Source organism: Mycobacterium sp. 1164985.4 (assembly GCF_001668575.1).
GTDB lineage: Bacteria > Actinomycetota > Actinomycetes > Mycobacteriales > Mycobacteriaceae > Mycobacterium.
In genome coordinates, this window is record NZ_LZMD01000066.1 from 1 (window position 1) to 114,861 (window position 114,861).

Here is a 114,861-nt window from a genome sequence, read left to right on the forward strand (position 1 = left end):
ACATGGTCAAGGCCGTCGTCGACCTTGGGTCGCGTCGACGAACGCTGCTGTTCATGCGCGCCGATTCGCTCGCGCACTTCGTCTCGTGCCTGGTGTACCTGCCGCGCGACCGCTATACCACCGCGGTGCGGTTGCAGATGCAGGACATCCTCGTGCGCGAGCTCGGCGGGGCCAGCATCGAATACACCGCGCGCGTGAGCGAATCCCCCTGGGCGGTGGTGCATTTCTCCGTGCGCATGCCCGACGGCACCATGGCCCGCTCGATCGACACGTCCGAGGCCAGCGAGTCCCGCATCCAGGACCTGCTGACCGAGGCGGCGCGCACCTGGGGCGACCGGCTGATCGGTGCGGTGAAGACCGGCTCGATCGATCAACGCACCGCCCAGCACTACTCGGCAGCGTTCCCCGAGGCATACAAGCAGGCGGTCGCGCCGCTCGACGCGATCGGCGACATCGCGATCATCGAAGACCTGCAGGATGATTCGATCCGACCGGTGCTCACCGACCTCGAGGAAGGCACCGCGCAGCTCACCCTGTATCTCGGTGGCCATTCGGCGTCGCTGAGCGACCTGCTGCCGATGCTGCAGTCGATGGGCGTCGTGGTGCTCGAGGAGCGGCCGTTCACCGTCGAGCGGCCCGACGGACTCGGCGTGTGGATCTACCAGTTCAAGATCTCGCCGCACAAGTCGATTCCGCGCATCGAGTCGGCCTCCGAGCGAGCCGAGACCGCGACGCGGTTCGCCGACGCGCTGACCGCGATCTGGCAGGGCCGCGCCGCGACCGACCGGTTCAACGAGTTGGTGATGCGGGCCGGACTGAACTGGCAGCAGGTCGCTGTCCTGCGCAGCTACGCGAAATACCTACGACAGGCCGGTTTTCCGTACAGCCAGTCGCACATCGAGGCCGTCATCAACGACCACGCCAAGACCGCGCGCTCGCTGGTCGAACTTTTCGAGGCGCTGTTCTGCCCGTTCGAATCGGAGCAGGGCGACGCGCCGAAACGCCGCGACGCCCAGGCCGCCGCGGCTGCCGTGACCGCCGATATCGACGCCCTGGTCAGTCTCGACACCGACCGGGTGCTGCGGGCGTTCGCGTCGATGATTCAGGCGACGCTGCGCACCAACTACTTCGTGAGGCGCCAGGAGTCGGCCCGTGCGCAGGACGTGCTGTCGTTCAAGCTCGATCCGGGCTTGATCGACGAATTGCCGCTGCCGCGGCCGAAGTTCGAGATCTTCGTGTACTCACCGCGCGTAGAGGGTGTGCACCTGCGGTTCGGCTACGTGGCGCGCGGCGGGCTGCGCTGGTCGGACCGCCACGAGGACTTCCGCACCGAGATCCTCGGACTGGTCAAGGCGCAGGCCGTCAAGAACGCGGTGATCGTGCCCGTCGGCGCCAAGGGCGGATTCGTCGTCAAGCAGCCGCCGGCACCCACCGGTGACGCAGCCGCCGACCGCGACGCCCAGCGCGGCGAAGGCGTGGCGTGCTACCAGCTGTTCATCGCCGGCCTGCTCGATGTGACCGACAACGTCGACAAGGGCACCGGACAAGTGGTTTCGCCGCCGGAAGTCGTGCGCCGCGACGGGGACGACGCGTATCTCGTCGTCGCCGCCGACAAGGGCACCGCGACGTTCTCCGACATCGCCAATGAGGTCGCCAAGTCCTACGGCTTCTGGCTCGGCGACGCGTTCGCCTCGGGCGGTTCGGTGGGATACGACCACAAGGCGATGGGCATCACCGCGAAGGGCGCATGGGAATCGGTCAAGCGGCACTTCCGCGAGATGGGCGTCGACACCCAGGCCGAGGACTTCACCGTCGTCGGGATCGGCGACATGAGCGGTGACGTGTTCGGCAATGGCATGTTGCTGTCCAAGCACATCCGACTGTTGGCCGCGTTCGACCACCGCCACATCTTCATCGACCCCGATCCCGACGCCGCGCGGTCGTGGGAGGAGCGCAAGCGCCTGTTCGACTTGCCGCGCTCGAGCTGGGAGGACTACGACACCTCGCTGATCAGCGAGGGCGGCGGCGTCTACAGCAGAGAGCACAAGTCGATCCAGATCAGCCCGCAGGCCCGCGCCGCGCTGGGCATTGACGACGACGTCGACGAGCTCACCCCGCCGAACCTGATCAAGGCGATCCTCAAGGCGCCCGCCGAACTGCTGTTCAACGGCGGTATCGGCACCTACATCAAGGCCGAGAGCGAATCCGACGCCGACGTCGGGGACCGCGCCAACGACCCGGTCCGCGTGAACGGGAATCAGTTGCGGGTCAAGGTGGTCGGCGAGGGGGGCAACCTGGGCGTGACCGCGCTCGGGCGCATCGAGTTCGATCTCGCCGGCGGCCGCATCAACACCGACGCGCTGGACAACTCGGCCGGCGTCGACTGCTCCGACCACGAGGTCAACATCAAGATCCTGATCGACTCACTCGTCACCGCCGGGAAGGTCAGCCCCGACGACCGCACCGAGCTGTTGTTGTCGATGACCGACGAGGTCGGTCGACTGGTTCTGCAGGACAACGAGGATCAGAACGACCTGATGGGCACCAGCCGCGCCAATGCAGCCAGCCTGCTTCCCGTACACGCGCGCATGATCAAGGCTTTCGTCACCGATCGCGGCCTCAATCGCGAGCTGGAGGCGCTGCCGTCGGAGAAGGAGATCCACCGTCGCACCGACGCCGGAATCGGTTTGACCTCACCGGAACTGGCGACACTGATGGCACATGTGAAACTCGCCCTCAAGGCCGACGTGCTGGCCAGCGACCTGCCCGACCAGGAGGCGTTCGCGTCCCGGCTGCCCCGGTACTTCCCGGAGAAGTTGCGCGAACCGTTCGCCGCGGAGATCCGGTCGCACCAGCTGCGCCGCGAGATCGTGACCACAATGCTGGTCAACGACCTCGTGGACACCAGCGGGATCACCTACGCGTATCGCACCAGCGAGGACGCCGGCGTGGGGCCGGTCGACGCCGTGCGCAGTTATGCCGCGGCCAACGCGATCTTCCGGGTCAACGACGTCTGGCACCAGATCCGGGCCGCGGGCAGCGACGGCGTCTCCGTCGCGGTGACCGACAGGATGACGCTGGATCTTCGTCGGCTCGTCGACCGGGCCGGACGTTGGCTATTGAACTACCGTCCGCAGCCGCTGGCCGTGGGCGCCGAAATCAACCGTTTCGCCGCCAAGGTGGCCGCGCTGACTCCGCGGATGCCGGAATGGCTGCGCGGTGACGACGAGGCGATCGTGTCCAAGGAGACCGACGAGTTCGCCTCCCGCGGGGTCCCGAGGGACCTGGCGTACACGGTTGCCACGGGGCTTTACCAGTTCAGCCTCCTCGACATCATCGACATCGGTGACATCGTCGACCGCGAACCCGACGAGGTCGCCGACACCTACTTCGCGCTGATGGACTATCTCAACACCGACACCCTGCTCACCGCGGTGTCCCGGCTGGAGCGCGATGACCGCTGGCACTCGTTGGCGCGGTTGGCGATTCGCGACGACATCTACGGCTCCCTGCGGTCGCTGTGCCTGGACGTGCTGGCCGTGGGCGAGCCGGACGAGACGGGCGAGGAGAAAATCGCGGAGTGGGAGACCACGAACGGCTCCCGGGTGGACCGCGCCCGTCGCACGCTCAGCGAAATACATGAAAGCGGTCAGCACGATTTGGCGACGCTGTCGGTGGCGGCACGCCAAATCCGCAGCATGACACGAAACAGTGGAACGGGGACATCTCGATGACAGGCTCTGGCACCCTCGCGCAGAACGCAGAAGGTGCGGGGTTCGTCGCACCCGTGCACGTGCGGTGGTCGGACATCGACATGTACCAGCACATCAACCACGCGACTATGGTGACGATCCTCGAGGAGGCCCGGATCCCGTTCCTGCGTGAGCCGTTCGGCCCAGAGATCGAGACCATCGGACTGCTCATCGCCGAGGTCAACATCTCGTACAAGGCCCAACTGCGCCTGATGGATTCGCCGCTACAGGTGACCATGTGGTCCAAACGCGTCCGCTCCGTCGACTTCACCGTCGGATACGAGGTGCGGTCGGTGGGGGCGCCCCCCGACTCGAAGCCGGCGGTGATCGCCGACACCCAGTTGGCCGCCGTGCACATCAAAGAGCAGCGGCTGCACCGTCTTTCGCCGCAGCAAAAAGAGTACCTGCAGCGCTGGACACGATGACGGCCTCCGAGCGGGGCGTCTGGCTCACCGATGAGGCGCACCGTGACGACCTCGCCGCGTTCGCCGAGCGGGCGATACGCCTCGACGAGGCCGCCGTCATCAGGCTGCGTCAACGCACCGACGGGCTCCTTGCCGCTTGGTTCGCAACGGGATTCGATGTGCTGGCCACACGCGTGGTCGCGGGTCGGGTCAATCCGCCGGACCTCTCCGCGGGTGCCGACGCGCTGGCCGCGGGGTTACAGGCGATGGACCGCGGCGGCTTCGTCGAACCCGGCTTCGCGCTGGACTCCGCATGGCGCGGCGCGCTTCCGCCGGACTCCGGGTTCGTCCACCTCGACGACGTACCGGCCCGTGTCGTGCTCGACCTCGCCGAGCGCGGCGGCACGCTGGTCAAGCAGCACTCCGGCGGTCAGGGCCCGCCGGTCTCGCTGCTGGATCAGGAGGTTGTCGCGGTCAGTTCCGCCGACGACAGCGTCGGTATCCCGATGCGGTGTGTGTTCGCTTTGACGGCAATGGGTTTCCTGCCCCAAGCCGGTTCGGCGGTGGGTGCCGACGAGATCGTGCGGGTGCGGGTCACCCCGACGTGGCTTCGTATCGACGCGCGGTTCGGATCGGTCTATCGCCGCCGCGGCGACCCCGCCGTCGTCCTGCTCTGAGTCCCCTTGTTTGCGCGAGCGTGCGTGTTTGCACACGGCACGCCGCGAAAAGTCGGCAATCTGCGCACGCTCGCGCCGTCGCGAGTGTGCGCACAACTCAGACCAGCCACGCGGCGGCGTCGGGTGGCAGGACCCCGTCGGACACCGTGGCGCTGGCCAGAAGAACCTGCCCCTCCGGCAGCGGAATCGGTCGCGATCCCGCGTTCAGCACGCACACCAACCCGCCGCCGCGGTGAAACACCAGGCTGTCGGCGGGCGAGTCCAGCCACTCGACCGTCGGTCCATCGAACTCCTCACGCCGCGAGCGTAATTCGAACGCCCGCCGGTAGAACGCCAGCGTCGAATCGGGGTCGTCCAGCTGCTTGTCGACCGTCAACGCCGCCCACTCACGAGGAATCGGCAACCAGGTGTCGGGGTTCGTCGAGAACCCGAAAGGGGCAGCGTCGCCCTCCCAGGGCATGGGGATCCGGCTGCCGTCGCGTCCGCGGCGGGTGTGCCCGGACCGTTCCCACACGGGGTCGCGCAGTGCCTCGTCGGGTAGCTCGACGTTCGGCAGCCCCAGTTCCTCGCCGTTGTAGACGAACACCGACCCCGGCAGCGCGAGCATCACCAGCGCCATCGCCTTGGCGCGTGCCAACCCGACGCTGCCGCCGCCGTAACGGGTGGTTTCGCGTTCGACGTCGTGGTTGGCCAGTGTCCAGGTCGGAACGGCGCCCACCAACTCGACTGCCGCCAGGGAGTTTTCGATGGCCTCGCGAATGTCGGCGGCGTCGAACGCGGCGCGCAGCAAGCGGAAGTTGAAGCCCAGGTGCAATTCGTCGGGGCGCACATACCGGGCGAACTGTTCGTTGTCGTAGACCCAGACCTCGCCGATCGCAACGGATTCCGGATAGTCGTCGAACACCCGGCGGATTCGGCGGTGAAGCTCGTGGACGCCGTCGTTGTTGAAGCGCGGATCGTCGTCCATTTCGGCCAGCAGCATCTCGCGCCGGGGGACCGTCATGTCCGGGAGGTTCGGCGGCTTGGCCATGCCGTGCGCGACGTCGATGCGGAACCCGTCCGCTCCGCGGTCGAGCCAGAACCGCAGCGTCCGCTCGAGATCGTCGAACACCTCGGGGTTCTCCCAGTTGAGGTCGGGCTGTTCGGCGTCGAACAGATGCAGGTACCACTGGCCCGGACTGCCGTCGGACTCGGTGATCCGGGTCCACGCAGGGCCCCCGAAGATCGACACCCAGTTGTTCGGGGGTTGTGAGCCGCCGGGCCCGGCGCCGTCGCGGAAGATGTAGCGGTCGCGCTCCCTGCTGCCCGGCGGTGCGGCCAACGCCTCGGCAAACCAAGGATGCGCGGAGCTGGTGTGGTTGGGCACCAGGTCCATCGTCACCTTGATACCCCGATCGTGCGCGGCCGCGACGAGTCGGTCCAGCGCGGCCATGCCGCCGAACAGCGGGTCGACATCGCGCGGATCGGAAACGTCGTAGCCGTTGTCTGCCATTGGCGAGACCATCACCGGGTTGAGCCAGATCGCGTCGACGCCCAGCGCCTCGAGGTAGTCCAGGCCGGCGGTCACACCGTCGAGATCGCCGACGCCGTCACCGTCGCTGTCGCGGAACGAGCGCGGATACACCTGGTAGAACAGCGCATCCGACCACCAGGGAGTCGTCATCAGAACGGTGCGTTCACCATCGAATGGGCGGCCATCTCGAGATAAGCCAGCAGTTCCTCGCGGTGCTCGTCGTCGAGCGTCTGCGAATCGACCTCGGCGACCGCGGTGTGCATGCACCGCAGCCACGCGTCACGCTCGATGTAGCCGATCCGGAACGGGGCGTGGCGCATCCTCAACCTCGGATGCCCCCGCTGATCGGAGTAGGTGCGAGGGCCGCCCCAGTACTGCTCCAGGAACATCCGCAGCCGCACCTCGGCGGGCCCGAGGTCCTCTTCGGGGTACAGCGGACGCAGGATCTCGTCCTCGCGGACCAACTCGTAGAACCGCGCCACGATTGCGCGGAACGTCTCGTGGCCACCGACTTCGTCGTAGAACGACCTCTGTGGCTGTGTCACGCCTCCATTGTTCCCTGTTGCTGGATTGCCAGGTCAGGCGGGCGCGCCACCCGATGTTCACCCAATTGACCTGCGAACACGTCAAGAAATGTCGTGCGATTCACAGGAATCCGTGGTGAACTGTCGGACGGAGGACGTATGGCGCATCGCAAGAAAGGCCCGTCCAGAAGGGCCGGCCAGCGGAGCCACGGTGCCGCGACCGCCCTAGCCGGGTCGGCGGTACCGGGCGCGCAGGCACGCGTGCTGCACAGCGTCGACATCCATCCGCCGAGTACCAGCGAGGCCTCCATCTGGGGCCGCCGCCGGGTCCTCCTGCTGAACTCCACCTACGAACCGTTGACCGCTCTGCCCATGCGCCGAGCGGTCATCATGTTGATGTGCGGAAAGGCCGACGTCGTGCACGACGATCCCGGGGGGCCGGTGATCCACTCCGCGACCCGCTCGATCGTCGTGCCCTCGGTGATCCGGCTGCGGACTTACGTGCGGGTGCCCTACCGCGCGCGCATCCCGATGACCCGCGCCGCGCTGATGCACCGCGACCGGTTTCGCTGCGCCTACTGCGGCGGCAAGGCCGACACCGTCGACCACGTGGTTCCCCGCAGCCGCGGTGGGGCGCACGCCTGGGAGAACTGCGTGGCGGCCTGTTCGACGTGCAATCACCGCAAGGCGGACCGGCTGCTCACCGAGCTGGGGTGGTCGCTGCGCACGGTGCCCGTCCCGCCGAAGGGACAGCACTGGCGGCTGTTGTCGAGCGTGAAGGAACTCGACCCGTCGTGGGTCCGATATCTGGGCGAAGGCGCGGCGTAAACGCGGCTGGTATACGGTTTGCGACGTGAGCACCGCACTGACACACGCGCTACTGATCCTGGTGCCGCTCGGGCTGACGGCCGTGCTTGCCGCTCTCATCTGGCGCAAGAAGGGCCCGCACCCGGCGACCTACAAGATGTCCGAACCTTGGAAGCACGCCCCGATCCTGTGGGCGGCCGACGAGCCGGCCGGTCACGGGCACGCCACCGGGCGCAGCGTGGCGGCCGATTCCGCGGCCGACGGCGGAAACGTGGGTGGGCACGACACGCACGCGGTGACGATTGGAGGCGGCGCCAGTGGCAAGTGGTGATGTTGCAGTAAGCGGCCACCGGGCCGCGGTCGAGCGCACCGACCTGCCAGTCGGTTGGGTGGTCACGTCCAGCGGTCGCATCTCCGGTGTCACGCAACCGGGCGCGCTGTCGGTGGATTACCCCTTCCCGGTCAAGGATCTGGTGTTCCTCGACGACGCGCTCAAGTACGGCTCCCGGGCCGCCAAGGCTCGGTTCGCCGTGTACATCGGCGACCTCGGCAGCGACACGGCGGCCACCGCGCGCGAGATCATCGCGCAGGTGCCGACTCCGAACAACGCCGTGCTGCTGGCGGTCTCGCCCGACCAGCGCGCGATCGAGGTGGTCTACGGCGCCGACGTCAAGGGGCGCGGCATCGAGGAAGCCGCACCACTGGGCGTTTCGGCGGCCGCCGCGTCGTTCAAGGACGGCAACCTGATGGACGGTCTCATCAGCGCGGTGCGCGTGATGAGCGCCGGCGTCACCCCGGCCTGACCGCCACCCTTTTTCGCGCGAGCTGCGTGTTCTCCGCGCAAGCGGTGGGCCCAACACACGACACGCCGCGCCAGAGCGGCATTGTGCGCACGCTCTCGCCGGCGCGTCAGGGTGCGTCGGCCGCGAGTGCGGCGCGGATTTCGACGTAGCGCTCGAGGAACCGTCGTTCGTCGAGGCGCTTACGCCGCAGCCACCCGGTGACCTCGTCATTGCACTTGCTGGTGTTGCACGATCCGCACGCCGGGACGACGTTGTCGATGGTGTACCGGCCGCCGCGCGAGATCGCCATGACGCAGTCGCGCTGTAACGGTCGATCAGTCGCGCCGCAGTAGGCGCAGCCCTTCCACGTGTCCTTCAGAGCCTGCCACTGCTGTGGCGTGAGGTCGTTGTCGACGGCGCCGAGCCGACGCTTGCGCCTGCGGGCCGCCCGGGCCCGGCGGGTTCTGCTGACCGCCACGGGCTCAGCATGCCCGGTGAGCGTGCGCAAAGTGTCGCGATCACACGGCGTGTCGTGTGTTGGGCCCACCGCTTGCGAGAGGAACACGCACGCTCGCGCCACAAAGACACAAAGGAAGGGTCTAGGTGACGTCGAAGGCGCGGGCGCGCAGGGAGCGCTCGACACCCGCGCGGCCCTCGATGACCAGGCGACGCAGCGGAGGCGGCACGTCGGGGTCGGCGAGGAACTCGTCGGCTGCGGCCAGACCGTCCTCGCTGATGTCCCACGACGGGTACAACCCGATGACGACGGTCTGTGCGACCTCGCTGGAGCGCCGCTGCCACACTCCTGAGATGGCGCCGAAGTACTTGGCGCGGAACGGTTGCAGCAGGTCCTGCTGACCCGGCTGCACGAAGCCGCCGATGATCGCGCGGGCGGTGATGTTGGGCAGCGTGTCGTCCTCGATGACCTGCTCCCAGGCCGTCGCCTTGACCTCCGGCTGCGGCCGCGCCGCGGTCGCCGCCGCAGCGTGGCGCCTGCCCGCAGCGGTCGGGTCGCGCTGGGCCTCGGCGTCGATGAACGGTGTTGCGGCGCCGTCGGAGTCGACGACACCCGCGGTGGCCAACGCGGTGACGATGCGCCACCGCAGATCGGCGTCGACCACCAGCCCGCCCAGTCCGGACTCGGCCGGATCCGCGTCGAGCACCGCCTTCAGCACGTCGGTGTGCCTGCTCGACAACACCGACCCGCACAGCGCGTTGACGTACGCCAGTTGGTGATCCGAGCCCGCCTCGGCGCCGCGGGCCAGTTCCAGCAGCCGGTCGGCGAACGCCGACCAGCCCTCCGAGTGCGCCCAGTCGGGATCGGCGTAGGAGTTCAACGCCGTCTGCGCCTGCAGCAGAAGACGCTGCAGCACACCGACTTCGGTCTCGGCGTGCACACCGCTCGTGACCAGCGACACGAAGTCGCGCGCCTTGAGCTCCGCCTCGCGCGTCATCTCCCACGCCGCCGACCACGCCAGGGTGCGCGGCAACGGCTCGGCGATGTCGGCGATGCGCGTCAGCACGGTCTGCAGCGAGTCCTGGTCCAGCCGCAGCGAGCAGTACGTCAGATCGTCGTCGTTGACCAGGATCAACATGCCACGTGAAACTCCCTGCAGTGCAGCCACATCCGTGCGCGGACCCTCGACGTCGAGTTCCTCGCGATGCACCCGGACCAGCTTGCCGGATCCGTCGTCGTCATAAATGCCGACGGCGAGACGGTGCACGCGGGTCTCGCCGGCGCCCGGTGCGGCGCCGCTCTGATCGATGGAGAACCGGGTGAATCGGCCGTCGGCGTCGAGGTCGAATTCGGGGCGCAGCGTGTTGAGGCCCGTCGTCTTGAGCCACTGCCTACCCCACCCGGACAGGTCGCGTCCCGACGCCTTCTCCAGCGCGCCCAGCAGATCACCGAAGGTGGCGTTGCCGAATGCGTGGTCGCGGAAGTAATCCCGCAGCCCGGAGAGGAACTCCTCCTCGCCGACGTAGGCGACCAGCTGTTTGAGCACGCTGGCGCCCTTGGCGTAGGTGATCCCGTCGAAGTTCACCTCGACCGCGGCCAGATCCGGGATGTCGGCGGCGACCGGGTGCGTCGAGGGTAGCTGGTCCTGCCGGTACGCCCACGACTTCTCGACGTTGGCGAACGTCGTCCACGCCTCGGTGTACTCGGTGGCCTCGGCCTGGCACAGCACCGAGGCGAACGTCGCGAACGACTCGTTGAGCCACAGGTCATCCCACCACTTCATGGTGACCAGGTCGCCGAACCACATGTGCGCCATCTCGTGCAGGACGGTCTCCGCGCGCCGTTCGTAGGAGGCCCGGGTGACCTTGCTGCGGAAGACGTAGTCCTCCAGGAACGTCACCGCCCCGGCGTTCTCCATCGCCCCGGCGTTGAACTCCGGCACGAACAACTGGTCGTACTTGCCGAACGCGTACGGGACGCCGAAGTTCTTGTGGTAGAAGCCGAATCCCTGTTTGGTCTCGGTGAACAGCCGGTTGGCATCCATGAACTCGGCCAGCGATCTGCGGCAGAACAGTCCGAGCGGGATGTCGCCGTGGTCGTCGCTGTACACGTCGTCCCAGCGCGCATACGGCCCCGCGATGAGCGCCACCAGGTACGTGCTCATGCGCGGCGTGGCGGCGAACGTGTGGCGCTTGGCGGCGCCGGCGTCCTCGACGTTCACGGTGGCGCCGTTGGAGACGACCTCCCAGTGCGACGGCGCGGTCACCGAGACGTCGAACGCGGCCTTGAGATCCGGCTGGTCGAAACACGCGAACATGCGCTTGGCGTCGGCGGTTTCGAACTGCGAGTACAGATACACCTCGTCGTCGACGGGGTCGACGAACCTGTGTAGCCCTTCTCCGGTGTTGGAGTAGCGGCAATCGGCATCGATGACGACGACGTTGTGGCCGGTCAATCCGATCAACGGGATACCGGTGGATTCGTCATAGGCGGAGACGTCGATGTCGCGGCCGTTGAGCGTAGCGCTGTGGATCACGTGGGCCGCGATGTCGATGTAGGTGTCGGCACCGGCGAGGGCGTCGAATTCGACCGTGGTCGTGGACCGGAAGGTACGCTCGCCGGGCTTGCCGGCGCCGTCGGTCAGGTCGAGTTCGATGCGGTAGCTGTCGACGGTCACCAGGGCGGCGCGTTCGACGGCTTGGTCGCGGGTCAGGTTGGGAAGTGCCACGCGACCAACCTATAGCGCGCCCGCCGACGGCGCGTCGCACGTCCCGCGTCAGAAGCCGGGTATCGCCCGCGCCGCGGGGAGCCAGTCCAGCACGGTGCCGTTACCGACCGAGGCCATCATCTGCGGGCAGTACATAGAGATCGCGATACCGGTGAAGAACGCCGCGATGTCCGGCGGGATGCCGTTGTCGGACACCTGCGTGTACACCTTCGCGAGGTTCTTACCCGGCTCGACGAGCATCGGGCACACGGATTCCCCGACGGCGACCATGTTCACCGGGTTGTCGACGGTCATGCCCGCACCGCGGAGCGCGGCCAGGAAGGCGTCGTCGGTCGGGTCGGCATGGGCGGGCGCGGCGAACGTCGTCGCAGCCGCGGCCAGACCGGCCCCTAACGCCAGAGCGCGTACTCGAACATCAACAGGTTTGTTCACTTCGGTAACGATTCTTCACATTGGTCACATCAGGAACACGGTTCGGTCACCGTTTGCACTCTTAGGCGTTTCTCATATCGCGATCTGCGGAGCGGGCCGCTATAAGCGCCGACGCGGGGAACACTCAACAGGCGATCGAAGTTGTTGACAATTGGACCCCGCCCATTCCGCGCCCGGAAGGATTCATCATGCCCGAGAAGTCCGTCGCAGAATTCTGGTTCGACCCACTGTGCCCCTGGTGCTGGATCACCTCGCGCTGGATCCTCGAGGTCGAGAAGGTCCGCGACATCGACGTGAACTTCCGGGTGATGAGCCTCGCGGTGCTCAACGAGGGGCGCGATCTGCCCGAGCAGTACCAGGAAGCGATGAAGAAGGCTTGGGGGCCGGTGCGCGTCGCGATCGCCGCCGAGCAGGCCAAGGGCCGCGAAATCCTCGAGCCGTTGTACACCGCGATGGGTACGCGCATCCACAACCAGGGCAATCAGGACTTTGACGTGGTGATCAAGGAATCGCTGGCCGAGGTGGGCCTGCCCGCCGAACTCGCGGAGGCCGCCACCAACGACAAGTACGACGAGGCTCTGCGCAAGAGCCACCACGAGGGCATGGACCCCGTCGGCGAGGACGTCGGCACCCCGACCATCCACGTCAACGGCGTCGCCTTCTTCGGACCCGTGCTGTCGAAGATCCCGCGGGGCGAAGAGGCCGGCAAGCTCTGGGACGCCTCGGTGACCTTCGCGTCCTATCCGCACTTCTGGGAACTCAAGCGCACGCGCACGGAGTCGCCGCAGTTCGACTGATCGCGCCCGGGTAGAGCGGGCGGCGTCTGCCACAATGACCGCCATGCGCGTCTACCTGGGAGCCGATCACGCCGGCTTCGACCTCAAGCAGGCCATCATCGAGCACCTGCGCAACACCGGGCACGAGCCGATCGATTGCGGAGCGTTCGTCAACGACCCCGACGACGACTATCCGGCCTTCTGCATCGCGGCCGCGGAGAAGACCGTCGCCGATTCGGGCAGCCTCGGCATCGTGCTCGGGGGCTCGGGCAACGGTGAGCAGATCGCGGCCAACAAGGTCCTCGGCGCGCGGTGTGCGTTGGCGTGGAGCGTCGAGACCGCCAAACTCGCACGCGAGCACAACAACGCGCAGCTGATCGGCATCGGCGGGCGCATGCACAGCGTCGACGAGGCGTTGGCGATCGTCGACGCGTTCCTCAGCACCCCGTGGTCGGAAGCCGCACGGCACCAACGTCGTATCGACATCCTCTCCGAGTACGAACGCACCCGCGTCGCGCCCCCGGTGCCCGGCGCGTAGGGATGCCGGAGGGCCACACGCTGCACCGGCTCGCCCGGTTGCATCAGCGCCGCTTCGGTCGCGCGCCGGTGCTGGTGTCCAGCCCACAGGGCCGGTTCGCCGACGGCGCTGCCGCGGTCAGCGGGCGGGTTCTCAAGAAGGCGACCGCCTACGGCAAACACCTGTTCCATCACTACGACGGTGGGCGGGTGGTGCACGTGCACCTCGGGTTGTATGGCACGTTCACCGAGGTGCCGCTGCCGGTCCCGGTCCCGGTCGGACAGGTCCGGATGCGGATGATCGGCTCCGAGTACGCCACCGACCTGCGGGGTCCGACGGTGTGTGAGGTACTCGAAGAGCCCGAGATCGCCGACGTCATCGACCGCCTCGGACCCGATCCGCTGCGCCGGGACGCCGACGGATCGCTGGCGTGGGCACGAATCCATAAGTCGCGCAGGCCGATCGGAGCGCTGTTGATGGACCAGTCGGTGATCGCCGGGGTGGGCAACGTCTACCGCAACGAGCTGTTGTTCCGGCACGGTGTCGACCCGCACCGGCCCGGCATCCGCATCGACGAGAACGAGTTCGACGAGATGTGGACCGACCTCGTCGAGTTGATGCGGATCGGGCTGCGGCGCGGCAAGATTCACACCATCCGCCGCGAGGACGATCACGGGCTGCCGTCGTACGCGCCGGGCCGCCCCCGCACCTACGTGTACCGGCGTGCCGGGGAGCCGTGCCGGCTGTGCGGCACCGAGATCCGCACCGAGGTGATGGAGGGCCGCAACCTGTTCTGGTGCCCGACCGATCAAAGCTAGGCGCCGCGGCTGAGTCCACGTGACGGGTGGGCCTCAGAGACAATCGACGCGTGGAGTTGATTCTCGTCGTCGTCGGAGCCATCGTCGTCACCGCTGTCGCGCACCGGCGTGGCCTCGAGCCGGCCCTGATCATCGTCGTCATCGGCGCCGCGGTGTCGTTCCTGCCGGATTTCGAACCGCCCGAACTCGATTCGCACATCCTGCTGACGGTGGTTTTGCCGCCGCTGCTGTATTCGGCCGCCCTGGACTTCTCGTTCCCGACGTTTCTGCGCAACATCCGGCCGATCCTCGGCCTCGGCATCGGACTGGTCGTGGTGACCACATTCGCGGTGGCGGCCTCGGCACGGCTGGTGGTTGTGCCGCTGACGTTCGCCACTGCGCTGGTGTTGGGCGCGATCGTGGCGCCGCCGGACGCCGTTACCGCGGTGGCGCTAGGACGTAAGCTCGGCCTGCCGAAGCGGGTGATGGCGATCCTGACGGGGGAGAGCCTGATCAACGATGCCGCCGCACTGACGCTGTTCTCGATCGCGGTCGTGCAGGTCACCGGTGGGCACATCTTCATCCACAACCCGTTTCTGCTGTTCGGCTACAGCGCGGTGGTCGGACCGATCGTCGGTGCGCTGCTGGGCTACGTGACGCTGTGGATCCGGCGGCGACTGGCCAATCCCGGACTCGAGACCGTGCAGGGCCTCGTGGTGCCGTTCGCGGCGTTCATCGTCGCCGAGGAGCTGCACGCTTCCGGCGTGCTTGCGGTCGTGGTCGCCGGGTTCGTGGTGGCCAACGGAACGCTGTCCGCCGGATACCAGACCCGGCTGCAGGAACGCTACGTGTGGAACTCGGTCGACGTGCTCCTCGAGGCGTTCGTGTTCGCCTACATCGGGTTGCATCTGCGCTTCGTGCTGGAGGATCTGCGGGAGGCGCACGAGTCGCTGGCCGAGGTCGCGTTGGCGTCGCTGGTGGTGTTGGTCATCGTCCTGGTGATCCGGCCGCTGTCGGTCTTCACCATCTTCGGGCGCAACAAACTGTCCCAGCATGTCGGGAACCGGTTGAGCGTTCCGGTGCCGGAGGGTGGCGGCCGCGGTGCGCTGGGAACCAAGCGGCGCAAGAACCCACCGGGGAAGTGGCGCTCGCGCATCGACCGGCGGTCGCTGTCCTGGCAGGAGAACCTGGTCGTCTCATGGACGGGTATGCGCGGGGTGGTGACTCTTGCTGCGGCCGCGGCCATTCCGGCGACGACGGTCACCGGTGAACCGTTCCCCGAGCGCGCCACCATTCAGGCCGTGGCGTTCGTGGTCAGCGTCGGCACGCTGTTGCTTCAAGGCTCGACGCTGCCGATCCTGATCCGGCGGCTGCACCTCTCGCGGTTCTCCGATGATCACGCCCTCGACCGCAACGAGGAACTCAAGGCCGAACGCATCGTGCACGAGGCCGCCGACCGAGTGCTCGCCGAATTCCGCGCCAATCCGCCGGCGAACCTGAGCCCGCGCGTGGCCGCCGAGATCGAGGCGATCATCGCCAGGCACTCGCAGGACGCCGACGAGATGCCGGATCCGGAGGCGCACACCAAGCGCTCGGAGGTGTTCTCGGCGCTGTACCGCGATGTGCTGGCCCAACAGCGCGCCGCACTGATCGCCGAACGCGACGAGGGACGCATCGAGGACGAGGCGGTGCGGGCGATGCTCGAACGGCTCGACCTACAGGAGGCCGGGGTGTCGGCGCGGCTGGAGAGCCGACTCTAGCGACGTCGACGTCCGGCGGATCTCAGAAGCCGCCGAAATCGCCGACGCCGCCGCCGATGTCACCGCCGCCCCAGTCTGCGCCGCCCCAGTCGCCGCCGCCGTCGCCCCAGCCGCCGTCGCCGCCGAAGTCCTGGCCGCCCTGGTCCAGTCCTTGGTCGTAGCCCTGGGCGAAGCCCTCCTCGTAGCCGCTGCCGTGCATGCCGGAGAACAAGGCGTCGAACAACAGCACCGAACCCAGCCCCCACGCGCCGGCGACGAGCGCGGGCTTCCACCACGGCTCGGAGTACCAGCCCGCAGGCACCGGACGGCCCGCGACCCGGCCGCCGGGGTAGTAGTTGGGGGTGCGTTCGGACGGTGTCGGCGACGCCTCGATCTCGCGGCCCTCGAAGTTGACCTTGCGATCCTCGGTCACCGTGCCCGCCGCCCGCTGACCGGTCAGCGTCTCGAGTTCGGGTCCCGGGTCCATGCCCATCGCGGTGCGCGCGGCCCGAACGTAGTAGAGGCCCTCGATTGCGCTCTCCTTGGCGAGCAACGCCTGCTTGACGGTGCCGGCCTGGTCGATCTGTGAGCCGGCGGCGGTGTAGCGCTCGGACGCGTCGGCGAGCGCCTGCTTGGAGGCCTCGTCGGTGCCGGTCAAGCTGATCACCTGACCGCCGAGGCGTTCGATGACGCGGCGGGAATCCGCTTTGGCGTCGTCGAGCGAGGCGGCCTTGCGTCGATCCGACGCCCGCATCGCGGCGTAGGCGACGACGCCGAGCGCGACGATGACCAGGACGACGAGAACGAGCAGAACACCGTTCATGGCGACCACCCTACCCAGGTCCCCGGTCCCGGACGCGGCGGCGAACTCCGCGCCGATTTGACGGTATTCAAACCGGTTACCGGGAGCGGTGGGTAAGTGCGGCTGTGGGTACTAGACGGCACCCTGCCGTCCCTTGCCGTGGACCTGGATGTGGCCGCCGCGCTGCCATGTGGACAAGCGAAGCGCTGGTAATCGACTGCTGACACGCCCCTCATGCGATTCGGCGTATCAGGAGCGGGCGGAAAAGTGTCTCGTTGAGCGGCTCTACAACACCTCGGGATCGGCCGGGACGATGCGCACCGCGGTGACGGTCCCGTCCGCATAGTTGCTGATGTAGAGGTTCTTTCCGTCTGGGCTGATGCCGACGATGCTGGGATCCAGAGTCGGCTGAGCCGGATCGCCATACGAGATGGTTTGAAGCACCTCGTTGGCAACCGTGTCGATGACGACGATGTTGCCGTCGCCGGCGGCGACGACATAAGCGAGGCTGCCGTCGGGGCTCAGGGCGACGGTGAGTGCCCCGGTCCCAACTGGGATGCCGTCCGGCTCAGGCGTGTTCGGGTCAACGTCGACCAGAACCGGGGTGCCGGTGGTGAGGTCGACGATCATTAGAGAGCTCGGCGCGGGTGGCTTCGACGTGTCGTTCGGGTCGAAACCGTATTGAACCGGGACATACAGCCGCTTGCCGTCTGTGGCCAAGATGCCCGGGTACCCTTCGCCCAGCGGCAGCGGTTGGCCGACCACAGTGTTCGTCAACGGGTCGATGGCGATGATGTCGCCTGTTATCACCCTCGCAGTTTGCTCGCCCTGTCCGTCGAGCACATAACTCGTGCGGACCCGGTCAAGGTAGAGAATTCCGTCTTCGCCGAAGCCGCCGCTGAACGCGGAGTAGTTATCCGCGTACGGACCGCTTGGAGTCGGTCCCATTGGGATACCCTGAACAGCCTCGTCGGTGGGATCTAGGTCGATGACCTGGTTGTAGGTTGGGCTACTCGGATCGCTGATGTCGACGACGTAGACGTCGCCCCCATAAGTGGTCACATACAACGTGTTTCCGTCGGGACTGACGATTGGTGCCCAGCCGTTGCCCGGCACATCGATCGTCGCCTCGACTGAGTTGTCAGTGGTGTTGATGACATTTACGCCGCGACCGATGGTCGCCGCGTAGAGGCGATCGCCGCTCACCGCTCCGAAGGTCGCTAACCCGCCCTGTCGGATGGGATCGACAACATCCGGCGTACTCGGGTCCATGTCGAGCACCCGGTTATTCGTGGCAGGGTCGGCCGGATCAGCACCGATCACCATTATCGAGCCATCCGAGAAGCTCAATACATATGCGTACTTGTCGGTGACGATGACGCCGGCTGGGTAGGGCCGGACGGGAATCGCCGCTTCGACGACATGTAGCGCCGCACCCCTCGGTGCCGCGAGTGGCACCGAGATGTTCTCGCCCGCAGGTTCTTCGGCGGCTGCCAGCGCTATCGGGCCTGCCGCCCGAAGGGCGAATGTCTGCACAGCTTGTTGCTGCACAGGCTGGCCCGGTGTTGCCGTGAGGTTGAGGGTGTAGTCGGTCGATAGTCCGAGAGCCTGGCGGAGCTCCGCGGCTTGGGTGGGTTTGATCTCGGCGGTCCACTGACCGGTCTGCGGATCGAAGTGTTCGGTGCCGGGTACCACCTGCCAGTAGCCAGACCGGGTATCGGCCGTCACTGACTCGTATTTGTTCGGCGTGAACTTCAGTTCGGTGGTGTAGGTTCCGCTGCCCGTCGGTGTGGGCTGTTCAACCACCAGCGGTCCATCAGCGGGTGCGACTGAGACGTTCACCGTGACGGTATCGGTGTGCCCGCCGTCGGGTGTGAACAGACCTGAAAGACCGTGCAGATGAGGGCCGTCGTCCGCGTCGCTGACCGTGATGGTGAAGGTGTCCGTGAAGTCGGATGTTCCGTCCCAGCCTGTGGGCGGTGTGTACGTCCAGCTGCCCTGCTCGTCGACGTCGACGGTGCCGCCGTTGGCGCCGTCGCTAGCCGTATAGCTGAACGTGTCGCTGTCCTTGTCCTTGACGATGACAGTGCCCGTGACGATGGGCTCGCCCGTCTGGAGGTCGATGCCTTGACTGGTCGTTCCGTCCCACGACAAGGTCGGCTTGTCGTTGAGCAGCTTTTGCTCTAACTGACGACGTACCCAGGCCAGTACTCCCCACAACACCGGCGATTCGGCGGGCGCAGAAGGAGTCGGCGCCAAGAACGGGGCCAGTGCCGTCGACAACACTTTTCTGAGCAGGCTCACTGGCGCCGGCGTGAATGTCGAAACCGATTCAACCACAGGCAAACTGAATGACTGCCGGTGAGAGAGCGCAGCCCGCGCGGTGCTCAGGTCATCGGAAAATGCGGACGGGTCCCCCATCAGGGAACCGGTCAACAGCCGTGGCACCGCGTTGTCGCCGGGGGCCGGCGTGGGTGGGGTCTTGGCGATCTCGGCGACGTTGGTGACCACATCGTGGAGCCGTGTCTGCACGATGCCGCCTGCAGTCGGCTTCGGCGAGGTCTTGGCGACGTCGGCGACCACATCGTGGAGCCGGGTCTGCACGTTGTCGCCAGGGGTCGGCTTCGGCGAGGCCTTGGCGACGTCGGCGATAGCGACGACATTGGTGACCACGTCGTGAAGCCGGGTCTGCAAGGCTGCCGGCGTACGGCGAACGTCATCAGGCGTGGTCGTCGGCGCTGGTTCCGACGCGGTCATGTGTGGTTCAGGTTCCGAGGTTGACGGGCCGGGAGGTTTCGCCGACGTCGCGCGGCCGGGCTTGGACCCCACCCGCCCCGACGTCAATGCCCCACCCGAACTGTGCAGTGACACCCGCGGGCCCACATCGGCGATCGTGGCCCGCAATCGTGGCCGCGGCGGCAGGCGATCGGGAGTCTTGGTGGTGGAGGTCTTATCCGATGCGTTGTCCTCCTTGCTGTCTTGTCCGGAAGGTTGGTTGGCGCCGTCGTCGTCACTGTTCCCGGCGCCGCCATCCTGCGATGCGCCGGATTCCGGACCTGCCCATGCCACTCCCGGGGTTGTCGCCACCGCAGCACTTACACCCAGCGCCACGGCCAACGCCCCAACCCGACCGATGTACTTCGCGCAGCGGGCCGTGGCCGTCGGAGTGGTCGCGTCCCCCTGCCGAGTTACGTTATTTGCTATCAACATCCCCATACCCCCCATGATCAGTTGCTAGACCATCATCCGCTTATCAGCAAGCTCTCGGATCTGGCTAATCAAAAGCGGATCTTACGCCTTCCCGTTCGGATAACAAGCGCTTCAGCGTTTGCCCTTACAATATTATTTATCGCGCAAATAGTTGGCTGCGCCACCGAGAGCAGGAATACCGATCGTTGCCACGACCCGAGATGTGGTTTAGGCGAATCTTGAATCGATGAGGCGGTATCGGAGAACGCCGCCTCGCGGCCAGAACGGCCGCCCCATCCAAAGCCGGGATCCGTCGTCGCGACGGACGAGCGAAACGGCGTTCGGCGACTTCTGGTCGGTCCGTCTGAAATGGTGTCAGGCGAGCTGGCGATGACTGGCATCACCGGGAAGGGCCTTTGCAGAAGTTGCGCTGACCATCGCGATCAAGGCGGCCACGTGTCGGCCTCGCCGGAGTGGCGCGACGGCGCAATCCGCGCCGCGATCCCTGCCTTGAAGCGCCAGCCGTTTTCGTCGCGGTTCAACCCCGGCTGCGTGGCGAGGATTAAAACGCCCACCGCGAGGATTCCGAGTGGCTTCGGCCTACCAACGGCGGGAGCAGGGCCGCGCGTCAGAAGCTACAAAACGCCCGTGGCGGCAGCAACGCTGCGTCGCTCGGCTGATAGAAGGTCGGTTCAGCAACGTACGTGCAGCGCCCGCAGGGCCGGCACGCTGAGCGCAAACGGCCACAGGAGGGACAAAGTCGCCGGTCAAACCGCCGCTGCGAGGGTATAACGCCACTATCGCACCTTGGTCGGAGCGGGCGACGGGAATCGAACCCGCGTAGCTAGTTTGGAAGACTAGGGCTCTACCATTGAGCTACGCCCGCATGTACAGCAAGACCAGATCGTACCGGCGGCAGCCAAATCAAATCCAATTGAAGGCTTCGCGTGTCCAGCCCGTAGTATCTCGCGTGGTCGTTCCGTGTTTTCGCGGAACGATCCGCGCGGACGCAGCACTCGAGCGTCAACGCGGCGAGCAGGACACGGGGTGTAGCGCAGCTTGGTAGCGCATCCGCTTTGGGAGCGGAAGGCCGCAGGTTCAAATCCTGTCACCCCGACTGCGACATCGACCGACCAGAACAACAAGGAGCAGATCGTGAAGAGCACCGTCGAGAAGTTGAGCCCCACCCGGGTTCGCATCAACGTGGAGGTGCCCTTCACTGAGCTCGAACCCGACTTCGACCGTGCGTTCGCGCAGCTGGCCAAGCAGGTCCGGTTGCCCGGCTTCCGTCCCGGCAAGGCGCCGCGCAAGCTGCTCGAGGCGCGCGTCGGCCGCGAGGCGATGCTCGACCAGGTCGTCAGTGACGCCCTGCCCGGCCGCTACAGCGAGGCGGTCACGAGCTCCGAGGTGCAGCCGCTGGGCCAGCCCGACATCGAGATCACCAACAAGGAGTACGGCGAGGACCTCACGTTCACGGCCGAGGTCGACATCCGCCCCGAGATCGAGCTTCCCGACCTGTCGACGCTGACGGTGACCGTCGACCCGATCGAGGTCACCGACGAAGAGGTCGACGCCGAGCTGCAGTCCCTGCGCGCCCGCTTCGGAACGCTCAAGGGTGTCGAGCGCGCCGCCGAGAACGGCGACTTCGTCTCCATCGACCTGTCCGCGACCGTGGACGGCAAGGAACTGCCCGACGCGGCCACCGAGGGCCTGTCCCACGAGGTCGGCTCCGGCCAGCTGATCGACGGCCTCGACGAGGCGATCGTCGGCCTCAAGGAGGGGGAGACCCGCGCCTTCACCACCAAGCTGGCCGCCGGTGAGCATGCCGGCGAGGACGCTCAGGTGACCGTCACCGTGAAGTCGGTCAAGGAGCGCGAGCTGCCGGAGCCCGACGACGAATTCGCCCAGCTGGCAAGTGAGTTCGACACCATCGACGAGCTGAAGGAGTCGCTCGTCGAGCAGGTCCGCCGGACCAAGCGCGTCCAGCAGGCCGAGCAGATCCGCGACAAGGTGCTCGAGACGCTGCTCGAGCAGGTCGAGGTGCCGCTGCCGGAGAAGGTGGTGCAGGCCCAGATCGACGACGCGCTGCACAACGCGATCCACGGACTCGACCACGACGAGGAACGCCTCGCCGATGCCCTGGAGGCGCAGGGCAGCAGCCGCGAGGAGTTCGACGCCGACAACCGCAGCAACGCGGAGAAGGCGGTCAAGACGCAGCTTCTCGTCGACGCGATCGCCGACAAGCTCGACGTCCAGGTCGGCCAGAACGACATCACCGAGCGCCTGATGCTGATGTCGCAGCAGTACGGCCTGCAGCCGCAGCAGCTGATCCAGTCGCTGCAGCAGAACAATCAGCTGCCCGCACTCTTCGCCGACGTGCGTCGCGGGCTGGCGCTCGCCGCGGTCGTCGAGGGCGCCAACGTCACCGACTCCGACGGCAACGTGATCGACACCACGGAGTTCTTCGGCCGCTCCGACGCGCAGACCGAGGAAGCTCCCGACGAGGCCTCGGAGGCCGCCGAGCCCGAAGCCGACGAGGAGTCGGCCGACGCGAAGTGACGCTGTGAGCGAACGCGGCCCGTCTAGGGACTGCACGCCCGCGCGGGTTGGTTAGTGTCGGTGAGTATCAAGCTCTTGAAGAAAGCAGGTATCCAGTCGTGACCCACATGCGTGGCGCCTCGCAAGGCCTCAACCTTGTCGACTCGGTCTATGAGCGGTTGCTGGCGGAGCGGATCATCTTCCTGGGCTCACAGGTCGATGACGACATCGCCAACAAGCTCTGCGCGCAGATTCTGCTGCTGTCGGCCGAGGATCCCACCAAGGACATCCACCTCTACATCAACTCGCCCGGCGGCTCGATCAGCGCCGGCATGGCGGTCTACGACACCATGGTGCTGGCACCGTGTGACATCGCCACCTACGCCATGGGCATGGCCGCCTCGATGGGCGAGTTCCTGCTCGCCGCGGGTACCAAGGGCAAGCGCTACGCGCTGCCGCACGCCCGCATCCTGATGCACCAGCCGCTGGGCGGGGTCACCGGCAGCGCGGCCGACATCGCCATCCAGGCCGAGCAGTTCACGGTGATCAAGAAGGAGATGTTCCGGCTGAACGCCGAGTTCACCGGGCAGCCGATCGAGCGGATCGAAGCGGACTCCGACCGCGACCGCTGGTTCACCGCGCAGGAGGCCCTCGAGTACGGCTTCGTCGACCACATCATCACCAGCGCGAGCGTCAACGGCTCAGGACCAGGAGCAGGACTAGACAAATGACCGATCACACCCATCCGTCGTTGGACGCCCGCCTGCAGCCCCAGGCCCGCTACATCCTGCCGTCGTTCATCGAGCACTCCAGCTTCGGCGTCAAGGAGTCCAACCCGTACAACAAGCTCTTCGAGGAACGCATCATCTTCCTCGGGGTGCAGGTCGACGACGCGTCGGCGAACGACATCATGGCGCAGCTGCTGGTGCTCGAGTCGCTCGATCCCGACCGCGACATCACGATGTACATCAACTCGCCCGGCGGCTCGTTCACCTCGCTGATGGCGATCTACGACACCATGCAGTACGTGCGCGCCGACATCCAGACGGTGTGCCTCGGACAGGCTGCCTCGGCCGCCGCAGTGTTGCTGGCGGCGGGTACGCCCGGCAAGCGCATGGCGCTGCCGAACGCCCGCGTGCTGATTCACCAGCCCGCGCTCGCCGGCGTCATCCAGGGTCAGTTCTCCGACCTGGAGATCCAGGCCAAGGAGATCGAGCGGATGCGCACGCTGATGGAGGTGACGCTGGCCCGTCACACCGGCCGGACGCCCGAGCAGATCCGCAAGGACACCGACCGCGACAAGATCCTGACCGCCGATGAGGCCAAGGAGTACGGCGTCATCGACACCGTCCTGGAGTACCGCAAGCTGTCGGCACAGACCGCCTGAACACCTCTCGGAACCGCGCGAAACGGGGTCTGAGACTCCGTTCTGCGTGGCACGCTGTCTGCCACACCAGGGGACGGCAGGGGAGTACTGCGATGACGGTGGGGTTGCGAGCACGCTCGGTATTGGCGCCAGTGGCCGCCATGGCCGCGGTCTGGAGTCTGGCTTCCGTCGCGTCACCCGCGATCGGTCAGGCCCAAGAACCGGCCTGCCCGGCGGGCACGTACTGGGACATGTACACCGATCAATGCGTCCCCAACGACGTCAACGTGTATCTGAATCCCGCTCCGGTGGTGGGCCCCGCGGGGCCCGTCGGTGTCGGAGGGGTGGCGGGCCCCGCCGGACCGGGACCCGTCGGGCCGGGTCCGGCCGGTCCGGGACCGGCCGGGCCGGGACCCGCAGGACCCGGACGCCGCTAGAGTCGACGGAGTCGCCCGGCACCGTGCACGGCGCCCGAATACGGGTACTTTGGGTGCCGACGGCCTCTCGGTCCGGTCACGGCGACGACACGCCAAAGACACGGCGGCGCGTTCGCTGCGGTCCGAGGGTGATCAGACGATATGTTGGCGCGAATACAGATGAATACCACTGGCGCGATTCGGCTTTATCGGTCGCCTCGCGCGGGAACAAACGGGTAGCGTCGGGTGCACCACCCGAGGCGACCACAGAAAAGAAGCTTCACCGGCTGCGAGGAAAGTAGGACCCCACCACCATGGCGCGCATTGGAGACGGCGGTGACCTGCTGAAGTGCTCGTTCTGCGGCAAGAGTCAAAAGCAGGTTAAGAAGCTCATTGCGGGTCCGGGCGTCTATATCTGCGACGAGTGCATCGATCTCTGCAACGAGATCATCGAAGAAGAACTCGCCGACGCAGACGACGTAAAACTCGATGAACTGCCCAAGCCGGCCGAAATCCGGGATTTTCTCGAGGGTTACGTCATCGGGCAGGACGCCGCCAAACGCACGCTCGCGGTTGCGGTCTACAACCACTACAAGCGGATTCAGGCGGGGGAGAAGACCCGCGATTCGCGTTCCGAGCCCGTCGAACTGGCCAAGTCCAACATCCTGATGCTCGGGCCGACCGGTTGCGGCAAGACCTATCTGGCGCAGACGTTGGCCAAGATGCTCAATGTCCCGTTCGCCATCGCCGACGCCACCGCGCTGACCGAAGCCGGGTACGTGGGCGAGGACGTCGAGAACATTCTGCTCAAGCTGATTCAGGCGGCCGATTACGACGTCAAGCGCGCCGAGACCGGCATCATCTACATCGACGAGGTCGACAAGATCGCCCGCAAGAGCGAGAACCCGTCGATCACCCGCGACGTCTCCGGTGAAGGTGTGCAGCAGGCTTTGCTGAAGATCCTGGAGGGGACCCAGGCATCGGTACCCCCGCAGGGCGGTCGCAAGCACCCGCACCAGGAATTCATCCAGATCGACACCACCAATGTGTTGTTCATCGTCGCGGGCGCATTCGCCGGTCTGGAGAAGATCGTCTCCGACCGTGTCGGCAAGCGCGGACTGGGCTTCGGCGCCGAGGTGCACTCGAAGGCCGAGATCGACACCCAGGACCACTTCGCCGAGGTCATGCCCGAAGACCTGATCAAGTTCGGGCTGATCCCGGAGTTCATCGGCCGCCTACCCGTCGTGGCTTCGGTGACCAACCTGGACAAGGACTCGCTCGTGCAGATCCTGTCCAAGCCCAAGAACGCGCTGGTGAAGCAGTACACCCGCCTGTTCGAGATGGACGGTGTCGAGCTGGAGTTCACCGACGAGGCGCTCGAGGCGATCGCCGATCAGGCCATCCACCGCGGCACGGGTGCCCGTGGTCTGCGCGCCATCATGGAGGAAGTCCTGCTGCCGGTGATGTACGACATCCCGAGCCGCGACGACGTCGCCAAGGTGGTTGTCACCAAGGAGACCGTCCAGGACAACGTGCTGCCGACCATCGTGCCGCGCAAGCCGTCGCGCCCGGAGCGCCGCGACAAGTCCGCCTGACGACGATCTAGCGGCGAGCGTCGCACGCGTCCGCCGATTGGGGGACAACGGATTCCACCCGGTAATCGTCCGATCCGCTGAGGAGTTCGCACGCCAACGCTGTGAACATCGTCGGCATGACTTCGGTTACAGCGGTCACCCCTGCGCCCCCGTCGTTGCGACGCATCTCGGTTGCCGGCTACGTCGGCTCGGCCATCGAGTTCTACGACTTCGTCATCTACGGCACCGCGGCAGCGCTGGTGTTCCCGTCGGTGTTCTTCCCCGACCTGGGTCACGTGATGGCGACGACGGCCGCGCTGGGCGCCTTCGCCGCCGCGTTCCTGGCCCGTCCGATCGGCGCGACGGTGTTCGGCCACTTCGGCGACCGGATCGGCCGCAAGCAGACGCTGGTGATGACGCTGCTGCTGATGGGCATCGCGACTGTCGGCGTCGGACTGATCCCCAGCACCGCGTCGATCGGCATCGCCGCACCGCTGCTGCTCATCACCATGCGGCTGATCCAGGGCTTCGCCGTCGGTGGCGAGTGGGCCGGCGCGGTGCTGCTCAGCGCCGAGAACGCGCCCGCGCACCGGCGCGGTTTCTACGGCATGTTCACCCAGCTCGGCCTCGGCACAGCAGTGGTGATGGCCAACATGGTGTTCCTGCTGGTTCACCTCGGCTTCGGCACGCACAACGACGCGTTTCTGCAGTGGGGGTGGCGCATCCCGTTCCTGTTGTCCGCGGTGCTGATCGCGACCGCGCTCTACATCCGGCTGCGCGTGGAGGACTCCCCGGCGCTCGACGACGAGCCTGCCGAGCCGGCCACCCCGATCGCGGCGCTGCTGTGCCGCCAGGGCCGCCAGATGCTGCTGGCGTCGGGCGTCGCGGTGTGTGCGCCGATGCTCGTCTTCCAGGCCGGTACGTTCTTCACGCACTACGCCACCGACCACTTGGACTATTCGACGAACTTCGTGCTGCTCGTGGGCGTGATCGGTGGGCTGTGTCAGGTGTTGTTCGTCGTCGCGGCGGCCATGCTCAGCGACACCTACGGGCGCAAACGCGTCGTCGCCGTCGGCTTCGCCGTCGCGGTGCCGTGGTCGTTCGTGCTGTTTCCGTTGGTGCAGAACGGAAACCGGCTGGGGTTCGGCATCGCGATTGTGGCGACCTACGCGCTGATCGGTGTGTGCATGGGCCCGCTGGCGGCTTTCCTGCCGGAGATGTTCGCGCCGCAGTGCCGCTATACCGGGGCCGCGCTGGCGCACACGTTCGGCGCCGTCATCGGCGGCGCGCTGCCGCCGGTGATCTCCCCGACGCTGCTCAACTCGTACGGCGTATGGGCCGTCGCGGTGATGATGGGTGCCCTCGCGGCGGTCAGTCTGGTCTGCACCGCCAAGTTGCCGGAGACCGTCGGATCGCGGCTCTAGGAGACCGTCGAGGACCACGTGCTGACACGCATCGCGCCGCGCAAGCAACGGCCTGACGACGATGAGGGAAGGAACGAGCCGCGATATGGGGGTATCGCCCGTGGGGGGAGTTCGGCGATCAAACGGCGCTTGAGCAGCGTCATACGCCGCGGACCGGCGGCATCGGATTGGCCCGGGTGATCGATGTAGAAGGGGCCCGGCGGACTCGGTCGGTCGCCTCGTCGTAGGGCGCCTGACGGACCCGAACCGGGGCAGCCGTCCAGATGACGACACCGCGCCCCGGCACAGTGCCCGCCGTCAACGTGTACACGCCGGTCCGATGCCTTCCGGCAGGTGCTCTGTTGCCCTCTTCGTCGACGGTAACGCTGCTGGCTCCCACGGCGACCGGAATCTGTTGGTGAGCCTGCAGCCTTCCCGGAACTCCGCGAATAATCCGGGAGGTTGCTCCGGTGTCGAACCATGCGGTAACCGCGCCATACAGGTACAGGTCAATGGTCCTGGCGTTGAGTAACACCACCGCGAAGTCGGCCATCGACCGATTCGCATCGGTCAGCTCGGATAGGCCGCTCGCCAGCTGTCGACGACGGCGCGCCGTTTTCAACAGCATCGAAACGGCCTGCCCGGCAGACGATTTGGCTGAGAGCGGCCCTGCCTCACGGTGAGCGACGACGATGACGGTGCCGTCGACATTGGCCACGATGTGGTTACCGGGAAGGACTTCCACCTGAACAACCGGTTCGGGCGGCTCCGCGATCCGCACGGTCGTGTCGTCCACCCCGGTCGGAAGGGGAAGTTTCACTGTGTGCGGTTCTGGTGCGGTCGTCGGCGGCACGGTCTCATGTTCCATTGATGCTTCGCTCAAGCCGATCCGGTCGTGTAGTCGCCGCAACGGCGCTGGTGCCCACCAATTCAGCTCGCCGGCGAGGCGCAGGAACGCGGGAACCACGACGCCGCGGATCACCGTGGCGTCGATCACGATTGCCAGTGCCGTACCGATGCCGAACATCTTCATGAAAGACAGGCCGTTGGCGAAGGACAGCAGCGTGATAGTGAGCAGGATCGCCGCACTGGTGATGATCCGGCCGACGCGCCCCAAACCCGCAACGATGGCATCGTCATTCGACATGCCGTCGTCGCGTGCCTCCTTTATGCGGCTGAGAAGGAAGATCTCGTAATCGACCGACAGGCTAAATGCGATGCAGCACAATAGGACAACCATCGACAGGTTGAGTGGTGCGGGGGTCACGCCGAGTAACTCCGTAAGGTGCCCATCCTGGAAGATCAACACCATCACACCGAGCACCGCGGAAAGCACCAGCACGTTGAGGAGAAGGGCTTTGATCGGCACGACAACGCTGCCGGTGAAAAGGAACAGCATTACGAATGTGGCGCCCGCCATGAGCGTGATGGCCAACGGAAGGCGGGCCGCGATCGCAGCACGGCTGTCGATGAGATTGGCCGTGGGCCCTCCGACTGTCACCTGCTCGTCACCGATCAGGGCACGGATGTCGCGCACGACTTGTTGAGCGGCGGACGATTCCGCGTCGACCGATAGATACACGAATGCGTAGCCGGCCCCGGTCGCCATGGGCGGCGAGGTTGGTGTGGGGATGCGATTCCCACCTTCGTATGCGCCGATTGGGCCCTCGACGCGTACCACGTTGTCCATGCGCGAGACCGGGACTGCGAGTCGTGTCAGCGCTTTCGCGTCAATCGAGGTCACCAGCGTCACGGCCTGCGACAGGTCAACCGGGTAATCCCGGCGCAGCGATTCGGTGAGCATGCGTGCATCAGAGTCCGCCGGCAGCGCTCGCTCATCCGGGGTGGCGAGTTGAACGTGCAGGAACGGGATGCCCAGCGCCAGCAACGCCGCGACCAGGGGGAGGGCATACCACAGGGGCCTGCGGATCACCGCCCGGGCGCAGCGACGCCAGAACGCCGAGTCGGCCGAGACCTGAATCTTGCGTCGGAAGATGCGCAGCGCGTCGACGCGGGCGCCGAGCAGCATCAACAGAGCCGGTAGCAGCACAACTGCGCTCAGCGCCGCGAGGACGACCACGGAGATCGCGGCTAGGCCAACGGATCGCACGAAGTACACCGGGAATACGAGAAGGCCAGTCATGGCCGCGGTGACTGTCGCCGAGGAGAACACGATGGTGCGTCCGGCGCTTGTCACGGTAGACACGATGGCCGCCCGGTGTTCTCGGCCGTTGGCGCGTTCCTCGCGGAATCGCGACACCATGAGGAGCCCGAAGTCGATCGAGAGTCCCAGACCGAACGCCGTGGCGACCGTCAACGCATGGATGGATACGTCGGTCACCGCGACCAGCCCCAACAACACCACCATTGTCAACACGATCGAGGTGACCCCGACGGCGACGGGTAACAGCGCAGCGACGACACCCCCGAAGACGATGATCAGCACGATCAGAGAGAGCGGCAGCGCGATACTTTCGCTGACCACCAGATCGTGATTGACCCGTTCCTCTGTTTCGATCTGCACGCCCAATGTGCCTCCGGCTCGGACGGCGACGGACGCGTCCTCGGCCGGAAGATTTTCGATGATGCGGCTCGCCGCTCTCGCCGCCTCGTCCGCGGTCCCCGCCACGTGCACGAGGACGAGACCAGACCGCCCGTCGCGGCTGCGCAAGTCGTTGGCCGAAGGTTCGGTGTACGAGGCGATCACCTTTGCGGCTTCTTCGTCTTCTACAGCCTGCCGCGCTTGGTTCGCGACGGCGAGGGCTCGCGGGTCGTCGACGGTGCCGTCTCGCGTCACGACTTGGAGCACCAGATTGGGGGTAGCGCCGAAGTGCTGGTCGAGGAAGTCATCGGCGCGAGCGGCCTCGGTCGTGGGATCGGTGAATCCTGCTACTCCGAGCTTGTCGGATACGCTGCCGCCGAGAATGACTCCGAGAGCCAACAGAACGATCACCGTCGTCAGCACGGTTTTCGGCCACCGCACCGTGAAAAGCGCCAGCCGTTTCAACATTTCGCGTTGCCCATCGCCACCTCGGATAGCAAAGGTCGCAGCACATTCAACAGATGCGACTGATCGGCCAGGTAGAAGTGTCCGCCGGGCAGCATCTGCACGCTGAACCGTCCAGATGTTCGTGCGCGCCATTGGTCGAGGTCGGCTTCGCCGAGAAGCGGGTCGTCACAGCCGCCGAGGACGTGGATCGGACACGGTAGGACGACGCCCGCATCGTCCTCGTCGGTCTCGCACAGCCGCAGATCATTTCGAGCCGCCGCGGTGGCAGCTGCTCTCAGCACCGGCAACTGGCCGAGCTCAGGCGGGATGCCGCCCAGATGCGTCAGCAGCGTGGCCAGCAGGTCGTCGTCAAGGTGCTCGACGCTGGGTAGCGGCGGCGGGAGATGTGGCGCCGCGTAGGAGGACAGCACGAGTATGCCGGGGAGACGCAGCTTGGCCACCGCGCGACGGCACGCCAGCCGGTAAGCCACTAATGCGCCGAAACTATGGCCGAAGAAGGCGTGAGGGCCGTCGAGTTCTCCGTAGAGCTGGCGGTGGACCTCATCGACAAGGTCTCTCAACATCGGGAAGCGCTCGCGATGCGCTACGTCGACGGCGACGACTTCGGTGCGGGGACCGAGGGGCTGCTGCCATCCTTTGAACATGGACGCGCCACCGCCGGCGTGGGGGAAGCAGAACAGCTTCACGCGTTTCACGCACCTTGGGTCAGAGACGCGAGTTCCTCTGCAACGGCCTTGACCGCATAGCGGATTTGCTCGTCGGTGTGGCAGCTGGTGACGAAGAAGCGCAGTCGCGTCTTGTCCTCCGGCACAGCGGGATACAAGATCGGATTGACATTGATGCGGCGGGACAGCAGCGCGTCGGACAGTTTCAGGGCATTCAACGAGTTGCCGACGATGACCGGAATGATCGGGGTGTCGTGAGAGTCGCCGGTGTCGAGCCCTGCCTCCTGCGCCAGATTCAAGAACAATGTGGACAGCGTCCTGAGCTGACGTAGATGCATCGGTTCGCGTCGAATAGTACGGATGGCCGCGAGCGATGCTGCCGCGGTGGGGGGTGGCATGCCGACGCTGTAGATGAAACCCGGTGTCGTGTACTTGAGGAACTCGATGAGCTCGTGGCTCCCCGCGACGTAGCCGCCGCAACCAGCGAGGGCCTTCGACATGGTTCCGGACCACAAGTCCACGTCTGCCCGATCGACGTTGAAGTGTTCGCCGATGCCGGCGCCGGTATTGCCGAGTACGCCGATGCTGTGGGCCTCGTCGATCATGAGCAGCGCGCCGTGTCTGCGTTTCACGTCGATGAAGTCGGGCAGTTCGGCAATGTCACCGTCTTGGCTGTAGATGCCTTCGATGATGATCAACACCCGGCGATACTGACCGCGGATGCGACCGAGTAATTCGTCGAGAGCGGCGGGGTTGTTGTGGGGGAACGGTCTGCGGGTGGCGCCCGAGAGCGCGCAGCCCTGCAGAATGCTGTCGTGGGCGAGGCTGTCGTGGATGACCAGGTCATGCTCGCCGAGAAGGTGTCCGATCACGGTGACATTCGTGGCGTGGCCGCTGACCAATGCGATCGCGTCCTCGGTGCCGAGGAACCGTGTCAACTCGAGCTCTAATTCTCGGTGCACCGGCTTCTCACCGGAGAGCAGCCGCGAAGCCGAGCAGGAGCTGCCCCAGCGGTGTACCGCGTCCACCACGGCTTGCTCCACTGCTGGGTGCCCCGACATGCCAAGGTAGTTGTAGCTCGAGAAGTTGATGGTCTCGGTGCCGTGGATGATCGAGGTATCGCGGGTGATGCCGTCATTGACCAGGAAGTAGGGATTGTCCACGCCGGCCGCGCCGAGGAGACTGAACCGGTCGAATAGCGCCTTGACCTCCTCGAAGTCGCCGATGCTCGTCTGTGGTGACACGGTGGGCGTGGGCCCCGCAACGTCGATGGGCGGCGCGAGTGCGCCTCCGCCGGCCATCGCTATCAACTCGGCGACGGTGGTGGTCGGACCGAAGTCCGCGGCATCGATGGTCACCCCCGGGAGTTTCTGGGCTAGGCCGCTGAATAGATCAGTGACCATGATGGAGTCGAAACCGAGGTCGCCGGTGATGGACTGCGTTGTGCGAAGCGCGCTTTGGGGGTATCCGCTGACACGGGCGACCTCCGCGAGTACGACATCAACGACGTCTCGGGTGAGCGTCGGCGCCGGCGGCAATTCCGCTGCCGAGGCGGCGACGCCGTGGTTGTACGCTGCGAGCACGGCGGCCTGTTCGCGAAACAAGGCGATGAGATTGTCCATCGTGGAATCCTTCGAAGCGACGGCTGAAGAGGCGTTCGGGGTGGGCGTTTGCTCGTCGATCCAATAGCGATTGGCGACTGAAAAGACATAGCCGCGCAGCCGACGGGGAACCTGAGCTTCATTGGGATACAGCAGGTTCCAGTTCGGATTGAGGCCGGCGCAATAGAGCACGGCGATGGTCTCGGCAATGCCGGTCTCGACCGCCAGCGCCGGAGGGGCAGCCGCGTGCGCACGAGTGATCATCGCCCCGAGTGTGCGTTTGGCGCCGAACTCGACGAGGTGTGTCGGCTGGGCTTGCAGCGCCTCGGTCACTGCGTCGGCGAACAAGACGGTGCTACCGATGTGGTCGATCCAGTAGTCCGGACCGAGCGGCTCGTCATCGCCAAGCAACCGGCCCCGCAGCGTCGAGAAAATCGGAAGAATGGGCGGGTGATAGGAGCACTGATGCGCGATGCCGGCGAAATCGGCGATCATCGGCTCCATCAGCCGGGAATGAAAAGCATGGGAGACATTGAGCTTTCGTGTGGTGATCCCCGCCTCCTGCAGCGAACGCGCGGTTTCATCGATATCGGGCAACGGCCCCGACAAGACGACTTCGGCGGGCCCGTTGATCGACGCGACGTCCAGCGGAAGGTTGGACAGTTCCGCGGGGTCGGCGCGGACCGCGAGCATGCCGCCACCAGGCGGCAACAATCCCATGAGCCGGCCGCGTGCCGCCACCAGCCGACAAGCGTCATCGAGACTGAACACCTCGGCGATGACGGCAGCGGCGTACTCCCCGATACTGTGCCCAAGCAGCCACGCCGGCTCGGCACCGAGGTCCAATAGCGCCATGGCCTGCGCGCATTGCAGGGCGAAGATCGCCGGCTGAGCGAATTCAGTGTTGTTTACGCGGTTCTCCGCCATGACGTCGCGCAGATGCCGACCGATGTGCGGTGTCATCGCCGAGTCGACTTCATCGAATGCGGCGCGGAAGACAGCGCTCTCTTCGTAGAGGCCACTGCCCATGCCCGGATATTGGGTACCTTGGCCGTTGAACAACCAACCGGCCGATATGGGGCCGGCGGTAGCGGTCACAGCGTCCAGAGTGCGCAGCGTTTTGATTGTTTCAGAGCGGTCGCGGGCTGGGATCGCGAGCCGGGCTTTGCCCGAACTCTTGATCCGATTGGTCGACCAGCACAGCTGCGCCATCGGTGCGTCAGAGCTCTCCAACTCGTCGGCAAGCTGAATGGAATTGCGGTGCAGGGCTTCCTGGCAGTCCGCCGACAGCGTGAGGATTCCGCCGCCCGCAACGTCCGGCGGAGGAACCGGAGGAGGCGCGCTCGCAAGCACCACATGACAGTTGGTGCCTCCGATCCCGAAGCTGGACACCCCTGCGTAGACGGTCTCCGCGGGAAGACTCATCGGTTCGGTCACGAGTCGTAATCCACCCGCGGCGAGGCGGAGTTGGGCGTTCTCGCTATCGGCGAATCGGGATGGCGGGACCACCCGGTGGTGCAAGCTGAGCGCCGCTTTGATGAGCCCGGCGATGCCGGCTGCGCCTTCGGTGTGGCCGAGGTTGCCCTTGATTGAGCCCAACGCGCACGGCTCGCCACGCCGCGACCGGTGATGATGGGCGAGGGCTTTGGCTTCGATCATGTCCCCCAGCAGCGTCCCTGTGCCGTGCGCCTCGAGGAAACTCACCTGTGCGGGCGCTATCCCTGCGGCCTCGCACGCCACGGCGACGACCTGCTGCTGCGCCCACCTGCTAGGTGCAGTGATGCCGTTGCTGCGGCCGTCGCTATTGACCGCGCTGCCCTTGAGTAGAGCGTAGATCGGCAGTTTCGCCGCGGCCGCATCGTCGAGACGACACAGCACCAGCGCGGCTACCCCTTCGCCGCGCCCGATTCCGTCGGCGCCGCCGCTGAACGGTTTGCAGCGACCGTCTGGGGCTGCGAGACCTGCTTGTGTGTAGAAGGCGTTGAGTGCCGGGGTGAGGGCCAGATTCACGCCGGCGGCGATGGCCTGGTCGCACTCGCGGTCTCGCAGCGATTTGGCGGCCAGGTGGACGGCCACCAGCGATGATGAACACGCAGTATCGACCGCCAAGCTGGGGCCCCTGAGATCGAGTTGGTACGACAGTCGGTTGGCCGTCATGAAATACCCGTTCCCGGAGCCCGATTGAGCGGTGATCGCGCGGTAGTCACGCATGTGAATGTGCGCCCATTCGTTGGCCATCACGCCGACGAACACGCCCGTGTTGGATCCGGCTTGGCCGCGCGGGTCCAGCGTCGCATTCTCCAGCGCGCGCCAGGCGGTTTGCAGCAGCAGGCGCTGTTGGGGATCCATCGCCTTCGCTTCGCGCGGCGTGATCCCGAAGAAATCGTTGTCGAACGCGTCGGCGTCGCGGATCAGTCCGCCTTCGCGGTGGTTGATGGTGCCATCGGCCATCAATTCGGCCGGATCCCACCGCTCCGAACCGATCTCGTCGACACCGTCCGCCCCGTCGAGAAGCAGATTCCACAATGCCGTGACATCGTCAGCCTTCGGAAATCGGCAGTCGAGGCCTACAACGGCGATATCGGTCATGCGATCGCCTCCTGAAGACGCACTGCCGAATCGACGCTTTCGTGAACCACATGGGTAAGCTCCCCGTTGAGGAAGGCGGCGCGCATCGAGGCGCGCTGCACCTTTCCGCTCGTGGTCAGATGGATGCCTGCGCGGCTGACGAAAATTACGCTGGGAGCGGGCATTTCGAAGGTGCGGGCGGCTGCCCTCTTGATGGCGGCGGAGAGTTCCTCGTAAGTCGTATCGCCGAGCAGTTCAGGTTTTACGGCCTGAATGATGACCAGCCGTTCACCGTCATTGATGTCCACCGCGACCGCCACGCCCCGTGAACCGGCGACGGCAGGGTGTAGGTCTTGGATGAACTCCTCGATGTCCTGGGGGTAGAGGTTGCGGCCGTTGACGATCAACAAATCTTTGCACCGGCCGGTGACGAAAAGCTCGCCGTCGTGCAGGAATCCGAGATCCCCTGTGCGCAGGAAGGGGCCTGCGCCGTCGACGGTGTGCGCGTGGAAGCGGTCGTCGGTCTCGGCAGGGCGGTTGTAGTAGCCGCTGGCGACACTCGCGCTGCGCAGCCAGATCTCGCCGACGAAATCCTCCTCGAGGAGGTGGCGCGTTTCGGCATCGACTATGCGAACCTCGACGCCCGGTGCGGGAGCGCCGCAGCTGACGAGGCTGATTGCCCGGGCGGAGGCGGGCGCGTAGCGGTTGCGCTCCAGTGTCTCGGCGTCGGCATCGAGGTAGCGCGGGGTTCCGCCGCCGACGGTAGCCATCAGTGTCACTTCGGCCATGCCGTAGGTCGGGCGCATCGCCGACGACTTGAATCCGGCCGGGGCAAGGGTCGAACTGACACGTTCGATGGTGCGGCGGCGTACCGGCTCAGCGCCGTTGAGCGCGATATCCCAGCTGGAAAGGTCGATACCGGCCAAATGCTCCGGGCTCACCCGACGTGCGATCACGTCGTAGGTGAAATTGGGTGCGGCACAGATGGTCCCGTGGTGATCACTGATCGCCTTCAGCAGGCGGATCGGTTGCTTGAGGAATGCAAGGGGCGACATTCCCACGATGTCTCCGCCGACGTAGAAGGCGGTGAGCACGCTGATCAGGCCCATGTCGTGGAAATGCGGAATCCAACCGACGAGGGTCGTCGCCGAGTCGAGCCTGAGGGCTTCGGAGATGGTGGCCAGGTTGCTCACGAGATTGCCGTGGGTGACCGCGACACCTTTGGGATCGCCCGTCGAGCCCGAGGTGTACTGCAGGAAGGCAACGCTCTCTGAGGTGACCGACGGCATGGTCCAGTCGGTGGCGCCCAGAAGGGGTGCCCCGTTCGTCGCCACGCACGAGATGGGCCGGTCCAGGCCGAGGGCGTCGATCCCGGAAGAGAGCGCATCGTGCAGATTCGCGCTGGTAAGCGCCAGAGCCGCCTCGGCGTCGTGCATGATCCGGGCGACTCGCTCCATGCTGCGTTCATCGACGGGCAATGGTGTAGGCACCGCGACCACTCCGGCGTAGAGGCAGCCGAGGAAGGCTCGCCAGAACTCCAGCCCGGGTTCGAATAGAAGCAGCACCGGCCGGGTGATTTGCTCAGAACGCAGCCACACCGCGATTTCGCGCGCGTTGCGGTCGAGGGCGCCCAGGGTCGCCACATCCTCGACGAGAGTGCGACCGGATTCCTGGAGAAACACGAATCTAACAGTGTCACCGGCAGTTTCGAACACCGACCGTAGTCGCCCGACGAGACTTTCGGACTCGAGAGACTGGTGCGGATCGCTGCCGTGCGGGGGCTGGTGCGATTGAGCCACTTGACACCGCTTCTCTTTGAGGATCGGCGGTTTGGTGTGGAAGGAGTCCGCCCCGTCGGATCCGGCCCATGGTCGGGTGTCAGCAGGAGCAGTCGTGTGGCGGCAGCGGACTGGCGACCCATCCAGCAAATTTTGTGCTGTTCATGGTAGCCCTCCCGACATTGCAAAGACAAGCCATCAAGGGCGAGGTCGCGTTGCTTCTCAACGAGATTGGCGGCCAATCCCAGGGACCCGAATTGTGGATTTGGCAAAAACTTTGCTGGCTGCCGGTGTCCACGGGCATCTGCCGCGGTCGGCAAGACCGTCAAGGGGGCCACCGGCACGGCACCAGGATGCGTCGCGCCCTTCCCGGGCGGATAGGAAATCCTATCGGTGCACGAGCGAACTCTGGCCTCGCGTCGATTCCGGTAGCTATGTCTGGTGGAACACGATTCCATGTATGACTTCAAACACCATCGCTCGCACCGCTTCCACGTCGAAGCTGAGCGCACACCGATTCCGCGGTCCGGATCGTTCGATCATGAATTGGCTCGCGACTCGGCTCGCTTTCCATCTGGAAATATCCCCGTCCACAATCGATCCGAGTGTCCCGCTCGCCGAGATGGGGGTGGATTCGGTACACGCGGTCGGCCTCGTCGGCGATGTCGAATTGGAATTCGACATCGATGTCGATCCAACGATGATCTTCGACTACCCGACCCTTTCGCACATCGCCGAATTCATCAGCGCTGCCGTCACCGAACAGCACGAGGTGGTGGCTTAAATGGTCGCCATCGCGCGCCACCCCAATCACACACATGATTGTGAGGTCGTCACCGTCGACGGCCACCGGATCGCGTACCGCGAGGCCGGAACGGGCGAGGTGCTGTTGCTGGTTCACGGCCTCGGCGGGAGTTCGGCGAGTTGGCGAGAGATGATGCCGAAGCTCGCAAAGAAGTATCGGGTCATCGCGCCAGATCTTCTGGGCCATGGCCGATCGGACAAACCGCACTGCGAATACTCACCGGCCGTCTTTGCGCGCCTCCTACGCGGCCTGCTGGATACCCTCGGCATCGGCGAGGTCACGGTGGTCGGGCACTCCCTCGGCGGCGGAGTGGCCATGACGTTCGCAGCACGGCACCGTGGCTACTGCAAGCGACTGGTCCTGCTCAACAGTGGCGGCTTCGGCCCGGAGGTCACGGCTCTACTGAGGACGTTGTCGGTTCCTGGCACGGGAATCATGTTGCCGCTGATCGCTGCGGGCCGCGCGATCTGGACCGGCGGACCTTCGAGGCTGCAGGGTTTGATCCCGAGTCGCGATGACCGGCGGGTATTTCTTCAGACGTTGCGTTCGGTCGTCAATCACCGTGGCCATGCGGCATCGGCGCTGGCTTGCCTGCATGCTTTGGCGGATCTGCCGGCCCAGATCATCGGCGGCGAAAACGACCGGGTCATCCCCGTCGCACACGCGTACGCCGCACACGCTGCCCTGCCGGGCAGTCGACTGACCATCATCCCCGGGGCGGGCCATGACCCGCAGCTCCAACGACCCGAGACGGTCGCGGAACTCATCGACGACTTCATCGCGGGGGCAGGTGACACCGTGGTCGACACGCTCGCGCTCGCGGCCTAGCGGCGGAGCGCGTCAGCGGGCGATGCGATCGGGCCGGGTGTAAACGTTCATCGACTCGCCCCGAAGGAAGGCCACCAGCGTGAGCCCGGACGCCGCGGCCAGATCGGCGGCCAGCGACGACGGCGCCGACACCGCGGCCAGCACCGGGATGCCCGCCATCACCGCCTTCTGCGTAAGTTCGAACGATGCGCGCCCGCTGACCAGCAGCACGGTTCCCGTCAGCGGGACGCGGTTCTGCTCCACCGCCCAACCGATGACCTTGTCGACGGCGTTGTGGCGGCCGATGTCTTCGCGGACGACGAGGGTGGTGCCGTCGCTGTCGAAGAGGGCCGCGCCGTGCAGGCCGCCGGTGCTGGCGAACACCTTCTGGGCCTTGCGCAGCCTCGCCGGCAGCGCTGCCAGCGTCTCGGCGGAGACGGTCGACGGGTCGTCGCCGGGCGCATGCCGGCTGCTCAGCTGGACGGCCTCGAGCGACGCCTTACCGCACACCCCGCACGATGATGTGGTGTAGAAGTTGCGGGTCACATCGGTGTCGGGCATAGCGACGCCGGGCGCCAGCGTCACGTCGAGCACGTTGTAGGTGTTGAGCTGGTCGGTGCCCGTGCCCTTGCAATAGCGCGCCGTCACGACGTCGTCACGCCCCCCGATCACACCCTCGGTGAGCAGAAAACCCTGAGCCAGCTCGACATCGGAGCCCGGCGTGCGCATCGTCACAGTGACGGGGGCGCCGTTGGCCCGGATCTCCAGAGGTTCCTCGACGGCGAGGGTCTCCGGCCGCGCCACCGCGGCGTCCATGGTCACGTGCTGTACCCGCCGCCTGGCTGTGACCCGACCCATGACACCACCGTAGGCCGGACGGTCATAGATAACGTTTCCGTGCTGTTCATCACGACGCCAGCGCTCGAAGCGGCGTCGTCGTCATCCGGACGGCACAATGTATGGGTGCCCAACGAACTGCAACCGCACCGCCGCACGCCGGTCTGGCGTGACCCGCTGTCGGCCGGCTTCCGCGCGCACCGCAACCTGCTGCTCCTGCGTCTGCGCTGGCACCAGCGGCGCGCGGAGACGGCAGCAGATCGCGGCTGACGGCGCGACGACCAGCGCCGGGAAGGTGCTAGCTAGCGGCTACTGAGCGGTAACCATTTCCTTAGAATTATTGTCTCGCGGACGTGACGAACAACACAGTTTTGTCTCACGTGAGCGATCAACACATCGGCTGAGCTGTACGTTCGACTCCCTGCTTACGGCACGCCGCGGGCGAGTCCGGTGATGGGCTGCCTAAGAGAAGTGCAATAATCGGTACTGGCAGTGACATCAAAACTTTGGTGGACGTCCACCGACGGCGCGTCGACTCGACTGTGACTCGGAGGACATCCCCACGCAGCGTGGAAGGCAGGCCTCGTGGCAGCGAACGACAACGCGGTCAGTCCGGGGAGTGCGGGTCCTCGACAGAAGCTCGAGAAGGTCGTCATCCGTTTCGCCGGCGACTCCGGCGACGGTATGCAGCTCACCGGTGACCGGTTTACCTCCGAAGCCGCGCTGTTCGGCAATGACCTTGCCACGCAACCGAATTACCCCGCCGAGATCCGCGCGCCGCAGGGCACGCTGCCCGGTGTGTCGTCGTTCCAGATTCAGATCGCCGACTACGACATCCTCACTGCAGGCGACCGCCCCGACGTACTCGTCGCGATGAACCCGGCGGCGCTCAAGGCCAACGTCTCGGATCTGCCGCGCGGCGGTCTGATCATCGCCAACTCAGACGAGTTCACCAAGCGCAACCTCGCCAAGGTCGGCTACGAGGCCAACCCGCTGGAAACCGAGGAGCTGTCCGATTACGTCGTGCAGGCCGTTCCTATGACGACGCTGACGCTCGGTGCGGTCGAGTCGATCGGCGCCTCGAAGAAGGACGGTCAGCGCGCGAAGAACATGTTCGCGCTCGGCCTGCTGTCGTGGATGTACGGCCGTGAACTCGTGCACAGCGAGGCGTTCATCCGCGAGAAGTTCGCCCGCAAGCCCGATGTCGCCGAGGCCAACGTGCTCGCGCTCAAGGCCGGCTGGAACTACGGGGAGACCACCGAGGCCTTCGCCAGCACCTACGAGGTCGCCCCCGCCAAGCTCAAAACCGGTGAGTACCGCCAGATCTCCGGTAATACCGCGCTGGCCTACGGCATCGTCACCGCTGGTCAACTCGCCGACCTCCAGGTCGTGCTCGGCACCTACCCGATCACCCCGGCGTCGGACATCCTGCACGAGTTGTCCAAGCACAAGAACTTCAATGTGCTGACCTTCCAGGCCGAGGACGAGATCGCCGGCATCGGCGCGGCCATCGGCGCCTCCTACGGCGGGGCCCTCGGTGTCACCAGCACCTCGGGCCCTGGCATTTCGCTGAAGTCCGAGGCGATCGGCCTGGCCGTGATGACCGAGCTGCCGCTGATCGTCATCGACGTGCAGCGCGGCGGGCCGTCGACAGGCCTGCCGACCAAGACCGAACAGGCCGACCTCCTGCAGGTGATGTACGGCCGCAACGGTGAGTCGCCGGTTGCGGTGCTCGCGCCCCGCTCGCCGTCGGACTGCTTCGACGTCGCCGTGGAGGCCGCGCGCATCGCGGTCAGCTACCACACGCCGGTGGTGATCCTGTCCGACGGCGCGATCGCGAACGGCTCTGAGCCGTGGCGGATTCCGGACGTCAGCAGCTATCCGGCCATCGAGCACACATTCGCCGAGGCCGGCGAGCCGTTCCAGCCGTACGCCCGCGATCCCGAGACCCTGGCGCGCCAGTTCGCGATTCCCGGTACGCCCGGCCTCGAGCACCGGATCGGCGGCCTGGAAGCGGCCAACGGCTCCGGCAACATCTCCTACGAGCCGAAGAACCACGACCTGATGGTTCGGCTGCGCCAGGCCAAGATCGACGGCATCACCGTGCCGGAGCTCGAGGTCGACGATCCGACCGGCGACGCGGAACTGCTGATGCTCGGCTGGGGCTCGAGCTTCGGGCCGATTGGTGAGGCCTGCCGCCGGGCGCGCCGCAAGGGCATCAAGGTCGCCCAGGCGCACCTGCGCAACCTCAATCCGTTCCCGGCCAACCTCGGTGAGGTGCTGTGGCGGTATCCGACGGTCGTGTGCCCGGAGATGAACCTGGGCCAACTCGCCCTGCTTCTGCGGGGCAAGTACCTGGTCGACGTCCAGTCGGTGACCAAGGTCGAAGGCATGGCCTTCCTGGCCGACGAGGTCGAGGGCATCATCGATGCGGCACTGGATGGCACGCTGGGTGAGAAGGAAAGTGACAAAGCGAAGTTCGCACGACTGGCGGCGGCCACCGTCGAGGTCGGAGTGAGCGGTGTGGGAGCGAACGCATGACCGACACGAGCGAGGAGCGAAGGCGGATCGCGAATGACTGACTTAGCCGGAGCAGATCTCGGGTTGACCGCGGGCACCAGCCTGGTGCCGACTACCGATCAGCCGCAGAAGTCGAAGGACTTCACCAGCGACCAGGAGGTCCGCTGGTGCCCCGGTTGCGGTGACTACGTCATCCTCAACACCATCCGCAACTTTCTGCCGGAACTGGGGTTGCGCCGCGAGAACATCGCGTTCGTCAGCGGCATCGGCTGCTCGAGCCGTTTCCCGTACTACCTGGAAACCTACGGGTTCCACTCGATTCACGGCCGCGCGCCGACGATCGCCACCGGCTTGGCGCTGGCACGTGAGGACCTGTCGGTGTGGGTGGTCACCGGTGACGGCGACGCGTTGTCCATCGGCGGCAACCACCTGATCCATGCGCTGCGCCGCAACATCAACATCACGATCCTGTTGTTCAACAACCGGATCTACGGGCTGACCAAGGGGCAGTACTCCCCGACGTCGGAGGTCGGCAAGGTCACCAAGTCGACCCCGATGGGTTCGCTGGACTACCCGTTCAACCCCGTTTCGCTGGCCCTCGGTGCCGACGCCACGTTCGTCGGCCGGGCCCTGGACTCCGACCGCAAGGGGCTCTCCGAGGTCCTGCGCGCTGCCGCCGCGCACCGCGGCGCGGCGCTGGTCGAGATCCTGCAGGACTGCCCGATCTTCAACGACGGCTCGTTCGACGCCCTGCGCAAGGAGGGGGCCGAGGAGCGGCTGATCAGCCTCACCCACGGCGAGCCCGTCACGTTCGGCGCCGACGGTGAGTACTGCGTGGTGAAGTCCGGCTACGGGCTGGAGATCGCCAAGACCGCCGACGTGTCGGCCGACGAGATCGTCATCCACGACGCGAACCTCGAGGACCCGGCCTACGCGTTCGCGCTGTCGCGGCTGTCGGACCAGAATCTCGAGCACATGGTGATGGGCATCTTCCGTCAGGTGAGCAAGCCGACCTACGACGACGCCGCCCGCCAGCAGGTCGCCGCGGCCCGTTCCGAGAAGGCGCACGACACGGCGGCGCTTCAGTCGCTGCTTCGGGGCAAAGACACCTGGACTGTCGACTAACGTCTCGGTCATGACGACCACCGTTCCGTTGGCCGGAATCATCCTGGCGGGCGGGGCTTCCCGCCGCATGGGCCGCGACAAGGCCACGCTGCCGTACGAAGGCACCACGCTCGTGGAGCGGATGGTGAGCATCCTCAAGCCGCGGTGCGCACCGCTGTACGTCATCGCCGCGCCGGGGCAGGCACTACCCGCGGTCGACGCCGAGATTCTGCGCGACGAGGTACGTGGTGTGGGCCCGCTGCTGGCGACCGGTCGAGGGTTACGGGCGGCCGCCGAGGCCGGATCGGAGCTCGCGTTCGTGGCCGCGGTGGACATGCCGTTGCTGACGACCGATCTGATCGACGAACTGGCCGGGCCTGCCGTCCGGCTCCACGCCGACGTCGTGCTGCCCTGGGACGGTCGCGACCACTACCTCGCCGGGGTCTACCGCACGGCGCTGGCCGGTCGCGTCGCCGAACTGGTGGCTGCGGGCGAGCGCAGCATGCGCGCACTGGTTGACCGGGTTGACACCCAGCGGATCGTGATGCCCGAGCAGCGCGGGCTGACGAACGTCAACACAGCGGCCGACCTCGCGTCGATCCGCGACGTGCAAATCGCCTAGCAAATTCTTCTCAGAATTACCTTCAATTCGCGTCTTTGCGGCTCGAATTCGCGCCACCGATTTTCTGCGCTGAATTCCGTGATATACCGTACCGAATCGGCGAATATCTCGTCACCGGCGATAGGCGCAGCGCCCGGAAACTGGACTGTGAACACGCCTGGGTGACAGGGGCTTTCGCCGGCAACGCGCGGCGGCCGTGTACGAATTCGGTCTTCTCGTGGCCGTTTTCGGCGCATGGCCGCGACTGAATGCGATGCCCGCGACTAGTGCTTTCGGGGTGAGGGTGTCGGTCGCGCCTGATCCGATGGATGGTGATGCTGACGCTAGGTTGCGGTGCTCCTCGCTGGCGATCAAAGACCCGCTCGCCGAACGGGTTTGTCAGCCAGGACGTGTCTGCCGTTGGTGACACTTACCGACGTGTCTCGCGTGAGTAGTTGGCGTGCAGAAGATTTGAGCGATCGGTCCCGGCGTCAAGTCAGCGCAGGCGTCGAGCGGGAACGGGCACGTCTGCTTGGTCCCGAGCCAACTTCGCTCCGGCACTGCGGTTTCGCCGGTCCTAGGCCCTCGCCGCGCCGAGCGGCCGTGTCCCAGTTCACAAATAGGTCGTGAGATGGCTCACGGATATCGCTCCAGAGGTTTAATTTGATCTCTCCGTCAAACATGCGAATGACCTGGGATAACGAAATGTGATCGCCGTCGTGATCGTTCCGTTATCTGGCCGCGACACGCCCTCGCTCGATATGACTCGGCGGAGCCTCTTTTGTACGGTCCAAACCGGCTCTACCGGAGCAAATAATTTCAAAACCACGAACCTGCGTGTGAGTGGGGCTGTGGAGGCGAGAAGCCTCCGGCGGCCGCCGGCGCTGACGCCCGGCGAGGACCTTCTGGCCTCCCGCTGTCGCACCCGACCGAGACGGTGCGGCCCAAATCCGGCCTGTTCGACAGGCATGCCCATCCCGTGCGCTTCGGCGCGGGTGTGTAGTGGCGCGCGCGTGGCGAAAGGATAGAAGTTGAAGAACATCCGCAAGACATTCGGCCTGGCGACCTTTGCCGGTGCGCTCGCGTTGGCGCCCATGGCTCTGGCCACCGGCACTGCCAATGCGGACAGTGGTGTGGACTGGGACGCCGTCGCGGCGTGCGAGTCGGGTGGCAACTGGTCCATCAACACCGGTAACGGCTACTACGGCGGACTGCAGTTCACCCAGAGCACCTGGCGGGCCAACGGCGGCAGCGGCTCGCCGCACAACGCCAGCCGGGAAGAGCAGATCCGCGTCGCGGAGAACGTGCTGCAGTCGCAGGGCATCGGCGCATGGCCGGTGTGCGGCGGTCGCGGCTAAACCCCGTATCTCGTCTTCACAGGAGGCGGTGCCGGATGACTCCGGCGCCGCCTCTTCTTTCTCAGAGGGCTCTTACGCCAATTAAGTAACGAATAAAACTTTTGACCCTCGCGTAACACGTGACGTTCATCACCCGACACACCGGATGACCGCAGCGGAGATCGAGGGGTTCTCGGATGCGGGCCTTGTGAAAAACGGTCGGGGAAGGACCGCAGAGATGAACGTTCGTACCGCAGTTATCAAGGGCATGTGGGCCGCGGTGATCTCCGGAGCGCTCGCGATGGTGCCGATGGCCCTGTCCGACGCCTCGCTGGCCACAGCCAATGCCGATTCCGTGAACTGGGATGCCATCGCCGAATGCGAATCCGGCGGCAACTGGGCGACCAACACCGGCAACGGCCACTACGGCGGCCTGCAGTTCAAGCCGGCCACCTGGGCCTCCAACGGCGGTGTCGGCAACCCGGCGACCGCCTCGCGCGCCGAGCAGATCCGCGTCGCCGAGAACGTTCTGCGCACGCAGGGCCTGAAGGCGTGGCCGAAGTGCGGGCCACGCGGCGCCACGCCCGCGGTGTGGACCACGCCCTCCACGCCCTCCGTGCCCTCCGCGCCGGCGCGGACGGTGCCCGCCTCGGCCACGGGATGCGCCTCGATGCCGTCCAGCGGGCTGTTCGGCTTCGTCAACCCGCGTCAGATGTGCACGGCGCTGCTGAACCCGATCGGCACGCTCAGCGGAGCACGCTGAACTCGTTGCCCTGCGGGTCGATGAGGCCGTCGGGGGCCGAGTCGACGCTCCATCGCCACCGGTTGGCGACGACGCGCTCGTCGTCGACGCGGACGAACTTCCAGATGAGGTCCTCCCACCCGGCCGACCGGTAGAGCCACCGCGGCGTCCCGTCGGGACCGTCGCGCACCTCGGCTCCCACCCGGGCGGCCCACCAGGCGGCGAGTTTTTCGGGCCGGTCGCTGTCCGTGCAGATCGCGAACACCCGCGCAGGCGGGTCCGCCTCGCCCTGGTCGTCGGGAAAGGCGCAGAACTCATTGCCCTCGACGTCCGCTAGCGTCGTCCACCCAGTGTGCTCGGCGATGATGCGGGCGCCGAGGCCAGTCAACGTCGCGGCGTCGCGAACGTAGAGATCGAGATGGACGCGGTTCTTCACCGTCTTCGGACGGTCCTGCGGCCGGAAGACCAGCAGCCGGCGCGCAGCCTCGCCGCCGAGGACTGCGGTCCAGAAGGCGGACATCGCATGCGGGTCGGCCGACTCGACGACCAGCGGACCCAGTCGCACGCTCACGCTGTGGACAGGTCGCGGTCGGTGGGTGGCCGGAATGCCGAGCGCGCCGCCACAGCGGCCAGGTGGCGGGCCACCAACGTGTCGGGTCCCAGCAGCGTCGCGCGGCTGGCCAGCGCGCTGAGCACGGGCGGCAGGTTCATGACGCGGCCGATGAACCGCGATTCGCGCACCAGTGAGCGGACCCGCGGCTGGCGGAAAGCCACGAACCGCGCGAATGCCGCGGCGGTGTCGTCGTCGCCGTCGAGGAACCTGGCCAGGATCGCGGCGTCCTCCAGCCCCTGGCAGCCGCCCTGCCCGAGGTGCGGGCGCATCGGGTGGGCGGCGTCGCCGACGGTCACCACCGGACCGCGCGACCACTGACGTGCCTCGTCGCGGTCGTAGAGGTCGTTGCGCAACACATCGGCGGGATCGGTGGTGGCCAGGATCTCGGGGACGGGCTGCGCCCAGGACGCGAACCGCTGCCGCAGGTACGCCAGTTCGCCTTGCGGCGCGGTCGTCGCCTCGGGCACCCGCTCGGTGGCGAACCAGTACGTGTCCCGCTCGCCCATCGGGACGTGGCCGAACTCGACCGCGGGACCGAGCGTCTCACCCGCGAGCCCGGGGTCGATCCGGCAGTGCGCCACCCCGCGCCACGCGGTGTAGCCGACGTAGGTGTTACGCAGAGGCCCGTTGAGATGGCGCGCGACCATCGAGTGGGTGCCGTCGGCGCCGACGACGGCATCGGCATCCAGCACCGTGGAGTCGGCCAGCCTGACCCGGACGCCGTCGGCGGTCACCGCCAGCGCCTCGGCTGCCACACCGGCCCGCACGGTGCCGTCGGCGAGCGCGGAGGCCAGGATCGACGTCAACGCCGAACGACGGATGACCACGAGAGGTTCGCCGAGGGACGTGACAATCAGCTGCGCTTCGGGGCGTCGCAGCCAACTGCCGTCCCGCCAGCGCGCGGCGCCCGCGGTGATCCGGCCGCCGGCCTGACGCACCGGGTCGCCGAGGCCGATGTCGTCGAGCGCGGCCAACGCGTTGGGCCAGATGCTGATTCCTGCCCCCGACGACGTGTCTGTTCGCTCCTCGACCAGGGTGATGTCGTGTCCGCGTTGCTGCAGCGCGACGGCGGTCGCCAGTCCGGCGATGCCCGCTCCGATCACAACGATCCGCTTCGGCATGCACCGAAACTAGCGCGCGGGGCGCGTCAGGTTACAGGTCGAAAATCAACAGCGTGCTGCTCGCGGTGGCCACGACGGCGCCGGAGCCGTCGGTCACCACACCTTCGGCGAATCCGACCCGCGAGCCGGCCTTGACCACCGTTCCGGTCGCGGTGAGCACGCCGCTGTCGAGGCGAACCGCCTTGAGATAGTTCACCTTGATCTCCACCGACGTGTAGCCCCTGCCCTGCGGCAGGGTGCTGTGCACCGCGCAGCCGGTCACCGAGTCGAGAAGGGTACAGATCAGCCCGCCGTGAATCGCACCGATCGGGTTGTATGCGGATTCGTCGGGCACACAGGTGAATTCGACACGGCCCGGCTCGACTGCCGCGATGCCGAACTGCATCAGCCCGCCGATGGGCGCAGGCGGCAGCTCACCGTCGGCCATGGCGCGCAGGTAGTCGATGCCCGCCATGGACAGGCCCTTGGCGGTGCCCGGACCGGGGGAGTGCCAAGTCACCGTCCGTGAACGCTGCGGGCCCCAGTCCTCGCGGCCGGGCGTCTTCTCCAGTTCGAGGGTCATCGGGTTTCCTTCGATCGGCTCAGGAGGCTGAGCGGGCGATACCGGCGTTGCCGACCGGGGTCGGACTCGGAGACGGCGTGGGCCTGACCCCACGCCAGCAGCGCGTCGAGAACGGGTAACAACGCCCGACCGGAGTCGGTCAGCCGGTATTCATGGCGCGGCGGGGTGTCCTGGTAGCGCGACCGTGCGACCACCCCGGCCTGCTCCAGCGACCTCAGCCTCGCGGCGATGCGGTCGCGCGGCGCGCCCGTGCCGCGCACGATGTCACTGAAACGCGTTGCGCCCAATGCGATCTCACGCACCACCAGCAGCGCCCAACGTTCGCCGACCAACTCTAGGGCGGCCGCGATCGGACAGGGGCGGCCGGGCAGCTCCGCCAACGGCACGGTGGCGGTCGTCGACATCGCACCATCATGCCGCGCAGTGGTTTGAAAATCAAACCCACTCCTGTTTGGACACCGGGAAGGCGGCCGGTTCGTGTGCTACGAACGGGGCATGACCGCGACCCACCCTGGCTTCCACACCGCCTCGTATCGCGCACCGTTCGACGACCTCGACGAGTACGTCGGGCTGCCGCGTGTCTCGGGCCTGGCCTTATCGGCGGACGGCACGCGGCTGGTGACCACCGTCGCCGAACTCAACGACAAGAGAACCGAATACGTCAGTGCGGTGTGGGAACTCGATCCCGCCGGTGTGCAGCCGGCGCGCCGGTTGACGCGCGGAACCACGGGAGAGTCGGCGCCCGTATTCGCGGCCGACGGTGACCTATTGTTCATCGCCGTCCGCCCGACGGGCGACGACGACAAGCCGCCCGCCGCGTTGTGGCGGCTGCCGGCCAACGGCGGGGAGGCAGCGCAGGTGCTGACGTTGCCCGGCGGCGTCGAGGCGGTGCGTCCGGCCCGCGATGCCGATGTCGCGGTGGTGCGCTCGCCACTGATGCCGTCGGCGCGCACGATCGACGACGACCGTCGGCTCCGCGAGCTCCGCAAAGACAACAAGATCACCGCGCTCCTGCACACCGGCTATCCGATCCGGCACTGGGACTCCGATCTCGGGCCCGGCGAACCGCACCTGCTCGGCGTCGACCTGAGCGCCGAGACCGCCCGCAGCGAAGACGTCCGCGACCTGACCGCCGCGCCCGGCGGTGCCCTGCGTGACTCCGATTACGACATCAGTTCCGACGGGCAGTTCTTGGTCACCACGTGGCAACGGCCGGCACCGGGCGCGTCCCGGCATTCGGTGCTGATGCGGGTCGACCTCGACAGCGGAGAGCGCACGGTGCTGGTCGACGACCCCGACGCAGACGTCTGGAGTCCGGCCATCTCGCCGGACGGGTCGACGATCGTCTATCTCCGTGAGACGTTCTCCACGCCCGACACCCCACCTCGAATCACGCTGGGCTGTATGCGGTTTGGTGAAGAACCCACGACGGTCGCGGCCGATTGGGACCGCTGGCCCGCCTCGGTGACGTGGCTGCGCGACGGTTCGGCCGTAATCGTCACCGCCGACCAGGATGGGCGGGCGCCGCTGTTCCGAATAGACGTCGCCGACGGCGCGGTGACTCAGCTGACGTTCGACGACCACTGCTACTCCGACGCGGCCGCCGCACCTGACGGTGCGCTGTTCGCGCTGCGGAGCTCCTACGCCGGGCCGCCACACCCGGTGCGCATCGATCCCGACGGCGCGATCACCGAACTGCCCTGCGTCGAGTCGCCGCCGCTGCCGGGCACGCTGACCGAACTCGAGACGACAACCGACGACGGCACCCGGGTGCGCTCATGGCTGGTGCTGCCGGCGGGCGACGCGGAGGCGCCGCTGCTGCTGTGGATCCACGGCGGCCCGCTGAACAGCTGGAACGTGTGGTCGTGGCGATGGAATCCCTGGCTGCTGGCCGCCCGCGGGTACGCCGTGCTGCTGCCCGACCCCGGGCTCTCGACTGGGTACGGGCAGGACTTCATCGCACGCGGCTGGGGCGCATGGGGAGGCGCCCCGTTCGAAGACCTGATGGCCATCACCGACGCGGCCTGCGCGCATCCGCGCATCGATGCCTCCCGCACGGCGGCGATGGGCGGCTCGTTCGGCGGCTACATGGCCAACTGGGTCGCCGGCCACACCGACAGGTTCGACGCGATCGTCACCCACGCCAGCCTCTGGGCGCTCGACCAGTTCGGCGCCACCACCGACTCGTCGTACTACTGGCTGCGCGAGATGACCCGCGACATGGCCGAGCAGAACTCCCCGCACCGCCACGTCGGCCAGATTCACACGCCGATGCTCGTGATCCACGGCGACAAGGACTACCGCGTCCCGATCGGCGAGGCACTGCGGCTCTGGTACGAGTTGCTGACCCACTCGGGGCTACCCGCCGACGCCGACGGCGAGAGCCCGCACCGGTTTTTGTACTTTCCGTCGGAGAACCACTGGGTGCTCACACCGCAACACGCCAAGATCTGGTACCAGGTGGTGATCGGGTTCCTGGCCCGGCACGTGCTCGGTGAGGACATCGAGGTGCCCGAGACGCTCGGGTAGCGTCGCGACCATGAGCGCACCGGAGCCGGGCGGCCGGCGACATTCCACATCGCAGCGGGAATTCGACATCGTCTTGTACGGGGCGACCGGATTCGTCGGGAAGCTCACCGCCGAATACCTGGCCAGGACGGCTTCCGGAGTCCGGATCGCGCTCGCCGGCCGATCTCACGACAAGCTGATCGCGGTCCGAGACTCGTTGGGTGGCAAGGCAAGCTCGTGGCCGCTGATCACCGCGGACGCGTCGCAGCCGTCGACACTGAACGCGATGGCCGCACAGGCGCGCGTCGTGGTGACGACCGTGGGTCCTTACGTCCGCTACGGCATGCCCCTCGTCGCGGCGTGTGCGGCGGCGGGCACGGATTACGCGGATCTCACTGGCGAGCCGCTGTTCATCCGCGAGAGCATCGACCGGTACCACGCGCAGGCCGCCGAAACCGGCGCGCGCATCGTGCACTCGTGCGGATTCGATTCCATCCCTTCAGATCTCACGGTGTTCGCCCTCTATCGGCGGGCCCAGCAGGACGCGGCCGGCGACCTCACCGACACCAATCTGGTCGTGCGCGCCGTCAAGATGGGCGTCTCCGGCGGAACCGCGGCTTCGATGGTGGAGGTCATGCGTGAGGCGGCTAGCAACGCCGAAGCCCGCGAGCTGATGAACGATCCCTACACGTTGAGCCCCGACCGGGCCGCCGAACCGGAACTCGGCGGTCAACCCGACCTGCGCTGGCGCAGGGGCGGGGAGATCGCTCCGGAACTGCGCGGATACTGGGTCGGCCCATTTGTCATGGCCTCTGTGAATACCCGAATCGTGCGTCGTAGCAATGCATTACTCGACTACGCCTACGGCCGCCGATTGGAATACGCCGAGCAGATGAGCGTGGGAAAGTCGGCGCTCGCACCGGTCGCGTCGGCGTTGTCGGCGGCCGGCAACACCGCGACGATGGCAGTCGGGACGCGTCTGTTTCACCGGGTGCCGAGCAAGTGGATCGAGCGCGTGCTGCCGAAGCCAGGAACCGGCCCGAGCGAACATGTCCGGGAAAACGGCTTCTACGACATCGAAACGTATGCCACGACCACCACCGGCGCTCGGTATCGCGCCGTGATGTCCCAGAAGGGCGATCCGGGTTACAAGGCGACGTCGGTTCTTCTGGGCGAGAGCGCGCTGGCGCTGGCGACGGATCGGGACAAGCTCTCCGACCTTCGCGGCGTGCTCACACCCGCCGCGGCGATGGGCGACGTGTTGCTCACCAGGCTGCCTGCCGCGGGGGTGACGTTGACCACGGAGCGCCTGCAGGGGTAGCCCACGTCACAGCGGTCGCGGCCCGGAAATCGTCCTGCTCGGCCGCGTTTCGGGGCAGTTAGCGACGGCCCGGGCCGCATTCCTAGAATTGCGGGGTGACCGCCAGCCCCCCGTCGTCTGCCGAAGCCCTGCCCAAGTCCTGGGATCCGGGCGCGGTGGAGAGCGACCTCTACGAGGGTTGGGTCAAAGCCGGCTACTTCACCGCCGACAACACCAGCGGCAAGCCCGCCTATTCGATCGTGCTGCCGCCGCCGAACGTCACCGGCAGTCTGCACATGGGCCACGCGCTGGACCACACGCTGATGGACGCGTTGACCCGCCGCAAGCGCATGCAGGGCTACGAGGTGCTGTGGCTTCCGGGCATGGACCACGCAGGGATCGCGACGCAGTCGGTGGTGGAGAAGCAGCTCGCCGTCGACGGCAAGACCAAAGAGGACTTCGGCCGGGAACTGTTCATCGAGAAGGTGTGGGACTGGAAGCGGGAATCCGGTGGCACCATCGGCGCCCAGATGCGCCGCCTCGGCGACGGCGTGGACTGGAGCCGCGACCGGTTCACCATGGACGAGGGCCTGTCCCGCGCGGTGCGCACGATCTTCAAGCGGCTCTTCGACGCCGGGCTCATCTACCAGGCCGAGCGCCTGGTCAACTGGTCGCCGGTGCTCGAGACCGCGATCTCGGACCTCGAGGTCAAATACGAGGACATTGAAGGCGAGCTGGTGTCGTTTCGGTACGGCTCGCTCGACGACGACGAACCGCACATCGTGGTCGCCACCACCCGCGTCGAGACGATGCTGGGCGACACTGCGATCGCCGTGCACCCCGACGACGACCGCTACCGCGATCTGGTCGGCAAGACGCTGCCGCATCCGTTCATCGACCGCGACATCATCATCGTTGCCGACGAGCACGTCGACCCCGAGTTCGGCACCGGTGCGGTCAAGGTGACGCCCGCGCACGACCCGAACGACTTCGAGATCGGACTTCGTCATCAGCTGCCGATGCCGTCGATCATGGACACCAAGGGCCGGATCACCGGCACCGGAACCGAATTCGACGGTCAGGACCGCTTCGAAGCTCGGGTCAAAGTACGCGAGGCGCTGGCCGAGCGGGGCCGCATCGTCGCCGAGAAGCGGCCGTACGTGCACAGCGTCGGGCATTCCGAACGCAGCGGTGAACCGATCGAACCGCGCCTGTCACTGCAGTGGTGGGTCAAGGTCGAGGCGTTGGCGAAGGCCGCCGGCGATGCGGTTCGCAACGGCGACACCGTGATTCACCCGCCCAGCCTCGAGCCCCGGTGGTTCGCGTGGGTCGACAACATGCATGACTGGTGCATCTCGCGGCAGCTGTGGTGGGGCCACCGCATCCCGATCTGGCACGGCCCCGACGGCGAGACGGTCTGCGTCGGTCCGGACGAGACACCGCCCGAGGGCTGGGAGCAGGACCCCGACGTGCTGGACACCTGGTTCAGTTCGGCGTTGTGGCCGTTCTCCACCATGGGCTGGCCCGACCGCACGAAAGACCTCGCCAAGTTCTATCCGACCACCGTGCTGGTCACCGGCTACGACATCCTGTTCTTCTGGGTCGCGCGGATGATGATGTTCGGCACGTTCGTCGCCGATGACCGCGCGATCACGCTCGACGGTCAGCGCGGCCCGCAGGTGCCGTTCCAGAACATTTTCCTGCACGGGCTGATTCGCGACGAGCACGGCCGCAAGATGAGCAAGTCGCGCGGTAACGGGATCGATCCGCTGGATTGGGTGGAGATCTTCGGGGCCGATGCGCTGCGGTTCACGCTCGCGCGCGGTGCGAGCCCCGGTGGCGACCTGTCCATCGGCGAGGATCACGCCCGCGCATCCCGCAACTTCGCCACCAAGCTGTTCAATGCCACCCGCTTCGCGCTGATGAACGGCGCCGCACCCGCTCCATTGCCCGACGTCGCCGAACTGACCGATGCCGACCGGTGGATCCTGGGCCGCATGGAACAGGTTCGCGCCGAGGTGGATTCGGCGTTCGACGCCTACGAGTTCAGCCGGGCGTGCGAGTCGCTGTACCACTTCGCATGGGACGAGTTCTGCGACTGGTACGTCGAGCTGGCCAAGGTGCAGCTGGCCGACGGGATCGACCACACGACGGCGGTGCTCGCGGCGGTGCTCGACACGCTGCTCAAACTGTTGCATCCGGTGATGCCGTTCGTCACCGAGGTGCTGTGGAAGACTTTGACCGCGCGGGCTGGGGCGAGCGAAGCGACGGGAAAGATGGAGTCGCTGGTCATCGCCGATTGGCCGGCGCCGTCGGGCTTCGACCTCGATCCGGTTGCCGCGCAACGTGTCGCGGACATGCAGAAGCTGATCACCGAGGTGCGCCGCTTCCGCAGTGACCAGGGGCTCAACGATCGGCAGAAGGTGCCCGCCCGGCTGTCGGACATCGAAGGCGCGGACCTGCAGGGGCAAGTGCCCGCGGTGCGATCGCTGGCCTGGCTGACCACCGACGGCGAGGGCTTCGCCCCGACCGCGGCGATCGAGGTGCGGCTGTCGCGCGGCACCGTGACCGTGGAGGTCGACACCTCGGGCACCGTGGATGTGGCCGCCGAACGGCGCCGTCTGGAAAAGGACCTCGCGGCGGCGCAGAAGGAACTGGCCAGCACCACAGGCAAACTCGGAAACGAGGCGTTCCTGGCGAAGGCGCCTGTGGAAGTGGTCGACAAGATCCGCGGACGCCAACAGGTCGCCCAAGAGGAGGTCGACCGCATCACCGCAAGGTTGGCCGCGCTCCGATGACCGAGCCGGACGACCGGCCACCTCCGGAACCCGAGCCATCACCGGACGAGATCGCGGCACTCCTGCAGGTCGAGCATCTGCTCGACCAGCGTTGGCCCGAAACGAAACTCGAACCCAGCACGACCCGCATCTCGGCGTTGCTCGAACTCCTCGGCTCACCGCAGCGCGGATATCCGTCGATTCACATCGCGGGCACCAACGGGAAGACGTCCGTCGCGCGGATGGTCGACGCATTGTTGACGGCGTTGCACCGCCGCACCGGCCGGACCACCAGCCCGCACCTGCAGTCGGCCGTCGAGCGCATCTCCATCGACGGCAAGCCGATCAGTCCCGCAACCTACGTCGACACCTATCGCGAGATCGAGCCGTTCGTGCAGTTGGTCGATGAGCAGTCCGAGGCCGGCGTTCTCGGAAAGGCTGGCCCCGCCATGAGCAAGTTCGAGGTGGTGACGGCGATGGCGTTCGCCGCGTTCGCCGACGCGCCGATCGACGTGGCCGTCGTCGAGGTCGGCCTCGGCGGGCGCTGGGACGCCACCAACGTCGTCAAGGCCCCCGTCGCGGTGATCACCCCGATCGGGGTGGACCACGCCGAGTACCTGGGCGACACGCTCGCCGAGATCGCCGCGGAGAAGGCCGGAATCATCCGCAAACAGGAAGAGGAGATAGTTCCGTCAGGAACAGATCTCAGCACGGTCGCGATCATCGCCAGGCAGGCCCCGGAGGCGATGGAAGCGCTGCTGGCGCAGGCGGTGCGCGCCGACGCGGCCGTCGCCCGGGAGGACTCCGAGTTCGCGGTGCTCGGAAGGCAGGTCGCGGTCGGCGGGCAGCTGCTGGAGCTGCAGGGGCTCGGCGGGCTCTACTCCGACATCTTCCTGCCGCTGCACGGCGAACACCAGGCGCACAACGCCGCTCTGGCGCTCGCGGCCGTCGAGGCGTTCTTCGGTGCCGGCGCGCAGCGCCAGCTCGACATCGATGCCGTGCGCGCGGGTTTCGCCGCGGTCACGAGCCCCGGTCGACTGGAGAGAATGCGCAGTGCGCCAACGGTTTTCATCGACGCCGCACACAATCCGGCGGGCGCCGCGGCGCTGGCGCAGGCCTTGACGGAGGAGTTCGACTTCCGGTTCCTTGTCGGCGTCGTATCGGTGATGGCCGACAAGGACGTCGACGGCATCCTGGCCGCGCTGGAACCGGTGTTCGACCAGATCGTCGTCACCCACAACGGCTCTCCGCGCGCGCTCGACGTCGAGGGGTTGGCGCTGCTCGCCGAGCAGAGGTTCGGGCCCGAACGCGTGGTCACGGCCGCGACGTTGCCCGACGCGATCGAGACCGCCACCGCGATCGTCGAGGAATCGGCCGTCGAAGGCGAACTGCTCGGCGGCGCCGGCATCGTGATCACCGGCTCCGTCGTCACCGCCGGAGCGGCGCGCACGCTGTTCGGAAAGGATCCGCAATGACCGCGCCTGCGCAGCAGCCGGACCCGTGGAAGAGCTTCCGCGGAGTCATGGCCGGCACGCTGATCCTCGAGGCCATCGTCGTGCTGCTGGCGCTGCCGGTCGTGGCGAACCTCGGCGGTGGTCTGACCACGGCCACCGGCGGCTTTCTGATCGGCATGGCGGTGGTCCTGGTGCTCCTGACCGGGGTGCAGGGCCGATCGTGGGCGATCTGGGTGAACGTCGGCATCCAGCTGGTCCTGATCGTCGGTGTCGTCCTCGACGGCGCGATTGCGTTCGTCGGCGTGATCTTCCTGGTCGTGTGGCTGCTCATCGCCCGCCTGCGCGCGGAGGTCCTCCGCAGGCAGAAGCGGGGGCTTCTGCCTGGTCAGCAGCGGCCGCCGGAGTAGCCCGGGAGCGGCGGCTATTCTGTCGGCCGTGACTGAGCCGATTGAACGCACCCTCGTGTTGGTCAAGCCCGACGGCGTCAAGCGGCGTCTTGTCGGCGAGATCCTGGCCCGGATCGAACGCAAAGGGTTGGCCATCGCGGCGCTGGAACTGGTGACCGTCAGCGACGAGCTGGCGCGCAAGCACTACGCGGAGCACGACGGCAAGCCGTTCTTTGACTCGCTGCTCGCGTTCATCACCTCCGGCCCCGTCGTGGCGGCGATCGTGGAGGGGCCGCGGGCCATCGCCGCCTTCCGCCAGATCGCCGGCGGAACCGATCCCGTGGAGAAGGCGACACCGGGCACCATCCGCGGTGACCTGGCCCTGATCACCCAGGACAACCTCGTTCACGGCTCCGATTCGCCGGAGTCCGCCGCCCGCGAGATCGGTCTTTGGTTCCCCAGCAAGTAGCCAGTTTCTGCACCCGTCTCGCCCAGCCTGGTCAGGCGGGGCGTGGTGATGTGGGATACTCGGTTCGGGTTGCCGGCCGCCAAACCGGGGTCGGAAGCCCGAATGAAGACTTAGACGTGCGCGACCATCGCCACGCGTGATGCGGCGCCGACCGTCCAGCCATCATTCAGACCGGCACCGGGATGGTCCCCTGTGGACCGCTCGGAGCGAGACCACAACAAGCTCGGGCGACAGTTGCCCGGGTCCATAGCGGAAGCCCTCGCGTGGCCGCGTCAGAAACGACGCGCCCGGGGGCTTAAGGAGACTACGTGGCCGAAGATGCCCCAACCGAAGACCTTTCTGAAGACACGCGAGAAGCGCAGGACTCTCAGCCGGAGACGTTGAGGGTCGATTCGCTTGCCAAGGTGCTCGGCACCACCAGCGAGCGGGTCCTCGAAGCGCTGACCGAACTCGACGGTCGACCGCGCACCGCCGAGTCCACCGTCGAGGAGGACGAGGCGCAGCGGGTTCGCGAAGCGCTCGCCGACGGTGCCGGTGCGCCGCAGGCGCCCGAACCCTCGGCGCAGGCGCCCGAACCGCCGGACGACTCTGCGGCCGAGGACGGTGACGAGCCGGAATCCCGGCTGATCCTGGAGACCCCCGCGGAGGACACCCCGCAGCGCGCCGAATACATGCCGCTGTTCGTGGCGCCGCAGCCCGTCAAGTTCGAGTACGACACCGACGACGACGACGATGATGACGACGATGACGAGGGGCCCGACAGCGAGGACGACCAGTCCGAGCGGCCTTCCGGCCGCCGTCGTCGCCGCGGCCGGCGCGGACGGGGACGCGGACGCGGTGAGCAGAACGGTGACGACGGCGACTCCGACGGGGACACCAACCAGAACGGCTCCTCGGGCGCGGACCAGGACGGCGACGACTCGGACGACTCCGACGACGAGAACGGCGACGACGAGAACACCGGCTCCGAGGGCGCGACCCGCCGTCGCCGTCGCCGCCGTCGCCGCAAGTCCGGCTCCGGAGACGACAGCGACGCCACGTCGCCCGACGACCCGCCCAACACCGTCGTCCACGAGCGCGAACCACGGAAATCCGCCCGCGGTGACAAGTCGTCCTCGAGCGGTGACGGCGAGATCCAGGGCATCAGTGGCTCCACCCGGCTGGAGGCCAAGCGGCAACGCAGGCGCGACGGCCGCGACGCAGGCAGGCGCCGGCCCCCGATCCTGAGCGAGGCCGAGTTTCTGGCCAGGCGCGAAGCCGTCGAGCGGATGATGGTCGTCCGCGATAAGGTCCGCACCGAACCACCCCACGAGGGCGCCCGCTACACGCAGATCGCCGTGCTGGAGGACGGCGTCGTCGTGGAGCATTTCGTGACGTCGGCGGCGTCGGCCTCCCTGGTCGGCAACATCTACCTCGGCATCGTGCAGAACGTGCTGCCCTCGATGGAGGCGGCCTTCGTCGACATCGGCCGCGGACGCAACGGCGTGCTCTACGCCGGCGAGGTGAACTGGGAAGCCGCCGGACTCGGCGGTGCGAACCGCAAGATCGAGCAGGCGCTCAAACCGGGCGACTACGTCGTCGTCCAGGTCAGCAAGGACCCCGTCGGGCACAAGGGCGCCCGTCTCACCACGCAGGTCTCGCTGGCGGGCCGCTACCTGGTCTACGTGCCGGGTGCCTCGTCGACCGGGATCAGCCGCAAGCTGCCCGACACCGAACGCCAGCGCCTCAAGGAGATCCTGCGCGAGGTCGTGCCGCCCGACGCGGGCGTGATCATCCGGACCGCGTCCGAGGGCGTCAAGGAATCCGACATCCGCACCGACGTCGAACGACTCGCCAAGCGCTGGACCGAGATCGAGGCCAAGGCCGCCGAGATCACCGAGAAGAAGGCCGGCGCGGCCGTCGCGCTCTACGAAGAGCCCGACGTGCTGGTCAAGGTGATCCGCGACCTGTTCAACGAGGACTTCACCGGGCTCACCGTCTCCGGCGAAGACGCCTGGAACACCATCACCGATTATGTTAATTCGGTTGCGCCTGAACTTCTTCCACGCTTGACGAAGTACGAGCCGGCTGGGTCTGTCGAAGCCGGGACGGCCCCTGATGTGTTCGCGGTGCACCGCATCGACGAGCAGCTGACCAAGGCGATGGACCGCAAGGTGTGGCTGCCGTCGGGCGGCACGCTCGTGATCGACCGCACCGAAGCCATGACCGTCATCGACGTTAACACCGGCAAGTTCACCGGCTCGGGCGGCAACCTCGAGCAGACCGTCACGCGCAACAACCTCGAGGCGGCCGAGGAGATCGTGCGCCAGCTGCGGCTGCGCGACATCGGCGGCATCGTGGTGATCGACTTCATCGACATGGTTCTCGAGTCCAACCGCGACCTGGTGCTGCGCCGGCTGACCGAGGCGTTGGCCCGCGACCGGACCCGTCACCAGGTGTCCGAGGTGACCTCGCTGGGCCTGGTGCAGTTGACGCGCAAGCGGCTCGGCACCGGTCTGGTGGAGGCCTTTTCGACGCCGTGCACGCACTGCGCCGGGCGGGGAATCGTGCTGCACGGCGACCCGGTGGACTCGACGTCGAGCAGCGGGCGCAAATCGGACGGCGGCGGCGGGCGGCGCGGTAAGCGCGGCAAGCGCGGCGGCAAGTCCGACCACGTCGCCGTGGCCAAGGTCCCGCCGCATCCCGCGGGCGAGCACCCGATGTTCAAGGCGATGGCGGCCGCCAACGGCCGGCACGAGGGCGACGACGAGGACGACACCGACGAGACCCGCGAACAGAAGCCCGAGGAGGTCGCCGAGACCGATGCGGAAGCTATTTCGGGAGCCATCCGCACCGCGGTGATCGAGTCCGGCGAGGACGACATCGAGGACCTCGAGGACGAAGACTTCGACGATTCCGACGACGAGGACGAGATCGACGAGGACGACTCCGACGAGGACGAGATCGACCTGGACTCCGACGACGACGAGGACGACATCGACGACGACATCGAGGTCATCGGCGCCGAGGACTCCGAGGATTCTGACGACGATTCTGAGGACGAGGACTCGGACGACGATTCCGACGACTCCGGATACGACGCCCGCGGGGTCACGCCGGCGGCGACCGCCGCAGGAGGGCGGCACCGGCGCCGCGCGGCCGCCCGGCCCGCGGGGCCACCGAGCCATGACGGCTGACCTGCTGGTCGGGCGTCCACGAGCCGTGACCTGCGGTGATTTGACCCTCATGCGGCGGCTCAAGTAGCCTTGAGCAGTTGTCGCCAGGCTTTGGACCAAGTGGAGTCGGCGACACTCCGAGATCCGGAAACCCAGACCAGCGCAGCGGCAAGTCGCGCGCGCCCAGTGAACGACGTAGGAGTAGCAAGGCGATGGCAGCCGAAAAGGTCACGTACGCAATCGTCAAGACCGGCGGCAAGCAGTACAAGGTCGCGGTCGGCGATGTGGTGAAGGTCGAGAAGCTCGATTCCGAGCCCGGCGCCAGCGTCTCGTTGCCCGTGGCCCTCGTCGTCGACGGTTCGAAGGTGACCTCCGACGCCAAGTCGCTGGAGAAGGTCGCCGTCACCGGCGAGATCCTGGAGCACACCAAGGGCCCCAAGATCCGCATCCACAAGTTCAAGAACAAGACCGGCTACCACAAGCGGCAGGGTCATCGTCAGCAGCTGACCGTCCTCAAGGTCACCGGGATCAAGTAGAGGAACCACAGACATGGCACACAAGAAGGGCGCTTCCAGCTCGCGCAACGGTCGCGATTCAGCCGCACAGCGGCTGGGCGTCAAGCGATTCGGCGGTCAGATCGTCAAGGCCGGCGAGATCCTGGTCCGCCAGCGCGGTACTCACTTCCATCCCGGTGTCAACGTCGGTCGTGGTGGCGACGACACCCTGTTCGCCACGGCTCCCGGCGCCGTCGAGTTCGGCACCAAGCGCGGCCGCAAGACCGTCAGCGTCGTGCGACCGGCGCCGCAGGAGGCCTGACTTCCTGCCGCGAATGTGATGCTGCTGCGACTTCCCGGCTGAAGCTGGCAGTAGTTCACATCGTCACGGAAAGGAAGGTCCGATGCCTCGCTTCGTCGACCGCGTCGTGATTCACGCGCGGGCCGGCAACGGCGGAAACGGCTGCGCGTCGGTCCATCGCGAGAAATTCAAGCCCCTCGGCGGCCCCGACGGCGGTAACGGCGGTCGCGGCGGCAGCGTGGTCCTTGTCGTCGACCCGCAGGTCCACACGCTGCTCGACTTCCACTTCCACCCGCACGTCGTCGCACCGTCCGGAAAACAGGGCGCGGGCGGCAACCGGGACGGCGCCGCGGGCGCCGATCTCGAGGTCAGGGTTCCCGACGGCACCGTAGTGCTCGACGAGGACGGCCGCCTGCTCGCCGACCTCGTCGGGGCCGGTACCCGCTTCGAAGCGGCCGCGGGCGGCCGCGGCGGCCTGGGCAACGCGGCGCTGGCGTCGCGCGCCCGCAAGGCGCCGGGTTTCGCGCTGCTCGGCGAGAGGGGTCAGGCCCGCGACCTGACACTGGAACTCAAGACCGTCGCCGACGTCGGCCTCGTGGGGTTCCCGTCCGCGGGCAAGTCCTCTCTGGTCTCGGTGATCTCGGCTGCCAAACCGAAGATCGCCGACTATCCGTTCACGACGCTGGCGCCCAACCTGGGCGTGGTGTCCGCAGGCGGGAACACCTTCACCGTCGCCGACGTGCCCGGCCTGATCCCCGGCGCATCGCAGGGGCGCGGGCTGGGGCTGGACTTCCTGCGCCACATCGAACGCTGCGCCGTGCTGGTCCACGTCGTCGACTGCGCGACGATGGAACCCGGGCGCGACCCCGTCTCCGACATCGACGCGCTGGAAGCCGAGCTCGCTGCGTACACCCCGACGCTGCAGGGTGACTCGACGCTGGGCGACCTCGCCGAGCGTCCGCGTGCGGTGGTGCTCAACAAGATCGACGTGCCCGACGCACGCGAACTCGCCGACTTCGTTCGCGACGAGGTGGTCCGCCGGTACGGCTGGCCGGTGTTCGAGGTGTCGACCGTGACCCGGGAAGGGTTGCGCCAGTTGACGTTCGCGCTGTGGGAGATGGTGTCGGCCTATCGTGAAGCGCAACCTCCGGTGGTGCCGCGACGGCCCGTCATCCGGCCCGTCCCGGTCGACGAGAGTGGCTTCACCGTCGAACCGGACGGACACGGCGGCTTCGTCGTGCACGGAATCCGGCCCGAACGTTGGGTCGCCCAAACCGATTTCGACAACGACGAGGCGGTCGGCTACCTCGGCGACCGGCTGGCGCGCTTGGGTGTCGAGGACGAGCTGTTGAAGCTGGGTGCGCGGCCCGGCTGCGCGGTCACCATCGGCGAGGTCACGTTCGATTGGGAGCCGCAGACGCCTGCCGGGGTCGACGTGCCGATGTCGGGCCGCGGCACCGACCAACGCTTGGAGCAGACGGAACGCGTGGGGGCCGCCGAACGCAAAGCCGCCCGGCGGGAACGGCGGCGCCCCGGCGGTGAGTCGTGACGGCTTCGCCGCGCGCCGCGGAGTCCCCGCACCGCGGCGCGATCCGCACCGCGCGCAGCGTCGTCGTCAAGATCGGCACCACCGCGCTGACCACACCGTCCGGGGTGTTCGACGCCAGCAGGCTCGCGGTGCTGGTCGAGGCCATCGAGGGGCGGATGCGGGCCGGTTCCGACGTTGTCATCGTTTCGTCGGGCGCGATCGCGGCGGGCATCGAACCGCTGCGGCTGAACAGACGCCCCGCCGACTTGGCCACCAAACAGGCCGCCGCCAGCGTCGGGCAGGTGGCGCTGGTCAACGCGTGGAGTGCGGCGTTTGCGAATTATGACCGCGCCGTCGGCCAGGTGCTGCTGACCGCGCACGACATCTCGATGCGGGTGCAGCACACCAATGCCCAGCGCACGCTCGACCGGTTGCGCGCGCTGCACGCGGTCGCGATCGTCAACGAGAACGACACCGTGGCGACCAACGAGATCCGGTTCGGCGACAACGACCGGCTCTCGGCGCTGGTCGCTCACCTGGTCGGCGCCGACGCGCTGATCCTGCTGTCCGACATCGACGGGCTCTACGACTCGGATCCTCGAAAAGCGCGCGAAACAGGCGGGGCGCGCTTCATCTCCGAGGTCGCGGGACCCGACGATCTCGACGGCGTGGTGGCCGGCAGGGGAAGCCATCTGGGCACCGGCGGGATGGCGTCGAAACTGTCGTCGGCGCTGTTGGCCGCCGACGCCGGGGTGCCGGTGCTGTTGGCCGCGGCCTCAGAGGCGCCGACGGCGTTGTCCGACGCTTCGGTCGGCACCGTATTCGCCCCGCGGCCCGAGCGGATGTCGGCGCGCCGGTTCTGGGTGCGCTACGCCGCCGAGGCCGCCGGCGCGTTGACGCTGGACGACGGCGCGGTGCGCGCGGTGGTCAAGCAGCGGCGCTCGCTGCTGCCCGCCGGTATCACCGCGGTGTCGGGACGCTTCTACGGCGGCGACGTCGTCGAGTTGCGGGCGCAGGACGGCACGATGGTCGCGCGTGGCGTGGTCGCCTACGACCGCGGTGAACTGGCGACGATGCTGGGCCGCTCGACGTCGGACCTGTCGCCGGAGCTGCGGCGGCCCGCGGTGCACGCCGACGACCTCGTGGCCGTCTGATCCTCAGGCCGAGGTCGCGACCGCGGGCAGCTCGTCGGCGAGCAGCGCCAGCATGGGTGAGCATCCGTTGTCGACCTTGACCGTCGCCAACGCGTCGCCGCGGGTCGGCCCCCGGTTGACGATCGCGACCGGCATACCCGCCGCGGCGGCGTGACGCACGAACCGATAGCCCGAGTACACCGTCAGCGACGACCCGGCGACCAGCAGGGCGTCGGCCGCGTTGACAACCGAATACGCCTCGGCCACACGCTCTTTCGGCACGCTCTCGCCGAAGTAGACGATGTCGGGTTTGAGCATGCCGCCGCAGCGGGGGCAGTCGACGACGCGGAAGGAGCCGGTCTCGCCGACGACGGCGTCGGCGTCCGGAGCGACCGCGATGCCGCCGACGGACTCCGCGACTCGCTGCGCGAAGCCCGGGTTGGCCTCCTCGAGCAGATCGGCGAGGGCGGCTCGGCTCATCGTTTGCGCACAGTCCAAGCAGATCACCTGCGCATACGTGCCGTGCAGGTTGACGACGTTGTCGCTGCCCGCCTTGGTGTGCAGCAGGTCGACGTTCTGGGTGATCAGCCCCGACACCACACCCGCCGCCTCGAGCGCGGCCAGGGCGCGGTGGCCGGCGTTGGGCAGCGTGGCGTCCATGTGGCGCCAGCCGAGGTGGTTGCGCGCCCAGTAGCGCTGCCGGAACACCGGGTCGGAGGTGAACTGCCGGATCGTCATCGGGTTGCTCGGCGGAGAGTCCGGCCCGCGGTAGTCGGGGATCCCGGAGTCGGTGGACATGCCCGCGCCGGTGAGCACGGCGAGGCGCCGGTCACGCAGCAGGGCGACGAGTTCGGGTGCCTCCACCAGATCGAGAGTAGGCGCTAGTTGGCCAGCGCCTGCGGCGAGAGCTCCTTGAGCATCGCGTTCGCCCACCGCATCTGTCGGAGGGCTTGTGGATGGCACCGCTGGGTCAGCTCCAGTAGCCGCTCGTCCTTGGCGGCCTGGGCGCCCTGGGCCAGCAGTTCCCAGTCCAGCGAGACGCCGGCCGCCAGCCGGTGCAGCCGCCTCAGATCCGCCAACAACAGCAGGGCGGGCTCGGGCCGTCGGCCCAGCCGGTCGCTGACCCATTGTTGGGCCACTTCGGTGACGGCCTTGGTCCGCGGATGTGCGCGCAACCGCACGCCGTAGCGGGGCCCGATCTGTGCGATCAGGTCGACGTGTTCGCGCGACCAGACGGTGAGGTCCATCGCGACGTGATAGATGCCGTGGTCGTTGTGGTGGCGCGCGGCGATCGCGTCGAGCGAGCGGGCCAGCCGCAGTTCGGAGCGGTGCAGTTCGCGCAACGCCAGGCCGAGTTTCATCGTGACTCCGCTCCGGTCGGGACGACGGCCAGCCGGGCCGCCGCGGTCTTGAAGATCGGTTGCTTGGACACGGGGTCCCAGTCGGTCATGGTGAGCTCGTTGGCGGCCCGGTCGTGCTCGCTGCCGTCGGCGTCCCAGTAGCCGTAGTGGAACGGCAGGAACAGCACCCCCGCGCGGATGCCGGTGATGCGTGCCTTGGCGCGGACGCGTCCGCGCGGTGTTTCGACCTCGACGAGGTCGCCGTCGCGGACACCGAGGCGGTGCGCGTCGGACTCGGCTGTCTCGACCCACACCTCGGGGGCCGCTGCGGCGAGTTCGGGGACGCGTCCGGTCTTCGTCCTGGTGTGGAACTGGTACACCGTGCGGCCGGTGATCAGCGCGAACGGGTAGTCGTCGCTCGGAATCTCATGCGCAGGCAGGTATTCGGCCGCCTTGATGATCGCCTTGCCGTCCGGGTTCATCGCCCGGTACTCGGTCGGCTCCAGCGGTGCGCCGGTGATCAGGTCCTTGCCGTACGCCTCGCAGTAGTCGGGCGCCGCCCAGAATCTCCCGTCGGCGTAGAGACGTTCGGTGCCGTCGGGATGCTCGGCGTTACAGGGCCATTGGATTCCGCTGCCGCCGCGCAACCTGTCGTAGCTCAGTCCGGTGTAGTCACACGGCCGCCCGGCGCTGCAGCGCTGCCACGCGGCGAACGCGGACTCCGGGTCCGTCCAGGACGGCAGCGGATCGCCGTCGCGGTCACGGAAATCCATGCGGCGCGCGTAGTCCAGGAAGATGTCGAGATCGGGTCGGGCCTGACCGGGCGGGTCGACGGCCTTCTCCGACAGGTGCACGGTGCGATCGGTGTTGGTGAACGTGCCGGTCTTCTCGCCCCACGCGGCGGCCGGCAGCACCACATCGGCGAGTTCGGTTGTCTCCGTGGGGAAGATGTCCTGCACGACGACGAACAGTCGCTGCTGGCTCAGAATGCTGCGGATGCGGCGCAGCTCGGGCAGTGAGACCGCCGGATTCGTCGCGCTGATCCACAGCAGACGCAGCGTGCCCTGCTCGGCGTAGCGGAACATCTGCATCGCGTGTGTGGGCGGCGCGTAGTGCGGGATCTGCGTCATATCGAGGTTCCACAGCTGCGCCAACTCCTGGATGTGGCTGTCGTTGGACCAGTTCCGGAAGCCGGCCAGATCGCCGTCAGCGCCGCATTCGCGGGTGTTCTCGGCGGTCGGCTGACCGTTCATCTGCAGCACCCCACATCCCGGCTCGCCGAGCATGCCGCGCAGGATGTGCACGTTGTTGACCTGAACCGCGGCGGCCGAGGCCTGATGGGACTGGTAAAAGCCTTGCAGCACCGTGGACAACAGTCGTTGCGCGGTGCCCAGCAAGCGCGCCGCGGCGCGGATTTCGTCGGCGGAGACGCCGCAGATCTCGGCGGCGCGCTCGGGCGGGAATTCGGCGACGCGCTTGCGGAGCTCGTCGAAACCCACGGCGTGCGCGCGGATGTAGTCGTGATCGATCCAGTCGTTGGCCACGATCTCGTGCAGGAGACCGTTCATCAATGCGACGTTGGTGCCGGGCAGCGGTGCCAGATGCACCGTCGCGTGCTCGCCCACCGGGGTTTTCCGCGGATCGACGCACACGATGGCCGGCGGGTTGGGTCCGGCCAGCCGGTCGAGCATCCGCATCCACAACACGGTCTGGGTCTCGGCGACGTTGTGGCCGTACAGCGCGATGACGTCGGCGTGATCCACGTCGGCGTAGGAACCGGGTTGCCCGTCGCAGCCGAACGACTCCTTGAGCGCCTCGGCGGCCGTCGCGGTGCACAAGCGGGTGTTGCCGTCGACGTGGTTGGTGCCGATCGCGCCGTGGGCGATCACCCCGAGCGTGTAGTACTCCTCGAGGAACAGCTGCCCCGAGGTGTAGAAACCGAACGCCGAAGGGCCGTACCGGTCGAGCAGCCGCTTGCTGTGTCGCACCAGCTGATCCATGGCGGTGTCCCAATCACATTCGGTCAGTTGGCCGTTGACGCGGACCATCGGTGTGCTGAGACGATCGGGCGAGGCGTTGGCCTGCCACCCGTAGAAGTCCTTGGGGTCGAGTCGACCGTGGTTCACACGGTCACCCTCGCGGCCCCGCACGCCGACGATCCGGTCGTCCTTGACCGCGATGTCCAAGCCGTCGCCGTTGGAGTGCAGGATGGCTGCCGACTGCACCCATCGGTCAACAGATTCCGGTGTCACGCCGTCGGCCAGATGCATGTCCGGTCGCGCAGGCCAGTGACCGTCGCGTGGATACGGAGTCCGCGCGCCCCACGGTTCGGCTATCCGATTGGCGGGCACCCGGACGGCCTACCCGGTCGAGGCCGGGTGAAACCTCACTGCAAGCACTGCGCCGCGGGCGTGATCTCGGCGCTCATATTGCTTTTCATCATGGTCAGCGCGGCGTCGCTGAGTTCGGGGTCGATATGGGCGACGGCGTCCGGCGGGACCACGACGGGGAAGTGGCGAACATATGCGTCGAGCGCCGTGTAGAGGATGCACTGCTCGGTGACCTGTCCGGTCAGGATGATCCGCTGAGGCTTCAACTGCCCCAGCAGATACGCGAGTGCCGTGGCGTAGAAGGCGCTGTGGCGCACCTTCGTCATCAGCCGGCAGCCCTTCTGCGGAACGATCGGCTCAACCAGGTCCGGCCGCTCACCCTTCAGGGCCGATTGCACGATGTCGCTGAACTCCGCGGTGAAATCGCCGTAGTTGTCGTTGACGTAGATCAGGTCCACGTCGTCGCGTTCCCGTGCCTCGGCGACGAGCTTGGAGAGCGGATCGATGATCTCGGCGACGTTCGGCGCCAGCTTCTCGGCGTCGGGATGTTGGTAGGTGTTCATCATGTCGATGACCAGCACGGCGGTGTCACTCATGGGGTCTTGCATACCCTGTTCCGTTTTCGGGCAACAATGAGGCATGGATTTCTACTCGGCGTATCGGCACGGGTTCGTCCGCGTCGCCGCCTGCACGCATCACACGACGCTCGCGGATCCGCAGGCCAACGCCGAGTCGGTGCTGCGGTTGGCTCGCGCCTGCCACGACGACAGCGTCGCGCTCGCGGTGTTTCCGGAGCTGACGCTGTCGGGATATTCGATCGAGGACATCGTGATGCAGGACGCGCTGCTCGACGCGGTCGAGGATGCGGTGCTAGACATCGTCGTGGCGTCCGCCGACCTGATGCCGGTCCTGGTGATCGGTGCGCCGCTGCGCTATCGCCACCGGATCTACAACACCGCTGTCGTAATTCACCGCGGGCGGGTGCTCGGCGTGGCGCCGAAGTCGTATCTGCCGACCTATCGCGAGTTCTACGAGCGACGCCAGATGGCGCCCGGCGACGACATCCGCGGCGCCATCCGGATGGGTGACGCCGACGTGCCGTTCGGTCCGGATCTGTTGTTCACCGCGACCGACATGCCCGGTTTCGTGCTCCACGTCGAGATCTGCGAGGACATGTTCGTGCCCGTCCCGCCGAGCGCGCCGGCGGCGTTGGCCGGGGCCACGGTGTTGGCGAACCTGTCCGGAAGCCCGATCACCATCGGACGTTCCGAGGACCGCTGCCTACTGGCGCGCTCCGCGTCGGCGCGGTGCCTGGCCGCCTACGTTTACGCTGCGGCGGGGGAGGGTGAGTCGACGACCGACCTCGCCTGGGACGGTCAGACGATGATCTGGGAGAACGGTGAATGCCTCGCGCAATCCGAGCGCTTTCCCAAAGGCGAGCGCCGATCCGTTGCCGATGTCGACCTGGAATTGCTGCGCTCCGAACGCATCCGGATGGGCACGTTCGACGACAACCGCAGGCATCACAGTGCGTCGACCGACACGTACCGCAGGGTCGAGTTCCAGCTCGATCCACCGTCCGGTGATGTCGGCCTACTGCGCCACATCGAGCGTTTCCCGTTCGTCCCGTCGGATCCCGAACGGCTGGAACAGGATTGCTACGAGGCCTACAGCATCCAGGTGGCCGGGCTCGAACAGCGGTTGCGCGCGTTGGACTTTCCCAAGATCATCCTCGGCCTGTCGGGGGGCCTCGACTCGACGCACGCCTTGATCGTCGCCGCGCGGGCCATGGACCGCGAAGAGCGCCCGCGCAGTGACATTCTCGCGTACACCATGCCCGGCTTTGCCACGGGCGAGCGCACGAAGGGCAACGCCCAACGGTTGGCCGAGGCGCTCGGTGTGACATTCGCCGAACTCGACATCAGCTCGACGGCGGAGTTGATGCTCAAGAACATGGACCATCCGTTCGGCCGCGGGGAGAAGGTCTACGACGTCACATTCGAGAACGTGCAGGCCGGATTGCGCACCGATTACCTGTTCCGGCTGGCAAACCAGCGCGGAGGAATCGTGTTGGGCACCGGCGACCTCTCCGAGCTCGCGCTCGGCTGGTCGACCTACGGTGTGGGCGATCAGATGTCGCACTACAACGTCAACGGCGGGGTTCCGAAGACGTTGATTCAGCACCTGATTCGCTGGGTGATCTCGTCGAAGCAGTTCGACGACAAGGTCAACGAGGTGCTGCAGTCGGTGCTCGACACCGAGATCTCGCCGGAGCTGGTTCCCGCCGGCGAGGACGAGGAAATACAGAGCAGCGAGTCCAAGGTCGGACCTTATGTGCTGCAGGACTTCTCGCTGTTTCAGGTGCTGCGTTTCGGGTTCCGGCCGTCGAAGGTGGCGTTCTTGGCGTGGCACGCCTGGAGCGATCCGCAGCGCGGCGACTGGCCGACCGGATACCCCGAGGACAAGCGTCCGTCTTACTCGCTGAAGGAGATTCGGCACTGGCTGCAGGTGTTCGCGCAGCGGTACTACTCGTTCGCTCAGTTCAAGCGGTCGGCCGTGCCGAACGGACCCAAGGTCTCCCACGGCGGATCGCTCTCGCCGCGCGGTGACTGGCGGGCCCCGTCGGACATGTCCGCCCGCACCTGGCTCGACGAGATCGAGCGCGAGATTCCCGAGGATTAGCGGCGCTGCTGGTCGGTGGTGTGGAGGGTCCGCGACAAACAGCGGGGTTCGATTCCCGCGCTCCACCCTTGGACAGTCCGCTTCGACCATTGGTTGGGGGACTGTTGTTCCTTGGTGGCCGTTAGGCGGCCTGGTCTCCTGGAGGTGACGGCCCGCCGGGCTCAGTTGTTCCGCCGGGTGATGGCGCTTCGCCCGGTTCGGCTTCGGCGACCGGGTTTTCGTCGGCCGACACCGAGGCGTCCTTCGACGCGTCCTCAACCAAGGCTTCGTCGTCGGGTCGGAGGAGGCGTTCGGGGCGGTGGTGGTAGTTGGTTCGGGCTTGGCCGGTGTCGAGGTCGGGTGGTGGGAGCCATTCGACTTCGCCGCGGGCGTTCATGCGGGTGGTCCAGCCGCGGTCGGTGGTGACGCTGCGGTTGTGGGGTCCGCAGGCCAGGCCGAGTTCGTCGGTGTTGGTGTTGCCGCCGTCGGTCCAGTCGGCCACTACGTGGTGTACCTGGGCGCCGTAGGCGCCGATTGTGCAGCAGGGTTTGGTGCAGCCGCCGTCGCGGGCGATGAGCATGATCCGTTGGGCGGCAGAGGCGATGCGCTTGGTGCGGAACAGATCCAGCGCCGATCCGGTGGCTTTGTCGAACACGGCCAGGTAGTGGTTGGCGTGGGCGGCCATCCGGATGACCTCGGTGATCGGCATGATGGTGCCGCCGCCGGTGGTGCCGACTCCGGCGCGTGACTGCAGGTCTTGCAGGGTGGTGCGGATGATGATCGATACCGGCAGGCCGTTGAGCCGGCCGAGCTGTCCGCTCATCAGCGCGATGCGCCCGACGGCGAGCAGCGCGTCGTGCTGGCGTTGGGCCAGGGTGCGGTGGTCGTTGTCGATTTGGGCTTGGGTCGGGGTACCCGAGGTGCACGGTTCGGCATCGTCGGGGTTACACATCCCGGGTGCGGCGTATTTGGCGAAGATGGCTTCCCACACCGCCCACGCTTCGGGGGTGAGCGTGGCGCGCAGTTGCACCATGCCGTCGGGGCCTTGTTTGGATTTTGTGATTCCGCGTTTGCGGGCGCGGTCGATGTCGGTGGGTTCGGGTCCGTCTTGGTCGAGCAGAAACAGTGTGAGGTCGGCGGTGTCGGTGAGTTCTTTGGGTCCGACTTTGACCGCGGCGCGGACCAGGTCGAGTTCGAACTGCTCGCGGGTGGCCGCGTCCACCCAGCTGGGCAACTTGTTCACCGATTTGCGGATGACCTCGACATGTTCGGCGTTGATCAACCCCTGGGATTGGGCAGCTGCGGTGGCGGGCAGGGCCGGTGGCAGCGAGGGCCCGGTCACCGCTTGGCGTGGGGCCAGCAGCTCGGCCTCGGTCAACCGCCGGTTGGCCTCGCTCGTCGAGATCCGGTAGCGCACCCGCAGCACTTCTTTCCATGAGTGAGCACCCAACTCATTGGGCGTCGTCTCGGTCAGAAGACGCGCCAGCATTCGTTGACGCACCGACGGCAGCTGACAGGACAGAGTTTCCACGTCGTCGAGAGCGCCGAGGAGATCGTGTCGGGTCAACAGGTCCAAGCCGCAGGCGGCGACCTCCTCATAAGCGGCGCTCAGTCCGGCTAGCGCCTCCTGCAACCGACTCGCCGACATATATCGAACATACATTCGAGGTCTGACACAAGTCGAGGTCCCCAACGGTGTGGTGGCCGCACCGGTTCCTGGCTGCGGCGCCGAGCGGCTGGAGCACACGCCCAGCCGCGCCGGTCAAGGTTCGTTGCGCAACCGCTCGGACAGTGCGCCGGCGGCCGCGCCGGCCAGCGCTCCGATGGTGACCCACCACCACTGGCCCGTCGCCGCCGCCACGGCCGACCCGATGATCAGGCCGATGATGAGCGGCATCCAGCGCCAGCCCGCTTCCTGCTTGCTGTTCGTCTGATTGCGTGCCATGGCCCCACGGTAACGGCGGGAGGGCCGTCGATCATGCGCCCCGCGTCAGCGCCGGCCCACGCCGGGCACGAACCGACCGACGGTCGCGAGGTAGTCGCGATAGGTTTCCCCGTGAACGGTGAGCAAATACGGTTCTTCGACGACGCGGACCTGAGTTTCGATCGTCGCGACCAGCAGCACGAAGCCGATCACCGCGACGAGATTCGGTGTGATCAAAGCGATTCCGAGGCCGAAGACCATCATCGCGGTGAAGATCGGATTGCGCACCAAGCCGAACACGCCGCGGCGCACCAGCGTGGTGGTCTCACTGGCGTCGACGCCGATCCGCCAGGACTCGCCCATATCGACCTGCGCGTACAGCGTTGCGGCGATGCCGATCACCGCGATCGCGATGCCTGCGACGTTGAGCCACGGGTGGTCGAGCGGCGCCAGCGGTGAGACGACGCCCGCCAGTTGCAGGATCGGCGCGAACACCGCCGCGCCCATCGACACGATGAACCCCACACCCGCGAACCATTCGAGCGACAGCGGGCGGCCGCTGATTCCGCGAAAGCCTGTCGATCCGGTGCGACGCTTCTGTTGCCAACTGCGCCAACCGAATCCGAGCGCAGCGAACACAATGAACAGGACGATGGCGACGACCGGCATGTTCATTCCTTTCCTTCGGCTTTCACGCGCAGCACGGGTCACCGCGCCAGGCGTCGACCCCCTCGCGCACCGCGATCACCGCGATCCCGAGCGCGGCGACCGGATCCGCCCATGACCAGCCGAGCAGGCTGTTGAGAGCCAGGCCCGCCAGCAGGATCGCCGACAAATACGTGCACAGCAGCGTCTGTTTGGAGTCGGCCACGGCGGACGTCGACCCGAACTCGCGGCCGGCACGCCGCTGCGCCAACGACAGCGCGGGCATGATCGCCAGGCTCAGAGCAGCGAGCACGATGCCGACCAGCGAGGGCGCGGCCTCGCCTCGGCCGGTGAGCGCCAGCGCGGCGTCGGTGGCGACGTACGCCGCGAGGGCGAAGAACGACAACGCAATGAACCGCAGTGCGGCCTTCTCCCTGCTCTCCGGATCACGCGCGGCGAACTGCCACGCGACTGCCGCGGCGGAGGCGATCTCGACGACCGAATCCAGACCGAAGCCGATCAGCGCCGACGACGACACCCGCCTGCCCTCGCACAGCGCAACGAGCGCCTCGATGACGTTGTAGGTGATCGTCGCCGCCACGAGCCAGCGAATCCGACGCGCCAGGACCGCGCGTCGGGCCGCGGTCGGGGCCACCATCAGCAGCAGGCCTCGTCGGCGGCGGCGGGGCAGCAGGCCGGGTCGACCTCGAGCACCAGGCCGACCAGGTCGTCGAGCGCGTGTGCGATCCGCTCATCGGCGAGTTCGTACCGGCTGCGGCGACCCTCCGGCTGTGCGGTGACCAGGCCACAGCCCCGCAGACACGCCAGGTGGTTGGACAGGATCTGGCGCGAGACTCCAATCTTGTCGGCCAGCTCCGAGGGATAGCCGGGACCGTCGCGCAGGATCAGCAGGATCTCGGCGCGTGTCGGGTCCGACAGGGCGCAACCGAACCGCGCCAGAGCATCGCTGTGGGTGACCGTCTGCATGGCGCAGACAGTACATCACACGCTGTATTCAGCTAAGCCTGAACCATCTATTGCAATTTCGGTGCACTACCAATCGCTGAGCGACCGGTAGTGCACCGAAATCGCCCTAGAGGCGGCCGTCCATACGCAGATCCGGGTGCACCCAATTCGGCGAGCGGCGCTCCTTGAACGCCATGAAGCCCTCGATCGACTCGGGCGCCCCAAGGCTGGCCTGCATGCCGATCCGGTCGTAGAGGCCGATGTAGTTGTCGAGGCTGGACTTGACCACGGTTCGGGCCGCCGGCGCGGTCCGGCAGCATTGCGCCAGCACCTCGCGGGCCGCGTCGGCCAGCTCGTCGTGCGGCACGACCCGCGCGACCATGCCCCAGTCGTGCGCCTCGGCGGCTGTCAGCGTCCGCCCGGTGAACATCAGGTCGCGGGTGCGGACCGGCCCGATCAGCCTCGCCAGCATGTGGCTGTAGTAGGTGTCGGCGATCCCGCGGTACAGCTCTGGCACCCGGAACGTGGCCCGGTCACTGACGACGGCGATGTCGGCACACAGCGCGATCTGCAGCCCCCCGCCCTGGCACAGCCCGTTCACCGCGGCCACCACCGGCTTCGCCGACTGGCGCAGCGTGTCGAACGGCAACGCGTCCATACCCAGCGCCGACCCGAACGTCATCCAGTTGTCGGCGCCGCCGCCACCCATGTCGCCGCCGGGCGCGAAGACTTCGCCGGTGCCGGTGATCAACAGGCCCGCGAGATCCGGATCGCTCTCGACGTGCTTGACCGCGTACATGATGCCGAAGTACATCGCGGGCGTCATCGCGTTGCGCGCCTCCGGCCGGTCGAGCCGGCATACGCCGAACGCCCCCTCGCGGGTGAACTTCAGGAACGGAGTGCCGAGCCAGTCGCCGTCGGGCGGCCGCGGGGTGTCGGTGGTGCTCGGCTGAGTGCTCGTCATATCTGCCTTTCTGTCACTCTCTTGGACACTGCATCGTCGATGGCCTCGGCGTACGGCGCGCAGTCACCGGCCCCCTGTACGAGTGTCGACAGCGCCGCCGCAGCGCAGGCTCGTCGCAGGGCGAGTTCGTGACCGTCGAGCCAGTGCGCGGCGAGCACGCCGGCGAACACATCGCCCGCACCGGTGGTGTCGACCGCCCGCACCGCGGGGGCGGGGACGCTGAACCGTTCGCCGTCGCCCAGATAGCTCGCCCCGCGCGCACCGCGCGTGATCACCAGGTGCGGAACGGGCCAGTGCCACTCGCTGGCCTCGGTCTCGTTGACCACGACCACGTCGGCCGACTGGGACAGGGCCAGCAGATCGTGCGGCGGCGCCCCGGTCGGCGAGGCGTTGACGATGACGACGGCGTCGGCGGCGCGGCCCACCTGCGCGGCGGCGATGGCGGTCGCGATCGGGATCTCCAGCTGCAGCAACACCACGTCGCTGTCGGCGATGACGGCGCGGATGTCGGCGGAGTCGACGGTCAAGACGCCGTTCGCGCCGGGCGCGACCACGATCGTGTTCTCGGCCGACGCGTCGACGGTGATGACGGCCGACCCGCTCGGGCCGGGAACGGTGACGACACCGTCGAGGCCGACGTCGTTGGCGCTGAGGTGGTTCCGCAACATGTCGGCCGACCCGTCGGTGCCCAGCGCGGCGACCAGCTGCACGCATGCGCCCGCCCTCGCCGCTGCGACCGCCTGGTTGCCGCCCTTGCCACCCGGCGATGCCGACAGATCGGACGCCAGCACGGTCTGGCCCGGGCGGGGCAGGGACCGGACGGTGAACGTCAAATCGGCATTAACACTGCCGACCACGCATACCCGGCTGCAGTCCCGCGGCGCCATGGATCACAACGCTAATGCAAGGGCCCCTACCTGACACGTGTCGAACGTCCGACCCTCGTTCGATACCCTGGATAAATGAGTGTCGAGGCTCCCGTCGGCGCTGTCGCCGCCGACCTGCGTCAGCAGGTGCACGATGCTGCCCGCCGCGCCCGCACGGCGGCCCGCGCGCTGGCCGTCCTGAGCTCGGAAACCAAGAACCGGGCGTTGAACACCGCCGCCGATCACGTGCTGATGTCGACGAGCCAGATCCTCGAGGCCAACGAACAGGATCTCGCCGCCGCTCGCGCCGGGGGCACTCCCGAGGCCATGCTCGACCGGCTGGCGTTGAACCCGAAGCGGATCGACGGCATCGCCGACGGGTTGCGCCAGGTGTCACGGCTGCCCGATCCACTCGGCGAGGTGTTGCAGGGCCGGACGCTGCCCAACGGTCTGCAACTGCGCCAGCAGCGGGTGCCGCTCGGTGTGGTCGGGATCGTCTACGAGGGCCGGCCGAACGTGACGGTCGACGCGTTCGGGTTGACCCTGAAATCCGGAAACGCCGTGCTGCTGCGCGGCAGCTCCTCGGCGGCCAACTCCAACGCCGCTTTGGTGAACGCGCTGCGCGCGGCGCTGGCCACCGAACTGCTCGAGGTGGACGCCGTCCAGCTGCTGCCCAGCGCCGACCGCGCCAGCGTCACCCACCTGATCCAGGCCCGCGGGCTGGTCGACGTCGTCATCCCCCGCGGTGGCGCGGGGCTGATCGACGCCGTCGTCCGTGACGCGACGGTGCCGACGATCGAGACGGGCGTCGGCAATTGCCATGTCTACGTTCACGAGTCGGCCGATCTCGACGTCGCCGAGAAGATACTGCTCAACGCGAAGACGCGCCGCCCCAGCGTCTGCAACGCCGCCGAATCGGTGTTGATCGACGCGGCCATCGCCGACCGTGCGGTGCCGCGGCTGACCAAGGCGCTCGAGAATGCCGGCGTGACGGTGCACAACAATCCGTCCGATGACGAGCTGCGCGCCGAGTTCCTGTCGCTCGACATCGCGCTGGCGGTGGTCGACGGCGTCGACGCGGCGATCGCCCACGTCAACGAGTACGGCACCGGACACACCGAGGCCATCGTCACCACCGATCTGGCTGCCGCGCAACGGTTCACCGAACGGGTCGATGCCGCCGCGGTGATGGTGAACGCATCGACGGCGTTCACCGACGGTGAGCAGTTCGGGTTCGGCGCCGAGATCGGCATCTCCACCCAGAAGCTGCACGCCCGCGGACCCATGGGTCTGCCCGAACTGACGTCAACCAAGTGGATTGTGTGGGGAGACGGCCACACCCGCCCGGCCTGATATAGGAGCAATTCCGTGAGTGTCCCCGCGCGCCCAGCGCCGCTGTTCGCCGACATCGAGGATGTCGGCAGGCGGCTCGCCGAGACCGGCTACCTGCCCGACACCGCCACCGCTACAGCGGTTTTCCTCGCCGACCGGCTGGGCAAGCCGCTACTGGTGGAAGGCCCCGCCGGGGTCGGCAAGACCGAACTGGCCCGCGCTGTCGCGCAGTCGACGGGCTCGGGTCTGGTCCGGTTGCAGTGCTATGAGGGCGTCGATGAGGCCCGCGCCCTCTACGAGTGGAACCACGCCAAGCAGATCCTGCGCATCCAGGCCGGCCATGGCGACTGGGACAGTACCCGCGACGACGTCTTCTCCGAGGAGTTCCTGCTCTCGCGGCCGCTGCTGACCGCGATCCGGCGCACCGAACCGACCGTGCTGCTGATCGACGAGACCGACAAGGCCGACATCGAGATCGAAGGCCTGCTGCTGGAGGTGCTCTCGGACTTCGCGGTGACGGTGCCGGAGCTGGGCACGATCGTCGCCGAGCGGTCGCCGTTCGTCGTGCTCACCTCCAACGCCACCCGTGAACTGTCCGAGGCGCTCAAGCGCCGGTGTCTGTTCCTGCACATCGACTTCCCCGATCCCGATCTGGAGCGGCGCATCCTGCTGTCGCGGGTGCCCGAGCTGCCCGAGCGGGTCGCCGACGAGTTGGTCAAGATCATCGGAGTGCTGCGCGGGATGCAGCTCAAGAAGCTGCCGTCGGTCGCCGAGACCATCGACTGGGGCCGCACGATCCTGGCCCTGGGGCTCGACACCATCGATGACGCGACCATCGCGGCGACGCTCGGTGTCGTGCTCAAACACCAGTCGGACCAGATCAAGGCGTCCGGCGAGCTGAGGCTCAACTGACATGGCCGTCCGCCGGACCCGACCGCCGCAGCCGCTGGCACCGCACGGCCTGCCGGGCCATCTGGTGGGGTTCGTCGAAGCACTACGCGCGCAGGGCATCTCGGTAGGTCCATCGGAGACCGTCGACGCCGGACGGGTGCTCTCGGTGCTGGGATTGGCCGACCGCGACGCGCTGCGCGAGGGCATCGCCTGTGCGGTGCTGCGTCGCCCCGACCATCGCGACACCTACGACGCGATGTTCGACCTGTGGTTCCCGGCCGCGCTGGGCGCGAAAACGGTTCTGGTCGAGGACGACGACGAAAGCGACGCCGACGAGCCGGGCCTGCCGCCCGAGGACGTCGAGGCGATGCGCGCCGCGCTGCTGGACATGCTGGCCCAGAACGAGGATCTGGCCAATCTCGACGAGCGGATGGCGACGATGATCGCCCAGATCGTCGAGGCGTACGGTCGCTACAACTCCAGTCGCGGACCGTCGTATTCGTCGTATCAGGCGCTCAAAGCGATGAACCTCGACGACCTCGAGGGTCGACTGCTGGCCGGTCTGCTGGCGCCCTACGGTGACGAGCCGACGCCGACCCAGGAACAGATCGCCAAAGCCCTTGCCGCGCAACGTATCAACCAGCTGCGCAAGATGGTGGAGTCCGAGACCAAACGCCGCACCGCCGAGCAGCTCGGCCGCGACCACGTGCAGATGTACGGCGTGCCGCAGCTTGCCGAGAACGTCGAGTTCCTGCGCGCGTCGGGTGAGCAACTGCGCCAGATGCGACGGGTGGTGGCGCCGTTGGCCCGCACGCTGGCGACCCGGCTGGCCGCACGGCGACGGCGGTCGCGGGCCGGCGAGATCGACCTGCGCAAGACGCTGCGCAAGTCCATGTCGACCGGCGGCGTGCCGATCGACGTGGTGCTCAAGAAACCGCATCCTGCACGCCCCGAGCTTGTGGTGCTGTGCGACGTGTCCGGGTCGGTCGCGGGCTTCAGCCACTTCACGTTGCTCCTTGTCCACGCGCTGCGCCAGCAGTTCTCGCGGGTGCGGGTGTTCGCCTTCATCGACACAACCGACGAGGTGACCGAGCTGTTCGGCCCCGACGCCGATCTGGCGGTCGCGGTGCAGCGGATCACCCGTGAGGCCGGGGTGTACACCCGCGACGGGCACTCCGACTACGGCCACGCATTCGTGTCGTTCATGGACCGCTGGCCCAACGCGCTCTCGCCGCGCAGCGCGCTGCTGATCCTGGGCGACGGCCGTAACAACTACCGCAATCCCGAGATCGAGCTGCTCACGCACATGGTGAGCTCGAGCAGGCACGCACACTGGCTGAACCCCGAACCGCGCCACCTGTGGGGCAGCGGGGACTCGGCGGTGCCGCGCTATCAGGACGTCATCACCATGCACGAATGCCGGTCGGCCAAGCAGTTGGCGTCCGTGATCGACCAGTTGCTCCCGGTCTAGCTGGGCGGGCGCTCCCGTAAGCTGGCTATTCGTGGCTCCGCGACGCAGGCTCGGCGTGATGGGTGGGACGTTCGATCCCATCCACAACGGCCACCTGGTGGCCGCCAGCGAGGTGGCCGACCTGTTCGGGCTCGACGAGGTCGTGTTCGTGCCGACCGGACAGCCGTGGCAGAAGGATCGCGACGTCACCGCCGCCGAGGACCGGTACTTGATGACGGTGATCGCGACCGCCTCCAACCCGCGGTTCAGCGTCAGCCGGGTCGACATCGACCGGGGCGGGCCGACGTACACCAAGGACACGCTGCGCGATCTGCACGCGCTCAACCCCGACGCCGACCTGTTCTTCATCACCGGGGCCGACGCCTTGGCGTCGATCCTGACGTGGCAGAACTGGGAGGACATGTTCGCGATCGCGAAATTCGTCGGGGTGAGCCGGCCGGGGTACGAGTTGGACGGCAAGCACATCGCCGCGGCGATCAAAGAGCTGCCCGACGATGCGCTCAAACTGGTCGAGGTGCCCGCGCTGGCGATCTCGTCGACCGACTGCCGCAAGCGCGCCGAGCAGGACCGACCGATCTGGTACCTGGTCCCCGACGGCGTCGTGCAGTACGTGGCCAAGCGCAAACTCTATGCAAGACAACCGATAACAACTCAAGGGAAGCATCAATGAGCGCCTCCGACGAAGCCGTTCACATGGCAGGAGTGGCCGCGCGGGCGGCCGCGTCCAAAGTGGCCGACGACGTCGTCGTGATCGACGTGTCGAGCCAACTCGTCATCACCGACTGCTTCGTGATCGCCTCGGCCTCCAACGAACGTCAGGTCAACGCGATCGTCGACGAGGTCGAGGAGAAGATGCGCCTGGCCGGCTACAAACCCGCCCGCCGTGAGGGCGCCCGCGAGGGCCGCTGGACGTTGCTCGACTTCGTCGACATCGTGGTGCACATCCAACATCAGGACGAGCGCAATTTCTATGCATTGGACCGGTTGTGGAAGGACTGCCCGACCATTCCCGTCGACCTCGACCAGTCGGCCGCGCAACCGGCGGTAGACGAGGACGGCGCGCCGTGAGACGGGTCCGTCGCCTGGTCATGCTGCGGCACGGGCAGACCGAGTACAACGCCGGCAGCCGGATGCAGGGACAGCTGGACACCGACCTGACCGATTTGGGTCGCCACCAGGCCGTCGCCGCCGCGGAGGTGCTGGCCAAGCGCCAACCCCTGGTGATCGTGTCGTCGGATCTGCGCCGCGCCCTCGACACCGCCGTCACGCTGGGTGAGCGCGCCGGCATGCCGGTGATCGCCGACGTCCGCCTTCGCGAGACCCACCTCGGCCAGTGGCAGGGCATGACGCACGTAGAGGTCGACGCCGCGGCCCCCGGGGCACGACTGGCGTGGCGCGACGATTCCCGGTGGGCACCGCCCGGCGGCGAGAGTCGCGTCGACGTCGCCGCCCGCAGCAGGCCGCTGGTCGACGAGCTCGTCGGCGCACACGCCGAGTGGGGTGTGGATCAGGCCGGCGACGGACCGGACCGGCCCGTCGTTCTCGTCGCCCACGGCGGGCTGATCGCGGCGCTGACCGCCTCGCTGCTCGATCTACCCGTGGACAACTGGCCGATCCTCGGCGGAATGGGCAACGCCAGCTGGGTCCAGCTGTCCGGCCACAGCGCCGTCGACGCCGCACCCGCCGACATCCGGTGGCGGCTCGACGTGTGGAATGCCTCGGCACAGGTCGCCAATGATGTCCTCTGACCGTCAGACCCTGCTGGTCTTCTGTGACTCGCTGTCCTACTACGGGCCGACCGGCGGCCTGCCGTCCGACGACCCGCGCATCTGGCCCAACATCGTTGCCGCACAACTGGGTTGGGATGTCGAGCTGATTGGCCGGATCGGCTGGACGTGTCGCGACGTGTGGTGGGCGGCCATCCAGGATCCGCGGGCCTGGGCGGCGTTGCCGCGCGCCGGCGCGGTCGTCTTCGCCACGGGCGGGATGGATTCGCTTCCCTCGCCGCTGCCGACCGCACTGCGCGAGCTGATCCGCTATGTGCGCCCACCGTTGCTGCGACGCTGGGTGCGCGACGGGTACGGCTGGATACAGCCGCGGTTGTCGCCAGTCGCGCGGGCGGCGCTGCCGCCGCATCTGTCGGCCGAGTATCTCGAGATGACCCGTGGCGCGATCGATTTCAACCGTCCGGGAATCCCCGTCGTCGCCTGCCTGCCCTCGGTGCACATCGCCGACACCTACGGCCGGGCACACCACGGCCGCGACGGCACGGTCAAGGCGATCACAGAATGGGCCGAGCAGCACGACGTTCCGCTGGTCGACCTGAAGGCCGCGGTCGGCGAGTACATCATGAGCGGACAGGGCAACCCCGACGGAATCCACTGGAACTTCGAGGCCCACCAGGCGGTCGCGGACTCGATGCTCAAGGCGCTCGCCGAAGCCGGCGTGCCATGTCGGTAGTGGTGGTCACCGACTCGTCGTCGCGGTTGGCGCCCGACGAGTTGAAGCAGTGGGACATCCGGCAGGTGCCGTTGCACGTGCTGGTCGACGTCATCGATCTGCGCGACGGCATCGACGACGTGCCCTACGACATCCACGAGGTGCCGCGCGCGAGCACGGCGGGCGCCGCGCCCGCAGACCTGGCCGAGACGTACCGGCAGGCGTTGCGCGACAGCGGCGGCGACGGCGTGGTCGCGGTGCATCTGTCGTCGGCGTTGTCGAGCAGTTACAGTTCGGCGGTCCAGGCGGCCCGCGAGTTCGGACCCTCGGTGCGCGTGGTCAATTCGCGGTCGGCGGCGATGGGGGTGGGGTTCACCGCGGTGGCGGCGGCCAGGGCCGCGGCGTCCGGTTACGACCTGGATTCGGTTGAGGCCGTTGCGCGTTCGGCCGCACAGCGCACCCACGCGTTTATCGTGGTGAACCGGCTCGACAACCTGCGCCGCAGCGGGCGCATCGGCACCGCGGCGTCCTGGCTGGGTACCGCCTTGTCGCTCAAACCGCTGCTGCGCCTCGATGTCGACGGCCGCCTCGTGCTCGACCAGCGAATCCGGACGATCACCAAGGCACACGCGGCGATGGTCGACCGCATCGCTGACCTCGTCGGTGAACGGCAGGCGTCGATCGCGGTGCACCATGTCGACAACCACGACGGCGCCGACGAGGTGGGCGCCGCGTTGACCGACCGTTTGCCTCAGCTCGAGGCGCTCACCGTCACCGACATGGGGCCGGTGCTGTCGATTCACGTCGGGGCCGGTGCGATCGGCGTCGTCGTTCAACTGGCCGCGTAGCCCGTCCTCCGACGAGCGCACGCTTGTCCGCGTGTGCTCTCGCGTTTCGTGGACGCAACCGTGCGCTCGGCCGGGTCTTGTCGCGAATTTTGGTAAGTGGTAACTTACCGTTCGTGCTGGCTTACCAAGAGGGCGATGCGTGGGTGGCCATGGCCGACCGCACCCGGCGGTCGATCGTGGAACGGCTCGCGCACCGGCCGATGGCGGTGGGGGAGCTGGCCCGCGGTCTTCCGGTCAGCAGGCCGGCGGTTTCTCAACATCTGAAGGTGCTCAAGCTCGCCGGGTTGGTGTGCGACCGCGCCGACGGAACCCGCCGCGTCTATCAGCTGGACCCGGCGGGATTGGCCGCCATGCGGGCTCAACTCGACCGCTTCTGGATGCAGGCGCTGGCCGGATTCAAGGAGATAGTAGAGAGCGAAGGAGAACCCCAATGACCTCTGCCCAGTCCGCGGTCGTCCGTCACGACATCACGGTCAACGCGCCGCTCGAAAAGGCATTTCGGGTGTTCACGGAGAGATTCGGCGACTTCAAGCCCCGCGAACACAACCTGCTGAGCGTGCCGATCGAGGAGACGGTGCTGGAGCCTCACGAAGGCGGCCGCATCTACGACCGCGGTGTCGACGGCAGCGTGTGCGAATGGGCACGGGTGTTGGTCGTCGACCCTCCGCATCGCCTGGTCTTCTCGTGGAACATCGGCACGACGTGGCAGCTGGAATCCGATCCCGCGCGGTGCAGCGAGGTCGAGGTGGCGTTCACCGCCGAGTCGGACGATCGCACGCGCGTCAGCATCGAGCATCGCCACATCGAACGGCACGGCGACGGTTGGGATTCGGTCGCTTCGGGCGTCGGTGGCGATGCGGGCTGGCCGCTGTACCTGCGCCGGTACGGTGAGCTGCTGGACCGGGAAGCGCAGTGACGGACACCGACCTCAAAGACCTGACCCGCGACGAACGGGCCGACCTGGCATCGTTTCTGGCCGAGCTGACTCCCGACGAGTGGCACCACCAGAGCCTGTGCACCAAGTGGACGGTCAAAGATGTTGTGGCACACGTGGTCAGCTATGAGGAGCTCGGCACCGCCGGTCTGCTCAAGCGGTTCGCCAAGGGCATGGTGGTGAACGCCAATCAGGTCGGTGTCGACGAATTCGGGAACCTGACACCCGACGAACTGCTGGCCTATCTGAACCGTCACCTGTATCCGAGTGGACTGACGGCTCGCCTCGGCGGGGTGATCGGATTCGTCGACGGCACGGTCCATCACCAGGACATCCGCCGCGCGCTCGGCCGTCCCCGCGCCATCCCCACCGAACGCCTCGCCCGCATCCTGCCGCTGATCCCCGGCAATCCGCGGCTGGGCGCCGGCCGCCGTATCCGCGGACTTCGTCTGCGCGCGACCGACGTCGACTGGACCCACGGTCAGGGTGCCGAGGTGACCGGGCCGGGGGAGGCGCTGATGATGGCGATGACGGGTCGGCCCGCCGCGCTTGCCGATCTCGACGGACCCGGCAAAGACGCGCTCGCGCAACGGCTCAGCTGAGGTCAGACCGCGGCGCGCCCGGTGACCGGCGGCAGATCCTTCAGCGTCACGATGCCCGGCGGCGCCGCGACCACCGCCGGCACCGCGTTGGTCACCGGCAGCGCGGTGTAGATCATGCCCAGGCCCATGAAGCCGGGTTCGGTCCAGTCTCTGGGCGGCAGGCAATGCAGCACCGTGCGCATGTTCGGCAGTCCGAACACCTGGATGACGTGGCCGTGTTCGAGCGGCTTGGGCGGGGTGACGTGTTCGCCCATGATCCAGTTGAATCCGACGCTGACGACGTTCTTCTCGCCCACCCAGCCGCGGTGGTACCCGTAGACGCCGGCAACGGTGCCCGCGGGGATCTGCATGAACCCGAGGTCGGAATCGCCGGTGGCCGGGGTGAATTCCACGTCGAAGGTCATCCGGTCGAGCTTGGCGCCGATCGCGTCTGCCATCATCGCCGCCGACTCGGCGAACACCTCGCTTTCGCGCCGCACATTTTCGGCCAGTCCGGGGGTGTCCGGGTCCTGCGAGAAGCCCATCGCGGTCTGGGTGCCCGCGGATTCATACGTCGAACAATCCACCGACTCGGTGATGCGGATCTCGTCGACGCGCTCGCACGCGCCCGACAGCACCATGCCCACCATGTTGCTCATGCCGGGGTGCGCGCCGCTGCCGAAGATCGTCGAACTGCCCTTCTCACAGGCCTTCCTGATGCGGTCGAGGTCCTCGGGCGACTGCTTGCCGCCGGTGATCCACGCGGCGCTCGAGCAGACGTTGACGCCGGCCTCGAGAAGCCGGGTCAGCTCGTCGATGTCGGGCCACAGCGGGTTGTAGCAGCAGGCGTCGGGCCGCAGCGCCAGCAGTGCATCGATGTCGTTGGTGGCCGTCACCCCGGTCGGCGCGGGCCAGCCGGCCAGCTCTGCCGCGTCGACGCCGACCTTGTCCGCACCGTGGGCGTAGACGCCGACGAGTTCCATGTCCTCGCGGCCGATGATCGCGTGCAGCGAACGGCGGCCGATGTTGCCGGTGGTCCACTGGATGACGCGCAGCGGCCGATCAGATGTCGTCACGAAAACTCCTCGGTATCAACTGATTACATATGAGTTCCGCCGTCGACGCGGACCTCGGTGCCGGTGACGAAATAGGCTTCCGGCGCTGCGAGCATGGCGACGACCGCCGCCACGGCGTCGGGTCTGGCGAACATCCCGCCCCCGTCGACCGCCAGGAGCGGCGTGATCTTGCCGAACAACGTGTAGTCGGCGTCGTCCGGTAGCCCGGGTCCTATGCTCTGCCCGGATTGCCCTGTGCCGTCGGTCATTCCGGAGGAGATGGATCCCGGTTGCACGCAGTTGAACCGGATGCCTTCCTTGCTGAACTCCAGGGCCAGCGTGTGTGTCATGGCCTGGATGCCGCCCTTGGACGCGGCGTACGCCGACATGTAGGGGTGGGCGAAGTTGGCCGATGTCGAGCTGAAATTGACGACCGCCGGCGCCGTGCCGTCGCGCAGGGCGGGCAGAGCCTCGCGGGTGACCAGGAACGTCCCGATGAGGTTGACGCGCAGGACCTGCTCGAAGTCGGCGAGTGTGGTGTCGGTGAAGTGGCAGGACCGAAGAATTCCCGCGGCGTTGACGAGCGCGTCCAGGCCGTCGAGCGCGCCGACGGCGAGCGAGACCCCGGTGATCACCGACTCCTCGCTGCCGACGTCCATCACGATGGTGGTGAGCCGACCCTTGACCCCCTCGGCCTTGGCCTCCGTGTCGGCGAGCCCGGTCTCGCTGACGTCGGCGGCGACGACGGTGCCGCCTTCCTCGAGGATGCGCAGGGTTGTCGCCTGTCCGATGCCCGATCCTGCGCCGGTGATCAAAACCCTACGGTCGGTGAACCGCTGCAACGTCGCCACCGGGGGAATGCTAGTGCGTCGGTGCGCTTCTGCTGCGTTATTCGGGTTCGGGCTCGGCCCCGTCGGTCGTGTCGGCGTCTTCGGAGACACGCTCGGCGTCCGCTGACGCGGGCTCGCCCCCGGCCGTCAGCGGCGGTGTGTCGGGCAGCGACAGCGCCACGCCGAGCGCCAGGAAGAACAGGATGAACAGCGGCCCGCCGAGGTACAGGTTCATCGGCCCGCCCGGGGAGATGAAGCTTCCCGGCGGTCCGATGATCGTGATGGTCTCGATGAGCTGCTCGACGGCGAACACCGCGGCGACGATGCCGACCCAGCGGGGAAAGCGTCCTTCGTTGGCGGCCAACAGGATCGGAGCGGCGACCATGATGTCGGCGACGGTCAGGATCGGCCCCCACATCGTGACGACGTCGGTGATCGCCCGCGCGGTCCCCGAGCCGAGATCACCCGGATGCAATGACAGTCCCGCGGTGAACCAGGTCGCGATGCTGATCTGGACGAGGACGACGGCCGATCCGATGGTGAAGACGAATGCGTACGGTCCGGCGAGCCGGTCGCGGGCATGGCCGAGCACCACCACCAAGGCCAGCGAGCCGAAGGCCAGCAATAGCGCTTGGGTCCGCATCGCGCCGGAGTGCTCGTTGAGGTGGGTGACGATGTCGAGGCCCGGTCGGTCGATCCCGGGCAGGGCCGGAACGATCAGCAGCGCAAGGGCATAGAGCACCGCGAACGCGATGGCGGCGACCATCGGCACTCGACGATCCACAGCCAACACTGTAGACAGCCCCCTTATCCCCAACGCTCATTTCATCCACAGGGCGCGTCGTACGCGGCCGTTGGCGGGCCGCGCGGTCGGTGTCCGCACCTAACTTCACATGCATGCGAACCGAACTGCCCGCCGAGCGCCTGCAGCGCAGGTTGGGAATCGAACTGGAGCCCGAACCGGACGATGAGGATCGCCGGCCGGACACGGCGCTGACCCGCTGGCTGCCCGAATCCACGGGTGGCGGCGCGGCCGGTTGGATCGCGGCGGTGCGCGCGGATCCGGGTCGAGCCGGTGTCATCGCGCTCGGCGGTGTCGGGCTTCTCGCCGTGCTGGTGACGGTGTTCGTGCTACTGCGTGACGACAGTCCGGCCGTTGCTGCGGCCAAACTGCCGCCGGTGCAGATGGTTTCGTCGGCGAGCCCGACACCGGCTGCGGCGTCGCCCGCGGCGGACGGGCCAGTCGTCGTCAGCGTCGTGGGCCTGGTGCACAAGCCGGGTCTGGTCACCTTGGCGACGGGTGCACGGATCGCCGACGCACTCACCGCCGCGGGCGGGCCGCTGGAGGGCGCCGACCTGGTTGGGCTGAATATGGCGAGACGCATCACCGACGGCGAGCAGATCGTGGTGGGTATCGCGCCGTCGCCGGGGGAACCGCCAGCGATGGGCAGCTCCGTCAGTACGGGCGTCGCGGCGCCCGCTCCGGCGAACGCGCCCGCATCCGGGGACGGCGCCGGCGCACCCGCGGGCGGCACCGTGGATCTGAACACCGCGACCGTCGAACAACTCGACACCCTGCCCGGGATCGGCCCGGTGACCGCCGCCGCGATCGTGGCCTGGCGCGACGCGAACGGACGGTTCACCAGCGTCGATCAGCTCGGCGACGTCGACGGCATCGGACCTGCGCGGCTGGAGAAGTTGCGCAACCTCGTGCATGTGTGACCGCGGTGGCGGACGTCGACGCGGCCCCGCTCGATCTGCGGCTGGTGCCCGCGGCGCTGACCTGCTGGGCGGTCACCGCCGCGGGCATCCTCTGGCCCGCCGGCGGGGCGGCGGCCGCTGTGGTCGGGTCGGTGGCCGCCACCGCCGCGGTGGGGTGGTGGGGCAGTGCGCGCGGGTCGGCGAGCGACAGGAGGGGCCTCCGCGCGAGCGTGCTGGCGGTGGGGTTGGTGGCCGCGGCGTTCGCGATCGCGATCGGTCTGCGGGTCGATGAGGTCCGCCACCACGCGGTCACCGAGCGCTACGGCACGACCGCCGCGGTCGTGGTCACGCCGACGGAGAGCCCACGCGCGCTCGGCGGTAACCGGACGATGTTCCGCGGTTCCCTCGTCGCCTTCGACGGACGCGAAATGTCCGGCCGTGTCGTGGTGTTCGCGTCGACCACCCGCATGGCAGATCTCACGGCAGGCACCCCGGTGGCGTTCCGTGCCCGGATCGGGCGACCTACGCGGCGCGACCTCAGCGTGGCGGTGCTGTCGGCCGTCGGCGAGCCCACCTACGGCGAGGCCTCCGCCGTTCAGCGCGCCGCACACGAGGTCCGCGCCGGATTCGCCGACGCCGCGCGACGGTCGCTGCCCGCCGATCAGGCCGCGATGCTGCCCGCGCTCGTTCTCGGCGACACCTCGGGCGTGCCGCGTGATACGGCGGCCGACTTCCGCGCCGCGGGCCTGACGCACCTGACCGCGGTCTCCGGGGCCAACGTGACGATCGTCTGCGGCGCAGTCTTGCTGACCGCGGGCCTGATCGGGCCGCGGGCGGCCGTCGGCCTGGCGGCAATCGCGCTGCTCGCGTTCGTGGTGGTCGTGCAGCCTTCGGCGAGCGTGCTGCGCGCGGCGGTGATGGGCGCGATCACCTTGCTGGCGGTGTTGTCGCACCGCCGCAGGCAGGCGATCCCCGCTCTGTCGGCCAGCGTGCTGGTGTTGATGATCGGAGCACCGGAGTTGGCCGTCGACGTCGGATTCGCGCTGTCGGTGTCGGCGACTGCGGCGCTCGTCGTGGTCGCGCCGGTGTGGTCGCAGCGACTCGTCGCACGGCGATGGCCCAAGCCGGCCGCCGACGCGATCAGCGTGGCCACCGCCGCGCAACTGGTCACCGCACCGCTCGTCGCCGGGATGGCGGGCACCTTCAGCGTCGTATCGGTCGCGGCCAATGTCGCAGCGGCCCCGGTGATCCCGCCGATCACGGTGATCGGCACGGCCGCGGCCACTCTCGGCCGGGTGTGGCCCGCCGGTGCCGACCTGCTGATCCGGTTCACCGGACCGGAACTGTGGTGGCTGGTGCATGTGGCCGGCTGGGCCGCAGATGTCCCGGGTTCGGCGGTGTCGGTGCCGTCCGGTCTGCCGGGGGTGATGCTGACCGCGGCGGCGGGCGCAGCCGCGGTGCTCATGTGGCGCTTCCGCTGGACGCGGATCGCGGCGGGCGCCGCCGTGGTATGCCTGCTGGCGTGGACGGTGTCGGGCCTGTCGGCTGGCCGTGACACGATCGTGGGGTGAGCGAAGCGTCGCAGTTGCATCTGGTCCTCGGGGACGAGGAGTTGCTGGTCGAACGCGCGGTGGCGGCCGTACTGCGGGAGGTTCGCAAACAGGCCGGCACCCATGACATTCCGGTCGACCGGCTGCGCGCCGGCGAGGTCAGCACCAGTGAACTGGCCGAACTGCTGAGCCCGTCGCTGTTCGCCGAGGAACGCGTCGTGGTCCTGGAGTCGGCGGCCGAGGCGGGCAAGGACGCGGTCTCGCTCATCGCCGAGGTCGCGGCGAACCTGCCGCCGGGCACCATGCTCGTCGTCGTGCACTCCGGCGGCGGACGCGCCAAGGCGCTGGCGGATCAGCTCAAGAAGCTCGGCGCGCAGGTGCATCCCTGCGCGCGCATCACCAAGGTCGCCGAGCGCGCCGACTTCGTCCGCCGCGAATTCCGGACCCTGAAGGTGAAGGTCGGCGAGGACACGGTCACCGCGGTGCTCGACGCGATCGGCTCCGACATCCGGGAGCTGGCGGCGGCGTGTTCGCAACTGGTCACCGACACCGGCGGGGCGGTCGACGCCGCCGCGGTGCGTCGCTACCACTCGGGCAAGGCCGAGGTGAAGGGGTTCGACGTCGCCGACAAGGCGGTGGTCGGCGATGTGGCAGGAGCGGCCGAAGCCCTGCGCTGGGCGATGATGCGCGGCGAACCACACGTCGTGCTGGCCGACGCGCTGGCCGAGGCCGTGCACACCATCGCACGGGTGCGGCCGTTGTCGGGCGACCCCTACCGGCTCGCGTCAGAGCTCGGCATGCCGCCGTGGCGAGTGCAGAAGGCGCAGAAGCAGGCGCGGCGATGGTCGAACACCTCGGTCGCGGAGGCCATGCGGTTGGTGGCCGCGCTCAACGCGGACGTCAAGGGTGCCGCGGCGGATGCGGACTATGCGCTGGAGGCGACGGTGCGACGCGTCGCTGAGCTCATCGAAGATTGAGCAGACTGAGCAGACTGAGCGGCGCTCAGATCTTGTTGAACCCTCAGAGCTTGTTGAACGCGGAAGCCAGCGCCGACTTGCGGTTGGCGGCCTGGTTCTTGTGAATCACGCCCTTGCTGGCGGCCTTGTCCAGCTGACGGCTGGTCGCGGCAAGCAGCTCCTGGGCCTTGTCCTTGTCACCGGCCTCGACGGCCGCGCGGAAACCGCGCACCGCCGTGTGAAGCGACGACTTGACCGACTTGTTGCGCAACCTGCGGCGCTCGTTGGTCCGGATGCGCTTCTCCTGCGACTTGATGTTGGCCACGCGTGTAGTCCTTCGTAAATCCTGTAGGGGTTTCGCAAAGTTTGTAGGCGCCCGGCACGCGGGCAGCGAGGGTTCAGGTTACCAGCGGAGTGGGTAAATGCCCAAAGTGAGTCCTCTGGCCTGCCGAAATGTCCGAAGTGTTGCAGCATGGCAGCTGTGAGCCTGCGAACCCTGCCGACCGAAACCGCGCGACCGTCGCGAAGCCCCCGTAAGCAGGCCAGGCGCTACGACGGCGTCTTCTCCGGCTACAGCGACCTCGGGAGCTACGCCAAGGCCTTCGACGAGATGTTCGACGTTCAAGGCAATGTGCGCGGACCCTACAAGGGCATCTACACCGAGCTCGCCCCGTCGGACGCCTCGGAACTCGAGGCCCGTGCCGAGGCTCTCGGCCGCGCCTTCATCGATCAGGGCATCACGTTCTCACTGTCCGGCCAGGAGCGGCCCTTCCCGCTCGACCTGGTGCCTCGGGTCATCTCGGCCGCGGAGTGGACGCGCCTGGAACGCGGCATCATCCAGCGGGTCAAGGCGCTCGAGCTGTACCTCGACGACATCTACGGCGAGCAGGAGATCCTTCGCGACGGCGTCATCCCGCGCCGGCTGATCACCTCCTGCGAGCACTTCCACCGTGAAGCCGCCGGTATCGTGCCGCCCAACGGGGTGCGCATTCATGTCGCGGGCATCGACTTGATCCGCGACGCCAAGGGCGACTTCCGCGTGCTCGAGGACAACCTGCGCTCGCCGTCCGGGGTCTCCTACGTCATGGAGAACCGCCGCACGATGGCGCGGGTGTTCCCGAACCTGTTCGCCACCCACCGGGTGCGCGCGGTCGGCGACTACTCCTCGCACCTGCTGCGGGCGCTGCGTAACGCCGCCGCCAACAACGTCGCCGACCCGACGGTCGTCGTCCTCACGCCCGGCGTCTACAACTCGGCGTACTTCGAGCACTCGCTGCTGGCCCGGCAGATGGGCGTCGAGCTGGTGGAGGGTCGCGACCTGTTCTGCCGCGACAACGCCGTCTACATGCGCACCACCGAGGGGGAGCGGCAGGTCGACGTCATCTACCGCCGCATCGACGACGCGTTCCTCGACCCGATGCAGTTCCGGCCCGACTCCGTGCTCGGGGTCGCGGGCCTGCTCAACGCCGCGCGCGCGGGCAACGTCGTCATCTCCAGCGCGGTGGGAAACGGCGTCGGCGACGACAAACTCGTATACACCTACGTGCCCACGATCATCGAGTACTACCTCGGCGAGAAACCGCTGCTGGCCAACGTCGACACCTTCCGCTGCTGGCTCGACGACGAACGCGAGGAGGTGCTCGACCGCATCGACGAGCTCGTCATCAAACCGGTCGAGGGGTCGGGCGGATACGGCATCGTGTTCGGGCCGGACGCATCGGAGAAAGAGCTCGCCGCCATCACCAAGAAGATCCGCAACGACCCGCGGGGCTGGATCGCTCAGCCCGTCATGCAGCTGTCGACGGTGCCCACCCAAATCGGGGACCAGCTCGTCCCGCGGCACGTCGACCTTCGCCCGTTCGCCGTCAACGACGGCGACGACGTCTGGGTGCTGCCCGGCGGGCTGACCCGCGTCGCTCTGCCCGAGGGCTCGCTGGTGGTGAACTCCAGCCAGGGCGGTGGATCCAAGGACACCTGGGTGCTCGCGTCGCGCACCTCGGTCGCCGACCGCGAGCTCGGGGCCGCCGAGATCGTGCGCAAGCTGCCCAAGGCGGCCCGGGGCCCGAAGGCCGAGAGCGGCGACGGGCAGACCCAAGACCAGCAGCAACAGCAGCAGTAAGGGGTGGTGCGCTGATGTTGGCCCGCAACGCCGAATCCTTGTACTGGATCGGACGGTACGTCGAACGCGCCGACGACACCGCGCGCATCCTCGACGTCACCGCGCACCAACTGCTCGAAGACTCCAGCGTCGACCCTGACCAGGCGTCGCGGACGCTGCTGCGGGTGCTGGGCATGGAGGCGCCCGACGCGCCGCTGGACGTGTGGTCGCTGACCGACATCGTCGCGTTCAGCCGGGGCACCCAGGGCTCGATCGTCGACGCCATTTCGGCGGCCCGCGAAAATGCCCGCGGCGCACGCGAAGTCACCTCCACCGAGATCTGGGAGTGCCTCAACACCACCTACAACGCGCTCGCCGAGCGGGAACGCGCCGCCAAACGGCTTGGGCCGCACGAGTTCCTGTCGTTCGTCGAGGGCCGCGCAGCGATGTTCGCCGGTCTGGCCGACTCGACGCTGTCCCGCGACGACGGCTATCGCTTCATGGTGCTTGGCCGGGCGATCGAACGCGTGGACATGACGGTGCGCCTTCTTCTGTCGCGGGTCGGGGACAGCGCGTCGTCCCCGGCATGGGTGACGCTGTTGCGGTCGGCCGGTGCGCACGACACCTATCTACGGACCTACCGCGGTGTGCTCGACGCCGGGCGGGTCGTCGAATTCATGATGCTGGACCGGCTTTTCCCGCGCTCGATCTTCTACTCGCTGCGGCTGGCCGAACACAGCCTCGACGAGCTGATGAACCGGCCGCACAGCCGACTCGGCGCCACCGCCGAGGCCCAGCGCCTCCTCGGCAGGGCGCGCAGCGAGCTGGAGTTCCTGCGCCCCGGTGTGCTGCTCGAATCGTTGGAGCAGCGGCTGGCCGACCTGCAGAAGACCTGCTTCGACGTCGGGGAAGCGTTGGCACTGCAATACTTTCACTCCGCACCCTGGGTGGCGTGGCACGACGCCGGCCAGAACGGCGCGCTCGTCATCGAAGAGGGGGAACTCTGATGTGGCGGATGCGGGTGGTGCACTCGACCGGCTACGCGTACAAGTCGCCGGTGACGGCGTCGTTCAACGAGGCGCGTCTGACGCCGCGCTCGGATTCGCGCCAGAACGTCATCCTCAACCGCGTGGAGACCGTGCCCGCCACGCGCAATTACCGGTACGTCGACTACTGGGGCACCGCGGTGACGGCCTTCGATCTGCACGCACCGCACACCGAACTGGAGGTGACGTCGTCGTCGGTGGTGGAGACCGACCTCGACCAGATGTCCGATGACGATGTGACGTGGGAGGATCTGCAGTCCGAGGCTGTCGTCGACCGCTTCGACGAGGTCCTCGCGCCCACCCACTACACGCCGGCGAGCAAGCGCATCGCCCGGGTCGGTCAGCGCATCATCAAGAATCACCCGCCGCGCGACGCCGTCACCGCCGCTGCGCACTGGGTGCGCAGCGAGTTGAAGTACGTGTCCGGTACCACCGGGGTGCACTCGTCGGGGGTCGACGCTCTGCGCGAGGGTAAGGGCGTCTGCCAGGACTTCGCCCACCTGACGCTGATCCTGTTGCGCTCCATGGGCATTCCCGCCCGCTACGTGTCGGGTTATCTGCATCCCAAGCGCAAGGCCGCCATCGGCGACACCATCGACGGGCAGAGCCACGCCTGGGTGCAGGCGTGGACCGGCGGCTGGTGGAACTACGACCCCACCAACGACACCCCGATCAACGAGCAGTACATCAGCGTGGGCGTCGGCCGGGACTACTCCGACGTCAGCCCGCTGAAGGGGATCTATTCCGGTGAGGGGTCGACGGACCTGGATGTCGTCGTCGAGATCACCCGGTTGGCTTGACTCCGGGCGCGTTCGGCGCGGCCGATGTTGCGGAAGCCCGGATGCACGTGCGGTGTCAGCTTCTGCTCGTCGGCGACGATGCTCAGCAAGCGGCGCAAGGTGTCTCGCTGCCGGACGGTCAGTCCCGCGGTGAGCTGACGTTCGTGGTCGCGGGCCAGCTCGCCGATCCTGCCCATGACCTTCGTGCCGGCCGAGGTCAGGTACAGCGAGTACAGGCGCCGATCGTCGGGGTTGCGCCGGCGTTCGACGTAACCGCGGCCCTCCAGGTCGTCGATGTACGCGACGACGCGGCTCGGTAAGAGTCCGAGCTGCGCACTGAGGGCCTGCTGGCTCTGCCCTTCAGTGGCGGCGATCGCGCGGAGGATCCCCGCATGTGGAGGCGTCAGGTCGAGCGCGCGGATCTTCTCGGCGAACAGGCTTGCCGCGTGGTGGCCGATCTGGGCCAGCAGGAATGCGGCGCCGTCACCGTGCTCTTCGCGTGACACGACGCAAATCATATCAGTAGTGAACGGTTTTGAATTAAAACCGTTCGAGCCTTGCATCGACTGTCTGGCAGTCATATCGTTCAAGCTATGAACGATTCATCGACCGATCGAGTTATTCGGCCGGCGCGCCCGCGCCAGGGCGGTCCGCCGCTCGCGGTGGTGGCGGGCATTTCGCTGGCGCTCCTCGTCGCAGGCCTCACGGTGGGCGTCGTCCTCGGCGGTGTGATGCCGCTGCCCTACGGCGCCGGGGCGGCCATCCAGGACTACTTCGTCGACAATCGCGCGGCGGTGCGGGCCTGCGCCGTGGGGGTGTTCGCGTCCGCGGTTCCGCTGGGCATCTACGCGGCCACCGCCAGCGCCCGCCTGCGCCAACTCGGCGTGACGGCGCCCGGCGCGACGATCGCGCTGGCGGGCGGTGTTCTCGCCTCCGGGGCGCTCGGGTTGTCGGGGCTGCTGGCGTGGACGCTGTCGCAACCGGAGGTGACCTCCGACGCGAGCCTGGTCCGAGCGCTGTACTACCTGACGTTCCTCACGGGTGGACCCGCGCACATCGTGGCGCTCGGACTGCTGATCGCCGGCATCGCGGTGCCCAGCCTCATCATCGGCCTGCTGCCGCGCCCGCTCGCATGGGCGGGCCTGGTCCTGGCGGCCATCGCCGAGATCACCACGCTGGTGCTCATCTGGCCGGCCCTGTCCCCGCTGCTGCCGATTGCGCGGATCGGTGGGCTGATCTGGTTGATCGCGGCGGGCGCGATACTGCCGCTGCGACGACCCCGAAAGGAGTCTGCGTGATGAAAATCAGTGTCAGCGTGACGAATTACTCGTGGGACGAACCGCTCGACGCGCGGCTCGCCCGGCTCGCGCGGTTCCTCGACGACACCGCCGTCGACACCCTGTGGGTGGCCGACCACCTGCTGCAGGCCGACCCCTTCAGCCGCATCGAGGAACCGATGCTCGAGGCGTACACGGCGCTCGGCTACCTGGCGGCGGTGACATCGCGGATCCGGTTGGGCACCATGGTGAGTGCGGCGACGTTTCGCGCGCCGGCGCTGCTGGTCAAAGCCGTCACGACCGTCGACGCGCTATCGGCCGGGCGCGCCTGGCTCGGCCTCGGCGCCGGCTACAACGCCGACGAGGCGCGGGCGTTGGGGCTGTTCCTGCCCGACACCGCCGAACGTTTCGACCGCATGGCGGAATTGCTTCAGCTGGCGCGCCAGATGTGGCGCGGCGACGAAACACCCTTCGCCGGACGGTATCTGCGTCTGGAGCGACCCGTCGCGAGCCCGCTGCCGAGTACACCGCCGCGGGTGCTGATCGGCGGGACCGGGGAGCGCAGAACGCTGCGCCTGGTGGCCGAGTACGCCGACGCCTGCAACCTGTTCGACATCCCCGACGGTGGGACGGCAGTCTCCCGCCAGCTCGACGTGCTGAACCGACACTGTGCCGACGTCGGCCGTCCCCCCGAACAGATCGAGCGCACCGTGACCACGGCACTCGATACGGGTGAGTCCGCCGGACAGCTCGCCGAAAGATGTTGGACGCTGGGGGAGTTGGGTGTCGAGCACATCGTCGTCATCACGCGGGGGCGACCCTTCGGCGACGACGATCTGGAGACGCTCGCCTACGCCGCCGACCGGCTGTGTGGCGTCACCGCCTGATGAAATCAGCCCGTCGGTTTGGTGCACACGCCGGGATGCACCTCGACGCGCAGCAGATCGTCGCCGAGTTCGATCTGGCGGTCGAAGACCGTTGCGGCCAGCGCGCGCCAATCGTCCTCCTGTCCGGGTTCGATCGCCGGCACATAGTGGGTGAGGATCAGGATCCCCACGCCGGCGCGGGCCGCGGTGGCCGCTGCCTGCTCGACCGAGGAGTGGTAGTCGCAGATGTCGCGGATGCGCTGCATCGGCATCTTGTCCACCAGGTCCTTGCGAATCACGGTGTGCACCAACGCCCCCGCGCCCGCAGCCAGCGCATCGAGGCTGTCGCAGGGAACGGTGTCACCGGCGAGCACCACCGACGCGTCGGCGTGCTCGACACGGAAACCGATCGTCGGTTCGACGGGCCGGTGATCGGTCGGCGCGACCCGAATCGTCACGCCCTCGCGGTTCCACACTTCGCCCTCGGTGTACTCGTGCACCTCCACGGGCGGCGGCGCCGTCAGGTCGGCGTGGTGGGCGATGCGGTAGCCGATGTCGAAGCCGAACGCCTTGAGGGTGTGCTCGACCACCTCCGCGGTGCCCGGCGGACCGATGATCTGCAGCGGGGTCTGCTCGGTGAACGTCGAAACCCAGCGGGTGATGATCACGTCGCCGAGATCGGCGATGTGGTCGCTGTGCAGGTGCGTCAGCAGCAGCGCCGACAGCCCGTTCGCGGCGGCGCCCGCGGCCGTCAGGCGTTGCTGGACCCCGCGGCCGCAGTCGATCAGGAACGTCTGCCCGCCCGCGCGCACGAGCGTCGATGGTCCCGCCCGGCGGGCGTCGGGGATGGGGCTTCCGGTGCCAAGCAGCGTGACCTCGATCATGGCCCACATATACCTGAGGGCCGCGCGCGAAGGGCGTTATTCGCGTCCCGCCGACACCCAGCTCATGTCCTCGAACCGGTCGCCGCTCACGGCCGCTCCGGCGGTGGCGAGGGCTTCGCGCTGCTCGGGGGTCAACGTCACCGCCAGCGACCCGAGGTTCTCCTCGACCCGCGACGCCCGCCGGGTACCGGGAATCGGCACGGACGCCACACCCAGTTCGTCGGCACGTTGACGCAGCCACGCCAGCGCCACCTGGGCGGGCGTCGCCTGGTGCTGCTCGGCGATCGCGACGACGACGTCGACGACCGCGAGGTTGGCGTCGAGCGCGTCGTCGCGGAAGCGCGGCATGGTGCGGCGAAAGTCGTTGGACGACGAAAGATCCGCCGATGACCGGACCGCGCCGGCGAGGAAGCCGCGGCCCAGCGGGGAGTACGGCACAAAGCCGACGCCGAGTTCGGCCGCCGCGGGCACGACGTTGCGTTCGACGTCGCGGCTCCAGATCGACCACTCGCTCTGCACGGCGGCGATCGGGTGCACTGCCACGGCGGCGCGCAGCTCGGCGGCGGTCACTTCGGAAAGCCCGAGGTGACGAACCTTGCCCGCGGCGACGAGTTCGGCCATCGCGCCGACGGTCTCCTCGATGGGCACGGAGGTGTCGCGGCGGTGCATGTAGTACAGGTCGACCACGTCGGTCTGCAGGCGTTGCAGGCTCTCGTCGATGCACTGCCGGACGTAGGCGGCGTCGCCACGCATGTTCGGGCGGCCCGCGGCGCGGTCGGCCGGGTTGCCGGTGATCCCGAACTTCGTCGCGAGCGTGACCTCGTCGCGCCTGTCGGCCAGCAAGCGCGCGATGAGCCGCTCGTTGTTGCCGTTTCCGTAGATGTTCGCGGTGTCGATGAACGTCACCCCGAGGTCGAGGCAGCGGTGCAGCGTGGCAAGCGACTCGTCGTCGTCGACGTCGCCGTAGACCGGGGTCAGGGCCATGGCCCCGAATCCGATGGCGCTGGCAGCGAGCTTGTCGCCCAGCTCGACGGTGGGCACTGAGTGCGCGTTGTCCATGGCGCTCCCAACCCGTCGCATGCCTGCGGTATTCCGTTCCCGGGTCACCGGTGGCCTCGCGGAGTGTGACCCGGTTGCAACCTCGCAAACCCTTCCGCGCCGCCTCCGTCCGACCTAGCCTGTGAGGAACATCACGAGCGGAGGCGAAGATGCGGATCGCGGACGTGTTGCGGAACAAGGGCGCCGCGGTGGCCACGATTACCCCCGAGACTTCGGTCTCCGGACTGCTCACCGAGCTCGCGGTGCACAACATCGGCGCCATGGTCGTGGTGTCACCCGACGGTCTGATGGGGATCGTCTCCGAACGCGACGTCGTGCGGGCGATGCACCGCCGAGGCGCGGAGCTGCTCACCCAGCCGGTCTCGGAGATCATGACCACGCTGGTGGCGACGTGCGCACCCGACGACTCGGTCGACAGCCTGAGCGCGCTGATGACGACGAACCGGGTCCGGCACGTCCCGGTGATGGACAACGGCAGGCTCGTGGGCATCGTGAGCATCGGCGACGTCGTCAAGACGCGGATGGAAGAGCTCGAGGCACAGCAGGAGCAGCTGCAGGCCTACATCACCCGTGGCTGACGTCGAGGTCGCGCCGGCATCGCGGCGGCAGGTGCGCGAGATGTCCCGGGTGCTGGCGCGCGCGTTCTACGACGATCCGGTGATGACGTGGATGCTGCCCGACGACTCCGCGCGGGAGCGGGGTCTCGGGAGGATGTTCGCGACCATGATTCGCCACCATTTCCTGCGCACCGAGGGCGTCGAGGTGGCCGGCAGCGGGCCCATCGGAGCGGCCGCACTGTGGGATCCGCCGGGCGAGTGGCGGCAGACCGGACTGCAGGAGCTGCTGATGATGCCGGCGTTCATGCTGGCGCTGGGGTCGAATGTGCGCCGAGGCCAGCAGGTCGCGGACCTGATGAAGGAGCACCACCCCGAGGAGCCGCACTGGTATCTGGGGGTGATCGGCAGCGACCCGACCGTGCGCGGCACCGGATACGGGCAGGCGCTGATGCGCTCGCGGCTGGACCGTTGCGACGCCGAGCGCGCACCCGCGTATCTCGAGTCCAGCAATCCGGACAACATCGGCTACTACCAGCGCTTCGGGTTCGACGTCACCGGCGAGATCACGCTGCCCGACGGCGGCCCCAGCATGTGGCCGATGTGGCGCGCACCGCGCTGACGCCGTTTGTGAATGCGGCGACGCTCAGGGCGCCGGAACCGTCGCCGGATTCCCACACGGGCGGCGCGCGGCGTCAGCTCCAGGAGTACTCGGCGCGCAGGCGCGTGGCCACGGCCTCGAATCTCTCGCGGGCGAGGATCGCTCCCTCGCGACGGATCCCGTCTTCGGGGACGTCGAGCACCCGGTCCAACCGCACCCAACTGGCCCGGCCCTCGTAGTCCCACGTGCCGCTCCCGATCGACACCCACTTCGGATCGTCGCGGTGGTGGTCCTGGCTCGAGAGCATCAGCCCGAGCAGCGTCGAGCGGTCGCGGCCGACGACCAGGACCGGCCGGTCCTTACCCTGCGTCGGGTCGTCCTCGTAGACCACCCACGTCCACACGATCTCGCCCGGGTCGGCGCGGCCGTCGAGGTCGGGGGCGTAGACGATCTTGCGGGCCCGATGGGCGGTCGGCACGAAGTGACGGCTCACCGGCCTGCCCGCGGTGATCGCCGGCGGCGCCTCCTTCGGGGTGCCCGCGATCGTGTCCAGGCCGATCCGGATGCCCTGCTGGATACCGCGCTGCACGGTCTCGGACTGACCGATCTGGCGGATGAGCTTCGGCGCCTCGTTGAACACCAAGTTCTCCGCGAACCTCTGGAAGGTCTGCAGCGGTCTCCAGGGCGCAGGCATATTTCCGAGCATAAGCGAGGCCCGCACCGCGCGATTGTGTGCTCAGGCCAAGGCCTGGATACGCTGGTGGCACCCGAAGTCCGCGTTCACCAGGAGATTCCCATCAGCAGTTTCGCCGATCAGACCTTCACGGCGCCGGCGCAGATCCGGAACTTCTGCATCATCGCCCATATCGATCACGGCAAGTCGACGTTGGCCGACCGGATGCTGCAACTCACCGGCGTCGTCGCCGATCGCGACATGCGCGCGCAGTACCTCGACCGCATGGACATCGAGCGCGAGCGCGGCATCACGATCAAGGCGCAGAACGTCCGTCTGCCATGGAAAGTCGACGGCGACGACTATGTGCTGCACCTGATCGACACCCCCGGCCACGTCGACTTCACCTACGAGGTGTCGCGCGCGCTGGAGGCGTGCGAAGGGGCGGTGCTGCTCGTCGACGCCGCCCAGGGGATCGAGGCGCAGACGTTGGCGAACCTGTACCTGGCTCTGGATCGCGACCTGCACATCATCCCGGTGCTCAACAAGATCGATCTGCCCGCGGCCGACCCGGACCGCTACGCCGCCGAACTCGCCCACATCATCGGCTGTGAACCCGAAGACGTCCTGCGGGTGTCCGGGAAGACCGGTGCGGGCGTGGCCGACCTGCTCGACCACGTCGTGCGCGAGGTGCCACCACCGGTCGGCGACGCCGACGCGCCGGCACGGGCGATGATCTTCGACTCCGTCTACGACACCTACCGCGGCGTGGTCACCTACGTCCGCGTCGTCGACGGCAAGATCATCCCGCGCGAACGCATCAAGATGATGTCCACCGGTGCCACGCATGAACTGCTCGAGGTCGGCATCGTCTCGCCCGAACCCAAGGCGTCCGCCGGTCTCGGGGTGGGCGAGGTGGGCTACCTCATCACGGGCGTGAAGGACGTGCGCCAGTCCAAGGTTGGTGACACGGTGACGACGTCGCGCAACGGCGCGACCGAACCGCTCACCGGATACCGCGAACCGCGACCGATGGTCTACTCGGGGTTGTATCCCGTTGACGGATCGGACTATCCGGACCTGCGCGACGCGCTCGACAAACTGCAACTCAACGATGCGGCGTTGACGTACGAGCCGGAGACCTCCGTGGCGCTCGGATTCGGTTTCCGCAGCGGCTTTCTCGGCCTCCTGCATATGGAGATCACCCGCGAGCGTCTCGAGCGCGAGTTCAACCTCGACCTGATTTCGACCTCGCCCAACGTCGTGTATCGCGTTGTGCAGGAAGACGGTTTGGAGGTCACGGTCACCAACCCTTCGGACTGGCCGGAGGGCAAGATCCGGACGGTCTACGAGCCGGTGGTGAAAACCACGATCATCGCGCCCAGCGATTTCATCGGGACCATCATGGAGCTGTGCCAGTCGCGGCGCGGCGAACTCGGCGGCATGGACTACCTCTCGCCGGAGCGGGTGGAGCTGCGCTACACGATGCCGCTGGGCGAGATCATCTTCGACTTCTTCGACGCGCTGAAGTCGCGCACCCGCGGATACGCCAGCCTGGACTACGAGGAGGCCGGTGAGCAGGAGGCCGACCTGGTCAAGGTGGACATCCTGCTGCAGGGCGAGCCGGTCGACGCATTCAGCGCGATCGTGCACAAGGAGTCGGCGTACGCCTACGGAAACAAGATGACCACCAAGCTCAAGGAGCTGATTCCGCGTCAGCAGTTCGAGGTTCCGGTGCAGGCGGCGATCGGTTCGAAGATCATCGCTCGCGAAAACATCCGCGCGATCCGCAAAGACGTGCTATCGAAGTGCTATGGCGGGGACATCACCCGCAAGCGCAAGCTGCTCGAGAAGCAGAAGGAAGGCAAGAAGCGGATGAAGACCATCGGCCGGGTCGAGGTGCCTCAGGAGGCGTTCGTCGCCGCCCTGTCCACCGACTCGTCCGCCGACAAGGCCAAGAAGTAGGTCCCCGTGCGCACGGCGGCGATGGCGGCGGCGTTGGGCGCGTGCGCGATCGTCGCCGGCTGTTCGGCGTCCGCCGGCCAGGCGCCGTCCCCGCAGGTCGCACCGGCCGTCAAACTCTCGCCGAACCCGGCGCTGGACCGTGCGCTGCCGACCGCCGAGGAGCTGAGCATCATGCTGGGCGGCGACGGCTTCATGGGCCAGGTCGTCCAGGGCGGCGCCGAGATGCTGCTGCAGGGTGTCGGCGAGGCCGAGGCCACGCCGCTGGACTGCGTGAGCACCGGATACCGGCTGGAGAGGGTGGTGTACCAGGCCAGCCCGGTGCGGTCGGTGGCCAGCCAGTCGTGGGCCGGCGGTGATGCCAACGGCCCCACGGCCACCGGGTTCTTCGGCGTGGTCGAGTTCGTCGACGCGGACGCCGCGCGCGAGTTCTTCGCCGCCTCGGCCGACAAGTGGCACCGGTGCAACGGCCAGACGCTGGTATTGAACCGATCCGACCGGGGTGTGCAGGGGTCCAGCCGGATCACCGAGGTCGACGTCGGCGACGAAATCGTCTCGGCGGTGGTGATGCAGGACGCCGGATCGACGGTTCAGCGGGCGCTCGGTGTGGCCGGGGACTCCGTCGTCGACGTCGAGATCGCCGATGTCGCCGGGCCCAAGGCCACCGGAGCACGGGATGCCGCCGCCGTCGCGGACCTGATGCTGGAGAAGATCGGCGAGTCCTGAACTGCGCGGACGAAATTGTCGCCACGCCGCGGATTTGCCAGAAGTCGGTCACAATAACGCGGTGACTCCATTCGGCACGGCGTCGCGGCTGTGCGCCGCGGGTGCGCTCCTGGCCGTTTCGGTTGTGCTGGCGGGCTGCGTGAGCACCGTTTCGGGAACGGCGTTGCGTGCCCAGACGGGTCCGGTCGATGTTCCAGAGCTGACCGCCGACAAGCTCGGCGACGTGTTGCTGACCATCGGCGAACTCAACGGCATCATGGGCTCGACGACGATGAAGGTCACGAGCGAGCTCGAGGAGATGACCGATCACTCCGATGACGTTTCCGATCGCGACTGTCTCGGGGCGATGTACGGCGCCGAGGAGCCGGTGTACGCGGGCAGCGGGTGGACCGACGTGCGCGACCAGGTGGCGCGCGAACCCGACGACGACAATGACCACTGGGTCGAGCAGACCGCGGTGCTGTACCCGTCCGCCGACGAGGCGCAGCGGTTCTTCGACGACGCCAAGGTGGCGTGGGAGGGTTGCGCGGATTCGACTGTGAGCGTGGGTAGTTCGGGAGATTCGTACATGTGGGACCTTGGTCAGGTGCACACCGAAGGCATGCTGGTCACTCAGGTCACGACGCAACAGGACGCCGACGGCTGGGCGTGCCAGCATGCGCTGTCGACGGCGTCGAACCTGACAGTCGAGGCGTGGGCGTGCAGTTATTCGATCGGCGCCGAGGCCGCCACCATCGCGCTGGACATGCTGGCCAACGCGGCCAAGTAGCCCGTTCTGCTCTCCCGCGAGTTCTTCGGCGAGCAGACGCAAACCTGCCCAAAATTCGCGCAAAAGAGGCAGTTTCGCGTCTGCTCGCGGGAAGAGGTGACCTACATCGGGGCGTTGGCGGGGACGAAGACCCCGGAGCTGTCGGCCTCCTCCTCGGCCCGGATCACGTGCACGACCGCGTTGATCAACGCCAGGTGGGTGAACGCCTGCGGGAAGTTGCCGAGATGCCGGCCGGTGCGCGGCTCGATCTCCTCGGCGTAGAGGTGCAGCGGGCTGGCGAACGACAGCAGCCGTTCGCACAAATGTTTGGCGCGGCTGATCTCGCCGATCTCGACCAGCGCGGACACCAGCCAGAACGAGCAGATCGTGAAGGTTCCCTCCTCGCCGGCCAATCCGTCGTCGGTCTCCTCCACGCGGTAGCGCAGCACGAGGCCTTCCTCGGTGAGTTCGTCGGCGATCGCCAGCACCGTCGCGCGCACCCGCGGATCGTCGGGCGGCAGGAACCGGGTCAGCACGGCCAGCAGCAGCGAGGCGTCGAGCGCGTCGTCGCCGTAACGCTGGGTCAGCACACCGCGGGAGTCGACGCCGTGCTTGAGCACGTCGGCCTTGATCTCCTCGGCGATCGCGCGCCACTGCTGCGCGTAGGACTTCTCGCCCTGCAGTTCGGCGAGTTTCGAGCCGCGGTCCAGCGCCACCCAGCACATGATCTTGCTGCTCGTGAAGTGTTGCGGCTCGCCGCGCACCTCCCAGATGCCGCGGTCGGGTTCCTTCCAGTGCTTGATCGCTTCTTCGACCTGCTGCTTGCACACCGGCCACAGCGTGTCGGAGATCTGCTCGCGCGACTTGGCATGCAGGTACACCGAATCCAGCATGGTGCCCCAGATGTCGTGCTGCATCTGGTTGTACGCGCCGTTGCCGATGCGCACCGGTCGCGCACCGTCGTAACCGGACAGGTGGCGCAGCTCCTCCTCGACCAGAGTGCGCTCGCCGCCGACGGCGTACATCACCTGAAGTGGGTGTCGCTCACCGTTGTTCGCGCCCGACACGTCGGCGATGAACGCGAAGAAGTCGTCGGCCTCGCGGTCCAACCCGAGCGTGTAGAGGCCCCACAACGCGAACGTCGAGTCGCGCACCCACGCATAGCGGTAGTCCCAGTTGCGTTCGCCCTGAGGCGTTTCCGGCAGCGACGTGGTGGGTGCGGCCAGCAGCGCGCCGGTCGGGGAGTACGTCAGCCCCTTCAGAGTCAGCGCGCTGCGCTGCAGGTAGGCCCGCCAGGGGTGGTCCGGGAAGTCGCCGACGTTGATCCACTGGCGCCAGGCCTCGCTGGTCTGCCACATCTTGTCGGCGGCCTCGTCGTAGGTCTGCGGCGCCGGATGCTTCGACCAGGACAGCGCGACGAATGCGTTGTCGCCCTCCTTCATCCGGGTGCGCGCCCGCGCCTCGTGACCCTCCAGGCCGAGCCGCAGGTTGGTGGTGAGCCGCAGCGTGGGATGCGCGTCGGCGTCGCGGCTGGCCCGCGCGATCGCCTCGCCATAGGCCTGCGCGGAGTACTCCCACGTCGCCGGGATGCGGTGGTAGTCGAACGCCGGCTCGCAATTCATCACCAGCTCGACGGTGCCGCTCACACATCGCACGGTGCGCAGCAAGATGTGTTCGGCGTCCCAGTCCATCGGCGTGCGGCGGTGGGTTCGCGACCGGGTCTCCAGATCGTGCCAGGGGCCCATCACCAACGCCTCGCGCACGATCAGCCAGCCGGTGTGGGTCTGCCATGTCGTTTCCAGGATCAGGCTGCCGGGCAGGTAGCGCCGGGCCGAGGGCACCGTCACCCCGTACGGACCGAGACGGAAATGGCCGGCGCCGCGATCCAGGATGGCGCCGAACACGCTCGGCGAGTCCGGGCGCGGCACGCACAACCACTCGACCGATCCCGCCGAGGAGATCAGGCACGTGTTCTCGCAATCGGACAGAAACCCGTAGTCGGCGATCGGCGGAAACGGGTTCCGCAAAGCACCGCTCGGCGCGTACGGCGTCGGCGCCGTCACGGTCAACGGGGTGCTCGACAGGACGGCCTGGGCGGGCTTCGCCCCGTTCTCCGTCTCCGTCGACCCGTCCGACGGCCCGGTTTGTTGCAGAACCATGCCGTCATCATCGACTGCCGACCTGCTTTGCGTCTACTCGTTGGCGTGCACCGGCGCGCCCAACCGCACGCTCGACTGCTCGTCAGCGGCGTGCGAAGGCCGGAATGTGTTCCGGTAGGGGGCCGATCGCGACGCCGTAGGCGGCGAGTCGGCGCAGCACCGGCAGTCCGGCCGCGAGGCGCACGAACCGCGGCGCCTCGGCCTGCCCGGTCGAGGCGACCGCGACCGCGATGACACGGCGGTGGATCAGCTTCTGCACCGATTGGATCAGCGCCGCGGGCAGCCAGCGGCGCGCCTGCACGCGGGCCAGATGCCGACTCGACAGCGTGCCCGACCGCAACGGGCCCGCCAGGATGCGTCCCGCGGCGACGGCGTCGGCCACCGCGAGATTGATCCCGACACCGCCGACCGGCGACATCGCGTGGGCGGCGTCACCGATCAGCAGCAGGCCGTCGCTGTACCAGCGCCGCAGTCGGTTCAGCTGCACGTCGAGCAGCTTCACCTCGTCGAACGAGGTCACCGCCCCGATGCGGTCGGCCAGCCACGGCACCAGCGCCACCACACCGCGGTGCAGCGACTCGATGCCCTGCGCGCGCAACTGCGAGTCGCGCCCCTTGGGGATGACGTACGCGCACTGGTAGTAGTCGCCGCGGTCGATGACGATCTGCGCGTGTCCGGCGCCGAGGACCCCGGCGAGCCCGTGCGGGTCGTCGGGCTCGCGGGGCACCCGGAACCACCAGACGTCCATGGGTACGCCGAAGTTCCTCGGTTCGAACCCCATCGCGGTGCGCAGCGTCGACGACCGGCCGTCGCAGGCGACTGTCAGCGTCGCGCGCATCTCGCGCACCTCACCCTCGGTGCCGCGGTAGCGCACGCCGACCACCTTGCCGCCCTCGCGGATCGGCCCGAGCACCTCGGTGCTGCGCATCAGCGTGAACGACGGCTCGCGTTCCGCTGCGGTGGCCAGCAGTTCGAGGAAGTCCCACTGCGGCACCAGCGCAATGTGCTTGTGCGGACCGGGAATTCGTCGCAGGTCCATCGCGACCCGGGTGCCCTGCACCGTCATCGCCAGCGTGTCGATCTGGCGGTGCGGAATGGCCGCGAACTCCGAGGACAACCCCAACTCGTCGAGCAGCCGCAGCGTGCTCGCATGCACGGTGTCACCGCGGAAATCGCGGAGGAAATCGGCGTGTTTCTCCATCACGGTGACCGCGACGCCGGCGCGGGCGAGCACCAACGCGAGCATCATGCCCGCAGGACCGCCTCCGGCGACGATGCAGGTGGTGTCGGCGGGCACGGGCCCATCCTCGCATCGCCTAGGCTGGCCGCGTGGGTGGCTTCCTGAGTTGGTGGGACGGTGTCGAGCTCTGGCTCACCGGCCTGCCGTTTGTCGCCCAGACCGCGGTGGTGATGCCGGTGGTGCTCGCGCTCGCGTACGGGATCGCGATGGTGCTCGACGGGGCCCTGGGTAACGGGATCAGGCTGCTGCGCCACGTTCGCCACGACGAACGGGACGCGGACCAATGAGCGGCGGGATGCCGCGGTCGCGGGTGACGTTGGTGCTCGTCATCCTGCTGATCCTGGTGATCGTCATGTGGCTGTTCACCCGCTGACGCCTGCGAAACCCCCGACGAGCAGGTTGCGCGAAACCTGTTAGGCTTCCCGCCATGCAAACAGCGTCCGGCAACAAGAGCGGCCATGTGGTGGCCCTCATTGCCGTGGGTTTGAGCGCTGTCGCTGATGTCTGTTGTTGTTGCTGACTCCTCCGCCCGTCCGCGGTTCGGTGTCGGTAACGGCTGTGGGATGAAGCCCTCGCGCTGATCCATCGCCTTCCCGTCGGGTCGGGTTCCACCGAAGTCCCCCAACGAAAGGTCACCGATGGTCAACATCCGCAGAACCTGGCGCGCCGCAGCGGCGCTGGCCGCCACCGCCACCGTGCTCGCGGCATGCAGCGGCGGCTCGAGCGACGTGGCGGGCGAAGGCGGTGGCAACGGCGCCGACACGACACTGACGCTCGTCGCCTATGCCGTCCCCGAGCCGGGTTGGAGCAAGATCATCCCCGCCTTCGCTGCGTCTCCGGAGGGTAAGGGTGTCGGTGTGACGACCTCCTACGGTGCCTCGGGTGACCAGTCGCGTGCCGTCGTCGACGGCAAACCCGCCGACATCGTGAACTTCTCGGTCGAGCCCGACATCACCCGCCTGGTCAAGGCCGACAAGGTGGCCAAGGACTGGAACGCCGACGCGACCAAGGGCATCCCGTTCGGATCCGTGGTCTCCCTCGCGGTACGACCCGGTAATCCGAAGAACATTCGCGACTGGCCGGACCTGTTGAAGCCCGGCGTCGAGGTCATCACGCCCAGCCCGCTCAGTTCCGGGTCGGCGAAGTGGAACCTGCTGGCGCCGTACGCGTGGGCCAGCAAGGGTGGTCAGGATCCCCAGGCCGGGCTGGACTACGTCACCGAGTTGGTGTCCCAGCACATCAAGCTGCGCCCGGGTTCGGGCCGCGAGGCCACCGACGTGTTCCGGCAGGGCAGCGGCGACGTGCTGCTGGCCTACGAGAACGAGGCGCTGAACTTCGACCTCGAGTATGTGAACCCGCCGGAGACCTTCAAGATCGAGAACCCGGTCGCCGTGGTGACGTCGAGCGCGCATTTGGACAAGGCGAACGCGCTGAAGAACTTCATCTACACCCCGGAGGCGCAGAAGCTGTGGGCCGAGGCCGGCTTCCGGCCCGTCGATCCCGCCGTGCTCGAACAGTTCAGGGACAAGTTCCCCGCGCCCGCCAAGCTGTGGACCGCCCAGGATCTCGGCGGCTGGGACAAGCTGGATCCCGAGCTGTTCGACAAGACCAACGGCTCCATCACCAAGATCTACACCCAGGCAACCGGATGACCTCTGCCGTCGTGGCGCGGCCCGAGCTCACCGGAGGTGAGCCGGGCGGCGGCCCCGGATTCCTCGGGCGTCGGCACGGGACGACGTCGCTGCGGGTCGGCGCAGCGTCGATCTGGCTGAGCCTGATCGTGCTGCTGCCGCTGGCCGCCATCCTCTGGCAGGCGGTCGGCGGCGGCTGGCGGGCGTTCTGGGTGGCGGTCAGCTCGAACGCGGCCATCGAGTCGTTCAAGGTGACCCTGACCGTGTCGTTGGGGGTGACGCTGGTCAACCTGGTGTTCGGCTTGCTGGTGGCGTGGGTGCTCACGCGCGACGACTTCTTCGGCAAGCGGCTGATCGATTCGGTGATCGACCTGCCGTTCGCCCTGCCGACGATCGTGGCCAGCCTGGTCATGCTGGCGCTCTACGGTCCGGCCAGCCCGGTGGGGCTGCACCTGCAGCACACCAAGTGGGGCATCGGCGTGGCGCTGCTGTTCGTCACGCTGCCGTTCGTGGTGCGATCCGTCCAACCGGTGCTGTTGGAGCTGGACCGCGAGATCGAGGAAGCGGCGGCGTCGTTGGGCGCCAACAACTGGATCATCTTCACCAGGGTGATGCTGCCCGCGCTGCTGCCGTCGCTGCTGTCCGGCGCCGGCCTGGCGTTCTCGCGCGCGATCGGCGAATTCGGTTCCGTCGTCCTGATCGGTGGCGCTGTGCCAGGCGAGACCGAGGTGTCCTCGCAGTGGATTCGCACCCTGATCGAGAACGACGACCGTACCGGCGCCGCGGCGATTTCGATTGTGCTGCTGCTGATCTCATTTGTCGTGCTGTTCATCCTGCGCGCGATCGGCTCGCGTGCGGCCCGACGGGAGCTGGCGCAATGACCTTGTCGCCCGTGGTGAAATACCTGCTGCGCTACCTCGCGCTCGCCTACGTCGTCATCCTGGTCGTCGTGCCGGTGGGGCTGATCCTGTGGCGCGCCTTCTCGCCGGGCATCGGCGCGTTTGTCGAATCGATCAGTACGCCGGCGGCCATATCGGCGTTGAACCTGTCGCTTCTGGTGGTCGCGATCGTGGTCCCGCTCAACGTGTTGTTCGGCGTGCCCACGGCATTGGTGCTGGCACGCAACAAGTTCCGCGGCAAGAGCGCGCTGCAGGCCGTCATCGACCTGCCGTTCGCGGTGTCCCCGGTGGTGGTCGGCGTCGCGCTGATCCTGCTGTGGGGCTCGGCGGGGCTGTTCGGCTTCGTGGAGAACAGCCTCGGGTTCAAGATCATTTTCGGGTTCCCCGGCATCGTGCTCGCCAGCATCTTTGTGACCGTGCCGTTCGTGATCCGCGAGGTCGAACCGGTGTTGCACGAGATCGGCACCGATCAGGAAGAGGCCGCGGCCACGCTGGGCTCGCAGTGGTGGCAAACGTTCTGGCGGGTGACGCTACCGTCGATCCGGTGGGGTCTGACCTACGGCGTGGTGTTGACGATCGCGCGCACCCTCGGCGAATACGGGGCCGTCCTGATGGTGTCGTCGAACCTGCCGGGGAAATCGCAAACGCTCACACTGTTGGTATCGGACCGCTACACCCGAGGCGCCGAGTACGGCGCGTATGCGGTGTCGACGCTGCTGATGGCCGTGGCGGTGGTGGTGTTGGTCGCGCAGTTGGTCCTCGACGCGCGGCGGGTCCGGGCGGGCAAGGCGTAGGGAGACAGAACAGATGACGAACGCAATCGTCGTGCGTGGAGCCAACAAGCACTACGGAGACTTCGCGGCGTTGGACAACGTCGACTTCGAGGTGCCCTCCGGGTCGCTGACCGCGCTGCTCGGTCCGAGCGGGTCGGGCAAGTCGACGCTGCTGCGGGCGATCGCGGGCCTCGACCAGCCCGACACCGGCACCATCACGATCAACGGCCGCGATGTCACCGACGTGCCGCCGCAGCGTCGCGGCATCGGGTTCGTGTTCCAGCACTATGCGGCGTTCAAACACCTGACGGTGCGCGACAACGTCGCGTTCGGGTTGAAGATCCGCAAGCGCCCCAAGGCCGAAATCAGGGAAAAGGTCGACAACCTCCTCGAAGTGGTGGGGCTGGCCGGTTTCCAGACCCGCTACCCCAACCAGCTCTCCGGCGGCCAGCGTCAGCGCATGGCGCTGGCCCGCGCGTTGGCGGTCGACCCGCAGGTTCTTCTGCTCGACGAACCGTTCGGCGCGCTGGACGCCAAGGTCCGCGAGGATCTGCGGGCGTGGCTGCGCCGGCTGCACGAAGAGGTGCACGTCACCACGGTGCTGGTGACCCACGACCAGGCTGAGGCCCTCGACGTCGCCGACCGGATCGCCGTGCTGAACAAGGGCCGCATCGAGCAAGTGGGTTCTCCCCCAGAGGTTTACGACTCGCCCGCCAACGCGTTTGTGATGTCGTTCCTCGGCGCGGTGTCCTCGCTCAACGGTTCGCTGGTCCGCCCGCACGACATCCGCGTCGGCCGCAACCCGGAAATGGCGATCGCGTCGAGCGACGAGTCGGTACAGGCCACCGGGGTGGTGCGCGCGGTCATCGACCGGATTGTCATGTTGGGATTCGAGGTTCGCGTCGAATTGCACAGTGCGAGCGATCAGATGCCGTTCACCGCGCAGATCACCCGAGGAGACGCCGAGGCACTCGGCCTCAAGGAGGGCGACACGGTCTACGTCCGCGCCACCCGGGTCCCTCCGTTGCCGGACGGCACGCATGTTCCGCCGGCTGACAAGGCCGACGCCGAGGCGCTGACGAAGTCCTGACTCCCGACTGAAGATGGGGCAATTGCCCCATTCCGCGCGGGCGATTCGCCTGGTTGGGTGAGGTGTATGAACACCTCGAGCACACCGACCCTGGTCGACCAGGACAAGCTGATGAATTTCGTCTTCCGCGCGGTCGAGGAGGCGGGCGCGGCACTCAATTGCGCCCTCGTGGTCATGGGCGACCGCCTCGGGTACTACCGGTCGCTCGCCGAACACGGGCCGAGCACCCCGGCCGAACTGGCCGAGCGCACCGGCACCGACGGGCGCTACGCCCGCGAGTGGCTCAACGCGCAAGCGGCCGGGTCATTCGTCGAGTACGACGCCGAGACCGGTCGGTACCGGCTGCCTCCTGAGCACGCCGTCGCCCTCACCGACGAGACCAGCCCGGCGTTCGTCGGCGGCCTGTTCCAGATCGCCCACGGAACCGCGGCGGATGCCGCCCGGATCGTCGAGGCCGCGTCGACCGGCCGCGGAGTCGGCTGGGGCGATCACAACGCCGATGTGCATGTCGGATGCGAACGGTTCTTCCGCCCGACCTACACCGCGCACCTGGTGAACGACTGGCTCCCGGCACTGGACGGCGTCGTGGACAAGCTGTCGTCCGGCGCCAGGGTGGCCGACGTGGGCTGTGGGCACGGGGCGTCGACAGTGCTGATGGCAGAGGCGTTTCCGGCGTCGACATTCGTCGGCGTGGACGGTCACGCGGGATCCATCGACGTGGCCCGCGAGCGCACTGGGACAACGTCGACGGTCGATTTCCGGGTCGCGGCCGCGGACGCATTCGACGGTGGGCCGTACGACCTGGTGACGATGTTCGACTGCCTGCACGACATGGGCGACCCGATCGGCGCCGCACGCCACATCCGCGAGGTCATCGCCGAGGACGGCACATGGATGGTGGTCGAACCGGCCGCCGGCGACCGGGTCGAAGACAACCTCAACCCGATCGGTCGTGCGTATTACGGCTTCTCCACGCTGCTGTGCACGCCGTCGTCGATGGCGCAGCCGGTCGGCATGGCTCTGGGCACTCAGGCGGGCCCGGCCCGCATCCGCGACGTCGTAACCGAGGCGGGCTTCGGCCGGTTCCGGCTGGCCGCGCAGACCCCGTTCAACAACGTGTTCGAAATTCGGCCCTGACGCCCGGTCAGGCGGCGGCCGCGGCGCCCGCGGTGATCGCGTCGTAGCGGTCCAGCACCGTCGCTGCGACGAGGTTGTGCGATCCGAGCGGCTCGGCCATCACGATACCCTGCGCCGCAGCGTATTCCGCGACGCGATCGGTGATCCGGCCGTGCGCCAGGAACCACGGCGCGATGACCAGACGTTCGGCACCGCGGGCGCGCAGGCGCTCGGCGGCGTCCGGGAGGTCGGCGTACGGTCCGGTGGCGAACGCGACTTCGGCTCCCGCCCAGCGGGTTCCGGACCACAGCACCTGCGCGACCGTCGCGGTCCTGGCATTCGCGTCCGGGCGTGACGACCCGACTGCGACGACGAGGACGCCAACGTCTTCGTCGTCGGGGGAGACGCCGAGCTCGGCCAGTCGCTGACGCAACACCGTCAGCAACGCCGGATCCTCACCGAGCACCTCGGCCCGGTCGACCATCGCGCCCGAATCTTTGATGACCGCCGGGATGTCGACACGCGCGTGAAATGCACTGGCCAGCAAGAACGGAACCACCACACCGGGGGTATGCAGGCCGCTCAGCGTGTCGAACAGGCTGGGCCCGTTCTGCTCCAAAAACGCCGGACGGACGTCGAGCCAGGGCCGCAGTCTCCGGATGCGGCCCGCGACGGCGTGCGTGACTGCCGCGGAGCGCGGGTCGGCGCTGCCGTGCGCGGTGAGCACCAGCGTCACTGCGGCCTCACGAGGCGTGCAACCCGCATTCGATCTTGCCGGTGCCCGCCCAGCGGCCGCTGCGCGGATCGGCGCCCTCGACGGGCTTCGCCGTGCACGGTGCACAGCCGATCGACGGATAACCCTCGTAGACAAGCGGATTGACCAGCACGCCGTTGGCGTCGATGTATTCCTGCATGTCGTCGTCGGACCAGGCCGCCAGCGGGTTGATCTTCACCAGCCCGAAAGCCTTGTCCCAGCTGATCAGCGGCGCGTTGGCGCGCGTAGGCGCCTCGACTCGGCGGATGCCCGTCACCCACGCCGAGTAACCGCGCAGCGCCTTCGACAGCGGCTCGACCTTGCGCATGCGGCAGCACTCGTTGGGCTCGCGGGCGAACAGGTCCTTGCCGAACAACTCGTCCTGCTCGGCGACGCTCTTCTCCGCGGTGACGTTGACGATGTTGACGTCGTACACCGCCTCGACGGCGTCGCGGGTGCCGATCGTCTCCACGAAGTGGTAGCCGGTGTCGAGGAACAGGATGTCGACTCCCGGACGCACCTTGGCGGCCAGGTCGATGAGCACGGCGTCCTGCATGTTCGAGGCCACGACGTAATTGCCGCCGAAATTCTCGTCGGTCCAGCGCAGCAGATCGTTCGCGCTCGCCCCCTCGAGTTCGGCGGCACCGCGCTCGGCCAGTGCCTGCAGTTCGATCTCGTTCATCAAATCCGTCACCGCAAATCCGCCTCGTCTGCTCGTATTGCCCACGTAGCGAAACGCTCGCCCTGCTCGCGTTGTTTCACGAAGTTGCGAACCACCCGGTCGATGTAGTCGCCGAGCTCGGTGGCCAGCACTTTGTGCTGGCGCAGCTTGCGACCGAAACCGCTGTCGAGTCCGAGGCTTCCGCCCAGGTGCACCTGGAAACCCTCGACCGCGTTGCCGTCGCCGTCGTCGACCATCTGGCCCTTGAACCCGATGTCGGCGACCTGGATGCGGGCGCACGAGTTCGGGCAGCCGTTGATGTTGACCGTGATCGGCACGTCGAGCTGCGCGTTGATGTCCTCGAGCCGCTTCTCCAGCTCCGGAACCAGAACCTGCGCGCGGTTGCGGGTTTCGGCGAACGACAGCTTGCAGTACTCGATGCCGGTGCAGGCCATCAGGTTCTTGCGCCACGCCGACGGCCGCGACGGCAGCCCCAGCGCGTCGAGCTCTTCGACGAGCTTGGCAAGATTTTCATCGGGGACGTCGAGGATGACCAGCTTCTGGTACGGGGTCAGCCGGATCCGGTCCGAACCCGCCGCCTCGGCGAGGTCGGCCACCTTGGTCAGGATCGTGCCCGAAACCCGGCCGGCGATCGGCGCGACGCCGACCGCGTTGTGTCCGTTCTTGAGCTTCTGGATTCCCACGTGGTCGATGGGGTGCTTGACCGGCTCGGGCGCAGGGCCGTCGATCAGCTTGCGGCCCAGGTACTCGTCCTCGAGGACCTGGCGGAATTTCTCGACACCCCAGTCCTTGATCAGGAACTTCAGCCGGGCCTTGCTGCGCAGGCGCCGGTATCCGTAGTCGCGGAAGACCGACGTCACACCCTCCCAGACGTCGGGAACCTCTTCCAGCGGAACCCACGCGCCGAGGCGCTGGGCGAGCATCGGGTTGGTGGACAGCCCGCCGCCGACCCACAGGTCCAGGCCGGGGCCGTGCTCGGGGTGGTTGACGCCGATGAACGCAACGTCGTTGACCTCGTGGGCGACGTCCTGCAGGCCCGAGATCGCGGTCTTGTACTTCCGCGGCAGGTTGGAGAACGCGGGATTGCCGATGTAGCGGCGCACGATCTCGTCGACGGCCCAGCTCGGGTCGAGGACCTCGTCGAGGGATTCACCCGACAGGGGGCCGCCCAGCACGACGCGGGGGCAGTCACCGCAGGCTTCGGTGGTCTGTAGGCCGACCGCGGCCAGCCGCTCCCAGATCTCCGGCACGTCTTCGATCCGGATCCAGTGGTACTGGACGTTTTCGCGGTCGCTGATGTCGGCGGTGTCGCGGGCGAACTGGGTGGAGATCTCGCCGATGGTTCGCAGGGCGGCGGCGCTGAGCGCGCCGCCGTCGCAGCGCACCCGCATCATGAAGTACTTGGCCTCGAGCAGATCGGCGTTCTCGTCGCCGGTCCAGGTGCCGTCGTAGCCCTGCTCACGCTGGGTGTAGAGGCCCATCCATCGCATGCGGCCCCGCAGGTCCTGCTTGTCGATGCTGTCGAAACCGCGCTGGGAGTAGATGTCGAGGATGCGGGCGCGCACGTTGAGCGCGTCGTCGTCCTTCTTGA

General features: G+C 67.6%; 106 protein-coding genes, 2 tRNA genes and 1 pseudogene (1 of these 109 only partly in view). 68 read left to right on the forward strand and 41 right to left on the reverse strand.

Annotation, left to right across the window (positions count from 1 at the left end; translation table 11 throughout):
- The 3 genes from A5650_RS13230 to A5650_RS13240 all read left to right on the forward strand — a co-directional run.
- The coding region (locus tag A5650_RS13230) for an NAD-glutamate dehydrogenase (RefSeq protein WP_067291751.1) at positions 1-3,734 on the forward strand (3,734 nt) is incomplete at its 5' end.
- On the forward strand, positions 3,731-4,177 hold the full coding sequence (locus A5650_RS13235) for an acyl-CoA thioesterase (protein ID WP_067291755.1): 447 nt from the start codon (positions 3,731-3,733) through the stop codon (positions 4,175-4,177). The genes A5650_RS13230 and A5650_RS13235, both read left to right, overlap by 4 nt.
- Positions 4,174-4,833, forward strand: a complete 660-nt coding sequence (locus A5650_RS13240) for a DUF8010 domain-containing protein (protein WP_502687073.1) — start codon at positions 4,174-4,176, stop codon at positions 4,831-4,833. Before A5650_RS13235 ends, A5650_RS13240 begins: the two co-directional genes overlap by 4 nt.
- 97 nt (positions 4,834-4,930) lie before the next feature.
- Here A5650_RS13240 and A5650_RS13245 read toward each other — a convergent pair whose 3' ends face one another.
- Together A5650_RS13245 and A5650_RS13250 are read right to left on the reverse strand one after the other, a co-directional pair.
- The gene (locus A5650_RS13245; protein WP_067291757.1) at positions 4,931-6,496 is read right to left on the reverse strand and encodes a glycoside hydrolase family 13 protein; all 1,566 of its coding nucleotides are present in this window, start codon (positions 6,494-6,496) and stop codon (positions 4,931-4,933) included.
- On the reverse strand, positions 6,496-6,891 hold the full coding sequence (locus tag A5650_RS13250) for a globin (protein WP_067291759.1): 396 nt from the start codon (positions 6,889-6,891) through the stop codon (positions 6,496-6,498). Before A5650_RS13250 ends, A5650_RS13245 begins: the two co-directional genes overlap by 1 nt.
- A gap of 138 nt (positions 6,892-7,029) precedes the next feature.
- Here A5650_RS13250 and A5650_RS13255 point away from each other — a divergent pair, with 138 nt between their 5' ends.
- The 3 genes from A5650_RS13255 to A5650_RS13265 are packed head-to-tail and all read left to right on the forward strand — an operon-like array spanning position 7,030 to position 8,480.
- Entirely contained in the window at positions 7,030-7,698 is a 669-nt protein-coding gene (locus A5650_RS13255) for an HNH endonuclease (protein WP_067085060.1), read from the forward strand.
- Between the two features lie 25 nt (positions 7,699-7,723).
- Entirely contained in the window at positions 7,724-8,008 is a 285-nt protein-coding gene (gene ctaJ, locus A5650_RS13260) for an aa3-type cytochrome oxidase subunit CtaJ (RefSeq protein WP_082950746.1), read from the forward strand.
- Positions 7,995-8,480 carry a DUF5130 domain-containing protein gene (locus A5650_RS13265; RefSeq protein ID WP_067291761.1) on the forward strand — a complete coding sequence of 162 codons (486 nt, stop codon included), beginning with the start codon at positions 7,995-7,997 and terminating at the stop codon, positions 8,478-8,480. The genes ctaJ and A5650_RS13265 overlap by 14 nt, the downstream gene beginning before the upstream one ends.
- Before the next feature lie 106 nt (positions 8,481-8,586).
- On the opposite strand, the gene A5650_RS13270 is transcribed toward A5650_RS13265, so the two are convergent.
- The 3 genes from A5650_RS13270 to A5650_RS13280 form a co-directional block, all read right to left on the reverse strand.
- On the reverse strand, positions 8,587-8,937 hold the full coding sequence (locus A5650_RS13270; protein WP_156744127.1) for an HNH endonuclease: 351 nt from the start codon (positions 8,935-8,937) through the stop codon (positions 8,587-8,589).
- A gap of 121 nt (positions 8,938-9,058) precedes the next feature.
- Positions 9,059-11,644 carry an aminopeptidase N gene (pepN, locus tag A5650_RS13275; RefSeq protein ID WP_067291763.1) on the reverse strand — a complete coding sequence of 862 codons (2,586 nt, stop codon included), beginning with the start codon at positions 11,642-11,644 and terminating at the stop codon, positions 9,059-9,061.
- Positions 11,645-11,692: 48 nt separating this feature from the next.
- Positions 11,693-12,076 (reverse strand): DUF732 domain-containing protein, encoded by a 384-nt coding sequence (locus A5650_RS13280; RefSeq protein WP_067291764.1) that lies wholly within the window; start codon positions 12,074-12,076, stop codon positions 11,693-11,695.
- 188 nt (positions 12,077-12,264) lie between these two features.
- Between A5650_RS13280 and A5650_RS13285 the strand changes: the two genes are divergently transcribed.
- Genes A5650_RS13285 through A5650_RS13300 form a run of 4 tightly spaced genes read left to right on the forward strand, consistent with a single transcriptional unit; the run spans position 12,265 to position 15,926 of the window.
- Positions 12,265-12,873, forward strand: a complete 609-nt coding sequence (locus A5650_RS13285; RefSeq protein WP_067291766.1) for a mycothiol-dependent nitroreductase Rv2466c family protein — start codon at positions 12,265-12,267, stop codon at positions 12,871-12,873.
- Positions 12,874-12,916: 43 nt separating this feature from the next.
- Positions 12,917-13,390 carry a ribose-5-phosphate isomerase gene (locus tag A5650_RS13290; protein WP_197501864.1) on the forward strand — a complete coding sequence of 158 codons (474 nt, stop codon included), beginning with the start codon at positions 12,917-12,919 and terminating at the stop codon, positions 13,388-13,390.
- 2 nt (positions 13,391-13,392) lie between these two features.
- Positions 13,393-14,187, forward strand: a complete 795-nt coding sequence (locus tag A5650_RS13295; RefSeq protein WP_067291774.1) for an Fpg/Nei family DNA glycosylase — start codon at positions 13,393-13,395, stop codon at positions 14,185-14,187.
- A 50-nt stretch (positions 14,188-14,237) separates the two neighbouring features.
- Complete coding sequence (locus A5650_RS13300; protein WP_067291777.1) at positions 14,238-15,926, forward strand: cation:proton antiporter; 1,689 nt, start codon at positions 14,238-14,240, stop codon at positions 15,924-15,926.
- A 22-nt stretch (positions 15,927-15,948) separates the two neighbouring features.
- On the opposite strand, the gene A5650_RS13305 is transcribed toward A5650_RS13300, so the two are convergent.
- The 3 genes from A5650_RS13305 to A5650_RS13315 all read right to left on the reverse strand — a co-directional run bounded on the left by A5650_RS13305 (position 15,949) and on the right by A5650_RS13315 (position 20,782).
- The gene (locus tag A5650_RS13305; RefSeq protein WP_067292005.1) at positions 15,949-16,728 is read right to left on the reverse strand and encodes a hypothetical protein; all 780 of its coding nucleotides are present in this window, start codon (positions 16,726-16,728) and stop codon (positions 15,949-15,951) included.
- A 264-nt stretch (positions 16,729-16,992) separates the two neighbouring features.
- Positions 16,993-19,290: an Ig-like domain-containing protein gene (locus tag A5650_RS13310; protein ID WP_156744128.1), complete on the reverse strand. Its 2,298-nt coding sequence runs from the start codon at positions 19,288-19,290 to the stop codon at positions 16,993-16,995.
- 1,421 nt (positions 19,291-20,711) lie between these two features.
- Positions 20,712-20,782: transfer RNA gene (locus A5650_RS13315), tRNA-Gly, on the reverse strand.
- A 157-nt stretch (positions 20,783-20,939) separates the two neighbouring features.
- On the opposite strand from A5650_RS13315, the gene A5650_RS13320 reads away from it, so the two are divergent.
- The 7 genes from A5650_RS13320 to A5650_RS13350 all read left to right on the forward strand — a co-directional run bounded on the left by A5650_RS13320 (position 20,940) and on the right by A5650_RS13350 (position 27,214).
- A tRNA-Pro gene (locus tag A5650_RS13320) sits at positions 20,940-21,013 on the forward strand.
- Positions 21,014-21,051: 38 nt separating this feature from the next.
- A complete protein-coding gene (gene tig, locus A5650_RS13325) occupies positions 21,052-22,455 on the forward strand; it encodes a trigger factor (protein ID WP_067291783.1) in 1,404 nt (467 codons plus the stop codon).
- Positions 22,456-22,502: 47 nt separating this feature from the next.
- Entirely contained in the window at positions 22,503-23,165 is a 663-nt protein-coding gene (locus tag A5650_RS13330) for an ATP-dependent Clp protease proteolytic subunit (protein WP_082950747.1), read from the forward strand.
- A complete protein-coding gene (locus tag A5650_RS13335) occupies positions 23,162-23,821 on the forward strand; it encodes an ATP-dependent Clp protease proteolytic subunit (RefSeq protein ID WP_067291785.1) in 660 nt (219 codons plus the stop codon). The genes A5650_RS13330 and A5650_RS13335 overlap by 4 nt, the downstream gene beginning before the upstream one ends.
- Positions 23,822-23,913: 92 nt before the next feature.
- Positions 23,914-24,237 carry a hypothetical protein gene (locus A5650_RS13340; protein WP_067291788.1) on the forward strand — a complete coding sequence of 108 codons (324 nt, stop codon included), beginning with the start codon at positions 23,914-23,916 and terminating at the stop codon, positions 24,235-24,237.
- A 293-nt stretch (positions 24,238-24,530) separates the two neighbouring features.
- Entirely contained in the window at positions 24,531-25,811 is a 1,281-nt protein-coding gene (clpX, locus tag A5650_RS13345) for an ATP-dependent Clp protease ATP-binding subunit ClpX (protein ID WP_067291792.1), read from the forward strand.
- 155 nt (positions 25,812-25,966) lie between these two features.
- Complete coding sequence (locus tag A5650_RS13350) at positions 25,967-27,214, forward strand: MFS transporter (RefSeq protein ID WP_067292006.1); 1,248 nt, start codon at positions 25,967-25,969, stop codon at positions 27,212-27,214.
- 139 nt (positions 27,215-27,353) lie between these two features.
- On the opposite strand, the gene A5650_RS13355 is transcribed toward A5650_RS13350, so the two are convergent.
- From A5650_RS13355 to A5650_RS13370, 4 genes are read right to left on the reverse strand one after another with little or no spacing between them, the layout of a single operon-like run.
- Entirely contained in the window at positions 27,354-30,203 is a 2,850-nt protein-coding gene (locus tag A5650_RS13355) for an MMPL family transporter (RefSeq protein ID WP_067291795.1), read from the reverse strand.
- The gene (locus tag A5650_RS13360) at positions 30,197-30,898 is read right to left on the reverse strand and encodes a thioesterase II family protein (protein WP_082950749.1); all 702 of its coding nucleotides are present in this window, start codon (positions 30,896-30,898) and stop codon (positions 30,197-30,199) included. The genes A5650_RS13355 and A5650_RS13360 overlap by 7 nt, the downstream gene beginning before the upstream one ends.
- A complete protein-coding gene (locus A5650_RS13365; RefSeq protein WP_067291798.1) occupies positions 30,895-35,058 on the reverse strand; it encodes a type I polyketide synthase in 4,164 nt (1,387 codons plus the stop codon). Before A5650_RS13365 ends, A5650_RS13360 begins: the two co-directional genes overlap by 4 nt.
- Positions 35,055-36,752, reverse strand: a complete 1,698-nt coding sequence (locus tag A5650_RS13370; protein WP_067291801.1) for a fatty acyl-AMP ligase — start codon at positions 36,750-36,752, stop codon at positions 35,055-35,057. Before A5650_RS13370 ends, A5650_RS13365 begins: the two co-directional genes overlap by 4 nt.
- Before the next feature lie 523 nt (positions 36,753-37,275).
- Here A5650_RS13370 and A5650_RS13375 point away from each other — a divergent pair.
- Both A5650_RS13375 and A5650_RS13380 read left to right on the forward strand, forming a co-directional pair.
- The gene (locus A5650_RS13375) at positions 37,276-37,599 is read left to right on the forward strand and encodes an acyl carrier protein (RefSeq protein WP_067291804.1); all 324 of its coding nucleotides are present in this window, start codon (positions 37,276-37,278) and stop codon (positions 37,597-37,599) included.
- The gene (locus A5650_RS13380; protein ID WP_067291807.1) at positions 37,600-38,448 is read left to right on the forward strand and encodes an alpha/beta fold hydrolase; all 849 of its coding nucleotides are present in this window, start codon (positions 37,600-37,602) and stop codon (positions 38,446-38,448) included. It begins immediately after the preceding gene.
- A gap of 12 nt (positions 38,449-38,460) precedes the next feature.
- On the opposite strand, the gene fdhD is transcribed toward A5650_RS13380, so the two are convergent.
- Positions 38,461-39,285 carry a formate dehydrogenase accessory sulfurtransferase FdhD gene (fdhD, locus tag A5650_RS13385; protein WP_067291811.1) on the reverse strand — a complete coding sequence of 275 codons (825 nt, stop codon included), beginning with the start codon at positions 39,283-39,285 and terminating at the stop codon, positions 38,461-38,463.
- A gap of 39 nt (positions 39,286-39,324) precedes the next feature.
- Between fdhD and A5650_RS13390 the strand changes: the two genes are divergently transcribed.
- The 6 genes and pseudogenes from A5650_RS13390 (at position 39,325) to A5650_RS13415 (ending at position 45,589) form a co-directional block, all read left to right on the forward strand.
- On the forward strand, positions 39,325-39,534 hold the full coding sequence (locus A5650_RS13390) for a hypothetical protein (protein WP_067291813.1): 210 nt from the start codon (positions 39,325-39,327) through the stop codon (positions 39,532-39,534).
- Positions 39,535-39,849: 315 nt separating this feature from the next.
- Entirely contained in the window at positions 39,850-41,805 is a 1,956-nt protein-coding gene (locus tag A5650_RS13395; RefSeq protein WP_067291816.1) for a 2-oxoacid:acceptor oxidoreductase subunit alpha, read from the forward strand.
- A 33-nt stretch (positions 41,806-41,838) separates the two neighbouring features.
- Positions 41,839-42,909: a 2-oxoacid:ferredoxin oxidoreductase subunit beta gene (locus A5650_RS13400; RefSeq protein ID WP_067291819.1), complete on the forward strand. Its 1,071-nt coding sequence runs from the start codon at positions 41,839-41,841 to the stop codon at positions 42,907-42,909.
- 10 nt (positions 42,910-42,919) lie between these two features.
- Positions 42,920-43,510, forward strand: coding sequence for a molybdenum cofactor guanylyltransferase (gene mobA, locus A5650_RS13405; RefSeq protein WP_082950750.1), 591 nt, complete (start codon positions 42,920-42,922; stop codon positions 43,508-43,510).
- Between the two features lie 1,112 nt (positions 43,511-44,622).
- Positions 44,623-44,847: pseudogene (locus A5650_RS13410) on the forward strand (transglycosylase family protein); the annotation flags it as partial.
- Positions 44,848-45,064: 217 nt separating this feature from the next.
- Positions 45,065-45,589, forward strand: coding sequence for a transglycosylase family protein (locus tag A5650_RS13415; RefSeq protein WP_067292013.1), 525 nt, complete (start codon positions 45,065-45,067; stop codon positions 45,587-45,589).
- On the opposite strand, the gene A5650_RS13420 is transcribed toward A5650_RS13415, so the two are convergent.
- From A5650_RS13420 to A5650_RS13435, 4 genes are read right to left on the reverse strand one after another with little or no spacing between them, the layout of a single operon-like run.
- A complete protein-coding gene (locus tag A5650_RS13420) occupies positions 45,573-46,139 on the reverse strand; it encodes a VOC family protein (RefSeq protein WP_067291824.1) in 567 nt (188 codons plus the stop codon). The genes A5650_RS13415 and A5650_RS13420 overlap by 17 nt on opposite strands.
- Positions 46,136-47,302 (reverse strand): FAD-dependent oxidoreductase, encoded by a 1,167-nt coding sequence (locus tag A5650_RS13425; RefSeq protein ID WP_067291826.1) that lies wholly within the window; start codon positions 47,300-47,302, stop codon positions 46,136-46,138. Before A5650_RS13425 ends, A5650_RS13420 begins: the two co-directional genes overlap by 4 nt.
- Before the next feature lie 31 nt (positions 47,303-47,333).
- On the reverse strand, positions 47,334-47,864 hold the full coding sequence (locus A5650_RS13430; RefSeq protein WP_067291828.1) for a PaaI family thioesterase: 531 nt from the start codon (positions 47,862-47,864) through the stop codon (positions 47,334-47,336).
- Complete coding sequence (locus A5650_RS13435) at positions 47,861-48,268, reverse strand: winged helix-turn-helix transcriptional regulator (protein WP_067291830.1); 408 nt, start codon at positions 48,266-48,268, stop codon at positions 47,861-47,863. Before A5650_RS13435 ends, A5650_RS13430 begins: the two co-directional genes overlap by 4 nt.
- 91 nt (positions 48,269-48,359) lie before the next feature.
- On the opposite strand from A5650_RS13435, the gene A5650_RS13440 reads away from it, so the two are divergent.
- The 11 genes from A5650_RS13440 (at position 48,360) to proB (ending at position 63,390) form a co-directional block, all read left to right on the forward strand.
- Entirely contained in the window at positions 48,360-50,393 is a 2,034-nt protein-coding gene (locus A5650_RS13440; protein WP_067291832.1) for an alpha/beta fold hydrolase, read from the forward strand.
- Between the two features lie 10 nt (positions 50,394-50,403).
- Positions 50,404-51,693: a saccharopine dehydrogenase family protein gene (locus tag A5650_RS13445; protein ID WP_067291835.1), complete on the forward strand. Its 1,290-nt coding sequence runs from the start codon at positions 50,404-50,406 to the stop codon at positions 51,691-51,693.
- A 95-nt stretch (positions 51,694-51,788) separates the two neighbouring features.
- On the forward strand, positions 51,789-54,470 hold the full coding sequence (locus A5650_RS13450; protein ID WP_067291837.1) for a valine--tRNA ligase: 2,682 nt from the start codon (positions 51,789-51,791) through the stop codon (positions 54,468-54,470).
- Entirely contained in the window at positions 54,467-55,924 is a 1,458-nt protein-coding gene (gene folC / locus A5650_RS13455; protein WP_067291840.1) for a bifunctional tetrahydrofolate synthase/dihydrofolate synthase, read from the forward strand. Before A5650_RS13450 ends, folC begins: the two co-directional genes overlap by 4 nt.
- The gene (locus tag A5650_RS13460; protein ID WP_067291843.1) at positions 55,921-56,310 is read left to right on the forward strand and encodes a DUF4233 domain-containing protein; all 390 of its coding nucleotides are present in this window, start codon (positions 55,921-55,923) and stop codon (positions 56,308-56,310) included. The genes folC and A5650_RS13460 overlap by 4 nt, the downstream gene beginning before the upstream one ends.
- Positions 56,311-56,350: 40 nt before the next feature.
- Positions 56,351-56,758 (forward strand): nucleoside-diphosphate kinase, encoded by a 408-nt coding sequence (ndk, locus tag A5650_RS13465; protein WP_067292020.1) that lies wholly within the window; start codon positions 56,351-56,353, stop codon positions 56,756-56,758.
- 308 nt (positions 56,759-57,066) lie between these two features.
- Positions 57,067-59,934 (forward strand): ribonuclease E, encoded by a 2,868-nt coding sequence (gene rne, locus A5650_RS13470; RefSeq protein ID WP_067291846.1) that lies wholly within the window; start codon positions 57,067-57,069, stop codon positions 59,932-59,934.
- 191 nt (positions 59,935-60,125) lie between these two features.
- A complete protein-coding gene (gene rplU, locus A5650_RS13475; protein ID WP_066841644.1) occupies positions 60,126-60,449 on the forward strand; it encodes a 50S ribosomal protein L21 in 324 nt (107 codons plus the stop codon).
- Between the two features lie 13 nt (positions 60,450-60,462).
- Positions 60,463-60,729, forward strand: coding sequence for a 50S ribosomal protein L27 (gene rpmA, locus A5650_RS13480; RefSeq protein WP_067085011.1), 267 nt, complete (start codon positions 60,463-60,465; stop codon positions 60,727-60,729).
- An 82-nt stretch (positions 60,730-60,811) separates the two neighbouring features.
- A complete protein-coding gene (gene obgE / locus A5650_RS13485) occupies positions 60,812-62,257 on the forward strand; it encodes a GTPase ObgE (protein WP_067291849.1) in 1,446 nt (481 codons plus the stop codon).
- Positions 62,254-63,390: a glutamate 5-kinase gene (gene proB, locus A5650_RS13490; protein WP_067291852.1), complete on the forward strand. Its 1,137-nt coding sequence runs from the start codon at positions 62,254-62,256 to the stop codon at positions 63,388-63,390. The genes obgE and proB overlap by 4 nt, the downstream gene beginning before the upstream one ends.
- 3 nt (positions 63,391-63,393) lie before the next feature.
- Here proB and A5650_RS13495 read toward each other — a convergent pair whose 3' ends face one another.
- The 4 genes from A5650_RS13495 to A5650_RS13510 are packed head-to-tail and all read right to left on the reverse strand — an operon-like array spanning position 63,394 to position 67,635.
- The gene (locus A5650_RS13495; RefSeq protein WP_067291855.1) at positions 63,394-64,233 is read right to left on the reverse strand and encodes an NAD-dependent protein deacetylase; all 840 of its coding nucleotides are present in this window, start codon (positions 64,231-64,233) and stop codon (positions 63,394-63,396) included.
- A 17-nt stretch (positions 64,234-64,250) separates the two neighbouring features.
- Positions 64,251-64,730: a hypothetical protein gene (locus A5650_RS13500; protein ID WP_067085004.1), complete on the reverse strand. Its 480-nt coding sequence runs from the start codon at positions 64,728-64,730 to the stop codon at positions 64,251-64,253.
- Positions 64,727-67,060, reverse strand: coding sequence for a molybdopterin oxidoreductase family protein (locus tag A5650_RS13505; protein WP_067291858.1), 2,334 nt, complete (start codon positions 67,058-67,060; stop codon positions 64,727-64,729). Before A5650_RS13505 ends, A5650_RS13500 begins: the two co-directional genes overlap by 4 nt.
- Before the next feature lie 35 nt (positions 67,061-67,095).
- On the reverse strand, positions 67,096-67,635 hold the full coding sequence (locus A5650_RS13510) for a cysteine hydrolase family protein (RefSeq protein WP_067291861.1): 540 nt from the start codon (positions 67,633-67,635) through the stop codon (positions 67,096-67,098).
- 43 nt (positions 67,636-67,678) lie between these two features.
- Here A5650_RS13510 and A5650_RS13515 point away from each other — a divergent pair, with 43 nt between their 5' ends.
- Positions 67,679-69,721, forward strand: a complete 2,043-nt coding sequence (locus tag A5650_RS13515; protein WP_067291864.1) for an NAD(+) synthase — start codon at positions 67,679-67,681, stop codon at positions 69,719-69,721.
- 121 nt (positions 69,722-69,842) lie between these two features.
- On the opposite strand, the gene A5650_RS13520 is transcribed toward A5650_RS13515, so the two are convergent.
- The 7 genes from A5650_RS13520 to A5650_RS13550 form a co-directional block, all read right to left on the reverse strand.
- Entirely contained in the window at positions 69,843-71,363 is a 1,521-nt protein-coding gene (locus A5650_RS13520) for an HNH endonuclease signature motif containing protein (RefSeq protein ID WP_067291868.1), read from the reverse strand.
- Positions 71,364-71,462: 99 nt separating this feature from the next.
- Positions 71,463-71,645, reverse strand: coding sequence for a hypothetical protein (locus tag A5650_RS13525; RefSeq protein WP_067291871.1), 183 nt, complete (start codon positions 71,643-71,645; stop codon positions 71,463-71,465).
- 45 nt (positions 71,646-71,690) lie between these two features.
- The gene (locus A5650_RS13530; protein ID WP_067292022.1) at positions 71,691-72,293 is read right to left on the reverse strand and encodes a methyltransferase family protein; all 603 of its coding nucleotides are present in this window, start codon (positions 72,291-72,293) and stop codon (positions 71,691-71,693) included.
- Between the two features lie 22 nt (positions 72,294-72,315).
- Positions 72,316-72,927 carry a cation efflux transmembrane domain-containing protein gene (locus A5650_RS13535; protein WP_067291875.1) on the reverse strand — a complete coding sequence of 204 codons (612 nt, stop codon included), beginning with the start codon at positions 72,925-72,927 and terminating at the stop codon, positions 72,316-72,318.
- Positions 72,927-73,256: an ArsR/SmtB family transcription factor gene (locus tag A5650_RS13540; RefSeq protein ID WP_067291878.1), complete on the reverse strand. Its 330-nt coding sequence runs from the start codon at positions 73,254-73,256 to the stop codon at positions 72,927-72,929. The genes A5650_RS13535 and A5650_RS13540 overlap by 1 nt, the downstream gene beginning before the upstream one ends.
- A gap of 106 nt (positions 73,257-73,362) precedes the next feature.
- Positions 73,363-74,199, reverse strand: a complete 837-nt coding sequence (locus A5650_RS13545; RefSeq protein ID WP_067291881.1) for an enoyl-CoA hydratase/isomerase family protein — start codon at positions 74,197-74,199, stop codon at positions 73,363-73,365.
- Entirely contained in the window at positions 74,196-75,086 is an 891-nt protein-coding gene (locus A5650_RS13550) for a ribokinase (protein WP_067291884.1), read from the reverse strand. The genes A5650_RS13545 and A5650_RS13550 overlap by 4 nt, the downstream gene beginning before the upstream one ends.
- Before the next feature lie 75 nt (positions 75,087-75,161).
- Here A5650_RS13550 and A5650_RS13555 point away from each other — a divergent pair, with 75 nt between their 5' ends.
- The 11 genes from A5650_RS13555 (at position 75,162) to A5650_RS13605 (ending at position 83,582) form a co-directional block, all read left to right on the forward strand.
- The gene (locus A5650_RS13555; RefSeq protein WP_067291888.1) at positions 75,162-76,418 is read left to right on the forward strand and encodes a glutamate-5-semialdehyde dehydrogenase; all 1,257 of its coding nucleotides are present in this window, start codon (positions 75,162-75,164) and stop codon (positions 76,416-76,418) included.
- Positions 76,419-76,433: 15 nt separating this feature from the next.
- On the forward strand, positions 76,434-77,309 hold the full coding sequence (locus tag A5650_RS13560; protein ID WP_067291891.1) for an AAA family ATPase: 876 nt from the start codon (positions 76,434-76,436) through the stop codon (positions 77,307-77,309).
- A 1-nt stretch (position 77,310) separates the two neighbouring features.
- Positions 77,311-78,759: a vWA domain-containing protein gene (locus tag A5650_RS13565; RefSeq protein WP_067291894.1), complete on the forward strand. Its 1,449-nt coding sequence runs from the start codon at positions 77,311-77,313 to the stop codon at positions 78,757-78,759.
- A gap of 31 nt (positions 78,760-78,790) precedes the next feature.
- On the forward strand, positions 78,791-79,429 hold the full coding sequence (nadD, locus tag A5650_RS13570) for a nicotinate-nucleotide adenylyltransferase (protein WP_082950752.1): 639 nt from the start codon (positions 78,791-78,793) through the stop codon (positions 79,427-79,429).
- Positions 79,426-79,827: a ribosome silencing factor gene (gene rsfS / locus A5650_RS13575; protein WP_067291900.1), complete on the forward strand. Its 402-nt coding sequence runs from the start codon at positions 79,426-79,428 to the stop codon at positions 79,825-79,827. The genes nadD and rsfS overlap by 4 nt, the downstream gene beginning before the upstream one ends.
- A gap of 20 nt (positions 79,828-79,847) precedes the next feature.
- Positions 79,848-80,507 carry a glucosyl-3-phosphoglycerate phosphatase gene (gpgP, locus tag A5650_RS13580; RefSeq protein WP_067291903.1) on the forward strand — a complete coding sequence of 220 codons (660 nt, stop codon included), beginning with the start codon at positions 79,848-79,850 and terminating at the stop codon, positions 80,505-80,507.
- Positions 80,494-81,219, forward strand: a complete 726-nt coding sequence (gene octT / locus A5650_RS13585; RefSeq protein ID WP_067291907.1) for a diglucosylglycerate octanoyltransferase — start codon at positions 80,494-80,496, stop codon at positions 81,217-81,219. The genes gpgP and octT overlap by 14 nt, the downstream gene beginning before the upstream one ends.
- Positions 81,210-82,046: a DegV family protein gene (locus tag A5650_RS13590; protein ID WP_067291909.1), complete on the forward strand. Its 837-nt coding sequence runs from the start codon at positions 81,210-81,212 to the stop codon at positions 82,044-82,046. Before octT ends, A5650_RS13590 begins: the two co-directional genes overlap by 10 nt.
- 113 nt (positions 82,047-82,159) lie before the next feature.
- Positions 82,160-82,480: an ArsR/SmtB family transcription factor gene (locus A5650_RS13595; RefSeq protein WP_231992610.1), complete on the forward strand. Its 321-nt coding sequence runs from the start codon at positions 82,160-82,162 to the stop codon at positions 82,478-82,480.
- A complete protein-coding gene (locus tag A5650_RS13600; protein ID WP_067291912.1) occupies positions 82,477-82,962 on the forward strand; it encodes an SRPBCC family protein in 486 nt (161 codons plus the stop codon). The genes A5650_RS13595 and A5650_RS13600 overlap by 4 nt, the downstream gene beginning before the upstream one ends.
- A complete protein-coding gene (locus A5650_RS13605) occupies positions 82,959-83,582 on the forward strand; it encodes a maleylpyruvate isomerase family mycothiol-dependent enzyme (protein WP_067291915.1) in 624 nt (207 codons plus the stop codon). The genes A5650_RS13600 and A5650_RS13605 overlap by 4 nt, the downstream gene beginning before the upstream one ends.
- 2 nt (positions 83,583-83,584) lie before the next feature.
- Here the strand turns inward: A5650_RS13605 and A5650_RS13610 are convergent, their stop codons facing one another.
- From A5650_RS13610 to A5650_RS13620, 3 genes are read right to left on the reverse strand one after another with little or no spacing between them, the layout of a single operon-like run.
- Complete coding sequence (locus A5650_RS13610) at positions 83,585-84,637, reverse strand: NAD(P)H-dependent amine dehydrogenase family protein (protein ID WP_067291917.1); 1,053 nt, start codon at positions 84,635-84,637, stop codon at positions 83,585-83,587.
- A gap of 23 nt (positions 84,638-84,660) precedes the next feature.
- Positions 84,661-85,467, reverse strand: a complete 807-nt coding sequence (locus A5650_RS13615; RefSeq protein WP_197501866.1) for an SDR family NAD(P)-dependent oxidoreductase — start codon at positions 85,465-85,467, stop codon at positions 84,661-84,663.
- Between the two features lie 37 nt (positions 85,468-85,504).
- Positions 85,505-86,230 (reverse strand): hypothetical protein, encoded by a 726-nt coding sequence (locus A5650_RS13620; RefSeq protein WP_231992611.1) that lies wholly within the window; start codon positions 86,228-86,230, stop codon positions 85,505-85,507.
- Between the two features lie 113 nt (positions 86,231-86,343).
- Between A5650_RS13620 and A5650_RS13625 the strand changes: the two genes are divergently transcribed.
- The 3 genes from A5650_RS13625 to holA are packed head-to-tail and all read left to right on the forward strand — an operon-like array spanning position 86,344 to position 89,674.
- On the forward strand, positions 86,344-87,168 hold the full coding sequence (locus tag A5650_RS13625; protein WP_067291920.1) for a ComEA family DNA-binding protein: 825 nt from the start codon (positions 86,344-86,346) through the stop codon (positions 87,166-87,168).
- Positions 87,165-88,718, forward strand: coding sequence for a ComEC/Rec2 family competence protein (locus A5650_RS13630; protein ID WP_502687074.1), 1,554 nt, complete (start codon positions 87,165-87,167; stop codon positions 88,716-88,718). The genes A5650_RS13625 and A5650_RS13630 overlap by 4 nt, the downstream gene beginning before the upstream one ends.
- Positions 88,719-88,732: 14 nt before the next feature.
- Positions 88,733-89,674, forward strand: a complete 942-nt coding sequence (holA, locus tag A5650_RS13635) for a DNA polymerase III subunit delta (RefSeq protein WP_197501870.1) — start codon at positions 88,733-88,735, stop codon at positions 89,672-89,674.
- A gap of 43 nt (positions 89,675-89,717) precedes the next feature.
- Here the strand turns inward: holA and rpsT are convergent, their stop codons facing one another.
- Complete coding sequence (gene rpsT, locus A5650_RS13640; protein ID WP_067291925.1) at positions 89,718-89,978, reverse strand: 30S ribosomal protein S20; 261 nt, start codon at positions 89,976-89,978, stop codon at positions 89,718-89,720.
- A gap of 147 nt (positions 89,979-90,125) precedes the next feature.
- Between rpsT and A5650_RS13645 the strand changes: the two genes are divergently transcribed.
- The 3 genes from A5650_RS13645 to A5650_RS13655 are packed head-to-tail and all read left to right on the forward strand — an operon-like array spanning position 90,126 to position 93,597.
- Positions 90,126-91,772, forward strand: coding sequence for a circularly permuted type 2 ATP-grasp protein (locus A5650_RS13645; RefSeq protein WP_197501867.1), 1,647 nt, complete (start codon positions 90,126-90,128; stop codon positions 91,770-91,772).
- 14 nt (positions 91,773-91,786) lie between these two features.
- Positions 91,787-92,758: an alpha-E domain-containing protein gene (locus A5650_RS13650; protein WP_067291928.1), complete on the forward strand. Its 972-nt coding sequence runs from the start codon at positions 91,787-91,789 to the stop codon at positions 92,756-92,758.
- A complete protein-coding gene (locus A5650_RS13655; protein ID WP_067291931.1) occupies positions 92,758-93,597 on the forward strand; it encodes a transglutaminase family protein in 840 nt (279 codons plus the stop codon). The genes A5650_RS13650 and A5650_RS13655 overlap by 1 nt, the downstream gene beginning before the upstream one ends.
- Here the strand turns inward: A5650_RS13655 and A5650_RS13660 are convergent.
- On the reverse strand, positions 93,537-94,082 hold the full coding sequence (locus tag A5650_RS13660) for a MarR family winged helix-turn-helix transcriptional regulator (RefSeq protein WP_231992612.1): 546 nt from the start codon (positions 94,080-94,082) through the stop codon (positions 93,537-93,539). The genes A5650_RS13655 and A5650_RS13660 overlap by 61 nt on opposite strands.
- 87 nt (positions 94,083-94,169) lie before the next feature.
- Between A5650_RS13660 and A5650_RS13665 the strand changes: the two genes are divergently transcribed.
- Together A5650_RS13665 and A5650_RS13670 are read left to right on the forward strand one after the other, a co-directional pair.
- Positions 94,170-94,874 (forward strand): hypothetical protein, encoded by a 705-nt coding sequence (locus tag A5650_RS13665; RefSeq protein WP_197501868.1) that lies wholly within the window; start codon positions 94,170-94,172, stop codon positions 94,872-94,874.
- On the forward strand, positions 94,874-95,740 hold the full coding sequence (locus A5650_RS13670; RefSeq protein WP_067291939.1) for a TIGR03560 family F420-dependent LLM class oxidoreductase: 867 nt from the start codon (positions 94,874-94,876) through the stop codon (positions 95,738-95,740). The genes A5650_RS13665 and A5650_RS13670 overlap by 1 nt, the downstream gene beginning before the upstream one ends.
- Before the next feature lie 5 nt (positions 95,741-95,745).
- Here A5650_RS13670 and A5650_RS13675 read toward each other — a convergent pair whose 3' ends face one another.
- Both A5650_RS13675 and A5650_RS13680 read right to left on the reverse strand, forming a co-directional pair.
- Entirely contained in the window at positions 95,746-96,603 is an 858-nt protein-coding gene (locus A5650_RS13675) for a ribonuclease Z (RefSeq protein ID WP_067292043.1), read from the reverse strand.
- 36 nt (positions 96,604-96,639) lie between these two features.
- On the reverse strand, positions 96,640-97,662 hold the full coding sequence (locus A5650_RS13680; protein WP_067291942.1) for an aldo/keto reductase: 1,023 nt from the start codon (positions 97,660-97,662) through the stop codon (positions 96,640-96,642).
- A gap of 149 nt (positions 97,663-97,811) precedes the next feature.
- Here A5650_RS13680 and A5650_RS13685 point away from each other — a divergent pair, with 149 nt between their 5' ends.
- The gene (locus tag A5650_RS13685; RefSeq protein WP_067085673.1) at positions 97,812-98,240 is read left to right on the forward strand and encodes a CBS domain-containing protein; all 429 of its coding nucleotides are present in this window, start codon (positions 97,812-97,814) and stop codon (positions 98,238-98,240) included.
- Entirely contained in the window at positions 98,233-98,838 is a 606-nt protein-coding gene (locus tag A5650_RS13690) for a GNAT family N-acetyltransferase (protein ID WP_067291945.1), read from the forward strand. The genes A5650_RS13685 and A5650_RS13690 overlap by 8 nt, the downstream gene beginning before the upstream one ends.
- A gap of 73 nt (positions 98,839-98,911) precedes the next feature.
- On the opposite strand, the gene A5650_RS13695 is transcribed toward A5650_RS13690, so the two are convergent.
- Positions 98,912-99,523: a type II toxin-antitoxin system PemK/MazF family toxin gene (locus tag A5650_RS13695; protein ID WP_067292048.1), complete on the reverse strand. Its 612-nt coding sequence runs from the start codon at positions 99,521-99,523 to the stop codon at positions 98,912-98,914.
- A gap of 21 nt (positions 99,524-99,544) precedes the next feature.
- Between A5650_RS13695 and lepA the strand changes: the two genes are divergently transcribed.
- The 3 genes from lepA (at position 99,545) to A5650_RS13710 (ending at position 102,947) form a co-directional block, all read left to right on the forward strand.
- Positions 99,545-101,455, forward strand: a complete 1,911-nt coding sequence (gene lepA, locus A5650_RS13700) for a translation elongation factor 4 (protein WP_067292045.1) — start codon at positions 99,545-99,547, stop codon at positions 101,453-101,455.
- A 6-nt stretch (positions 101,456-101,461) separates the two neighbouring features.
- Positions 101,462-102,178 (forward strand): sensor domain-containing protein, encoded by a 717-nt coding sequence (locus A5650_RS13705; protein WP_067291948.1) that lies wholly within the window; start codon positions 101,462-101,464, stop codon positions 102,176-102,178.
- 61 nt (positions 102,179-102,239) lie between these two features.
- Positions 102,240-102,947: a sensor domain-containing protein gene (locus tag A5650_RS13710; protein ID WP_082950754.1), complete on the forward strand. Its 708-nt coding sequence runs from the start codon at positions 102,240-102,242 to the stop codon at positions 102,945-102,947.
- Between the two features lie 101 nt (positions 102,948-103,048).
- Here the strand turns inward: A5650_RS13710 and A5650_RS13715 are convergent, their stop codons facing one another.
- Positions 103,049-105,085, reverse strand: coding sequence for a glycoside hydrolase family 15 protein (locus A5650_RS13715; protein WP_067291951.1), 2,037 nt, complete (start codon positions 105,083-105,085; stop codon positions 103,049-103,051).
- A gap of 82 nt (positions 105,086-105,167) precedes the next feature.
- Entirely contained in the window at positions 105,168-106,382 is a 1,215-nt protein-coding gene (locus A5650_RS13720) for an FAD-dependent oxidoreductase (RefSeq protein ID WP_067291955.1), read from the reverse strand.
- Positions 106,383-106,414: 32 nt separating this feature from the next.
- On the opposite strand from A5650_RS13720, the gene A5650_RS13725 reads away from it, so the two are divergent.
- The 7 genes from A5650_RS13725 (at position 106,415) to A5650_RS13750 (ending at position 111,855) form a co-directional block, all read left to right on the forward strand.
- A complete protein-coding gene (locus A5650_RS13725; RefSeq protein ID WP_067291958.1) occupies positions 106,415-106,612 on the forward strand; it encodes a hypothetical protein in 198 nt (65 codons plus the stop codon).
- 140 nt (positions 106,613-106,752) lie between these two features.
- On the forward strand, positions 106,753-106,845 hold the full coding sequence (locus tag A5650_RS27595; RefSeq protein WP_353612401.1) for an Ms4533A family Cys-rich leader peptide: 93 nt from the start codon (positions 106,753-106,755) through the stop codon (positions 106,843-106,845).
- 118 nt (positions 106,846-106,963) lie between these two features.
- Positions 106,964-107,977, forward strand: a complete 1,014-nt coding sequence (locus A5650_RS13730) for a sulfate ABC transporter substrate-binding protein (protein ID WP_067291961.1) — start codon at positions 106,964-106,966, stop codon at positions 107,975-107,977.
- Positions 107,974-108,837, forward strand: a complete 864-nt coding sequence (gene cysT / locus A5650_RS13735; protein ID WP_067291964.1) for a sulfate ABC transporter permease subunit CysT — start codon at positions 107,974-107,976, stop codon at positions 108,835-108,837. Before A5650_RS13730 ends, cysT begins: the two co-directional genes overlap by 4 nt.
- Positions 108,834-109,649, forward strand: a complete 816-nt coding sequence (cysW, locus tag A5650_RS13740) for a sulfate ABC transporter permease subunit CysW (RefSeq protein WP_067291967.1) — start codon at positions 108,834-108,836, stop codon at positions 109,647-109,649. The genes cysT and cysW overlap by 4 nt, the downstream gene beginning before the upstream one ends.
- Positions 109,650-109,662: 13 nt before the next feature.
- On the forward strand, positions 109,663-110,718 hold the full coding sequence (locus A5650_RS13745) for a sulfate/molybdate ABC transporter ATP-binding protein (protein ID WP_067291970.1): 1,056 nt from the start codon (positions 109,663-109,665) through the stop codon (positions 110,716-110,718).
- A gap of 66 nt (positions 110,719-110,784) precedes the next feature.
- Entirely contained in the window at positions 110,785-111,855 is a 1,071-nt protein-coding gene (locus tag A5650_RS13750; RefSeq protein ID WP_067291973.1) for a class I SAM-dependent methyltransferase, read from the forward strand.
- A 7-nt stretch (positions 111,856-111,862) separates the two neighbouring features.
- On the opposite strand, the gene A5650_RS13755 is transcribed toward A5650_RS13750, so the two are convergent.
- The 3 genes in view from A5650_RS13755 to A5650_RS13765 are tightly spaced (at most 8 nt apart) and all read right to left on the reverse strand, a layout consistent with a single transcriptional unit that may run on beyond the window.
- On the reverse strand, positions 111,863-112,570 hold the full coding sequence (locus A5650_RS13755; protein ID WP_067291976.1) for a sirohydrochlorin chelatase: 708 nt from the start codon (positions 112,568-112,570) through the stop codon (positions 111,863-111,865).
- A 7-nt stretch (positions 112,571-112,577) separates the two neighbouring features.
- Positions 112,578-113,270 (reverse strand): phosphoadenylyl-sulfate reductase, encoded by a 693-nt coding sequence (locus A5650_RS13760; RefSeq protein WP_067291979.1) that lies wholly within the window; start codon positions 113,268-113,270, stop codon positions 112,578-112,580.
- Between the two features lie 8 nt (positions 113,271-113,278).
- Positions 113,279-114,861 carry the 3' portion of a nitrite/sulfite reductase gene (locus tag A5650_RS13765; RefSeq protein ID WP_067291981.1) on the reverse strand. It continues 100 nt past the right edge of the window, so 1,583 of the gene's 1,683 nt are visible here — the last part of the coding sequence; its start codon lies beyond the right edge, outside the window — the gene reads right to left on this strand; its stop codon occupies positions 113,279-113,281.

Bases quoted from the DNA above. Each gene is read 5' to 3' on its own strand.
- A5650_RS13730 (WP_067291961.1), top strand. From the start codon at position 106,964: ATGGTCAACATCCGCAGAACCTGGCGCGCCGCAGCGGCGCTGGCCGCC.
- A5650_RS13425 (WP_067291826.1), bottom strand. From the start codon at position 47,302: ATGCCGAAGCGGATCGTTGTGATCGGAGCGGGCATCGCCGGACTGGCG.
- octT (WP_067291907.1), top strand. From the start codon at position 80,494: ATGATGTCCTCTGACCGTCAGACCCTGCTGGTCTTCTGTGACTCGCTG.
- A5650_RS13435 (WP_067291830.1), bottom strand. From the start codon at position 48,268: ATGTCGACGACCGCCACCGTGCCGTTGGCGGAGCTGCCCGGCCGCCCC.
- A5650_RS13400 (WP_067291819.1), top strand. From the start codon at position 41,839: ATGACTGACTTAGCCGGAGCAGATCTCGGGTTGACCGCGGGCACCAGC.
- A5650_RS13460 (WP_067291843.1), top strand. From the start codon at position 55,921: ATGACCGCGCCTGCGCAGCAGCCGGACCCGTGGAAGAGCTTCCGCGGA.
- clpX (WP_067291792.1), top strand. From the start codon at position 24,531: ATGGCGCGCATTGGAGACGGCGGTGACCTGCTGAAGTGCTCGTTCTGC.
- A5650_RS13625 (WP_067291920.1), top strand. From the start codon at position 86,344: ATGCGAACCGAACTGCCCGCCGAGCGCCTGCAGCGCAGGTTGGGAATC.
- A5650_RS13760 (WP_067291979.1), bottom strand. From the start codon at position 113,270: ATGAACGAGATCGAACTGCAGGCACTGGCCGAGCGCGGTGCCGCCGAA.
- A5650_RS13655 (WP_067291931.1), top strand. From the start codon at position 92,758: ATGTGGCGGATGCGGGTGGTGCACTCGACCGGCTACGCGTACAAGTCG.
- A5650_RS13750 (WP_067291973.1), top strand. From the start codon at position 110,785: ATGAACACCTCGAGCACACCGACCCTGGTCGACCAGGACAAGCTGATG.
- A5650_RS13645 (WP_197501867.1), top strand. From the start codon at position 90,126: ATGGCAGCTGTGAGCCTGCGAACCCTGCCGACCGAAACCGCGCGACCG.
- A5650_RS13665 (WP_197501868.1), top strand. From the start codon at position 94,170: ATGAACGATTCATCGACCGATCGAGTTATTCGGCCGGCGCGCCCGCGC.
- A5650_RS13670 (WP_067291939.1), top strand. From the start codon at position 94,874: ATGAAAATCAGTGTCAGCGTGACGAATTACTCGTGGGACGAACCGCTC.
- A5650_RS13285 (WP_067291766.1), top strand. From the start codon at position 12,265: ATGCCCGAGAAGTCCGTCGCAGAATTCTGGTTCGACCCACTGTGCCCC.
- A5650_RS13650 (WP_067291928.1), top strand. From the start codon at position 91,787: ATGTTGGCCCGCAACGCCGAATCCTTGTACTGGATCGGACGGTACGTC.
- A5650_RS13235 (WP_067291755.1), top strand. From the start codon at position 3,731: ATGACAGGCTCTGGCACCCTCGCGCAGAACGCAGAAGGTGCGGGGTTC.
- A5650_RS13745 (WP_067291970.1), top strand. From the start codon at position 109,663: ATGACGAACGCAATCGTCGTGCGTGGAGCCAACAAGCACTACGGAGAC.
- A5650_RS13415 (WP_067292013.1), top strand. From the start codon at position 45,065: ATGAACGTTCGTACCGCAGTTATCAAGGGCATGTGGGCCGCGGTGATC.
- A5650_RS13540 (WP_067291878.1), bottom strand. From the start codon at position 73,256: ATGCAGACGGTCACCCACAGCGATGCTCTGGCGCGGTTCGGTTGCGCC.
- A5650_RS13600 (WP_067291912.1), top strand. From the start codon at position 82,477: ATGACCTCTGCCCAGTCCGCGGTCGTCCGTCACGACATCACGGTCAAC.
- A5650_RS13365 (WP_067291798.1), bottom strand. From the start codon at position 35,058: ATGACCGATATCGCCGTTGTAGGCCTCGACTGCCGATTTCCGAAGGCT.
- gpgP (WP_067291903.1), top strand. From the start codon at position 79,848: ATGCTGCGGCACGGGCAGACCGAGTACAACGCCGGCAGCCGGATGCAG.
- A5650_RS13545 (WP_067291881.1), bottom strand. From the start codon at position 74,199: ATGACGAGCACTCAGCCGAGCACCACCGACACCCCGCGGCCGCCCGAC.
- A5650_RS13675 (WP_067292043.1), bottom strand. From the start codon at position 96,603: ATGATCGAGGTCACGCTGCTTGGCACCGGAAGCCCCATCCCCGACGCC.
- A5650_RS13340 (WP_067291788.1), top strand. From the start codon at position 23,914: ATGACGGTGGGGTTGCGAGCACGCTCGGTATTGGCGCCAGTGGCCGCC.
- A5650_RS13525 (WP_067291871.1), bottom strand. From the start codon at position 71,645: ATGGCACGCAATCAGACGAACAGCAAGCAGGAAGCGGGCTGGCGCTGG.
- A5650_RS13240 (WP_502687073.1), top strand. From the start codon at position 4,174: ATGACGGCCTCCGAGCGGGGCGTCTGGCTCACCGATGAGGCGCACCGT.
- cysT (WP_067291964.1), top strand. From the start codon at position 107,974: ATGACCTCTGCCGTCGTGGCGCGGCCCGAGCTCACCGGAGGTGAGCCG.
- A5650_RS13290 (WP_197501864.1), top strand. From the start codon at position 12,917: ATGCGCGTCTACCTGGGAGCCGATCACGCCGGCTTCGACCTCAAGCAG.
- A5650_RS13295 (WP_067291774.1), top strand. From the start codon at position 13,393: ATGCCGGAGGGCCACACGCTGCACCGGCTCGCCCGGTTGCATCAGCGC.
- A5650_RS13440 (WP_067291832.1), top strand. From the start codon at position 48,360: ATGACCGCGACCCACCCTGGCTTCCACACCGCCTCGTATCGCGCACCG.
- A5650_RS13380 (WP_067291807.1), top strand. From the start codon at position 37,600: ATGGTCGCCATCGCGCGCCACCCCAATCACACACATGATTGTGAGGTC.
- A5650_RS13685 (WP_067085673.1), top strand. From the start codon at position 97,812: ATGCGGATCGCGGACGTGTTGCGGAACAAGGGCGCCGCGGTGGCCACG.
- A5650_RS13555 (WP_067291888.1), top strand. From the start codon at position 75,162: ATGAGTGTCGAGGCTCCCGTCGGCGCTGTCGCCGCCGACCTGCGTCAG.
- A5650_RS13590 (WP_067291909.1), top strand. From the start codon at position 81,210: ATGTCGGTAGTGGTGGTCACCGACTCGTCGTCGCGGTTGGCGCCCGAC.
- cysW (WP_067291967.1), top strand. From the start codon at position 108,834: ATGACCTTGTCGCCCGTGGTGAAATACCTGCTGCGCTACCTCGCGCTC.
- A5650_RS13245 (WP_067291757.1), bottom strand. From the start codon at position 6,496: ATGACGACTCCCTGGTGGTCGGATGCGCTGTTCTACCAGGTGTATCCG.
- A5650_RS13355 (WP_067291795.1), bottom strand. From the start codon at position 30,203: ATGTTGAAACGGCTGGCGCTTTTCACGGTGCGGTGGCCGAAAACCGTG.
- A5650_RS13500 (WP_067085004.1), bottom strand. From the start codon at position 64,730: ATGAAACTCGGCCTGGCGTTGCGCGAACTGCACCGCTCCGAACTGCGG.
- A5650_RS27595 (WP_353612401.1), top strand. From the start codon at position 106,753: ATGCAAACAGCGTCCGGCAACAAGAGCGGCCATGTGGTGGCCCTCATT.
- A5650_RS13530 (WP_067292022.1), bottom strand. From the start codon at position 72,293: ATGCCGGTCGTCGCCATCGTCCTGTTCATTGTGTTCGCTGCGCTCGGA.
- A5650_RS13445 (WP_067291835.1), top strand. From the start codon at position 50,404: ATGAGCGCACCGGAGCCGGGCGGCCGGCGACATTCCACATCGCAGCGG.
- A5650_RS13430 (WP_067291828.1), bottom strand. From the start codon at position 47,864: ATGACCCTCGAACTGGAGAAGACGCCCGGCCGCGAGGACTGGGGCCCG.
- A5650_RS13515 (WP_067291864.1), top strand. From the start codon at position 67,679: ATGGATTTCTACTCGGCGTATCGGCACGGGTTCGTCCGCGTCGCCGCC.
- obgE (WP_067291849.1), top strand. From the start codon at position 60,812: ATGCCTCGCTTCGTCGACCGCGTCGTGATTCACGCGCGGGCCGGCAAC.
- A5650_RS13510 (WP_067291861.1), bottom strand. From the start codon at position 67,635: ATGAGTGACACCGCCGTGCTGGTCATCGACATGATGAACACCTACCAA.
- rsfS (WP_067291900.1), top strand. From the start codon at position 79,426: ATGAGCGCCTCCGACGAAGCCGTTCACATGGCAGGAGTGGCCGCGCGG.
- fdhD (WP_067291811.1), bottom strand. From the start codon at position 39,285: ATGGGTCGGGTCACAGCCAGGCGGCGGGTACAGCACGTGACCATGGAC.
- A5650_RS13695 (WP_067292048.1), bottom strand. From the start codon at position 99,523: ATGCTCGGAAATATGCCTGCGCCCTGGAGACCGCTGCAGACCTTCCAG.
- A5650_RS13255 (WP_067085060.1), top strand. From the start codon at position 7,030: ATGGCGCATCGCAAGAAAGGCCCGTCCAGAAGGGCCGGCCAGCGGAGC.
- folC (WP_067291840.1), top strand. From the start codon at position 54,467: ATGACCGAGCCGGACGACCGGCCACCTCCGGAACCCGAGCCATCACCG.
- A5650_RS13680 (WP_067291942.1), bottom strand. From the start codon at position 97,662: ATGGACAACGCGCACTCAGTGCCCACCGTCGAGCTGGGCGACAAGCTC.
- rpmA (WP_067085011.1), top strand. From the start codon at position 60,463: ATGGCACACAAGAAGGGCGCTTCCAGCTCGCGCAACGGTCGCGATTCA.
- A5650_RS13565 (WP_067291894.1), top strand. From the start codon at position 77,311: ATGGCCGTCCGCCGGACCCGACCGCCGCAGCCGCTGGCACCGCACGGC.
- A5650_RS13520 (WP_067291868.1), bottom strand. From the start codon at position 71,363: ATGTATGTTCGATATATGTCGGCGAGTCGGTTGCAGGAGGCGCTAGCC.
- A5650_RS13305 (WP_067292005.1), bottom strand. From the start codon at position 16,728: ATGAACGGTGTTCTGCTCGTTCTCGTCGTCCTGGTCATCGTCGCGCTC.
- rplU (WP_066841644.1), top strand. From the start codon at position 60,126: ATGGCAGCCGAAAAGGTCACGTACGCAATCGTCAAGACCGGCGGCAAG.
- A5650_RS13715 (WP_067291951.1), bottom strand. From the start codon at position 105,085: ATGGTTCTGCAACAAACCGGGCCGTCGGACGGGTCGACGGAGACGGAG.
- mobA (WP_082950750.1), top strand. From the start codon at position 42,920: ATGACGACCACCGTTCCGTTGGCCGGAATCATCCTGGCGGGCGGGGCT.
- A5650_RS13375 (WP_067291804.1), top strand. From the start codon at position 37,276: ATGACTTCAAACACCATCGCTCGCACCGCTTCCACGTCGAAGCTGAGC.
- A5650_RS13335 (WP_067291785.1), top strand. From the start codon at position 23,162: ATGACCGATCACACCCATCCGTCGTTGGACGCCCGCCTGCAGCCCCAG.
- A5650_RS13535 (WP_067291875.1), bottom strand. From the start codon at position 72,927: ATGGTGGCCCCGACCGCGGCCCGACGCGCGGTCCTGGCGCGTCGGATT.
- A5650_RS13550 (WP_067291884.1), bottom strand. From the start codon at position 75,086: ATGGCGCCGCGGGACTGCAGCCGGGTATGCGTGGTCGGCAGTGTTAAT.